Here is an 85,615-nt window from a genome sequence, read left to right on the forward strand (position 1 = left end):
ACGACGCTGTTGAGGGCGCGCTCGCGAGCGGCTTCGCTGCCGCCGAGCTACACCACCTCAAGGGACACGACCAACTTTGCCGTTGCCATGACAGACAGAACATCTGAATTTTCGAAAATCGCCCAAGCACGCTCTCCCCCAGACGCGTTAATTAGCGTCGGCTAAAGTCTGTTGCAAGCAAGGTGCGAGGCCTTAACCGTCGTTTCAAACGAGGCCCGACGTTTGGATCAGGCGGGCAACTCGCATACCGAGGCGAATGGTGAATTCCCCTTGATTGGCGGCGAAGTCCCAGCCGAAAAATCCCGCCCAGCCAAAAAGCAGAATGGAGAAGCGCATGCGCCATTCTAAACTCGGCGCATTGAACAAACGTTAAGGTGTGGATTGGGAAACCGCGTAGCTGCGACAGAGTGACCGACGCCCTTCCTTTTTTGTGGGAAATTGCCTGATTAGGCGCCGGCCCGGCGGCCCGCCTCTAGGACCACCGCATATTCAGCATGGCTAAGATACCTCTTTTGGACATGGTGTGATCGCGTAAGGGCTTGCCAGTCGTGTCGAGACGAGGAATATAATCCTTTCGTTGCGGCGACGACTTCAAAAAGCGGAGATCGCCAATGGCCAGAAGCAAACCATCCAAACACCTTTCGGAGGCTGAAATTGAGCGCTTTCTAGCGGCGGCCGAGGCGCTGCATCTGAGCATCGTGAAGCCGTTCATTTCGCCGCAATGTGAGCACTACCGTGCAACACGACAGCTGCACGAAGCGCTGTTGAAAGCGGTGCGGGAAGTGACGAGGAAGGAAGTCGAGTTCATCAAATGGAACACCACCGGCTCGGTGCGCGAACCCTTATGACATCAACCTGCTACAGCGTGACCTATGGCGAGTCCCAAGCCAGTCGCGAAGCCCAGGACCAAGTTCGCTGCCATCTTCAGGGCAAACGCGCTGTAGCGGCTCCAGCGAGCCCGGAGCTTTTCGCGCACCACGCCATCTAGAGAGCGGGACCATCTCACATCTGAGTGTTTGCAAACCCGCCCAGCAGCCGGCCCACAAACTCACCGATCTCTGCTCGGATTTTTGGTGACGACGGCTTTGCCAAGGACGACTCGATCTTTTCGCCTTTCGACGTCGGGGATTCGAGGCCCAAGATTTTCAAACCGACGGCAGTGAGCTGAACCTTCGGAAAGGCGCCGGCACTGAGCACCGGACTGCCCCACAAACGTACTACGCCCTCGCTCTCAAGCCATCGAACGAGATCAGCGAAAACGCGGGGACCAAGGGGGCTTCCGTCGATCTTGTCGGGACTGAGCATCACCCCTGCTAGGCCATGCTTGGACAGAAATGCCAAGATGTCCGCTATGGCGCGACGATGCTCGTCTAGGGTTGAAAGCTCTTCGGTCATTTGCTCGCCTCTCTACCGAATGTCGAGCTTCGTTGAAAGTCTAGCCATCAAGTATCCCCTTTAGGCGCGGAACTGGGAAATCAAAATCGCTTGGATATCGTCTAGGCCATGCGCTCGGATACTGCGGTTGCCGTCATCGGTCGCGTCCGACTGGTAGAAGATCACGCCCGTCAGAAAACGTTGCACCTTGTCGAATTCTCCGTCGGGTGCAGTTATCACCCAAAGACCGCCGCCGCTGACGCCGCCATATGTTGTCGGATGTCGATCGGTTTCCACCTGGACGTTCACGATCGTGAACCCGCCGATCGTCGATTTTGCCACCTCAGAGCAATGACCTGCCATCGCAGTAAAGCTGGTGCGCTTCGGAGACCCGTCGGCGCCGGCCGGAATCTCAATCCTGGATTCGCCAACAACGCCGGTGGCGTAATATTCCCAAGCAAGTTTGTTCGACGTCATGCCTCTAATCTCGCGCCGTTTCTCAAGGTCGTAGAAAGCGCAGCCACGAGCTCTAATCGTGCTCAAAGCATCTCGATCATGAATTTGCAGAAACCCGAAGTCTGGCATGACCTCTCCCGGCCCCCATCCAGGCGGATAGAATTTCTCGGTCAACTGCGCGTCAATCTTTGCCTGTTGAACGCTATCCTGACGTGTGAAGGTCAGGAAGCCGAGCAGCCCGGACGTTGGAATTTCATCGAGCACATGGGCTGCAGTGAGCACGCCGAAAATGTCGCCCGGCAACCTTACAAGTGTTCCAGAGCCGAGTGACACCGGATCCGTAGGATTGCCGTTGCTGTCTCTGATTGAGAAGAAGCCGATCAACGAAGCGGTGGCCAAAATCGCCAACGGATCACCAGAAGCGTCTGGCATGCTGAAAGGCTCGTTCATTTCGCTTTATCCCGCCCAAAGAGTAGCAATGCAACGCAAGCTTCGCTCCCGCAAGGGAACGCTTGACGATTTCAGGCCTTGCGCAGCCTCACGCCAGCGCCGCCGCCGTTCTCCGGAATGAACTCGACGCCGGCCGCAATCAGCGTCTCCTCGATTCGTGCGAGTGTCGTCGCGTAGGGCACTCGCTTCCCAGCTTCGAAGTCGGCGACCGTCGCCCGACCGACGTCGGCCTTCTCGGCAAGGTCTTGTTGCGACCAGCCTATGAGACCCCGAGCCGCCCTTAACTGCCCAACCGTTATCGCCATTCGCTCAACTTCATGCAAATTGTATTGACTTAGAAAGCAAGTCATTTAATTTGCATGACGTTACACCAACGTAGCTCAAGGAGCAACCACAATGCCGAACACCCATGTTCCGGCGGCCGGCGAAGCTATGCCCGCTGCCGAGAAGACCGGATTTTTCGACCTAGAGCCGCTGGTTTGTGATGCGGTCAACATGCTCGACGTTCTCCTGGACATGATGGAGCGCGACTTCGCCACCACAGGGCCAGTCGACATCGACCGGGCGAAGCTGATCGCCTGTTCTTCGTGGTCAGCCAGGCGGCATTGCTCGCAGCCAACCTGAAGCGCGCGTATTACGAGGCGCTGAAAGATGGCGGTGCAGCATGAACGCGCCCGTCAAGCTTCTAAAGCCCTATGGGATGCATGACCGCCGCCGTCGCGCTGATTGGCGCCTTCGCGCTTGGCTTCGTCATCGGCGACAGGCGCGGCGTGAAGCAGGCGAACGCGATCCTCGACGCCAACAACCGGGCGCTCTTGGAAGCCATGCGGGAAGACCGTAGCGGGTTTCCGTCGGACGATCCTGGAGACGAGACGGCGCGGCCGACGCGGCACTGATCATTCCGCAGGCGAAAAGACAGGCCCGGTGGCTTCGGCTTCCGGGCCTTTTTGCTTTCTGACAACTTAAAGTCTAGCTTTCTTGGCGGTCGGGTGGGGGTCGTTACTGATGGCAAACGATACGGTCGACGTGGAGAAACAACATCGCGACGCGAACCATGCGCTATTCATGGTCTTTGTCGAATGCTGTCAGATCGTCCTGGATTCCGATGCGGAGCCCGGGGCTATAGTCGCAGCGTCGCCCGCAACATCCAGACCTCCGGCAAGACAGCGATGGCCAACAAGGAAATAGCGGAATGTGCCTATCGCCTTGCACTAGGTCTGCGCGACTGGAAACATCCGAACGCGGTCCCTCTCAAACGCGTCGTGACGCAGATCATGCTAGCCGACAGGGGGAAGCGCAATTAAGTCTCTAATCACCACAGACCGACATGGGCACCGCCTCGGCTATAGATGAACAGGTGGCTTTAGTTGCCTCCGAAGCATTTCAGTTCAACCTCGTTCCTAAAATCCTCAACCGCCTTACCTTGCATTTCTAGCGTGCTGTATCTTGGATACTTGTACGCCGCTATCACCGCATCTCTGCTGCCCCCAGGTGCGTTCGCCGACATCTCTATCTGTTTGCTCAACGGCATCCCCATTTGCCGAGCGCGCATCACGACGGAAGCCCAAGAGCCTTTAAGCCTGCAAAGCTGGTCCGGTGTCGGTGTCTTCTTTGCCGCGAGCGCTGATGTCGGAAGCAAGATGGCCAGCGCAATAAACACCCTGAGCACTAGCGACGCTCCTGTCCGAAGTGGAGATATAGGAGCCCGGCGCAGAGCAGGAGCCCAATTCCATAAACGACGATCGAAAAACCTGAAACGACCCAAACAAGCACCCGCTGTTTGTAGGTCATTTCGTTGTACCACGACTGCATGCGAATCCCCCGAAAGACACCTTTCACGTAGCTGCCATTTCCAGCCAAGTCCTACAACCAAATTTGAGAAGAGGTGTTGCCCCGCTGCGAAGATGACCATGGCGGGCTTTTTCATTGGGATAGCAATCCAAAATCAGTAATAGTGCAATCGGAAATGTTCAGCGAGCCCGTCGCGTAGCCAACATTGTAGCCGCCGAATCCGTTTTTCGCGCGATATTCCATGAGAACGGTACGATGCCCGCTCTTGTCCGGCTCAGATGTCTTTGTCGTTGAGTGCTGAAAGGAGTCGGGATCGCGAAGCCTCTCCGTGACCAAGCGGACTAGCTCGCGGCTTGAGCCGTCCCATCCGCTGAAGCACTGAGAACCATCCTTCGGCTCTTCTCGCGCCGCGATGTCGGTGTGACCACCTTCTTTCGAGCAAGTTCTCAGCAGTGCAAAGGCTGCGACTGCGATCAGTATCCAACCCGCAATTTTCTTTGCAGCGTCATGCTCCGACATACGATTCGGTCGAGACGAGACGGCTGACGGCTGACCGGACGCGATGCCGTATCGCTCCCTTAGAAGTCCCCGCGCGGCCTCGAAATCAGGTTGCTCTATATCGCCCCGTGCTCGCATGGCAGCGAGTTCGGCCATTGCCTTGCTGAAATTAGGATCTTCCCCCACAGGCACGCGATCCCCCGATCGACGCCAGTTTATTAGCGTTTTCTTTTTTAGCCAAGGCGCTTCGGGCTGTGTTCGTGCGATGCCGTTCGCAATCGTCCGCAGACGTATATTCGGTGCTTATTCGACTAGTTCAGGGGAGGCGTCGCTAAGTGCTTGAAATCTTTGGTACGCCCAAGGGGAATCGAACCCCTGTTACCGCCGTGAAAGGGCGGTGTCCTGACCGCTAGACGATGGGCGCGCTCAGATGAAAGCGGCTTATACTGACGTTGCACGCAACCGGCAACCCGTCTGTGGCCGCTCGCGACAACTTTTTTCCGACCTGTCGAAGCGATCGATTTGCGCGGCCTTGACACCAGTTTCCGGCCGCTGCCCAACAAGACGACCGCGTTGATTTGCGAACTCTTTCAGACGATTGCGAGCCACTTCGACATTGGATCGCCCTGCAACACCAGATTCTGCTTGGTGTCCGGCTGGCCCACTTCGAAATCAGCCCTCGTCACCGCCGCTGCGCCTCCGGCAGCGCCAGTTCCAGTCGCGCTCGGGACCGACATCGACGTGAACCGATTCGGTGTGGCAGTAGGTGCCGACGCCGCCACGGCCGGGCATCGTCCTGATATAGCTCGCCAACTCCCATTTGGACACGCCGGGGACCTGGATGTCGGCGGCGGCGCAATACATGTGCAGCGAGTTCTTGGCGCCGTTGGCGCGACGGTTGCGGGCAGGGTCGCGATAGCCCGAGGTGACGACCATCTTGCGGCCGTAATGGCCTTCGATCGTCTTCAGTACCCGCACCAGAGACGGCTTCAGGCAGGCCACATCGACGCTTTCGTTCTGCCTCAGCAGCCCGTTGGGCGCCAGGCGCGCCATGCCGGCGGCGGACGCAACCTGATAGGAGCCGCCTTCGTCCTCGTTGAGGTCGACGTCGCTTTCATCGTCGAGGCCGGATTTGCGCTTGATCTCGAACAGGGCCGTCTGGCGCACGCCAGGCAGGGCGTCGCTCCCCGTGATGTGACCGGCTTCATCACCGGTCGAAGCCAACTGTATCGGCTTTGCCGTGGAATCGGCCGAGGCCAAAGTGATGATCGGCTTTGCCGCCGCCGGCGCTGGTTTGGCCTGCGCGGCCGGCTGTTCGCCCGATCGCGTGTTGACCAGCGGAGCAGGCGTCGCCGAGGCAGGCGTGGCGCCAAACATCGAGGCCAGGAAGCCTCTTTTCTTCGGCGGCTCGGCTTGCGGCATTTCACCCGCGGTCAAATAAACCGGATTGTTCATCACCGGCGCCGCGGCGGCCTTTGCCGCCGTCACGGCGGCATCGGCGGCGGCGATCTTCTGCGCGACCGCGTCGGTCTGCTGCGCCGTCTGCGCCGGCTGCTGCAAGGCCTGTGGCGTTTGTCCCGCGATCGTTTGAGCGCCGGCCGGCGTTATCAGCGGAAAGGCGGCTTCGGGCTTGGTCATCGGCACGTAGGCGACCGTTTCGGGCAGCGCCGTGTCACCTTCGCTCATCACGGTCGTTTGCGTGGCCGTCATCTGCGATGACGAATCGGCGGTGGCGACCGGCTTACCGGTGGTTGCCGCGTGGATGTCCGAAGAGGAGGTATTGTAGCCAGGCATCACGACCGACATTGTCGGGTCGCCGGCCGATGTGCAGGAGGCCAGGAGCACGGAGCAGAGCGCTGCCACGACGGCGCGGCGTTCTCCCTTTGCGAGGCTCCATCCTGCTGATTTCAAAGTCAATTCCCCCTCGATGTCCGGTCGGTTTGTCCTTGGCGCAACGCCTGGGCATCGGCGTCAAGGCAACCTTTGTCTCCGATCCGGAAACGAGACCTGTGTCAAATCAGCAAGCCTGGAAGTATTTTTGCAGTAATCGCCTAATTACGGCCGCTTGATGGTTGACGACCATTTCGCCCGCTTTTGACGGTCCGTCAACTCACCACACATTACAGTCCGTTACACACGCACCTTGACATAGGTGCCGGGAGCATCGCCCAAGGTTTTCATATGCTTGCCGGGTTTGCGGGCAGGCACGCGGGTGTTGTCCTTGGCCTCTATCCAGCTCTGCCAATGCGGCCACCAGGATCCGGGATGCTCGGTTGCGTTGGCTATCCATTGGGCGAAGTCACCAGTCGGCGCACCGCTGGTCCAGTACTGGTATTTGTTGGATGCGGGCGGATTGACGACGCCGGCGATATGGCCCGATCCCGCCATCACATACTCGACCTCGCCGCCGAAAAATTTCGAGCCGAGGAAGACGGACAGCGCCGGCGCGATGTGATCTTCCCTGGAGGCGAGGTTGTAGATCGGAATGGTGACATCGCCGAGCGAGACCGTGTGCCCCGCCAGTTCCATCGTGCCGCGCGACAGGTTGTTCTCGAGATAGCAATTGCGCAGGTAGAAGGAGTGGTTGGCCGCCGCCATGCGGGTCGAATCGGCGTTCCAGTAGAGCAGGTCGAAGGGCAGGGGTTCCTTGCCGCGCATGTAGTTGTTGACGAAATAGGGCCAGATCAGGTCGCCGGACCGCAGCATGTTGAAGGCGGTCGCCATCTTGGTGCCGTCGAGATAGCCCTTTTCATTCATCGATTTTTCCACCGCCGCGACCTGTTCCTCGTCAACGAACACTTTCAGGTCGCCGGCATAGGTGAAGTCGACTTGCGTGGTGAAAAAGGTCGCCGACTTGATGCGGTCGTCGCCTTCCTTGGCCATCAGCGCCAATGCCGCCGCCAGCAGCGTGCCGCCGACGCAGTAGCCGATCGCGTTGACGTCCCGTTCGCCTATGGCTTTCTCGATCGTGTCGAGGCCGTATTGCAATCCTTCCCTGATGTAGGCTTCCCAGTTCTTGGCACCGTGACGCTCGTCCGGATTGATCCAGGAAATGACGAAGACGGTATGGCCCTGCTCGATTGCCCAGCGGATGAAGGATTTCTGCGCGTTGAGGTCGAGTATGTAGAACTTGTTGATCCACGGCGGGCAGATCAGCAGCGGGCGTTTCAGCACCGTCTCGGTTGCCGCCTCATACTGGATGATCTCCGCGACATCGCTGCGGCCGACGACCTTGCCGGGCGTGGTGGCGATGTTCTTGCCGATCTCGAAGGGAGAATAATCGGCCTGGCGCAGCTTCAGGTCGCCCTTGCCAGCGGCGATGTCCTCGGCCAGCATCTTCATGCCGCGCACCAGGTTCTCGCCGTTGGAGGCCACGGTTTCGCGAAACAGTTCCGGGTTGGTCAGAATGAAATTCGACGGCGAGATGGCGTTGGACACCTGCTTGACGTAGAAGCTCGCCTTGTGGCGGGTGTGCTCGTCCAGACCTTCGGCGTGCTCGACCAATTCGGACGCCCAGCGCGAGGTGACGAGATAGGCCTGCTTGAGGAAATCGAAGAAGGCGTTGCGGCCCCATTCCGGATCCTGGAACCGCTTGTCGCCGCGCTCCGGCTTGACGGCATCGTCGGGACCTTCGGCGTTGGGGTTGACGCGCTGGATGGCGTTCGCCCATACGGTCATATAGCCGGCGAACAGCCGCGTCTGCGCTTCGAGCGCGCGCTGCGGGTCGGCAAGCCAGTATTCGCTGAGCTTGGAGAACGTCTTGACCATGTCGACAACCGGTTCGGCGACGTGATCGCGCACTTCGCCGCGTTCGCGCGGCTCGGCCCAAGCGGACGCCGCCTTGCCGGCCTGCTCGACCATCCGCGCCATATTCAACGCGAAGCGCTCCGGATCCTTCACCAGATATTGCTCGACGGTCGAAGGCTCGTCATCTTCCGCTTGGCCCGAATCGGGTGTCTTGGACATGGTTCGCGGGGTTCCTCCCGAAGCGTTTTCTTGACATATTAACATGGGACATCCGGCAGGGTCCAATCTCGCTCTACCCCGGCTGCCAAGGAAACAATATGACGATTAATATTGGCGAGACTGTTTTTTTTGGTGCCGCACGCTTTTGCCGCATCGGCACGGCGGTGATCCTGCTGGGGGTTGCTGGGTGTTCGAGCACGAATACCAGCGGTCCGGTGCCGATGGCCGAGGATGCGGGCCCGAAGGATACCGGCACCTTTCCGAATCTGAACATCCCACCGAAAGTGGCGAACAAACAGTTCACCGAAGCCGAGAGGAATGCGAAACTCGCCGAACTGAAGGCCGACGAGAATGCACAAGCGCCCAAAGGGGGCGCCCCAAAGGTCACCAATCAGGCGACGCTGACGGATCTGGCCAAGCAGCATGGCCCTCAGACGCTGAAGCAGATCGAAGGCAAATGCGACCCCGCCCTCGACCCTACCTGCAAATGAGTATATAGCGCGCGCCCAACGCCCCCGAGTGTCTGGGCTCTTTCGATGTCTGGAACCGCCATGGAAGAATTTCACAAGGTCCGCCGCCTTCCGCCCTATGTTTTCGAGCAGGTCAACCGGCTCAAGGCCAGCGCCCGTTCGCGCGGCGCCGATATCATCGACCTCGGCATGGGCAATCCGGACCTGCCGACGCCCAAGGCCATCGTCGACAAATTGTGCGAAGTGGTGCGCGATCCGCGCACGCATCGCTATTCCTCCTCGCGCGGCATTCCGGGACTGCGCCGGGCCCAAGCGGCCTACTATCAGCGCCGCTTCGGCGTGAAGCTCGACCCCGACACGCAGGTGGTGGCCACGCTTGGCTCGAAGGAAGGCTTCGCCAACATGGCGCAGGCGATCACCGCGCCCGGCGACGTCATCCTGTGCCCCAATCCGACCTATCCGATCCATGCCTTCGGCTTCATCATGTCGGGCGGCGTCATCCGTTCGCTGCAGGTCGAGCCCGATGACGGCTTCATTCCGGCGGTCGAGCGGGGTATCCGCCATTCGATCCCGAAGCCGCTGGCGCTGATCCTCAACTATCCGTCGAACCCGACCGCGCTGGTCGCTTCGCTCGATTTCTACAAGGACGTGGTGGCATTCGCGAAAAAGAACGACATCATCATCCTGTCCGACCTCGCCTATTCGGAGATCTATTTCGACGGCAATCCGCCGCCTTCGGTGCTGCAGGTGCCGGGCGCCATCGATATCTGCGTCGAGTTCACCTCGATGTCGAAGACCTTCTCCATGCCTGGCTGGCGCATGGGCTTTGCCGTCGGCAACGAGCGGCTGATCTCGGCGCTGACCCGGGTGAAGTCCTATCTCGATTACGGCGCGTTCACGCCGATCCAGGTGGCGGCCGCACATGCGCTCAACGGCGACGGCGCCGACATCGCGGAGGTGCGTGAGGTCTACCACAAGCGCCGCGACGTGATGGTCGATGCCTTCGGCCGCGCCGGCTGGACCATTCCCGCCCCTGCGGCCTCGATGTTCGCCTGGGCGCCGATCCCCGAACCTTTCCGTCATCTCGGCTCGCTCGAATTCTCCAAGCTGCTCATCGAACACGCCGACGTGGCCGTGGCGCCCGGTGTCGGCTTCGGCGAACATGGCGACGATTTCGTACGCGTGGCGCTGGTGGAGAACGAGCACCGGATTCGACAGGCGGCGCGCAATATCAAGCGCTTCCTGTCGACCAGCGCCAAGCAGCCCAACAATGTGGTGCCGCTGTCCGCCCACCGGTAAGCCGTAAACAATTTCGATCTGACTTGAGGGACATCGCCTGCTATGGCTGAAGCACTGCGTGTTGGAATTGCCGGACTTGGCACGGTCGGTGCGTCGGTGGCGCGCGTGCTGCGCGACAAGGCAGCGGAACTGACCCGGCAATGCGGGCGCGACATCACCGTCACCGCGGTGTCGGCGCGCGACCGGAAGCGCGACCGCGGCGTCGATCTCTGTTCGGCGACATGGTTCGAAGACCCGGTCAAGATGGCGCAGACCGCCGACATCGACGTGTTCGTCGAGCTGATCGGTGGCGATGAGGGGCCGGCGCGCTCGTCGGTGAAGGCGGCGCTCGAAGCCGGCCGTCACGTCGTCACCGCCAACAAGGCGCTGCTCGCCAAACATGGCGTGGCGCTTGCCGAAATCGCCGAGAAGAAGGGTGTGCTGCTCAACTATGAGGCGGCGGTGGCAGGCGGCATTCCTGTCATCAAGGCGATGCGCGAGGCGATGGCCGGCAATTCGGTCACCCGCGTGTTCGGCATCCTCAACGGCACCTGCAACTATATCCTGACGCGCATGGAGGCCGAAGGCATCTCGTTCGACGCCTGCCTGAAGGACGCACAGCGGCTCGGCTACGCCGAAGCCGATCCGACCTTCGACATCGAGGGCCACGACACCGCGCACAAGCTGTCGATCCTGACCAGCCTTGCCTTCGGCACGAAGATCGCCGCCAACGACATCTACATGGAAGGCATTTCCAACATCACCCAGGCCGATATCCGGGCGGCGGGCGATCTCGGCTACCGGATCAAGCTGCTCGGCGTCGCGCAGCGCACCGAAAGCGGCATCGAGCAGCGCGTCCACCCGACCATGGTGCCGACTGCCTCCGTCATCGCGCAGGTGCATGGCGTCACCAATGCGGTGGCGATCGAGACCGACATCCTCGGCGAACTGTTGCTTTCAGGTCCCGGCGCTGGTGGCAATGCCACCGCCTCGGCCGTCATCGGCGACGTCGCCGACATCGCCAAGAGCCGCCCAGGCTTCCAGCACGGCCCTGTCTTCGGCCGGCCGGCGAAGGAGCTGAAACCCTACAAGAAAGCGCAGATGCGCAGCCATGAGGGCGGCTACTTCATCCGGCTGACCGTCCATGACCGCATCGGTGTGTTTGCCGCCATCGCCAAGCGCATGGCCGACAACGATATTTCTCTGGAATCGATCGTCCAGCATGCGGTCAGCGGCGAGGCGGCGGCGCAGAAGACGGTCATCCTCGTGACCCACGAGACCACCGAGGCCGCCGTTCGCAAGGCCGTCGACGGCATCACCAAGGACGGCCACCTGACCGACAAGCCGCAGGTCATCCGCATCGAGCGGGCAGGGTAGCGCCCGGGCGCCGTTGGGCGGGGCCTCGCCGGCGTCACTTCGCAGATAGCCGTGATCGGCCGGAACGAAACCGCGCCGGCGCCGTTCTCTTGGTCAACAACCAAGGGAGCCGTTTGATGGCCGACACCAACAAGTCCGACAGCCCGAACATCGACGACATCCAGAAGACGCTGGAAAAGCAGATTGCCGAACTGCGCAAGGAGATCACCAAGATCAACGAGAGCATTTCGGCGCGCGGCGCGGAAATGCTGAACGATGCCAGCGAGCAGGCTTCGGACTTCTACGATACGGCCGCGACCCGTGCGTCGCGAACAGCACAGCAGTTGCGCAGCCAGGCCCAGGCGGTTTCAGACGTCGCACGCGAAAACCCGGGCACGACGACCGCTGTTGTCGGCATGATCGGGCTGCTCGGCTTTCTGGCCGGGCTTGCTGTTGGCCAGTCGATGAACGACACGTCGCGCCGCTGGTATTGACCAACACCGAGCCGATGTCGCCGGCTCGGTTTCCGATTTCAGGAATTGATTTCAAGGAGGGGCACCATGGCGTCATCCGTGTTGATCGGCATACTGATCACGTTCCTGGTCATCATTCTGGTCCTCTATCTGGTTCAGCGCCTGCCGCTCGATGCCAGGATGAGACAGATCGTCCAGATTATCGTCATCATCATCGGCATCGTTTCGCTGCTCAGATATCTCGCGGTTTTCTAAGCGGCAATTCGCGTTTCAGGCTGCGCCGGTTCCTCGGGAACAGGCCAGCATCGTTTTAAGAATGCGGTTTAATCGATTGATATCGCAGGCCTTTCGATAAAACTCCCGGCAGGTCTTGCCGTTGTCATGCTCGTTTGACAAAACAGGCGCGCCTCCGGCGGGAGGTGGCATGCAAACGAGGATTTCCCCAATGAATGTGGCCCAGAACATCGTCGCCGGTCTTGACCGGATTCTCACCATGGAGTTGGTGCGCGTCACCGAACGGGCCGCGGTCGCGGCTGCAAGGCTGCGTGGCCGCGGCGACGAGAAGGCCGCCGACCAGGTCGCCGTCGATGCCATGCGCCAGGAACTCAACCGCCTCGCCATCAAGGGCACTGTAGTGATCGGGGAAGGCGAGCGGGATGAGGCGCCGATGCTGTACATCGGCGAGGAGGTCGGCACCGGCAAAGGCCCGGCGGTCGATATCGCGCTCGATCCGCTCGAAGGCACGACGATCTGCGCCAAGAACCTGCCGAACGCGCTCGCCGTCATCGCCATTGCCGAGAAGGGCAGCCTTCTATTTGCCCCTGACGTCTACATGGACAAGATCGCCATTGGCCCGGGCTATGCGGAAGGCGTCATCGACATCGATGCCTCGCCGGCCGAGAACATCGCCAGCCTGGCCAGGGCCAAGGGCGTCACGGTGTCTGACATCACGGCCTGTATCCTCGACCGGCCGCGCCACGCCAGGCTGATCGACGCCGTGCGCGCCACGGGAGCCGCGATCCGGCTGATCGGCGATGGCGATGTCGCCGGCGTCATCCACACCACCGATCCCGATGAGACCGGCATCGATATCTATCTCGGCACCGGCGGTGCGCCGGAAGGCGTGCTGGCGGCCGCCGCACTGCGCTGCACCGGCGGCCAGATGCAGGGCCGGCTGATCCTCGATACGCCGGAGAAAATCGCACGTGCCGCCAAGATGGGCATTTCGAATCCGAAGCGGGTCTACCGGGCGGAGGACATGGCGCGCGGCGATGTGCTGTTCGCGGCCACCGGCGTCACCGACGGCAACATGCTGGCGGGGGTCAAGTTCGGCCGCACCTACATCACCACCCATACGATCGTGCTGCGCTCGTCATCGCGGACCGTACGGGAGATCAAGGCCCGGCATCAGGATCTGGATAAGTTCTAGATCCGCTTGCGAAGCCGCATCGCAGTTGTTAGCCATTCGGTTGCTGCTGACGGTGGCGAGTGGTGCGGTCGGCCAATGATTTCGGTGCGCGGCTGAAAGGCGGAAAGCGTAGTTCTTCTTGAGATCTCCCGCGACGGCGTACGATCCTGAACCGCTTGGCTTCGCCCGCCTTTGGCCTATCCTGCGGCCAATCATGAGTCGGCAAAGCGCATGACGGGCGAAAGGCGCCTTTTCCTCGATGTCAGGCAGTCGGCTACCGGTCTTTCCTGGGAGCACCGGCTGACCGAACGGCAGGACATGATCGCGCTTGCCATCGCGCAGGGTCATGGCGTGCCCGATATCGTCGCGCGCGTCCTGGCCGGGCGTGGCGTGACAGCAGAGCAGACCGAGCGGTTCCTTGATCCGACGATCCGCGACCTGTTGCCCGATCCGGCCTCGCTGACCGACATGGACAGAGCCGCCATCCGCATCGCGGCCGCGGTGATGGCGCGGGAAAAGGTCGCGATCTTCGGCGATTACGATGTCGATGGCGCCGCCTCGTCGGCCTTGCTGAAGCGGTTCCTGACGCATTTCTCCGTGCCGTCGGAAATCTATATCCCGGATCGTATCTTCGAGGGCTATGGTCCCAATCCCGAGGCCATGCGCGAACTCGTCTCGCGTGGCGCGACGCTGATCGTCACCGTCGATTGCGGCACCAACAGTGCCGTTTCTGTCGATGCGGCCAATGCGGCCGGCGCCGATGTCGTGGTGCTCGACCACCATCAGGTCGGCGGCGCCTTGCCGGCCGCAATTGCGGTCGTCAATCCGAACCGCGACGACGACCTTTCCGGGCAGGGCCATCTCTGTGCCGCGGGCGTGGTCTTCCTGGCCCTGGTGCAGACGGCAAGGGTGCTGCGCGGCCTGACCGACGCCACCCTGCCGGATCTGCTTTCGCTGCTCGATCTCGTCGCGCTTGCCACCGTCTGCGACGTGGTGCCGCTCACCGGCGTCAACCGCGCTTTCGTCGTCAAGGGACTGCAAGTGGCGCGCCAGCAGAAAAATGAAGGGCTGGCCGCATTGGCACGGGTTTCGCGGATCGGCGAACCGGTCAGTACATTCCATTTGGCCTACCTGATCGGCCCTCGCATCAATGCCGGCGGCCGCATCGGCGACGCGGCGCTCGGCAGCCGCCTGCTTGCGACAGACGACCCGGTCGAGGCGCGGACCATTGCCGAAACGCTCGACCGACTGAACCAGGAGCGACAGCTGATGGAGCAGGAGATGCTGGCCGCGGCGCGCGCCGAGGCCGACGCCGAGCTTGCGGGAGGAAGCGGGCCGGCGATCGTCGTCACCGCCAGCAACAACTGGCATCCCGGCATCGTCGGCCTGCTTGCCTCGCGGCTGAAGGATCATGCGCGCCGGCCAGCCTTCGCCATCGCTTTCAACGCCAACGGCACCGGTACCGGGTCGGGCCGTTCGGTTTCGGGATTCGATCTTGGGAGATTGGTTCGCGAAGCCGCCGACGCCGGGCTGATCGTCAAGGGCGGCGGCCATGGCATGGCGGCCGGCATCACCGTTGAGCGTGTCAGGCTTGGCGAACTCAGGGCTTTTTTCGAGGAACGGGCGGCAGCCGACGTGTTTCGGCTGCAGGACGAGGAAAGCCTTGCGATCGACGGCGCGCTTGCGGCGGAAGGTGCGACGCTCAGCCTGCTCGAAGCGCTGGAAAGTGCGGGGCCTTTCGGCGCCGGGCATGTCGCGCCGGTTTTCGCGCTGCCGCGCCATCGATTGGCCGATGCCAGGCCGGTCGGCACCAATCATATCCGCGCGGAGCTGCAGTCGGAAAGTGGCGGACGCCTCCAGGCGATCGCCTTTCGCGCCGTCGACACGGCACTTGGCGAATTCCTGTTCAAGAACCGAGGCAAGACAATCCACGTCGCCGGATCGCTGTCGGGCAATTACTGGAACGGCAGCCGCACGGTGCAATTTCGCATTGTCGACGCGGCGCGGGCCTAACCCCTGAGCCGCGGTACTCAGCTGGGCAGCGCATAGCGGAGCAGCGTCACCTGCGCAGACCAGCATAATCAATTGGGGCGGGCGCGGCATCGCTCCGTCAATTGAATGGCACAGCAGGCTTCTGAAGGGGGATAGCTCTAGGCCAGAACCGACTGCAGCCGGGTCAGTTCGCCGATCTGCGCCATGGTCGCCTGGTAGCCGAGCTGGATCGCCTCGTCGGCGCGATGAAATTCGGTGAGGCCGATATGGCTGAGTTTCGGCTGCAGCGACATATCGGGCGGATCGCCGGCAAGCCTGGCGCGCGAGATGCGGTCCTGGATGATGTTGAAGGCCTCGACCATGACACCGGTGATACCGAGGCGCGTCTGATGCGACTGGTGGTCCGGATCCAAGTGGCCGGCGCGGGGGGCGTCCTTCTCGACAACCAGCTCGCCGGCGCTGTGCTTTATCACCGCAGCACGGCCGAACAGGTCGTAATGGAGGTTGACCGCCACGACCAGAGGCTGCTCATAGGCGCGGCAGACCGATACCGGCACGGGATTGACCAACGCTCCGTCGACCAGCACTCGGCCGTTGCAATTCACCGGCTCGAACACGCCAGGCAGTGCATAGGATGCGCGCATGGCCGTGATCAGCGAACCGCTCGACAGCCAGATTTCGTGGCCGGTGCGGATTTCCGATGTGACACAGACGAATGGCTTGGGCAGGTCTTCGAAGCGAACGCCCGCCACATGCTCGCGCAGACGCGCATCCAGTTTCATGCCGCCGAAGAGGCCGCTGCCGCGCAGATTGAGATCGAGCAGGCCGAAGATGCGCCGCCTGGTAAGGCTGCGGGCGAACTCTTCCAACTCATCCAGTTTGCCGGCGAGATAACAGCCCCCGACCAGCGCGCCGATCGAGGTGCCGGCGATCATCGAGACTTCGATGCCCGCCTCATCGAGCGCGCGCAGCACGCCGATATGGGCCCAGCCCCTGGCGCAGCCACCGCCGAGGGCCAGAGAAATTCCTGTTTTCTTGGGAGATTTCGTTTCGGATGCGCCGCCGGGAGAGGACAGGCCATTGGCCTCCCTGACATCTGGTCTGTTACGCAATGACGCCCACTCGAGCATCATGATCTCCCTTGTCCCAAGGCTAATATACGGACGGGCCGTATCGAAATGATGAATCTGTGTGGTTGGTATGAGGCAGAAGGTTCAAGCTCAGGTCTTTCGATACGTGGTTTGCGCATCGAACAGCGGTTTGCTGCCATCGTCGGCAAGCGTCCCCTTGCCGTCGACCAGCCCCACCGTCCGATAAAAGCATGAACGCCGGCCGGTGTGACAGGTTGCGTCGTGGCCCAACACTTTCACGCGGAGCCACAATGCATCCTGGTCGCAGTCGGTGCGCATCTCGATGACATGCTGGAAATTGCCCGAGGTTTCGCCCTTTTTCCAAAGCGCATTGCGCGAGCGCGACCAGTAGTGGGCGACGCCACTCTCCAGGGTCAGCGCCAATGCCTGTGCGTTCATGTGTGCGACCATCAGCAGCATCCCGTCTTCGGCATCGGTGACGACGACGGTAACAAGGCCGGCAGTGTCGAAGCGCGGTGAAAACACCGCGCCTTCCTCCAGAGCCTTCTTGTCTGACGGAGCTTCGGGAAATTCCAGTGCCGACATCGCCGATGTATTTTCCTGTTTGACCATGATCTTATCCGAAAACCGGTTCCCACGTTTCGGGATCATGGTCTAGCGATATCGGCCTAGGCGTTATGCCCGGCCGCCACGCACCATGGTGACAAAACGAACCTGCTCCTCGGGCGTGTCCTTGAAGACGCCGGTGAAGGTGGAGGTGAGTGTGGTGGAGCCCTGCTTGCGGATGCCGCGCATGGCCATGCACATGTGCTCGGCCTCGATCATGACGGCGACGCCGCGAGGGTTGAGCACATCCTGGATAACGCCGGCGATCTGCGCGGTCAGCGCCTCCTGCGTCTGCAGGCGATGGGCAAAGATATCGACGACGCGCGCGATCTTCGACAGGCCGACGACCTTGCCATCCGGCAGATAGCCGACATGCGCCTTGCCGATAATCGGCACCATGTGGTGCTCGCAATGCGAATGGAACTGGATGTCCTTTACGATGACGAGATCATCATAACCGGCGACTTCCTCGAACGTGCGGCCGAGTTCCTCTGCCGGGCACATATCATAGCCACCGAACATCTCGCGGAAGGCCTTGGCCACGCGTTTGGGCGTGTCGATCAGCCCCTCGCGGTTCGGATTGTCGCCGGTCCAGCGCAGCAGGGTGCGAACGGCGGCCTCGACCTCGGCTTCGCTCGGCCGGTCGGTGACCGGCTTTTCCATGTAGGCGGACTGGGGCATGAGTTTCTTGATGACGGCATCCATAAAGGCGTCTCCCGTAGTTCCTCTCTCAGGAGGAACGAGTTGAACGGACCACGACCTTTCGGTGTCGGAAACTCGCCCCGTTTCCAGCCCCGTAAGCGGCGTGAACTTCCCGGCCAGGACAGCGGGCATGCGTCGCCTTGTCGTTACCGGACTGCCAGCATTATATAAGACCGTAGCGAGCGAAAGGAAGACGCGGCAGCGGCAATCGCTGTTCGCTTGGCGGCGACGGATTGGAAAATAATGATCAACGACGTCTACAACGCGAAAATTCTCGGTTTTGCCGGAAACATCGCCCGCATCGGCCGGCTCGATCATCCTGACGCAACCGCAAAGGCCCATTCCAAGCTTTGCGGTTCGACGGTTACCGTCGACCTCAAGATGGCGGACGGCGTGGTTACAGACTTCGCCCATGACGTGAAGGCCTGCGCACTTGGCCAGGCATCGTCCTCGATCATGGCGCAGCATGTCGTCGGCGCGAGTGCCGAGGAGTTGCGCGCGGTGCGCGATACGATGCTGAAGATGCTGAAGGAAAATGGCGAACCGCCGGAAGGGCGCTTCGCCGACCTCAAATATTTGGAGCCGGTGCGCGACTACAAGGCACGGCATGCCTCGACCATGCTGACCTTCGACGCTGTGGTCGACGCGATCGGTCAGATCGAAAAGAAGCGCGCCGAAGAAGCGGCTTGAGTTTGGAATGTCGCGGTATGGTGCACCAGCTTCGCGGCCGGACTGGCCGTGGGCTGCTATTTGCCTGGAGCCTTGCCGTCGCATTTGCGTCGAGCGGCGGACGAGCCTGTCAGCTCTGACCGGTGGACACCTCCGGTCGACAGACAGCCGTTTCGCCGCTCGCGCCCATGACAGGGTAGGGGCGGGGATTGCGTTCTCTTGTGGAAGCCCACATCTATCGCGTGGAAATGCGATACGGAGAACAGCGGTGGATCCGCATGGACATGGGGATAGCGCCGGACCGGCAAGGCATGGCCGCAACTGGCCCGGCCCGTGGCGCAAGACGCCGGGGCGCCTTTTCGGCACGTCTCTCGTGCGACTCTACCAATTGACGCTGTCCGGCTTCATCGGCAATTCCTGCCGGCATTTGCCGACCTGTTCCGAATATATGCATGAAGCCATCGCCCGCCACGGCCTGTGGGCCGGCGGCTGGATGGGATTTTTCCGCGTGCTGCGCTGCGGGCCATTCGGCACGCACGGCATCGACCTGGTGCCGGAAGTGCTGGCGGACCGTTATGTCTGGTTCATGCCTTGGCGCTATTGGCGGATCGGCAGAAAAGGCGGCAAAGCTAGCAGCAGAGGATAGTCCGGAAACGGGTGGCGACGCCTGCGGGCCGAGGTGACTCTGAGACCTCCAGGATATGAGGTTTGCCATGATGTCGCTGTTTCTTGCCATTCACATCCACGCTGCAAAACGGGGCGATGGATTGCTGCCCGAATTTCTCGGAGCAAGGCCGCAGCCCGGCGACCTGCCGAAAGCCATGAATGAAAACCCGACCAGCTCCGCTCCAGTCGTCAAAGGTGCTTCAAAACCTGATCCGCATCTGCGCAAGGACGTTCGAAAGCCGGTCATCCTTAGGCTGCGTTTACGATCCGGTAGGGTTAACGCGAACCTGCATAAAGACTGCGCATTTGAGACAAAATCGAGACAAGAGACCTCGTTAAGCCGCTTCCCAAACCCCCTTCTGGAGCGAGCAGAAAAATGCGTAATGTCGATCGGCTTCCTTTTATCCTGGCCGGAGTCCTCTTCCTGCTCGCCTGGCTGCTGGGGTTTCCGATGCGCGCGCAGTCGGCGCCGCTGGAGGATGTGCAATGCACGCTGATCGCCGACGCCGCGACGGGCAAGACGCTCTACCAGGACGGGGTATGCGACCAACGGTTCAGTCCCGCCTCGACGTTCAAGGTGCCGCTTTCGCTGATCGGCTATGATGCCGGGATCCTGAGCGATGAGCATACGCCAACCTGGAACTACAAGCCGGAATTCAATGCGGTGAAACGGGACCAGAAGGCCGTCGATCCGGCGATTTGGGAACGCGATTCGGTTCTCTGGTACTCGCGCGAGATCACGCGCCGGCTCGGCAACGAAAAGTTTGCCGGTTATGTCTCCAGGTTCAATTATGGCAACGGCGACGTTTCCGGCAATCCCGGCAAGGATGATGGGCTCACCCGTTCCTGGGTCAACTCCTCGCTGCAGATCACGCCGGTCGAACAGGTCGCCTTCCTGCGCCAGGTGCTCGCCGGCAAGATGCCGGTGTCGGCGAAGGCGCATGAAATGACACGCGCCATCATGCCGAGCTTCAAGGCTGGCGATTGGGCCGTTCAGGGCAAGACCGGCAGCACCCGGCTCGGCGAGGGTGGCAAGGGCAGGCGCTCGCTCGGCTGGTTTGTCGGCTGGGCGCAGAAAGACGGCCGTCAGGTCGTGTTCGCCCGGCTCGTCGTCGATGCCAAACGGACTGACATGCCGAAGGGGTTGGCGACACGGGCCGCATTCCTGAAGGACCTGCCGCAACTGATCCGGTGAGCCGGGCTTTACGGCGGCGGCATCTGCTCATAAAAGACTGCCGCCGCCGGACGCCTCCGGCTAACCTGATGCACGCCGCAGGCCCGAACCGCTGTCGACGTGCATTTTTACCACCCGCGCTCGTTTGCGGGACTGGATAGGAGATTTCAATGCTGAATTCCGTTTCCCTGACATTTCCCGATGGCTCCGTCCGCGAATACGACGCGGCGATGACCGGTGCCGGTCTCGCCGAATCGATCTCGAAGTCGCTGGTCAAGAAGGCGGTCGCCTATGCCATCGACGGCACCGTGCGCGACCTCAGCGATCCGCTCGGCAAGTCCGGCAAGGTTGAGATCATCACCCGTGACGACCCGCGCGCGCTGGAACTCATCCGTCACGATGCCGCGCACGTGCTGGCGGAAGCCGTGCAGGAGATATGGCCGGGAACGCAGGTGACCATCGGGCCGGTGATCGAGAACGGATTCTACTACGACTTCGCCCGCAATGAGCCGTTCACCCCGGACGATTTTCCGGTGATCGAGAAGAAGATGCGCGAGATCATCGCGCGCAACAAACCGTTCACCAAGGAAGTCTGGTCGCGCGAGAAGGCGAAGAAAGTCTTTGCCGAGAAGGGCGAGCGCTACAAGCTTGAACTGATCGATGCCATTCCCGAGGACCAGGACCTCAAGATCTATGCGCAGGGCGACTGGTTCGATCTCTGCCGTGGCCCGCACATGGCCTCGACCGGCCAGATCGGCAACGCCTTCAAGCTGATGAAGGTGGCCGGCGCCTATTGGCGCGGCGACTCGAACAACCCGATGCTGACGCGCATCTACGGCACGGCCTGGGCCGACCAGGCGCAGCTCGAAGCCTATCACACGATGCTGGAAGAAGCCGAGAAGCGCGACCATCGCAAGCTCGGCCGCGAGATGGACCTGTTCCATTTCCAGGAGGAGGGGCCAGGCGTAGTCTTCTGGCATGCCAAGGGCTGGAAGATGTTCCAGAACCTTGTCAACTACATGCGCCGCCGCCTCGACGAACAAGGCTACCAGGAGGTCAACGCGCCGCAGGTGCTCGACAAGAGCCTGTGGGAGACGTCAGGCCATTGGGGCTGGTATCGCGACGCCATGTTCAAGGTGACGGTTGCGGGCGACGACACCGATGACGACCGCATCTTCGCGCTGAAGCCAATGAATTGCCCGGGCCATGTGCAGATTTTCAAGCATGGGTTGAAGTCCTATCGCGATCTGCCCGTAAAGCTTGCGGAATTCGGCAATGTGCACCGTTATGAGCCGTCAGGCGCGTTGCACGGGCTGATGCGCGTGCGCGGCTTCACGCAAGATGATGCGCATATCTTCTGCACGGAGGAGCAACTGGCGTCGGAGTGCCTGCGCATCAACGACCTGATCCTGTCGACCTATGCGGATTTTGGTTTCGACGAAATCAGCGTGAAGCTGTCGACGCGGCCGGACAAGCGTGTCGGCACCGACGAAGCCTGGGACCATGCCGAGGCAATCATGGGCAGCGTGCTGGAGACGATCAGAACGAGGTCCGGCAACCGGATCAAGACCTCGATCAATCCGGGCGAGGGCGCTTTCTACGGGCCGAAGTTCGAATATGTGTTGAAGGATGCCATCGGCCGCGAATGGCAGTGCGGCACGACGCAGGTCGATTTCAACCTGCCTGAACGCTTTGGCGCCTTCTACATCGGCTCGGATTCGGAGAAGAAGCAGCCTGTCATGGTGCATCGCGCCATCTGCGGTTCGATGGAGCGCTTCCTCGGCATCCTGATCGAGAACTATTCCGGCCATTTCCCGCTGTGGTTCGCTCCGTTGCAGGTGGTGGTGGCAACGATCACGTCGGATGCCGACCAGTATGCGACCGAAGTGGTGGCAAAGCTCAAGGCCGCCGGCTTGTCTGCGGAAGCGGACCTGCGCAACGAGAAGATCAACTACAAAGTCCGCGAGCACAGCCTGGCCAAGGTGCCGGTCATCCTCGTCTGCGGCAAACGCGAAGCGGAAGAGCAGACGGTCAACATGCGCCGCCTGGGTTCGCGCGACCAGGAGTCGCTCGACCTTGCCCAGGCGATCGCACAACTGAGCGAAGAAGCCATCACACCCGATCGCCGGCGCAAGCGCGCTGCCTGAACGAAAACGGTTTCGATCCAAAGGCGGTGGAGCGATCCACCGCCATTTTCACATCCCTGTCACGCCGATCTAGTAACGAGCCCCTATGCTCAAGCTGAAATTGCGCCAACGACCCTTTCCCGAGCTTTCCTACGCCAATCCGCGCCAGCCGGCATTGGCGCGCTGGTTCATTCACTCCGTCGAAGGCCTTTCAGGCCGCGATCGTTTCGCGGTGCTCTATGATTTCTGGCGCCGCCAGGTGGTGCCGAGCGGCGAGCGGATCTTCAGCCGCATGCTCGAGCTGATCGACGTACGGATGCAAATAGCCGGCCAATGGCCGCCGAAGGACCTGCCCGAAACGCCGCTGGTGATCGTCGCCAATCATCCATTCGGCATCGGCGACGGCATCGCCGCGCTCTCGCTGGCCGAGCAGTTGGGGCGGCCGTTCCGGGTGATGATCCACAAGGATCTGCTCAAGATCCGCGAGATGGAACCCTATTCGCTGCCGATCGATTTTTCCGAAACCAAGGAAGCGTTGAAGAACAATCTGGCGGTGCGCCATGAGGCGGTGCGGCTGCTGAGGGAAGGCGTCACCATCGTCGTGTTTCCGGCCGGCGGCGTCGCCACTGCGCCGAAGGGTTTCGGCCGGGCAATCGACCTGCCATGGAAGATGTTCCCGGCCAAGCTGATCCAGGACGCCAAGGCCTCCGTGGTCCCGATGCATTTCTCCGGACAGAACGGCCGACTGTTCCACCTCGTCAGTGGCCCGATGAACATGGCCGAGCGCGACGGGCGCGTGGCAAAGTTCGTCGGCAAAACATCGCTGACTTTGCGCACGTCGCTGCTCATCCACGAATTCGCGCGGCTCTCCGGCCGGTCGATCGAGGTGCGTGTCGGCGATGTGCTGACCTGGAATGATCTGCAGTTCCTGCGCGACCGCAAGGCGCTGCTGGAGCGGCTCTATCGCGGCGTCTTCGACCTGGCGCCGCCTTTACCGCGCCGTCGGATTCCATTTTTGCCCGCACGGACCAAACTGGCCGCTTAGCAACGTTTCGCCTTGATATATCACTAATATATCATGCGGACGGCCGGATGGTCGCGGCCAGGCCGATTCCGGCGGACCCCCTAATCCGCGCCTTCCTCGGGATCCATCGCCGCGGCTTCGGTGGCCAGAACCTCGATCTCCTGGTTCTGCCCTCCCACGACCGTGAAATCCTTTTGATAAATACGGTCGCGGTTCTTGGCGATGATGGTGTAGTCGCCCTCGGCAAGCACCATCGAGGCGAAGGCGCCGACGGTCTCCTTGATCGGATCGCCGGATTCATTGAGCAGCGACCACGACGTATCGGCGATGGCTTCACCGCCGGCTTCGCGTACCAGCTTCATCGTGATTTCGGCGGCGTGATGCTCGACGGTGGCCTCGGTGAGCTTGCCGGCCTCGACGCGGATGTCGGAGCGGATGACCGCATTGACCGCACCATAGGTCGAGACGACGTGATAGATGCCGGCATTGAGCCGCACGACGCTGTTGGGCTCGACATCGGGAATGATCAGCGCGCGGTCGCCATTGGGTGCGGCATGGCCCTCGTAGATCGAGAAGCGCAGCTTCTTCGGCGGTATGCGCACGCCACCGGACAGAACCGCGTCGAGCTTCAGGCCGCCGGCATCGAGCACGAGGCTTTCCCGTTTGGCGTCCTTGCCGACCGTGATGCGTTTGGTGGCGCCGGCGCGGCCATAGGAGGCATGAACCAGGTAGCTGCCGGGCTCGAGCTGGAAGACGGCGTTGCCGCCATGGGCGGAAGCCACCATCGGCAATTTGCCATTGACGGCTTCAGGCTTGAAGACGCGCCAGACGAGGCCGCGGGTGATGTCGGCGCCCTTGTCGGTCAGCTGGGCGGAAAGCGTGATCGAGCCGCCGCCGCCCAGCGCGAGCGGCGTTTCGCTTTTGGGCGTCGCATAGCTCGAAATTCCGGGAAGTTTGAGGTCGCTTACGCCGTCCTTTTCCTGCGCAACGGCCATGGAGACCGGCAGCAAGAACAGCACGGCACAGAGCCGAAGCAGGAAAAGTCGCAGTCGCCCCTCAAACATGCCTTGCGTTGAAGCCCATGGCGGTGGCAATTTCAAGGCTTAAGAGTCCGATCCGCGACTCTTCAGTCCGGCGCTCGCGCGCCTTTGCCCGAGCCACCCGAATTCCCGATGGTGCGCTTCAGCTCAAAACAGAGTGTCCAGGAGACTTGCGCCCATGGCGTCGCCGATCATCGACTTCCTGCTGACCCGAAATTCAGCGCCGATTCCCGACCTCAAGGAGCCTGCGCCCAGCGACGCCGATATCGCGACGATGATCGCCGCCGCGACGCGCGTACCCGATCATGGCCGGCTGGAACCCTGGCGCTTCATCCTTTATCGCGGCGATGCTCGTGTCGAGATCGGCAGGAAGCTGGCGGAACTTGCCGAACAGCGGGAAGGGCCGCTGCCCGAGGGCCGCCGCAATCAGGAATTGGCGCGCTTCTCGCGCGCGCCGCTGGTGATCGGCGTGGTGTCGGTGCCGAAAGAGAATCCCAAAATACCGCAATGGGAGATGTTCCTGTCCGGCGGCATGGCGGCGATGAACCTGATGATATCAGCCAACGCGCTGGGCTACGGCACCAACATGATCAGCAACTGGTATTCCGATGTGCCGGAGGGCAGGGCGATCCTTGGATTGGCGCCGCAGGAGCGCGTCGTCGGTTTCATACATATCGGCTCTTATGCCGGGCCCGCGCCGGAGCGGCCGCGGCCTGACCCGGCAAAGCTCTACGCCGACTACACCGGGCCGTGGGCGGGCTGAATGTTCTACGAGCCGTCCAAGGGGCATGGGCTGCCGCACGATCCGTCGAAGGCGATCGTGGCGCCACGTCCGATCGGCTGGATATCGACGCTGAACAAGGCGGGCGAGATCAATCTCGCGCCGTACTCCTTCTTCAAACGCCATCTCGACGCGGCCCTTCATCGTCTGGTTCTCCTCGGAGGGCGAGAAGGACAGCGCCTCCTTCGCCGAGGAGACCGGTGAGTTCGTCGCCAACCTGGTCGGCCGCGATCTGGCGGAGAAGATGAATTACACGTCCGTCAATGCGCCGCGTGGCGTCAATGAGTTCGTCTATGCCGATCTCGCCATGGCGCCTTCGCGTCTCGTCAGGCCGCCACGTGTGGCGGTAGCGCCTGCCGCGCTCGAATGCCGGGTGACTGAGATCTTTCGCCCGAAGGCGCTGAATGGGGCGCCGACGAGCGCCGTCGTCGTCGCCGGCGAAGTGGTGGGCGTGCACATCGACGATGCTTTTCTGAAAGACGGCCTGTTCGACGTCACCAAGGCTGGCAACGTGGCTCGCCTCGGCTACATGGACTATGCCAGCGTCAACGAAATCTTTTCGATGCGCCGGCCGCGCTGGGGCAAGGAATAGATTCCAGGCTTTGGCAAATCACAGCGCGTTGACGGCATTCGGTCGCCGAGCTGTCAAGGCGGCGCGCATGGTAGCGATTGGCGCGTCTAGGCGGAAATCCCCGCCGCCCTCGCGCGTGCCAGAAGCCGCTCGGCGAGCCGCAGATGAGGACGGTCGAACATTTTGCCGTCGATGCCGACGACGCCTGGATTTCCGGCAGCCGCGAACGCCGCGACGATCGCCGCCGACTGTTTCACCGCCTCGGACGATGGCGTGAAGGCGGCATTGATGACGGGCACCTGATCGGGGTGGATCGCCATCTTTCCCGTAAAGCCGTCACGCTCGGCTTCGGCGCATTCCGCGCCGAAGGCTGCCATGTCGCGAAAATTCGGGAAAACGGTGTCGATCGCCGCGACTTCCGCGGCGCCGGCCGCCAGGATGGTCGTCAGGCGGGCGTGGCGGAACACGTCGGTGTAGCGGCCGTGCCCGTCGCGGGCTGAGCGAGCGCCGATCGCCGCCGAGAGGTCTTCCGCGCCCCAGGTGAGGCCGGCGAGCCGCGCGCTCGCGCCGGCATAAGTCGCCGCGGCAAGCACGCCAGCCGGGGTTTCGGTGATGATCGGCAGGATCTTGATGGAGCCGTCGGGCAGGCCGTTCTCCGCCTCGCGAACCCTGAGCTTTGCCGAGAGCTGCTGGACGTCCTGCCCGCTGTTGGACTTGGGCAGCATGATGCCGTCCGGTCGCGCCGGGATGAGCGCGCCAAGATCATCATCCGTCAGTGCGCTCGCCAGATCGTTGACCCTGATATAGATCGCCGAGCCGGTTTGCCCCCGGCGTTCGGCGACAAAGCGCGCCGCGACCTCTCGCGCCGTTGCCTTGTTGTGCGGGGCCACGGAGTCCTCGAGATCGATGATCACCACATCGGCGTCGGCGCCAAATCCCTTTTCCAGCTTGCGCTCGGAATCACCGGGGACAAACAGCAGCGAGCGCATCAGGTGGTCTTCTTCAGCATCATCGCCTGCCTGGCGCATTTGGCGACCAGATCACCATGCTGATTATAGGCGCGGTGTTCGAATTCGACGATGCCGCGATCGGGCTTCGACTTGGACTCGCGTACCGAGACGACCGTTGTCTCGACGCGGATGGTGTCGCCGTGGAAGACCGGATGCGGAAACACCGTTTCCTTCATACCGAGATTGGCGACCGTCGTGCCCACCGTGATATCGTTGACCGAGATGCCGATCATCAGACCGAGCGTGAACAGCGAGTTGACCAGCGGCTTGCCCCATTCGCTTTTCGCAGCGAAATCGAAGTCGATATGCAACGGTTGCGGGTTCAACGTCATCACCGAAAACAGCATGTTGTCGCTCTCGGTCACGGTCTTGCGCAGCGTGTGCTGGAAGACGTGGCCGACGACAAACTCCTCGAGGTATAGTCCGGCCATTCTCCGTCTCCTGCGCTGTCTGACGGTTGATAGGCGCTGCATCCGGCGCTCGCAAGCCAGTTAATGAACATGGTGAACGGTTCGTAAACCATTTCTGCCTACCGTCTGCACGGGGCTGGGAAACCTTCCGGCAAGGGGGCGTTGGCAGGCGGCATGGTTGTTGTTTCGCATTTCCTGAAATGGATCTACACGGCCAGGGTGTCGGAGCGCGCCGCGGCGGCCAATGCGTTGGCCCGGGCCTATGTCAATTCCGAATTGCCGTTCGAGGACCGCTGCGCCGCCGAAGCGGCGCTGACGCTGCTGCTCGACGATGCCTCGTCGAAAGTGCGGCTGAAAATGGCCGAAGCGCTTTCGATGAGCCACCACGCGCCGCTGCAGATCATCAGTGCGCTGGCGTCCGACCAGCCGGAGGTGGCCGGCGTCGTGCTGGCGCGCTCACCGCTGCTCACCGACGCCGATCTGATCAACCGCGTCGCGGCGAGCCCGAAGGCAACGCAGAAGCTGATTGCCGACCGTCCCCTCGTCTCGATGGCGCTGGCGGCGGCCATTGCCGAGATCGGCGAGGCGGAAGCTTGCGCTGTCCTGCTTGCCAACAGCGGTGCCGACATCGCTTCGCTGAGCTTCCGCCGCATGGCCGAACGCCACGGGCATCTCCCGCAGGTGCGAGAAGCGCTGATATCGGATGCCCGCCTGCCTGCCGACTGCCGGCACATGCTGCTCGTCAAGCTCGGCGAGACATTGAAGACGTCGCCGCTGGTCATGGCCCTGATGGGCGCCGCGCGTGCCGACCGCGTCATGCGCGATGCCTGCGTCAAGGCCTCGGTGACGCTGATCGAGGGCACGCGGCAGGAAGAGCACGCGGCGCTGATCGAGCACCTCAGGCTGCGCGGCGATCTCACGGCGAGCTTCCTCATCCGCACCATCGCGCATGGCAAAGTCGATTTCTTCGGTTCCACGCTGGTCGCGCTCGGCCAGCAGTCCGAGCAGCGGGTGAGAGCGCTGCTGGCAGGCGGGCATGATGTGGCTTTGCAAGCGTTGTTCCGTAGCGCCGGCCTCGCCGTCTGCACGCATGCGATCATCCTGCGTGCGCTGAAAATCTGGCGGGAGGTCGCCAATGGCAGGCGCATTGCCGGCGTGCAGGAAGTCAGCTGGCTCATGCTCAAGGAATTGGGCGGGCAATCCGCGGAAGGCGATCTTGCCGCCCTGGTCAAGTCGATCCATCTCGACGCGCTGCGCGAGAACGCACGCGGCCATGCGCTGGCGATCGCGGCGGCTTAGGGCGGTTCAGATGGAATCGCTGACCCCGCTCTAATTCTTTTTTCTGCGCAATTCAGGAAAACCGCTGCGCACTTTTCCTGAATTGCTCTAGCCTCGGTCTTTCGCGAAGAAATCGGGAAAATCCTCGATCGCGGCGGCGATGATGCGCAGCGAGGCTGCGATCTGCAGCATTTCACCGGCGCTGCTTCGCTGTGTGATCATGGCCGCATACTGTCTGGCGACGGTCACGGTTGAAGTCTGCGGCTCGCCTGGCCGCCGGAACAACAGCTCGCGCGCCAGTCCGCGCAGAAAATTCGAGATCGAGAGGGTCGTTTCGGCTGCCAAGGTGGAACTTTGCAGCGCGTGACGCAGGCGCAGGATTTCGACGCCAACGGTGACACCGGCTATGCTGCCGTCCAGAACCGCATCGCCTTTTTTTCCAATGCGCTGCGTCTGCGACATCAGTTGATTCACCCGATCATAGGCGAGACTCTCGAAAGCGGTGCGTCTTGGCACGCGCTCATGCAAGCAGAGGCGCGCCAGGTCTTCGCGCATCACACGCACGATGCGGTTGACGAAGATCCACGGATCGGAGGGCAACACAACGATGAAAACACCGATTGCCAGCAGGATGCCAACCAGGATCGATGCGCAACCCGCCAGGAAAGGCCCGGGATCATAGGTCATCGCCTGATGCGGGCTGAGGAAAGCCAGGAAGTTGATGGCAAAGGCCGTCGCCACGCCAACATAGCGCGGATTGGCCATCGCCAGCGCGGCAGGCACCAGGATCGGCACGACGAAGATCATGAACCAGCCGAAGCCGGGCAAAGCGGGCAAGGCGATCTGACCGACAAGGAAGGCAAAGGGCAGGGCCAGCAAGGTGCCCTTGAAAAAGCCCCAGGCCACTTGCACCGGATCGGGGCGGGCGGCGAACAGGCTGGAGACGACGGAGACCAGGATGACCGTGCCCGCGGCTTCCGACCATTTCGTCGTCAGCCAGAAGGCCGCGACCAGCAAGGTGGCGAGTGCCGCGCGCACAGCGTTGCGCGAGGCCGCATGGTAGTCGCGGTGTACCACCAGCGCCGGCTGCTTGCGCACACGGGCGGCGCGCGGGGCTGGCGCACGCAACGCGTCGAGGCCGCGCAGCACCTGCTTCAAGGCTTCCGCGAAATCGGCGGCGATGGTCAGGCGAGTGATGGTGCCGAGCCTCTCATCACCTTGCCCATCCGGCATGTCCGGCATCTGCCGTGCCTTGGCGGCGATGGTATCGAGCCGCACCACCCACGGCGTGGTGTCCTCGAGAGCGCCTGGTTTGCCTGCGAGTTCCCTGACCAGGGTATGCAGGTCGGCGCGCACGGGAATGAGCGCCGCGTTCTTTGGCGCGGCATGGGCATGCAGTGCGCGCGCGGCCGACAGAGCGGACAGAAGCTGGCCGATGGTGCGCCGGACCGGATGCGCGCGGGTCGCCAGGCTCGGCGCCTCCAGCCTTGCATAGACGCGCATTTCACCAAGTATCTCCGCTTCGGCGATCAGCTTTCGGTGAAGATCGGCCAAGACCGCGCTGTCGCGGCCGGAAAATGCACCGCCCGCATAAATGGCAAGGTCGAGAATGGAGCGCTTCAGCCTTTCGATGATGGCATCGCCCGCCAGCTTCGGCAGGATCAGCCGGCTGGTCACGCCGGCGCAGACTATGCCCAGCACGATTTCAGCGCAGCGTGCGACCGCCAGATCGACCACGAGATGGGGTTGGCCGAAAGCCGGCAGGCCAATGATCATCGCGGTGTAGCCGGCAAGCGCCGCGCCATAGGCCTCGGGATTGCGCAGCAGCGACGAGACGAAGGTGCTGATGCCGATCCAGACGGCAAGCACGGTCACCAGCAGCCACGGATTGGAGCCGAAGACCGTGGTGATGGCGATTGCCGCTAATCCGCCCGCCAATGTGCCGAGCAGGCGGTAGAAGCCTTTGGCCAGCACCATGCCCGCGACCGGCTGGGCAACGATGAACACCGTCATCATCGCCCACTGCGGATGGTCGAGCTTGAGGGCGTAGGCGGCCAGCAGCGCGATCAGGCCGGCCGAAACGGTTCTAAGGGCGAAGATCCAGTCCGAGCGCGTGGGTCGCGTCAGGTCGGCGAACCGTGTCCCGAGATAATCTTTCAGCCGCGCCCCGATCACATGTTCGACTCCGTACCCGCACGGACAAGGTAGAGCAGGGGGCGCTCAGATATCCAGCACTTCCGTTTCGGCGAATTCGGCACGTTCCTGGATGAAGCGGAAGCGAGCCTCCGGCTTGGTGCCCATCAGCGCGTCGACCGCGTCCTTGGTCGCCGCCTCGGCATCGATCACATCGACCCGCAGAAGCGTGCGCTTCCTCGGATCCATGGTGGTCTCCTTGAGCTGCGAGGCCATCATTTCACCCAGGCCCTTGAAACGGCCGAGCTCGACCTTGCCGCGTCCGGTGAATTCAGTGCGCAGGAGCTCGTCCTTGTGCGCGTCGTTGCGGGCATAGGCCACCTTGCCACCTTGCCTGATCGAGTAAAGCGGCGGCACCGCCAGATAGAGGTGACCGCCACGCACCAGCGCCGGCATCTCCTGATAGAAGAAGGTGATCAGCAGAGAGGCGATGTGGGCGCCGTCGACGTCGGCGTCGGTCATGATGATGACGCGGTCGTAGCGCAAATCCTCGTCGCGATACTTGGAGCGCGTGCCGCAGCCGAGCGCTTGGATCAGGTCCGATATCTGCTGGTTGGCGGCCAGCTTGTCATTGCCGGCGCTGGCGACGTTGAGGATCTTGCCGCGCAACGGCAGCACTGCCTGGCTGGCCCGGTCGCGCGCCTGCTTGGCCGAGCCACCGGCGGAATCGCCTTCGACGATGAAGAGTTCCGCACCGGCGGCGGCGTTCTGCGTGCAGTCGGCGAGTTTGCCCGGCAGCCGCAGCTTGCGCACCGCGCTCTTGCGCGACACTTCCTTTTCCTGGCGGCGGCGTACGCGCTCGTCGGCGCGAGCGATCACCCATTCGAGCAGCTTCGAGGCTTCCTGCGGATTGTCGGCCAGCCAATGGTCGAAGGGATCGCGGATCGCGGTCTCGACGATCCGGATCGCCTCGATCGTCGCCAGCCTGTCCTTGGTCTGGCCAACGAATTCCGGTTCGCGGATGAACACCGAAAGCATGCCCGCCGCCGAGATCATCACGTCTTCCGAGGTGACGATCGAGGCGCGTTTGTTACCGACAAGATCGGCATAGGCGCGCAGGCCGCGCGTCAGCACGTTACGGAAGCCGGCCTCGTGGGTGCCGCCTTCGCCGGTCGGGATGGTGTTGCAGTAGGAATTGATGAAGCCGTCGCCGCCGAACCAGGTCACCGCCCATTCGAGCGAGCCATGGCCTCCTTGCCTGTCGCTCTTGCCAGAGAAGATTTCCCGCGTCACCTGAAATTCGTCGCCGAGCGACGCCTTGAGGTAGTCCTTGAGGCCGCCAGGGAAATGGAATTCCGCCTTGGCCGGCGTCTGATCCTTTTCCTTGATCAGCGAGGGGTCACAGGTCCAGCGGATCTCTACACCGCCAAACAAATAGGCTTTCGAACGCGTCATGCGGTAGAGCCGCGCCGGTTCGAACGCCGCGCCCTTGCCGAAGATCTGCTCGTCGGGATGGAAGCGGATCCTGGTGCCGCGCCGGTTGTGCACTTCACCGAGATGCTCAAGGCCACTCACCGGAATGCCGCGCGAAAAGCGCTGGCGGTAGAGCTGCCGGCCACGCGCGACCTCGACCTCGAGATGGTCCGACAGCGCGTTGACGACGGAAACGCCGACGCCATGCAGGCCGCCTGACGTCTCATAGACCTTCGAGTCGAACTTGCCGCCCGAATGCAGCGTCGTCATGATCACTTCGAGCGCGGGCTTCTTGTATTTCGGGTGCGGGTCGACCGGGATGCCGCGGCCATTGTCGGTGACGGTGAGAAAGCCATCGGCCGAGAGTTCGACATCGATGAAGGTGGCGTGGCCGGCAACCGCCTCGTCCATTGAGTTGTCGATGACTTCGGCGAACAGGTGGTGCATGGCCTTGTCGTCGGTGCCGCCAATATACATGCCTGGCCGACGACGCACCGGCTCCAGACCTTCCAGCACCTCGATATCGGCGGCGCTGTAGCCCTCGCTGCCGTCCTTGGACGCCGCCGGGCGTTTTGCCGCCTGGACCAGCGGATCCGCCGGGCGCGCGGCCGCCCGAACCGGCTGCGGCTGCTTGTCCATATTGGCGAAGAGATCGTTGTTTTCGTCCATGCCTGCCATAGAGTCCGATGCTGCGAATCACCCGTCGATACTGCCACGCTTTTCAGCGCCAAGCGACGGAGGTTCCTGTTACGTTCGGGGGTCTAGCCCCTCTTATCCTAAAACCATTCGATAACCAAGCGGCCGGAAATAGATCAAATGCGGCCGTGCGGGATACCTGATTCTTTAACAATGCCGCCTAGCGTGAGCCCAACATAACAAGAAACTGCGGGCATCAGGGGTTTCGGCGTGAAGGGCAAGGCCATAACGATGATCGGCATCGCCGCCGTTTTCGGCGCGATCTCGATCTTTGCCGCGGATTTCTGGGTAAAGAGCCAGGCCAAGGCCGATGTCGGGGAAAAGACGGCGTCGATCGCCACTCCAGCGCCGCCCAGGATCGAATTCAAGACCATCGTCGTGGCGAACGCGCCGTTGCGTTACGGCATGGAGATCGACCGCGCCAAGCTCAGCGAAATTCCGTGGCCGCAGGATTCCCTGCCGCAGGGCGCCTTTGCCACCGTCGACGGATTGCTCGGCGAAGGCGGCCGCGTGGTGCTGTCACCGATCGAGGTCAACGAGCCGGTGCTGCTGGCCAAGCTGTCGGGACCAAACGGCCGTGCGACGCTCTCCAACATGCTTGCGCCCGGAATGCGGGCGGTCACCATCCGGACCGACGAGATCGCCGGCGTCGGTGGCTTCGTCACGCCGGGCGACCGGGTCGATGTCGTGCTGACACGCGATGCCGGCGCAATCCAGGAAGTGGCCAAGAATGCCCAAGGGGCTGCAGGTTCGACCGTCACCTCCGAAATCGTCGTCGCCGATGCCAAGGTGCTCAGCGTCGGCCAGGGCGCCGACGAGCGTCAGACGACGCCGCAGGTGGCCAATTCCGTGACCATCCAGGTGACGACCGATGGCGCGCAGAAAGTGGCGCTTGCCCGCACCGTCGGCACGTTGTCGCTGTCGCTGCGGTCGGCCAGCGAAGGCGGTGACGGCAATGGCGGCGTCACCACCATTTCCTCCTTCGGCGGATCGGTGGCGTCCAAGACCGAGGCGGCGGCCGGCTCGCTGTTCGACGCGGTGGCCAAGGAGCCTGAGAAGCCGACATTCAAGACGGTCATCGTGACACGCGGCACACAGGCCGAGGAATATCAGGTTCCTTCGCGGGACCAGAAATAAAGGCCGGTGGGGACCGGACGAGACGGGACAATGTTGATGCGTACGCTATATCGAATGACGGCTCGGCGGCACTTCGTGCGCGCCTTGGCGATGGTCGCCTCGCTGGCCGCGAGCGGAGTGCTCGCTTTACCCGGCGCCGCCAGGGCGGACAACGATGTCGTCTACGTCTCGTCGACCAGGAATGCATCGATCAAGGTCGCCAAGGGCAAGCCCAAGACGATCATGACGAGTGCTGCCTTCTACCAGATCGTTATCGGCGATCCGGAGATCGCCAACGTCAATCCACTGACCGACAAGTCTTTCTATGTGCTCGGCAACAATCTCGGCACCACCGGTATCGCGCTGTTCGACGACAAGAAGCAGCTGGTCGGCACCATCGACATCGAGGTGACGCTCGACACCGACCAGCTGGCGAGCACGATCCGCGCCAGCGTGCCGGATGCCAAGATCAAGGTCGGCTCGGCCAATGGCCGTGTCGTGCTGTCGGGCGAGGCGGATGACGCGGTCGCCGCCGAAAAGGCAAACAAGATCGCCACCCGCTTCTCCGGCAAGGAAGAAGTGATCAATTCGGTCAACATCTCATCGTCGCAGCAGGTCCAGCTCAACGTCCGCTTCGTCGAGATCAACCGCCAGGCAGGTCAGGATCTCGGCGCCAAATACAGCGCCAACTTTGCCTACGGCTTTGGTGGACGCGATGTTTCGCTTGACCCCGGGGCGGTGCCGGCGGCAGGAACCGGTGAAGCCATCGGCCGGCTGCTGTCCAACGGCGTCTCGATCGACATCGCCATCAAGGCCCTGGAAGAGCGCGGCCTTGCCCGACGCCTCGCGGAACCAAACCTTATTGCCCGGTCCGGCGAGACGGCGAGCTTCCTGGCCGGCGGCGAATTTCCGATCCCGGTTTCGGAGGACAATGGCAAGATCTCGGTCAGCTACAAGAAATATGGCGTCAGCCTCGACTTCACGCCGACCGTGCTCAAGGACGGGCTCGTGAGCCTCGACATCGCGCCGGAAGTATCCTCCATCGATGCGTCGGCCTCCTACAATATCGGCAACATTTCGGTGCCCGGTTTCATCGTTCGCCGCGCCAAGACGTCGGTCGACCTGAAGAACGGCCAGAGCTTCATGATCGCGGGACTGCTGCAGTCGCAGAACGACATCACCACCTCGCGCATTCCAGGCCTCGGCAAGATGCCGGTGCTCGGACCGCTGTTCTCGTCTAAATCGTATCAGCGGCGCGAGACAGACCTCGTCATCATCGTCACGCCCTACCTGGTCAAGCCCGTCGATCCGTCGAAGAAGATGGCCGGGCCGACGGACGGCACTCAACCGGCCAGCAACGTCGACTACTTTCTCAACAACACCGAGGAGGTGAAGGGGGCGAACAACGGCCGTGCGCTGGCGTTGGCCGATGGCAGCGCCGCGCGGACGGCCACCACGGTCGGTCATTTCCTCGACCTGCCGAAGGATTGAAGCGATGCGTGTGATCCTGAGAGCAAGCATCGCGTTGCTTCTTGCCGGTATCGCCGCCGGCTGCACCAGCGACGACTATGTGCGCAGCGAAGGTCCGACGACAGGCGCCGGCGAAGCGCAGGCCGCCAACACGGTCATGCAGATGGTCGATCCGTGGAAGTACGGTGTCCAGAACACCAGACTCCTCGTGCCGGCCAAGCGCGGTGATGCCGCCCCCGTCACATCCGATCAGGCGGCTGGCGCGAAGACGGCGCAGACAAGCACAAGTGACTGATTCAGGCGGGCAACTGATTCAGGCGGGCAACTGATCCAGGCGGGGATCGACTTCACAGGCGGCGAGAATGGCAAACGGCATCAAGACCAAGAAGATCCTGCTCGTATCGACGGACAGCACCTTCGTGCAGGACACACGCACCGCATTCGCCGCCTCCGAGGTCATCCAGCTCTCGACGGTGGAAAAGAATGTCACCGAATTGCGCGGCGAGATCCAGGAAACCGACTTCGGCGCCATCATCGTCGATATGGACGCGGCGAAGCTGGAGGAGATCGAATCGCTGCAGCGCGTCATGCGCAGGCTGGAGGGCAAGGCCCCGGTGGTCGTCGTCACCCAGGAGTTCAACGCCGCCGCCGTCCGCATCCTGGTGCAGCTCAAGGTCGCGGACTTTCTCGTCAAGCCGATCACCACGGCCGACCTGGTGCGATCGGTCGTGCGGGCACTGCAAGGGCCGGGGCGCGAGGAAAACACCGAGTCGCAGATCTACACCTTTATGCCGGCCGCGGGCGGTGTCGGCACCACGACGTTGGCGCTGCAGACGGCATTCCAGCTGCATCACTCGGTGACGCGCGGCGCCTCGACCTGCGTGGTCGACCTCAATTTCCAGCAGGGCGCCTGCGCGGAATATCTCGACCTCGAGCCGCGTTTCGACATCACCGAGATCGAGAACCAGCCCGAACGCCTCGACCGGCAACTCCTCGACGTGATGCTCTCGAAACATGCCAGCGGACTTTGCGTGCTGGCGGCGCCGACGCACCCATCGGAGATGCGTTCCTTCAAGACCGATGTCGTGGTGCGCATGCTGGACCTCGTTTCGGCCTATTTCGACAATGTCGTCATTGACATGCCGCGCACCTGGTTTCCGTGGACGGAAACGGTGCTGCTCGGCTCCAACAAGCTCTACATCGTCGCCGAAATGACGGTGCCGTGCCTGCGCCACACGCAAAGGCTGATCCAGGCCGTCTACGAGACCGCCGGCAAGGAGGTGAAGCCCAACGTCATCGTCAATCGCTTCGAGCAGAAGATGTTCGACAATGGCATCAAGCAGGCGGATGTCCAGGAAATCCTCGGCGAGCATTTCGTCGGCGGCATCGCCAACAACTACCGGCTGGTGCGCGAGGCGGTCGACCGTGGCGTGCCGTTGCACGAGATCGACGCCAATGCCAACGTGGTCAATGATTTGAAGAAGATCATCCTGCCGGAGGAGGCAGTCGCGACCGCCAGCAAGTCGAAGTCGCTCTTCGGTCTCGGCAGGGGCCTTTTGAAGAGGAGGGCCGGATGACCAGCCGTTTTTCCACCCTGCAGAACCGCGATGCGCGGCCGCAGCGTTCGTCCGAAACAACGCCGGTCGCGCATCACGCGGTGGTGATCCCGACAAGCCGAAAAGCTTTACCGGTAAAACCCGAGGTCGCCCCGGCAAAGAACGCCAACAGGGTGCTCGATGCCCGCATACGCATTCATCGGATGCTGCTCGAGGAAATCAACCTTGTCGCCCTGGAGCGCTTGCCGAAGGAGGAAATGCGGCGGCAGGTGCATGATTTCGTGTCGGAAAAAACCCGCCAGGAGCGGATGGCGATCAACACCGCCGAACTTGACGCGCTGGTGGACGACATCGTCGACGAGATGGTTGGCCTGGGCCCGCTGGAGCCGCTGCTCAAGGATCCCGACATCAACGACATCCTGATCAACGGCCACCAGAACTGTTTCGTCGAGAAGAAGGGCAAGCTGCAGCAGGTGCACATTCCGTTCAAGGATGAGGCGCATCTGCTTAGAATCATTAACAAGATCGTCGCGGCCGTCGGCCGGCGCGTCGATGAATCGCAGCCGATGGTCGATGCTCGCATGCTGGATGGGTCGCGTTTCAACGCTGCCATCCGCCCGGTTGGCGTCGACGGGCCGCTGGTGTCGATCCGCAAATTCTCCAAGAACAAGCTTGGCCTGCACAAGCTGGTCGAATTCGGCGCCATCACACAGAACATGGCCGAAGTGCTGGCCGCGGCGGTCCATGCCCGCAAGACGACGATCATTTCCGGCGGCACCGGCACCGGCAAGACAACGATGCTCAATGCACTGTCGGCCTTCATCCCGGAAGACGAGCGGCTGATCACCATCGAGGATGCCGCCGAGCTTCAGCTGCAGCAGCCGCATGTCGCTCGCATGGAGACGCGACCTGCCAACATCGAGGGCCATGGCGAACTGAAGCAACGCGATCTCGTCAAAAACGCGCTGCGCATGCGTCCTGACCGCGTCATCCTCGGCGAGTGCCGCGGCGAGGAGGCGTTCGACATGTTGCAGGCGATGAACACCGGCCATGAAGGATCGATGGCGACCATCCATGCCAACACGCCGCGCGATGCCATTTCGCGCCTCGAACAGATGCTGGGCATGACCGGCATGCCGATGACGGTCCAGTCGATCCGCAGTCAGATCGCCAGCGCCATCGATATCATCGTGCAGTTGACCCGGCTTTCCGACGGCAAGCGCAAGGTGACAAGCGTTGCGGAAGTGACCGGCATGGAAGGCGACGTCATCCAGATGCAGGAGATCTTCCGCTTCGTGCGCACCGGCATGGATGCCGACGGCGGAATTCTCGGCTATTTCGAAGCGACCGGCATCCGGCCGCGCTTCCTCGAGGACCTGCGCGCCATGGGCATCGAATTTCCCGGGCGCTATTTCGAACCCGGCCGGCCGCAGGAGTAGCCAGGTGTTCGACGGATTCAGCGCGATCTACGTCGTCTATGCCGGAGCCGCACTGACCGGCATCCTGATCGCCGAGGCCTGTTATCTTCTTTACGCTGGCCGCAGCGACAAGCGCGCCGCCATCAACCGGCGCATGAAGCTGCAGGAAAACAAGATCAGCCAGGAACAGGTGCTGATCCAGCTGCGCAAGGAGCGCGGCCTCGATGCCGGCACGTCGCTGTTCTCGCCGGACCGATTCCGTGCCCTGCGCACACAGTCGGGCATGATTATGCCGCTGTCGAAATTCCTGACGATCACCTGCGGCGTGGCGATGGCCGCGGCCCTGGTCGCCATCTGGTATGGGTTGCCGCCGCTCATGGGGCTCATCCTGTTCTTCGTGCTGGCGCCTCTGCTGCCGGTGGTCGCGATGCGCTTCATGCGTAAACGGCGGCACAAACGTTTCGGCATGCAGCTGCCGGAGGCGCTGGAGCTGATCACGCGTGGCCTCAAGGCCGGCCATCCGGTGCCGGTGGCCATCGCCATGGTGTCGCGCGAGATGCCCGATCCGATCGGCACCGAGTTCGGTGTCGTTGCCGATGAGGTGACCTACGGCTCCGATCTGGTTTCGGCGTTGAACAACCTGTTCGATCGCGTGGGGCACGAAGACCTGCCGCTGTTCGTCACCGCCGTCTCGATCCAGTCCAGTTCGGGCGGCAATCTGCGTGAAATCCTCGACGGCCTGTCGTTGACAATACGCGAGCGCGGCAAGCTGCGACGCAAGGTGCGCGCCATTTCGACCGAAGGCCGCCTGTCCGCCTACATCCTGACGGCGATACCGGCGCTTTTGTTTGCCGCCATCATGGCGTTGATGCCGGGGTTCTACAGGGACGTCTGGGGGGTGCCGAAAACCTGGTACATGCTTGGCGGGTCGGTTACCTGGCTGATGCTGGGCAATCTGATTATGTTCAAGATGTCGAATTTCAGGTTCTGACATGCGCGGTTTCATCGAATTCCTGGCCTCGCTTGCGCCGACCTCCTTGATCCCGGTGGCCGTTGCGCTTCTGGCCGTGGGTGTTGTCGCGGTCGCCTGGCCGATGGTGGTTGCCAAGGGTGATCGCAATGACGTGAAGCGCCGCCTCAAGGTTGACGACAGTCGCGCGGCCGCGAAGCCCGAGCCGGTGCAGAAGAAGAACGCCGGCGTCGTGCGCGAGAAGGCGGTGAAACGGGCACAGGAATTCTACGCCAAGAGCGATCCGGAAAATGTTGCCCGGCTGCGCATGAAGCTGATCCAGGCGGGCTACATGGAGCCGCGCGCCGTCGGCATGTTCTTCCTCATTCGCTTCGCGGCACTGGTGGGTGCCGCGACGGGAGCCTTTGTGATCAACCGCTGGATGGCCAGCGCCGACGCGACGATGGCCAGCCGCTGGGCGTTCGTCATCCTGACGGGCGTGGCCGGCTACTTCCTGCCCGGCCTGGTGCTGAGCCAGAAAGTGCGGGAGAAGATGCGCGAATACCGCAACGGCTTTCCTGACTTCATGGACCTGTTGATCGTCTGCTCGGATGCGGGCATGAGCATGGAGGCGGGCGTCGAGCGCGTTTCGAAGGAACTCGCCAAGACCTATCCCGCGCTCAGCCAGAATCTGCAGCTGGTGTCGCTGGAATTGAGGGCCGGCCGCAGCCTCGACGACGCGCTGAAGGCGCTCGCCGATCGCCTCAGCCTGGACGAGGTGCGTTCTTTCGCGACGCTGCTGCAGCAGTCGAAGGAACTCGGCACCAGCCTGTCGGGAGCGCTTCGGGTCTTCTCCGACGAAATGCGTCATAAGCGCATGTCGCTGGCTGAGGAGAAGGCACATGCCTTGCCGGCCAAGATGTCGGTGCCGGTCACGGTGTGCATTCTGCCGGTGGTGCTGATGATCGCGATCATTCCGATCATCGTCAAATTGACGGGCGGGCACTATTAGATGTGTCGGCTTGAGTTCAGGTCGGCCTGAACTCAATCCAGCGTGTCCGCGGAGCAATCCACAAGCATGGCGTTCGCGATCAAGGCCAAAATTGCCAACCCCGGCGCGACGACATTCGCCTTCGCCGCGCGAAAGACGATGTATGGCGGCAAGCATGTCGCCGAGGGCGATGCGATTTTCCTATTCGCCGGCGAGAATGAGGCGGCCAGGGCCTTGTCGCGCGCGGCATCGTCACATCCGTCGAAGCGGTCGCGCCAAAGCCCGGCATTGCCCGGCAGACGCCGCGCGTAAGCCTGGCCATCGAACGAATCGCGCAGGCGAAGCGACCGCTGGGCCGAGCCGAACTCAAACGTCTCACCAACTGGAATGACGGTCAGCCGGGTTGCCACCGTCCCGTTGTTTGGCCGGCACCTGGTGGTGGTTAATGGCCGGTTTTTCGGAGACCGAATCTTAGCTGCATTTCGGCACCGAAGCTTAACCGCTGTGCTGTAGTGTCCTTGCTGAAGAACGACCCGACAAATCGGGCGACGGGGCAGGGCATGCGTCAGGGAAATTTTGCGGCGGCGGCCACCATGGCGGTCGTCCTTATGATCACCGGGTGTACGACGAACAACAACGTCGACACGACCAAGACTACGGCCATTCAGCCCGCGGCAAAAAACATCGACACCTCCGATCTGGCACAGGGCAAAGCGCAGTTTCGCGACGCCAATTATGGTCTGGCCGAACAGCATTTCCGCAAGGCCGTCGAATTGAAGGCCGACAGTGCGGAGGCCTGGATGGGGCTTGCCGCATCCTATGACGAGCTCGGCCGCTTCGACTTCGCCGACCGCGCCTACGACCAGCTCCTGAAAGTCGCCGGCCGCCGGCCGCAGATCGTCAACAATATGGGCTATTCGCAACTATTGCGCGGCAACAAGAAGAAAGCCAGGGCGCTGCTGCTCGAGGCCAAGGCCGGCATGGCCGATCCGACGGTTGTCAACGCAAATCTCGCCTTGCTGAACAAGGGCTGATGGGCAAGGCCGAGCCGGTCAAGCCGGCCTTGCGTTCGGCTTAGGCCGAGAGACTACTATTCGGCCGCACCCAGATAGTCCGACAGCGGCGGGCAGGAGCAGACGAGATTGCGGTCGCCCGCGACATTGTCGATGCGCGACACCGGCGGCCAGTATTTTGCGGCGGTATCCACGTTGCCCGCGGGATAGACCGCCTCCAGCCGCGAATAGGGATGGGTCCACGTGCCGGCCAGCGCCTCGGCGGCAGTGTGCGGCGCGTTGACCAGCGGGTTGTCGGCCAAGGGCCATTCGCCCTTTGCTACCTTCGCCGCTTCGCCGGCGATCGCGATCAAGGCCTCGCAGAAGCGATCGAGTTCACCTTTCGGCTCGGATTCCGTCGGCTCGACCATCAGCGTGCCGGCGACCGGGAACGACATGGTCGGTGCATGGAAGCCATAGTCGATCAGCCGTTTGGCGATGTCATCGACGCTGATGCCCGCGCTCTCCTTGAGCACGCGGGTGTCGAGGATGCATTCATGAGCGATACGATCGCTCCTGCCCTTGTAAAGAAGCGGGAAGTACGACGCGAGCCGCGTCGCCACATAATTGGCCGAGATTATGGCGGTCTCCGTCGCCTGCCTGAGACCGGAAGCGCCCATCATGCGGATGTACATCCAGGTGATCGGCAGGATGGAAGCACTGCCGAACGGTGCGGCCGACACGGCATGGCCTGAGCCTTCGGTAATATGGCCCGGCAGATAGGGTTTCAGATGCGCCTTGACGCCGATCGGGCCGACGCCGGGACCGCCGCCGCCATGCGGGATGCAGAACGTCTTGTGCAGGTTCATGTGGCAGACGTCGGCGCCGATGTCGCCGGGGCGGGCGAGGCCGACCAGGGCGTTGAGGTTGGCTCCATCGAAATAGACCTGGGCACCATGCTCGTGGATAAGGGCGCAGAGGTGGCGCGCGCCTTCCTCGTAGACGCCATGCGTCGAGGGATAGGTGAACATCAGCGCCGCGAGATTCCTGGAATGCTCGTTGGCCTTGGCCCTGAGATCGTCCATGTCGATATTGCCGTCCTCGGTGCAGCGCACCACGACAACGCTCATGCCCGCCATCGCCGCGCTGGCAGGATTGGTGCCATGCGCGGAGGACGGGATCAGGCAGACCGTGCGATGGCCTTCGCCACGCGAGCGGTGATAGGCGCGGATGGCCAGCAGCCCGGCATATTCGCCTTGGCTGCCGGCATTGGGCTGCAGGCTTACCGCGTCGAAGCCGGTGATCTCCGACAGCCAGTTCTCAAGATCGCCGACCATGGCGCGATAGCCCGCCGAATGGCTGGCCGGCGCGAAAGGGTGCAAATTGGCGACGCTTGGCCAGCTCACCGGCATCATCTCGGCCGCGGCATTGAGCTTCATGGTGCAGGAGCCGAGCGGGATCATGGCGCGATCGAGCGCAAGATCCTTGTCGGCCAACCGGCGCAGAAAGCGCATCATTTCGGTTTCCGAATGATTTTCGTGGAACACCGGCTGGGTGAGAAACTCCTTGCCGCGTCCTTTTCCAGGCATGCTGCCGTCGACAGCGCCGGCTGCCTTGGCGCCGAACAGCGCGGCGATCGCCTCCAGATCGGCTTCGGTCGAGGTTTCGTCGAAGTTGATGCCGACATGGTCGGCGTCGATGACGCGCAGCAGCCGGCCGGTTTCTTCGGCGGCCGTGGCGATCGCTTTCGCCTTGCCCTTCATCTCAACCGTCACCGTGTCGAAGCGGCTTGTGCCGAGCACGGGCAGGCCAGCGGCCTTCAGGCCCGCTGCAAGGCGGTTGGCGAGCCCATGGATGCGGCCGGCAATCGCCTGCAGCCCGGCGGGGCCGTGCCAGATCGCGTAGGCGGTCGCCATGTTGGCGAGCAGTGCCTGTGCGGTGCAGATGTTGGACGTCGCCTTGTCGCGGCGGATGTGCTGTTCGCGTGTCTGCAAGGCAAGCCGATAGCCGGGCCGGCCCTTGCTGTCGGTCGACTGGCCGACGAGGCGGCCGGGCATCAGCCGCGTCAGTCTGTCGGAAACGGCGCAGTAGGCGGCATGGGGGCCGCCAAAGCCCATCGGCACACCAAAGCGCTGCATGGGGCCGACGGCAATGTCGGCGCCGAGTTTCGCCGGCGCGTCGGTGAGCGTCAGGCCAAGCGGATCGGCGATGAACACGACAACTGCGCCGGTCGCGCGGGCCTTCTCGATCGCGGCCTTATGGTCGCCATAGACGCCGAACGTATCCGGCCAGGAGACGAGCAGGGCGGCGGTGTTGTCGTCGATCGTCTCGCCGTCGACCTCGATGCCGAGCGGCTCGGCGCGCGTGCGCACAACATCCAGCGTCTGCGGATGCGGTGTGCCAGCAAGCGCCACCTTGGTGCGCTTGTCGCGATGGTGGCGCAAGGCAATACCGACGGCTTCGGCCACCGCCGTTGCCTCATCGAGCAGCGAGGCTGACGCGACCGGCAGGCCGGTCAGCTCGGTGACCAAGGTCTGGAAATTGAACAGCATCTCCAGCCGGCCCTGGCTGATCTCCGCCTGGTAAGGGGTATAGGCCGTGTACCAGGCCGGGTTCTCGAGCAGATTGCGCTGGATGACCGGCGGCACGTGGACGCCATGGTAGCCGGCGCCAATGAAGCTCTTCAGCACCGTGTTCCTGGCCATGGTCGCCGACAATTCGGCCAGCGCTTCGGCTTCGCTGGCCGGCGCGGGCAGGGCCAGCGGCTGGTCGAGGCGGATCGATCTTGGCACGGCCTGGCTGATCAGCGTTTCCACGGAAGGAACGCCGATGACGGCCAGCATGGCTCTGACGTCATTGATGCCGGGGCCGATATGGCGGGCGAAAAAGGGGGTAGGTGCTGCGGTCATTTTTATCGTCCTGCTATCAGCCGATATGGGCTTTGTAGGCGGTCTCGTCCATGAGGCCGGCAAGTTGGCTTTCATCGGCGAGCCTCATCTTCCACAGCCAGCCGGCGCCGGTGGCCGCCGAATTGACTAGCGACGGGTCGGACGACAGCGTGCCGTTGGCCTCGGTGATTTCGCCGTCGACCGGCGCGTACACGTCGGAGGCGGCCTTGACGGATTCGACCACGACCGCGGTATCGCCCTTGGCAAGCTTCCGGCCGGTCTCGGGCAGTTCGACGAAAACGAGGTCACCGAGCTGCTCCTGCGCGTAGTCGGTGATGCCGACGGTGGCGATGCCACCCTCGACGCTGAGCCATTCGTGATCGGCGGTGAAATAGGTCTTTGCCATGAGATTATCCTTTGCGGTAGCGATGAGGCGTGAAGGGCAGGGAACTGACGTCGACAGGGATTTTCGTGCCGCGCACGTCGGCGAAAATCCGTGTTCCGGGCTTTGCCAGCGGCGCCACGACATAGCCCATGGCGACCGGATGGCTGGCCGAGGGGCCGAAGCCGCCCGACGTCACATGGCCGGCAGGATGGCCGTCGGCGTCAAACAGCGCCGCGCCGGCGCGCACCGGCTGGCGTCCTTCCGGCTTCAGCCCGACGCGCTTTTGCGCCGGGCCGCGTTCCACGGCGGCGCGCAAGGCATCGGCGCCGATAAAGGCGCCGGAAGCCCTGATCTCCTTCGGAATAGCCCACATCAGCGCCGCCGCGGCGGGGTCTGTCTCCGGTGTGATGTCCTGGCCATGCAGGCAAAGTCCGGCTTCCAGCCGCAGGCTGTCGCGCGCGGCAAGACCGATCCAGAGCACGCGCTCATCTTCCAGCAGCTTCGCGACGAGGTCGCGCGCGTCGGGCTCCGGCAGGCCGATCTCGAAACCATCCTCGCCGGTATAGCCGGACCGGCTCATGAACCAGTTCTTCCTGGGTTCGACACCGTGCATGAACAGCAATGAGCCGGTTTCGATCCCGGCACGGGACAGCGCTGCCCAGGCCTCGGGCCCCTGGATGGCCAGGAAGACGCGGTCGAGCGGCTCGACCATGGCGTCGAAACCGGCTGCAAGTTCGCGCAGGTGCTTTTCGTCAGCGACGGCGTTGCCGGCATTGGCGACCACCATGAAGCGATCGGCGCCGAGCCGGGTAACGATCAGGTCGTCGAGAATGCCGCCGGCTTCGTTGAGGAAGAACGTCAGTTTGGATTGCGAAATTTCGAGCGCGCCGGCATCCAGCGGGCAGGCGCGGTCGAGCAGCGCAACGGCTTGCGGCCCACTGACCTCGAACAGTTTCATGTGCGAGATGTCGAAGAGACCCGCGTGCTCGCGGGTATGCAGATGTTCCTTCATGACGCCGGCCGGGTAGGTCAGCGGCATCGACCAGCCTGCAAAGGCGCCGAAGCGCGCGCCTGCGGCCGTGTGGATATCCTCAAGGGGGAGGTGTTTATCGTTGTCGCCCGTCATGTCGTCTCCAGAGTCGCACGCAATCGGCCGCGAATGGCGACCAGTCCGTGCCCCTCTGTCTGAAGCCTGAGAGACTCGCGCAGCCGGAACTCTGTCAGCGGCGCTTACACCTTCGGCGCGGGGGCAAGCCCCGACTTTCCAGAGTGTCTTTCCCGTCCACGGTTCTTTTGCCTGAGAGATTTCGGGCGATTTCCCCTTCGGCGGCAGCTCTCGCTGCTCTCTCCCGCAAACAGGTAGGACTCAAAGCCTGAGTCCTCGACGCGCCATCCATAGCCCGTCGGCGACACCTTGTCACCTCCCAGCGACATCTAAAGCGCGAAGCGCTGAACGGGTTTGGGCGATGCGCTTCGGGTATTTGTTCCGATGCGGCAAGCCTTCGCTAACCACACCGTTTGCCGGTTTTTCAAGACACTCCTGATATAGCAGGCTGATGTGAGGCGGATGGGGCGACGAATGGGCGGATCAATCATGAGCGCGCGGGTGGCGGGGCTGACATCAAAGATTAGCATTACTCCACAGGATGTCGTGATGCTGCGCCGCGACGTGTTCGCCGATGGTGTGGTCACGCGCGGCGAGGCCGAGGCCTTGTTCGCGCTCGACCAGACGGCGCGGGACAAATGCGCGGAGTGGGCGCCATTCTTTGTCGAGGCGGTGACCGATTACATCGTCCATCAGGAAAGGCCAGAGGGCTACATCTCGCAGGACAACGCCGACTGGCTGATCCGCACGATCTCGCGAGACGGCATGGTCGACAGCCGGACCGAACTCGAATTGCTGGTCCATGTGCTGGAAGAGGCGAAATCATCGCCGGACCGGCTTTGCGTTTATGCCCTGGAGCAGGTCGCCCACGCCGTTGTCGACGGCAAGGGGCCGCTGATGCTGGGCGGTGCGCTGGTCCCCGGACTGGTCGCCAAGGCGGAAGTCGACCTGCTGCGCCGCATCCTCTATGCCCATGGCGGTGACGGCAACATCGCCATTACCCGCGGCGAGGCCGAGGTGCTGTTCAGGATCAATGAACAGACCGCCCAAGCCAACAACGATCCTTCCTGGAACGAGTTGTTCGTCAAGGCAATCGCCAACTTCGTCATGTGCTCGGCCGGCTATGAAGCGCCGACTCGTGACGTGGCTTTGCGCCAGGAAACTTTCCTTGAGCATGCGGATGTGGAAATCGGCGGCTTCTTCAACCGCATGGTCTCCGGTGGCCTTGCCGGCATCATCGAGGCCTACCGGTCCCCGGATGACATCGAAGCCGAATGGGAGGCGAAGAACAGGGCAGCGGAGGCCTTGGCCCGGCGCGCCGAAACGATCGATGCCGGCGAAGCCAAATGGCTGGTCGAGCATATCGGGCTGAATCGGCCCCTTACGAAAACGAGCGCGCATTGCTGACCCTGATCAAGCATGCCTCGCCGGAGATTCATCCAGCTCTAAAGCCGCTGCTCGAAAAGGTTGCTTGAGTATTGGCTGTTAAGCCGTCGATGTCAGGCCACTATTCTCTCTCTGACTGTCAAATACCACCATACCAGTCGTAGCCATTGTCTTCCCAATAGCCGCCGCGGCCGCCCCCGACGCCGGCGAAACCGTCGACCAGTTCGATCCTGGAGAGATATTTCGGCATCTTGTAGCCAAGCTGGCGCTCGACGCGGACGCGCAGCGGCGCGCCATTCTCGACCGGCAAGGGTTTGCCATTCAGGCCGTAGGCAAGGATCGTCTGCGGATGGCGAGCGTCGATCAGATCAATCGTGCCGTAATATTTCACGTCGCCGGACAGGCCGCGGTCGATCGTGTCGAGGCAATGGAACATCACGTAGCGCGCCTGCGGCTTGACGACGGCCTGGTCCAGCACCAGCGACAATGGTGTGCCGGTCCATTTGGCGATGCAGCTCCAGCCCTCGACGCAGTCGTGACGCGTGATCTGGGTGCGGCTCGGCATGTTCTGCAACTGCTCACGGCTGAGCGACAGCGGCTTCTCGACAAGGCCTGAAACCTCCAATCGCCAGTCGGCGAAATTGTTGGCGAGAAGGCCCTTGTAGATATCGTCATCCGGCGCGGTGACACCGTTCGGCCGCTGCGGCTGGCGGATGTCGGCTTCCGTGAATTCCGGCGCCAGCCTATCGCGTCCGGCGAGCAGGCGTTGCGCGCGGTACGTCAGGCCATTTGCGTTCTCGAGGAAACCGCGCAGGCCGCCGCCGATGCCGAGCTGACTGTCGAAGGCGTCGCAACCCGACAGCATGATGCCGGAGGCGCCAAGGCTCGCGGCGGTCAGAAACTTGCGGCGGCTGATTTCGAATTTTGCCATGTCACGCACTCCTCTCGGCGGGTTTGTCGTCATGCACTGGGGGATCAGTGCGGTACCAGCCGGTGATGATGGAACGCAGCTCGTTGATCGGTCCGGCGGCGAGGATCATCAGGATGTGGATAACGAAGAAGGCGACCAGCAGCGCCATGACGGTGAAATGGATGGTGCGCGCCGTCTGCCGACCACCGAGCAGGTCGTTGAGGAACGGCAGTACTGAGTTCATGCTGGGCGACATCGCAAGACCGGTGATGACCATCAGCGGCAGCAGAACAAAGAGGACGCCGCCATAGGCCATCTTCTGCAGAGTGTTGTATTCGCGCGTGTGGTGGAACTTCAGCCTGGCATGATCAACGATGTCCTGTGGCAAGCGCTTGAGGTCGTCGAGGCGCGGGGTGAGATCCCGCCGGATATGGCCGTTGATCAAGCTGGCGACCAGCCAGACGATCAAGGTCGTCGTCAGGATCCAGGCGAAGAAGAAGTGGACGACGCGGGCCGTTCCGAGATCATAGTAGGAGGGGATGGTCGCCCAGGAAGGGAAACCGCGTGCTGTCTCGCTACCGGCCGGACCTGACCAGCCGAGAACGCCAGTCGTGTCGAAGCGGTGCCCGAAGATCGCGGTGTAGCCGCGTGGGCCAGCATTGGTGTTCTCGGCGCCGATCTCGAAGATAGTGTTGTTGTAGCCAAAGCCGGATTGCTTGCCGATATAGAGCTGCGGCCGGGCATTGAAGATCTGCAGGCCGGAAAGCAGCATGAAGAACAGCGAGATGGCCCAGATCCAGTGCGTCAGTCGCGTCCAGCGCGACTGACGGTAGATCAGCGTCTTGTCACCCGAAGCGGGAACGCGCGTTCCAATTTCGGATTGGCTTCTGGCAAGGGGTTCCATCTTGTCTCATCTCCCTTGGGCGCGACCTGCGCGTCCATTGTCCTCCTGATACGTCGCGATCCAAACCGATGTTTCATCCGATCACGGATTTATTACGAACCGCCCAGGCTGACGGCGAGGTTGACGGCGGCAGCGACGATGACGGTGTTGAAGAAGAACGACAGGATCGAGTGGGCAAGCACGACCCGGCGCATATGCGTCGTCGAGATGTTGGTGTCGGCGGTCTGCGCGGTCATGCCAATGACGGTGGAGAAATAGAGGAAATCCCAGCCTTCCGGCCTTTTTTCGCCGGGAAACAGCAGGCCCCCGACGGGGATTTTCTTCTTGGTTCCGGCATCGACTTCTTCGCCGTCCATCCAGTAGACATGGGCATAGTGGAGCGCGGCCATGGCATGGATGGTGAACCAGCCGAGCGGGATCGACAGCAGCGCGAAGCCAAGCTCGATGGGATGGCCTTTGTCCTTCTGGTTGATCAACAGGAACAATGAGATGATGGCGAGGCCGACGACGACGAGCGTGACCGCGAAGATAACCAGCACTGGCTGATCGGTGGCGCGCGCATTCTTGCTGAGATAAGTGCCGCTGAACTTCGGCATCTGGGCGACGACCAGTATGACATAGGCGGCAAAGAAGGCGTTGGCACCGATCGAATAGGCAAGCGGGGCATGTAGGAGCAACGCCACAAGGAACGCAAAGACACCGATACACGCCGACATTACAAACAGCATGTGCCGCTGCATCGGCTTCTTGATTGGAGGCGTTTCGGCGGCCATGGCGGTCTCCACCCTGGATGGCGCTCTGCTTCTAGAACAGTTCACCGTTTCACCGAAACGGCGAATCGCTAATTCTTGTTTTGACGCAATTCCGGACGGAAAACCGCTGCGCACTTTTGCTGGAATTGCTTTGTCTCTTGTTTGACGCAATTCCGGACGGAAAACCGCTATGCACTTTTCCTGGAATTGCTTTTAGCTGGGTGTGGCGGATTTCAGCGCGCGCCGCAAGATACGGTCGAGCTCGCCAAGGAACCGGGACCGATCCTGGGGCGCAAAGCTTGCATTGTAGCCCTTGCTTTCGCCTGTCTCGCGCAAATGCTGCTTGAGGTCGCGCATGGCAACCGCCATGCCGATCGTTTCCGGCGTGAAGGGACGTCCGGTGGGCCCAAGCACATGCGCACCAAGCGCTACCGAGCGGGCGGCAAGCGGAATATCCGCTGTCACCACAATATCGTTGGGCTTTGCGTTCTCGACGATCCAGTCATCGGCGGCGTCGGCGCCCTTCGACACCACGACGTTGCGGATCATCGGGTCGCGTGATGGACGCAGGCCGCCATTGGAGACATGGGTGACGACGATGCCATGGCGGTCGGCGACTTTCTCGACCTCGGCCTTGACCGGGCATGCGTCGGCATCGACGTAGATGGCGGGTGCGGACATTGTCACTCCAGGACGTGCGGGGCCGGAAACATATCCGGCCCCGCACGGAATTTCACAGCAATCATGCCGGCAGGGCGCCAGACCTCTTGGCCATCCAGGTGGCCATGTAGTCCATCAGCCCGGGATTGAGGCAATCATAGGGTTCGAGCCCGATCGACTTCAGTTGGCCGCGAATGCCGTCCATACGACCCGGATCGACACCGGATTCGATGATCGAGGAGACAAAGGCGGTGAAGCCCGGCGGCGACCAGCCATCCTCCTCGAAGCGCTCGGGGTGGATGAAGGTCAGGCCCTTGAACGGATGATCGCGCTCGACCGGCCCGTGCATGTGGACACCGCAGCCGGTGCAGGCATGGCGCTGGATGAGCGCTGCCGGGTCGACCACCTTGAGCTTGTCGCCGTTCTCGGTGACGGTGACATCGCCAGTGCCGGCAACCGCGACCACCGAGAATACGGCGCCTTCGGGCTTCCAGCATTTGGTGCAGCCGCAAGCATGATTGTGCGCGATCTGGCCCTTGACCTTCACCTTCACCGGATTGCTGGTGCAAAGGCAGACCAGCGTGCCGCCGGCAAAGCTCGCACTTTCCTTGGGCAGCCCATTGTCGATTTTCGGATGCAGTTTCTCCGCCATTTCTTCTCCTCCCAGGTTTCGCCACAGAGGTCGCTGGCCGGTTGGCTGGCGGCGTGTGACTGTCTTCAGTAAACGACGACGCTTCGGATCGACTTGCCCTCATGCATGAGGTCGAACCCCTTGTTGATGTCCTCGAGCTTCAGCGTGTGGGTGATCATCGGGTCGATCTGGATCTTGCCGTCCATGTACCAGTCGACGATTTTGGGCACGTCGGTGCGGCCGCGCGCGCCGCCGAAGGCGGTGCCCATCCAGCTGCGGCCGGTGACCAGCTGGAACGGCCGCGTCGAGATCTCCTGGCCGGCACCGGCGACGCCGATGACGACCGACTTGCCCCAGCCGCGGTGCGAGGCTTCCAGCGCCTGGCGCATCACCTTGGTGTTGCCGGTGCAGTCGAAGGTGTAGTCGGCGCCGCCGATCTGGTCGGCACCGCGCTTGGTCATGTTGACGAGGTAAGGCACGATGTCGCCGTCGATCTCCTTTGGATTGACGAAATGCGTCATGCCGAAGCGCTCGCCCCATTCCTTCTTGTCGTTGTTCAGGTCGACGCCGATGATCATGTCGGCGCCGGCAAGCTTCAGGCCCTGGATGACGTTGAGGCCGATGCCGCCGAGGCCGAAGACGACGGCGGTGGCGCCTTGCTCGACCTTGGCCGTGTTGATGACGGCGCCGATACCGGTGGTCACCCCGCAGCCGATATAGCAGATCTTGTCGAAGGGGGCGTCGGGGTTGACCTTGGCGACCGCGATCTCTGGCAGCACGGTGAAGTTGGAAAAGGTCGAGCAGCCCATATAGTGGAAGATCTTGTCCTTGCCGATGGAAAAGCGCGACGAGCCGTCGGGCATCAGGCCTTGTCCCTGGGTGGCGCGGATGGCGGTGCAGAGGTTGGTTTTCCTGGACAGGCAGGACGGGCACTGCCGGCATTCGGGCGTATAGAGCGGGATGACGTGATCGCCCTTCCTGACCGAGGTGACACCCTTGCCGACATCGACCACGACACCGGCGCCCTCATGGCCGAGAATGGCCGGGAAGATGCCTTCGGGATCGGCGCCCGACAGGGTGAACTCGTCGGTGTGGCAGATGCCCGTCGCCTTGATCTCGACCAGCACCTCGCCGGGCTGAGGACCGTCGAGGTCGACCTCCATGATCTCCAGCGGCTTTCCGGCGGCGACAGCGACAGCGGCGCGCGTTTTCATCAGGCAATTCCTCCAAAGGCGATTTTTGCGCACGCTTTCAGGTTTTGCCTCGACGATCAACTGCTAGCTGGTTGCACACTTGGGCCAGCACGCAGAATTTTATTCCCTAACCGATTGAAAGGCAGCGATTGACCCACCCGGCTTGACCGCGCCAGCACAGGTCATAAAAGGAACGGCCGACCGAGGGATATCCGCATGTTCACCAAGATCCTGATCGCCAATCGTGGCGAGATCGCCTGCCGCGTCATCAAGACGGCACGCAAGATGGGCATTGCTACGGTCGCCGTCTATTCCGATGCCGATCGCGATGCCGTGCACGTCGAGATGGCCGACGAGGCGGTGCATATCGGTCCGGCACCCGCCGCGCAGAGCTACCTCGTCCCTGAAAAGATCATCGCCGCCTGCAAGCAGACCGGCGCCCAGGCAGTGCATCCGGGCTATGGCTTCCTGTCCGAAAGGGCTGCCTTCTGCGAGGCGCTGGAGAAGGAAGGTATCGTCTTCATCGGTCCCAAGCCGAAGGCGATCAAGGCGATGGGCGACAAGATCGAATCGAAGAAGTTCGCCAACGCCGCCAAGGTTTCGACGGTGCCGGGCTGGCTCGGCGTCATCGAGAATGCCGACCACGCGGAGAAGATCGCCGGCGAAATCGGCTATCCCGTGATGATCAAGGCCTCGGCCGGCGGCGGCGGCAAGGGCATGCGCATCGCCTGGAACCAGTCGGAAGTGCGCGACGGGTTCGACCGGGCCCGCTCCGAGGCCAAGAGCTCGTTCGGCGACGATCGTGTTTTCATCGAGAAGTTTGTCGTCGACCCGCGCCACATCGAGATCCAGGTGCTGGCCGACGCGCATGGCAACGCGCTCTATCTCGGCGAACGCGAATGTTCGATCCAGCGTCGAAACCAGAAAGTGGCGGAGGAGGCGCCGTCGCCATTCCTCGATGCCAAGACGCGCAAGGCGATGGGCGAACAGTCGGTGGCGCTGGCCAGGGCCGTCGACTATCAGAGCGCCGGCACGGTCGAGTTCATCGTCGACAAGGACAAGAACTTCTATTTCCTCGAAATGAATACACGATTGCAGGTCGAGCATCCGGTGACGGAGCTCGTCACCGGCATCGATCTGGTCGAGCAGATGATCCGCGTCGCCGCCGGCGAGAAGCTTGCTTTGAAGCAGAGCGATATCAAACTGAACGGCTGGGCGGTGGAGAGCCGGCTCTACGCCGAGGATCCCTATCGCAATTTCCTGCCCTCGATCGGCCGGCTGACACGCTACCGGTCGCCGGAGGAAGGACAGTTCGGCGATGTCGTCATCCGCAACGACACCGGCGTCACCGAGGGCTCGGAGATCTCGATGTTCTACGATCCGATGCTCGCCAAGCTGTGCACCTGGGCGCCGACACGCATCGAGGCGATCGATGCCATGTCGGAAGCGCTCGACAGCTTTGTCGTCGACGGCATCGAGCACAACATTCCGTTCCTGGCGGCACTGATGCAGCATCCGCGCTGGCGGGAGGGGGCGATATCGACCGGGTTCATCGCCGAGGAATATCCCGATGGTTTTGCGCCCATCGTTCCGGACAGCGAGGAAAAGGCCGTCCTGGCCGCGATCGCCACCGCCGTGGAACTGCTGCGCCGCGACCGGCTGGACCGATTGGGTGGCCGCCTAGCACCGCATTCGGGAGCGCTCAAGCGCGACTGGGTGGTGAAGATCGGCGAAGATTATCTGTCGGCGTCCATCCTCGAGGGCATGATTTCCATTCCGATGGAAATCGATCTGTCGGTCGACGGCGGCAAGGCGCTGACCGTGTCGTCCGACTGGCGGCCGGGCGACTTGATCTGGCGCGGCACGGTCGGCACGCGCGAGGTCATCGCCCAGATCCGGCCGGTTGCAAACGGTCTTCGCATCGCCTGGAAAGGCATGTCGGTGGCCGCGCGGGCGATGCTGCCCCGCACCGCGGAACTGGAAAAACTAATGCCGGAGAAGGTGGCGCCGGACACGTCGAAGCTGCTGCTCTGCCCGATGCCCGGCCTTGTCGTGTCGATCGCCGTTACCGAGGGCCAGGAGGTCAAGGCCGGCGAGACCTTGGCCGTGGTCGAGGCGATGAAGATGGAAAACGTGTTGCGCGCCGAACGCGACCTCGTCGTGTCGAAACTCAATGCCAAGCCGGGCGACAGCCTGGCTGTCGACGCGGTGATCATGGAATTCGCCTGAGAGACTGAGGCCAGCCGGGCAGGGATGGCGAAGCCTGTGGTTGACGGTCGTTTGTGCTGGACTGGTATCGCCGGGTCCCGGACAATACATCTCCATCGACTCAAGTTTACGGGCAGCGCGAGAAACCATGGCGGATGAAAGACTTCCACGCGATCCCCTGAAGCGTGAAGCCGTGATCGCGGCCATGCCGCCGAAGGCGCCCGTGCGGCCATTCGTTCATTTGCGCGTGCATTCGGCCTATTCGCTGCTCGAGGGCGCGCTTCAGCTTGGTAAGATCGTCGGCCATGCTCTGAAAGACGAAGCCCCGGCAATTGCCGTCACCGACACCAACAATCTTTTCGGCGCGCTGGAATTCGCGCAGAAGGCGGTCAAGGACGGCATCCAGCCGATCATCGGCTGCCAGATCGCGCTCGCCTTTTCCGGCGAAAACAGCGACGGCCAGCGCGACCGCCGGCGGCAGGGCCCGGAGATGCGGCCGGTCGTCCTGATCGCGGCGACCGAAGCCGGATATTCCAATCTGGTCAGGCTTGTCAGCCGCGTCTACCTGGAAACGCCACCCGGCGAAGCCGTGCACCTGACCACCGGGATGCTGGAGGGGCAGGCTGATGGGCTGATCTGCCTCAGCGGCGGACCACGCGGCCCGATCGGCAGCGCCTTGAAGGAAGATCGCCGCGATCTTGCCGAGACGCGGCTTTTGACGCTCAAGGCGATGTTCGGCGACCGCCTCTATGTCGAACTGGAACGGGTTGCCGGCTACGACCGGATGATCGAACATTCGACGATCGATCTCGCCTATGCGCACGAGCTTCCCCTTGTCGCCACCAACGAGGCGTTTTTCTCATCGCGCGACGATTATGAGGCGCATGACGCGCTGATTGCCATTGCCGAGGGCTCCGTCGTCGCCGTCGACACCCGCCGCCGGCTGTCGCCGGACAATTTCCTGCGCAGCCAGGCGGATATGGCGCAATTGTTCGCCGATCTGCCGGAAGCGATCGACAACACGGTCGAAATCGCGCTGCGCTGCTCCTACTACCCAAAAAACCGCAGCCCGATCCTGCCGCGCTTCACCGGCGGCGACAGTGCCGACAAGGACGCGGCCGAAAAGGCCGAGGCCGCTGAGCTCGCCCGGCAGGCGCGAGAGGGACTCGACGCGCGCCTTGCCCTGCATGGACCGACCCCGGGCTACACGGTCGAGCAATATCGCGAGCGGCTCGAATTCGAGCTCGGCATCATCGAGAAGATGAAGTTCCCCGGCTACTTCCTGATCGTTGCCGACTTCATCAAATGGGCCAAGGCACAGGGCATTCCGGTCGGTCCGGGCCGTGGTTCGGGCGCAGGCTCGCTGGTTGCCTATTCCACCACCATCACAGACATTGATCCGCTGCGTTTCTCCTTGCTGTTCGAGCGCTTCCTCAATCCGGATCGCGTCTCGATGCCCGACTTCGACATCGACTTCTGCCAGGATCGCCGCGAAGAGGTGATCCGCTATGTCCAGCAGAAATACGGCCGCGACCAGGTCGGCCAGATCATCACGTTCGGTACGCTGCAGGCCCGGGCCGTGCTGCGCGACGTCGGCCGCGTGTTGCAGATGCCCTACGGCCAGGTCGACAAGCTGTCCAAGATGGTGCCGCAGAACCCGGCCAATCCGGTCAAGCTCGCCGATGCCATCGCCAACGAGCCGCGCTTTGCCGAGGAGGCCGAGAAGGAGCCGATCGTCCAGACGCTGCTCGACATGGCGCAGAAGCTGGAAGGGCTCTATCGCCACGCCTCGACGCACGCCGCCGGCATCGTCATCGGCGACCGCCCGCTATCGGAACTGGTGCCGATGTACCGTGATCCGCGCTCGGACATGCCTGTCACCCAGTTCAACATGAAATATGTCGAGCAGGCCGGGCTGGTGAAGTTCGACTTCCTCGGCCTGAAAACGTTGACGGTGCTGGAGACGGCGGTGAAACTGATCCGCCGCCGCGGCATCGACATCGATCTGGCGACAATCCCGCTCGATGATCCCGACACCTACGCCATGCTGTCGCGCGGCGAGGTGGTCGGCGTTTTCCAGGTTGAAAGCGCCGGCATGCGCAAGGCGCTGATCGGCATGCGGCCCGACTGCATCGAGGACATCATCGCGCTGGTCGCGCTCTATCGCCCCGGCCCGATGGAGAACATCCCGACCTACAACGCCAGAAAGCATGGCGAGGAAGAGATGGCCTCGATCCATCCCAAGATCGACCATCTGGTGAAAGAGACACAAGGCGTCATCGTCTACCAGGAACAGGTGATGCAGATCGCGCAGGAGTTGTCGGGCTATTCGCTCGGCGAAGCCGACCTTCTGCGCCGCGCCATGGGCAAGAAGATTCGTGCCGAGATGGACAAGCAGCGCGAGCGCTTCGTCTCGGGTGCTGTCGAGCGCGGCGTCAGCAAGCCGCAAGCCGATTTCATTTTCGACCTGCTGGCCAAGTTCGCCGACTATGGTTTCAACAAGTCGCACGCCGCCGCCTACGCCGTGGTCTCCTATCAGACGGCCTATCTCAAGGCGCATTATCCGGTCGAGTTCCTGGCGGCATCGATGACGCTCGACATGGGCAACACCGACAAGCTCGCAGACTTCCGGCAGGATGCGCTGCGCCTTGGCATCGAGGTGCTGGCGCCGTCCGTGATGACGAGTTTCCGTCCCTTCGAGGTCGGCGAGAACCGCATCTATCATTCGATGGCGGCGCTCAAGGGCGTCGGCGACGCGGCAGTCGAACATATCGTTGCCGTGCGCGGTGAAAAGCCGTTCAAGAACCTTGCCGATTTCTGCGAAAGGGTCGACCCGAAGATCGTCGGCAAGCGCGTTTTCGAAAGCCTGATCATGGCCGGTGCGCTCGACTGCTTTGGCCACGACCGCGCCCAGATGATGGCTGGCGTCGAACGGATGATGGGGCTGGCTTCACTTGCCCAGCAGAACGCCGTTTCCGGCCAGGCCGATATTTTCGGCGCTTCGTTGGGCGCACAGTCGCAGGCGCTCAACCTGCCGGCAACGGATCCGTGGCTTGCCGCCGACCGGCTGCATCGCGAATTCCAGGTCGTCGGCTTCTATCTCTCGGCTCATCCGCTTGACGAGTACAAGGCGGCGCTGCAGAAGATGCGGGTGCAGACCTGGGGCGAGTTCTCGGCCGCCGTCAAGCGGGGCGCCACCGCCGGCCGGCTTGCCGGCACGGTGACGACCAAGCAGGAGCGCAAGACACGCACCGGCAACAAGATGGGCGTGGTGCAGTTCTCCGACACGTCGGGGCAGTATGAGGCCGTGCTGTTTTCGGAAGGATTGGCCCAGTTTCGCGACTTCCTGGAGCCCGGCCGCTCCGTCGTCATCCAGGTCGCCGCCGAGGACAGGCCCGAGGGCGTCAATTTGCGCATCAATTCCGTGCAATCGCTGGAAGACGAGGCAAGCCGCATCCAGAAGGCGCTGCGCATTTTCGTCAGGAACGAAGGACCGGCCTCGATGATTCAATCCCAGCTTACCCAGCGCGGTGATAGCCAGGTGAGCATTATCGTGATCAAGGAAGAGGCGCAGGGCGAGGTCGAGATAGCCTTGCAGGGCGGCTACCGCGTCTCGCCACAGATCGCTTCGGCGATGCGCGCGGTGCCGGGCGTGGTCGAAGTGGAACTGGTGTGATCGCCGCCTTTGCCAGGCGGCCACCCATCGGGCGGCATCCGCCGCTTGTATCACCCTGATCGTCAAGAAGGCCGCGGACAAGGTTCCGTCGAGAGACCGTTCCGCACTGGCGCGGCCTACGATGCCGCCACTTCAGCCGGCTGTATCGGTTTGCGCTGCAGATTGAGCAGGTTTCCCATCAGGATGAGCAGCGCACCGCCCGCGGTGAAGGCGTCGATCTGCTCGCTGTAGAGCAGCCAGCCGACCAGCGCCGACAGGGGCACGCGCAGGAAATCCATGGGCGAAATGACGGTGGCGTCGGCATAGGTGAGCGCGCGGGCCATGCAGAAATGCGACGACATGCCGGTGAAAGCGATCAGCAGGATCCATGGCCAGAGTTCGAGCTGTGGAGTGCGCCACACGTAAAGCGCCGGGAGGAAGCCGAGCACCGACTGGATGATCAGCATCCAAAAAATGATGCGCACGACACTGTCCGTGCGCGTCAGGGATTTGACGAGAACCAGCGAGACGCCGAAACAGACCGCGGCTCCCAGCACGACCAGATGCCCGGGATCGATGGCGTCGACGCCGGGACGGACGATGATCACCACGCCGATCAGCCCCAGCACGACCGCCGCAAGCTTGGGGCGGTTCAGCCTTTCGCCAAGGAAGGTCACGGCCAGGATTGCCGTCCAGATCGGCGTCGTGAATTCGATCGAGATCAGCACCGCCAGCGGGATCAGCGTCAGCGCGTACAGCCACGCCGCCTGACCGCTGTAGTGGACGACATTGCGGGCGATATGGGCGAGGGGACGCTGCGTGCGCATTGCCGCAAATCCGCCTGTCGTCATCACCAGCGGCAACAGGATGAAAAAGCCGATCACCGAACGCAGTTCCAGCACCTGGAAGACGTTGAGCTCGGCTGTCGTGGCGCGGCCAGCGACCGACATCGCCAGGAACGAGGCAATCGACAGTGCCATCCAGAATGCGGCTTTGGGGAGTGAAGGGGTGGGCGCCATGTCAGCTATGTCGCAGGCGCGGGCAGACGGAGCAATCGCTAGCCGCCCCATTCTTCTGGGCCAGTTGCGGTTGTGCCGGTCCGAAACGGGTCGGGTCGCAGACGGAACTTGATGCCGGAAGGGGCGTTGAGACGTGGGGTTCACCTGATGGATGACCACACCTGAGGAGGAGAGCTTCGATGATGTCACCAGCGCGATTTGTGCTTTGTGGGTGCCTGCTGGTCGCTGCCAATGCGGCATATGCGGACGAAGGCAAATTTCTCCAGTCCTTTAAGGGGAATTTCGCCGGCAAGGGGGCTGTCCAGGTGACGACAGAGGCACCGACCGTCAGCGTTTCTTGCACATTCAAATCGGATTCGACATCATCCTCGTTGTCGCTCGACGGCAACTGCCGCGGGCTTATCCTGATGAGCCGCGCCATCAGCGCGCATCTGAAAACCAGTGGCACCAGATACAGTGGCGTCTATGTGGGATCGCGCACTGGTCCGGCGCAGCTCAACGGCAGCCGCTCCGGCAATGCGATCAATCTCGCTATCCGCTGGGCCAAGCCGGTCAATGGCAACAGCGTTTCGCAATTGACCGTGGAGAAAAAAGGCACCGACGGCATTCTGTTGACCGTCACCGACCACGATCCCAAAACCGGCAAGAACGTGGTGACCAGTCGCATCGATCTGAAGCGCACCTGACGGGTGCGTTGGATATTCAGGTGGTGTCTGACCTGAATCTCTATACATCATATGCAGTGTCAGTCCTCGAGCGGCTCCGGCGGGTGGGCATCGCGACCCCTGCCGAATGTATACCCGGTTTCCACCGCCTTGCGGCCAAACTTGTCGCGTAGCGCGTCGATGGCGCCTTCAGCCATGGCGCGCTTGCGCGACTGGAGGTCGACGAGGTCAGGCGGGTCGGCCTTGTCGTCGTCGGAAAGGTCGCTGACGCCGATGCCGAGCAGCCGGTATTTCGTGCCGTCCGCTTCCCTGCGCAAAAGGTCCACGCCGGTCGAAAAGATGCGGTCCGCGAGCCTTGTCGGGTCGCCGAGCTGGCGGTTGCGGGTGCGCAGTTTGAAATCCTGGGTCTTCAGTTTCAGCACCACGGTGCGGCCGGCGATGCCTGACTTTTTCAGCCGCGCCGAGACCTTTTCCGAAAGGCCCCTCAGCACCGAGACCAGTTCTTCCAGCGATGCTATGTCGGTGTCGAAAGTGGTTTCGGCCGATACGCTCTTGGCGTCCTGGTCAGGGTCGACGCGGCGGACGTCTTCTCCGCGCGAAAGCCGGTAGAGCCGGTCACCCATTGAACCATAGCGGCGCATCAGGTCGCCGCGCTCCATCCTTTGAAGCTGGCCAATGGTGCGGATGCCGTCGCGCTCCAGCGTGGCGTTGAACGCCTTGCCGACGCCCCAGATCATGGTCACCGGCTGCGGCGCAAGGAAGCCGACCGCCTCGGCCTCGCCGATGACCGAGAAGCCGCGCGGCTTGCGGAAATCCGACGCGATCTTGGCGAGGAACTTGCAGTAGGAGAGGCCGGCCGAAACCGTGATGCCGATCTCCTTCTCGACGGCCTGCGCAAAGCGCGCCAGCACCACCGCCGGCGGCAGACCGTGCAACCGCTCGGTGCCGGCGAGATCGAGAAATGCCTCGTCGATCGACAGCGGCTCGACCAATGGCGTCAGCGCCTGCATCATGGCGCGCACTTCGCGGCCGACACTCACATATTTTTCCATGTTGGGCGGGATCACGACGGCCTCGGGGCAGGCTTCAAGCGCCTTGAACATCGGCATGGCGGAGCGTACGCCCCGGATACGGGCGATGTAGCATGCGGTGGAGACGACCCCGCGCTTGCCGCCGCCTATAATCAGCGGTTTGTCCTTGAGCGCCGGGTTGTCGCGCTTTTCGATCGCCGCGTAGAAGGCATCGCAGTCGATATGGGCCAGATGCAGCCGGTAAAGCTCCGGATGGCGGGCAAGGCGAGGGCTGCCGCAGCGCTCGCAGCGGCGCGTTTCACTGCGCTGAAACGTCAGGCAGTCACGGCAAAAACCGTAATCGGGATTGTTGACAGGGGCCGCCATCGCTGCGAACATAAAGAGAACAGAGGCAATGGTACGACAGTGCAGGGCCAGCGACAAGCTTGGCCTGGGGAGAACGTATGAGCACGATCATAGTACCGCTGACGCCAGAGCTCTGGCCTGAATTCGAGGACCTTTTCGGCAAGCAAGGCGCTTGTTACGGCTGCTGGTGCACGCATTTCCGGCTGGCGCCGGCGGCGCGGCGCGAGAGCAGCCGCGAACGCAACAAGGACCACATAAAGGCGCGCATCGAGGCCGGCCCGCCCCCCGGCCTGCTGGCCGTCGAGGATGGTAAGGCGGTTGGCTGGATGCAGATCGGACCGCGCGCCGACGTGCCCGAATGGAACAACAAGGGCAGGGGCTCGGCACCGATCGATCCCGCCGATGCTTCCGATCCAGCCGTTTGGGCGATCTCCTGCTTTTTCATTCGCGCCAAGGCGCGAGGACGGGGCATTACGCATCGCCTCGTCGAGGGCGGCATCGATTTCGCCCGCAGAAGCGGGGCACGCCTTGTCGAGGCCTGCCCGATCGACCTGTCCCGCGATTCGCGCTCGATCGGGCTGTTCGTCGGCTCGTCGCGCGTGTTCGAAAAGGCCGGGTTCGATAGGCTCGTCGAGCGCAAAGCTGGCCGGCCATTGATGCGACTGGTGTTGGGCGCCTGAATATCGCTGTCTTGCAGTTGTGATTGTATTTCCCTACCAGAAGTACGAACAGATTTTTGCCTTTCGACCAAACGGAGGTTGCCGTGACCCGTATGTTGCCAGTTGCCCTTACCGCGCTCCTGCTCAGCGCGCCCGCTTTCGGCCAGACCGTCGACAGCCAAGGCGCGAAGCAATTGTCCGATGACCTGTCCCGCTATGTTGGTAAACAGGCGCTCGACAAAGGCATCCTGAAGGTTTCGGTCGAAGGCAACGCCTACAAGATCGTTTTTGATTTCAAGGCTCTGGCCGGGACATTTCCCGACCAGAAGCTGATGAAATTCGACTTTGCGCCTTACGCCCTGCTGGTCAAGCCGCGCAGTGACGGGTTCTGGAATGTCTCGATGGATTTTTCGCAAAGCGCATCTTTCGAGTTCAACGGGCCCGAGGGGCTGCAAAGCACACAGTTTTCGATCAAGGACGGCAAGGGCAGCGGCGTCTATGATCCGAAACTGGCCGCCTTTACCAGCGGCGCGAGTTCGATCGCGAGCATGACGATGGCATCGAAGGACGCCAAGCAGCAGATCGATATGAGCGCCGGCGCGGGCACCGCGACCCTGTCCGCGACCAAGGCGGCCAATGGCGGCGTCGATTTCACGACGTCGCAAAAAGTTTCGAGCTTCGTCGAAGCGATAAAATACAATGATCCCGAGAGCGGGCTGAATTTTCCGGTCACGATAAAGTCGCCGGAATTGTCGGTGGAAGCCAGCGGCAAGGGCGTGCAGACCAAGCCGCTGCTCGATCTCCTGGCATTTGCCGTGGCCAATGAAGACGAGAAGACGCTGAAGGCAAACCAGGCGCAACTCAAGTCGCTTCTGCTCGCCGCGCTTCCGGTGTGGGAGCGCATCGATGGCACGTATAGTTTCAAGGATTTCGCGGTCGACAGCCCGATCGGCACTTTCGGGGCGACCCAACTCAGCGCCGCTTTCGGTACCGACGGCGTCTCCCAGAACGGCAAGATCAGCTATGGCATCAAGGCTTCAGGGCTGACCGTGCCGCAGCAGCTTTTGCCAAGCTGGAGCGTGGCGCTGCTGCCCACCGATATCGACCTGAATTTCGGCGGCGCGAACATCGATCTCGACAGCATGGCGAAGAAGGCTATCGAAGCCTTTGATCTCAATCACAAACCGCCGTTGTCGGCGGAATTCGGCGACCAGCTCAAGGCCGACTTCCTGGCCAAGACGCCGAAGGTCGTTATCGATCACAGCACCGTCAAGAACAAAGACATGGAGATCGCGCTGGAAGGCGAGATGACAAGCTTCGGCCAGAAACCCGACGCGAGTCTCACTGTCGATGTCGCCGGCGTCGACAAGATCATGGCGCATCTGCAGGAGGCGGCAAAGGCGCAGCCGGAGATCGGGCAGTACGTGCCTGTCGCTCTCATGGCGAAGGGTTTTGCCAAAACGCTGCCGGATGGCAAGTTGGAGTGGGTCATCAACACCAAGGCTGACGGCTCGGTCGCTGTCAACGGTGTCGTGCTGAAGCCTGCCGATCCCGCAGTGGACGATAGCGTCGATGACGGTAACGGCGCGGATGATGGCAACGGCGACGATAGTGGCGGTAGCGATAATGGCGGTAACGACAATGGCGGATCAGGGGCGAAACTGAACCCTTGAGGGTTCAACCCTCGATCCCGAAACCAAAGTCACTTTTGGGCGATTTGCCTTAGAACCCCAGCGCGCCCGCGATCTTCGGCCCGGCTTCGCGCCAGTCCTGGACGACGATGACATCGCCCGGGACTGGCGGCAGGAACGCACGCAGCGAATTGTCGGCCATCAGGTGGAAGAGATTTGCGTCGCCGACCGATTCCCGCACCGACGCCAGATTGTGCGGCTGATCGTCGACGAAGACCACCGGCCTGCGGCTGCTGCCGCGCAGCCTCGCCACCGCTGGTCCCTTGGCCATTTCAGTGGTCAGCAGCGGATAGTTTAGCCCCAGGGCATCGAGATGGGCGCGGCGCACGGCACGATGCTTGTGCGGCATGGCCGTCAGCATGACGATCTCGGCGTTGTCGCCAAGTCTTGCCAAAGCTTCCACGGCACCGTCGGTGATGCTCTGCCAATCGGCTTGCGCATCGAAGAAATCGCCCAGAAGTGCCGTGACTTCCGGCTGTTCGATCAGGCGGCCGCTGGCCGTTTCGGCGATATTGCCGGTCAGCCGGAAGGACGCCAGTGTCAGGCCATAGCCGCGCGCCTTGAGGAAATGCGGAAAGGGGCGGATGAATTCGAGCACGACGTCGTCGACGTCGAGCACCAGCAGCGGCCGGTCGTCGGCCGCCAGTTCCTCGATCTGGCGCGCGGTCTCTGGATCATCGCTCATATGGAACGCTCATGATTGTCGTCGCCGAGCGGCAAGGCGCGCAACGCCTTGCCCACGGCTGCCGGCGGCGTGCCGGTTTCCTCGGCAAAGCGCATCAGGGTCGGCTCGTGGGCGAGAATGAACTGCAGGACGCCAGCCAGGAATCCCGGCTCGCCGGCGGCCTTTCGGATTGAATGCGCCTCTATTCCGGTGATCGCCAGAAAACGCGGCAACAGCTCCGGATCGGAGGCAACGAAGCCCAGCGCCTTCACGGCAAGCGTTTCCGCCTCTTCGCGCATTGACGCCGCGTTTGCCATCACTACCTTCGGTATGCGGAATGAGTCTCTTTCGCAGTAATGGCAAGAGTTGTTTGCGGCAAGCTTTTAGAACGCGGCGCGCCTTTTCGACGCGCGGGAAGACGGGTGGAAATCGCGCTGCTTTGCAGCCATAGGTTTCCGTTTCGTCAATCAAATTGCCGTATAGTGAAGCAGGGTTTGGTGCGCTCAAGGAAGAACGCATGACGGCTGCCTTCGAGCGGAGGGCGACCGGGACGGGATGTCGATGCCGAAGAAGGTCATGATCGTCGAGGACAATGAGCTCAATATGAAGCTCTTTCGGGACCTCATCGAAGCAAGCGGCTACGAGACGGTGCGTACTCGCAATGGTCTGGAGGCGCTCGACCTTGCTCGCAAGCATCGGCCGGATCTCATCCTGATGGACATCCAGTTGCCCGAAGTGTCGGGTCTGGAGGTGACCAAATGGCTGAAGGAAGACGACGACCTGCACGTCATCCCGGTCATCGCGGTGACTGCCTTCGCGATGAAAGGCGATGAGGAGCGCATCCGCCAGGGTGGCTGCGAGGCTTACATCTCGAAGCCGATCTCCGTGCCGCGTTTCATCGAAACCATCAAATCCTATCTGGGCGATGCCTGACATGCCTTTCCAGCCGAGCCGGAGCCTTGTGAAATGACCGCGCGGATCCTCGTCGTCGACGACATCCCTGCCAATGTGAGGCTGCTGGAGGTCCGGCTGCTGGCCGAATATTTCGAGGTACTGACTGCCACCAACGGGCCCGATGCGATCGAGACCTGCGAGAACGGCAAGGTCGACGTGGTGTTGCTGGACGTCATGATGCCCGACATGGATGGGTTCGAGGTCTGCCGAAGGCTGAAAAGCGATCCGGCGACGTCGCACATACCGGTGGTGATGATCACCGCGCTCGACCAGGTGTCCGACCGCGTGCGCGGGCTGGAAGCCGGCGCTGACGACTTCCTGACCAAGCCCGTCAACGACCTGCAGCTGATGACGCGGGTCAAGAGCCTGGTCAGGTTGAAGTCTCTGACCGACGAGCTCAGGCTGCGCGCTTCGACGACCCGCAACATCGGCATCGAAGAGTTGCTCAGCCGCAATTTCGCATCCGAGGACGCGACGCCAAAAGTGCTTTTGATCGACGAGCGCAAATCGTCGGTCGAGCGCATCGAGAAGATGCTGCGCGACCGTGCCGACCTTGACGTCACCGCCGATCCGCACGCCGGTTTCTTCCAGGCCGCCGAGACACCCTACGAATGCGTGATGATCTCGACGGCCTTCGCCGATTTCGATCCGCTCAGGCTCTGCTCGCAGTTGCGCTCGCTCGACCGAACCCGTTTCGTGCCGATCATTCTGCTGGCGGAAGAGGGCGAGGAGGAGCGCATCATCCGCGGCCTCGAACTCGGCATCAACGATTATCTGATGCGGCCGATCGACCAGCAGGAACTGACGGCACGGCTGCGCACCCAGGTGCGCCGCAAGCGCTACAACGACCAATTGCGCGCCAGCGTCACCCAGACCATCGAGATGGCGGTGACGGACGGCCTGACCGGGCTGCACAACCGCCGCTATCTCGACAGCCATCTGCAGACGCTGTTCGACCGCGCCGTGGCGCGGCGCCGGCCGCTGTCGGTGATGATCACCGATCTCGACCGCTTCAAGTCGATCAATGACGCGCACGGCCACGATGGCGGCGACGAGGTGCTGCGGGAATTCGCGCGGCGGCTGCGCAAGAACGTCCGCGGCATCGACCTCGCCTGCCGGTTTGGCGGCGAGGAGTTCGTGGTGGTCATGCCGGACACCGACGGCGCGGTGGCCGAGAAGGTGGCCGAACGCATCCGCGCCGAAATCGCCCAAAAACCGTTCGCCATCGGTGCCGACGGCAAAACCATCGAGGTCACCGTCAGTGTTGGCGTGTCGTCGGTTCTGAAGGGCGTGGATACGGTGGCGGCTCTGATGAAGCGCGCCGATCTCGCGCTCTATGAAGCCAAGAGTGGCGGCCGCAACCGCGTCGTCGCCAAGGCGGCGTAACGGCCCAGGCTCGATTATCCATGCGCTCCCGACAGGGTTACCCGTTTACCTTAATCCAAGCGATTCGCGAGCCTTGGTTAAGAAAGTGTTGATTTTCATAAGCTCTTGCGCAACTGTGCTGGTCAAGACGAAGCCGGCACGAGGGTAGGTAGCCGGCTCGATCTCTCGAATACCCCATGATGCTCAGGTCCGCCGCATCTCCTGGGTCCGTGGGGTCGGCCGGCCGGCGCTGGCACATAGTGGCCTCCTCGTACCGCTGCCAAACGCCGACCGGCCCCCTTTGTTTCAAACGGACTCAAGACTCTGTACCAAGCCCCAAATATCAGGGGCTTTTTTCATGCGCGGAAAATCTGACCAACCCTTCCTGAACTATGACGCTTCATCCGATGAGGCTGTTTGCCACTCGCCGACCGTGCCTCTCGCAGACGTTCGACAGCCTCCTGACAGGCGATTGACAGGGGGGTTTTTCTGTGCAGAAATTGGTTGGACCATTGGACCACTTGGAGGATGTGTGGACCAGAACAGCCTGCCACCTATCCAGACGACGGCGCGCGACGACGCCGTGCTGAAGGCTTTGGTGGGGTTTGTTCGCGCAGAAGCCCTGCAGCCCGGCGAGCGGCTGCCGACAGAGCGTATTCTGGCCGAGCGGCTGAAGGTCAGCCGCAACACGGTGCGCGAGGCGCTGACGCGGTGGGAGGGGCTTGGCCTTGTCGAGCGCCGGCAAGGCAGCGGCACCTATCTCAAGGCGGCCGTATCACCCGACATGCTGCATTTGCCGTTGACGCTGGCGGGCGGCAACGACTTCACCAGCCTGATGAGGACGCTGGAAATCCGGCGCGCGCTGGAAGCGGAAGCGGCGGCACTCTGCGCCGAGCGGGCGAGCCCGGCCGATATCGCCGAGATAGAACGCAGGCTCGACATCATGGAGCAGGCGTTTCGCAGCCGTGACGGCATGTCGTCGGAAGAGGACTGGGAATTCCATCAGGCGATCTACCGGGTTTCGGGCAATCCGCTGTTCGAACAGATCATCGCCGCCATGCACGAACTGTTCCACAGTTTCTGGGAGCATCCGCTCGGCGTGCGCGATTTTGGTCATGCCAGCTTTCCCTACCACCGCACCATCTACGAGTGCATCGCCGCGCGCGATCCGCAAGGCGCCCGCGCCGAGGCGCTCAAGCTGATCGCCACCGTCGAGGACGATCTCAAGCGCGGTGCGGCCAAACTCAAACTTCCGAGCCAGACATGAATGAGCATCCGACCGGTTTCGATCACGATTATCTTACCGAGGCGGCGACGCTTCTGGCGCATGACGAACCGTTTCCGGGCGGCGCGGTAGTGCCGCCGATCTACCAGACGTCGCTGTTCACCTTCGCCAATTACGCCGAAATGGCCGATACCTTTGCCGGCAAACGAAAGCAGCCGATCTATTCGCGCGGCGACAATCCGACGGTGATGGAGTTCGAGACGCGCGTGGCCGCGCTCGAGGGTGCCGAGGCCGCGCGCGGCTTTTCCAGCGGCATGGCTGCGATCAGCGCCACCGTGCTTGCCTTCGTCGGGGCCGGCGAGCGCATCGTCGCGGTGCGCAATTGTTATGGCGATGCCTACCGCCTGTTCGAGCGGCTCCTGCCGAGGCTCAACATCAAGGTCGACTATGTCGACGGCTCCGATCCGGATGCGGTCGCGGCGGCTCTTCCCGGCGCCAAGCTGCTCTATCTGGAAAGCCCGACCTCGATGATGTTCGAGCTCCAAGACCTGCCGCATCTGACCCGGCTGGCCAAGGAGCAGGGCATCGTCACCTCGATCGACAATTCCTGGGCGACGCCGGTGTTCCAGAAGCCGATTGCGCACGGCGTCGATCTGGTGCTGCACTCGGCCTCGAAATATCTCGGCGGCCATAGCGATACGGTCGCCGGCGTCGTGGCGGGTTCGGCCGCGCACATCAAGCATATCAACGAGCAGACCTACTCCTATCTCGGCGGCAAGCTGTCGCCGTTCGAGGCGTGGCTATTGCTGCGCGGATTGCGCACGCTGCCGCTGCGTTTGCCGCATCATATGAAGAGCGGGCTCACAATCGCCGAGCGGCTGAAGGCGCATGGCAATGTCGAGCGGGTCAACCATCCCGCCTATTCGAACCATCCAGGCAAGACGACGCTGGCCGGCTATGCCGGGCTGTTCTCGTTCGAGGTGACGGACGATATCGACATCCCCGTCTTCGTCGATGCGCTGAACTTTTTCCGCATCGGCGTCAGTTGGGGCGGTCATGAGAGCCTGGTCGTGCCGGCCAAGGCGTCGCTGGAGCAGACGCCGGGACTGAATTCGATGGCGCGCTTCGGCGTCAGCCCCCGAACCATCCGCTTCAATGTCGGATTGGAAAGTGTCGAGGACCTCTGGGCCGATATCGCCCAGGCCTTCGAAAAAGCGAGAAAATAACAAGCAGGTTCAAAATGGGAGTCTTGAACATGAAAAAACTGACCGTCATGCTTGCCACCGTTGCGGGGCTGGCGATTTCCGCCGGAGGCGCGTTGGCCGATTCGACCCTCAAGATGGTCGAAGTCATCACCAGCCCGCCGCGCACCGAATTCCTGAAGAAGCAGATCGCCGAATTCGAGGCTGCCAATCCCGGCGTCAAGGTCGAGCTGATCTCGCTGCCCTGGGGACAGGCATTCGAAAAGTTTCTGACCATGGTGCAGGCCGGTGACACGCCCGACGTGGTCGAGATGCCGGAACGCTGGATGGGCCTCTATGCCAACAATGCCCAGCTCGAGGATCTTGGGCCCTACATGGCCAAGTGGGATGACGCCAAGACGCTCGGCGACCGCGCCAAACAGTTCGGCTCGACCGTCAACAACACCCAATTCATGATCCCTTACGGCTACTATGTGAACGCGCTGTTCTGGAACAAGAAGCTGTTCAAGGAAGCCGGCCTCGACGGCCCGCCGGCGACGCTCGACGAGTTCGTCGCCGACTCCAAGAAAATCTCCGCCATCCCGGGCAAGTACGGCTACTGCCTGCGCGGCGGGCCGGGTGCCTTCAACGGCATGCACATGTTCATGAACATTGCGGCCGGGAAGGGCGGCTATTTCAACGAGGACGGCACCTCGACCATCAACGAAGAAGGGTCGGTCAAGGGCCTGCAGATGCTGGCCGACATGTACAAGCAGGGCCTGGCGCCGAAGGATGCGGTAAGCTGGGGTTTCAACGAAACCGTCACCGGCTTCTATTCCGGCACCTGCGCCATGCTCAACCAGGATCCGGACGCGCTGCTCGGCATCGCCGACAAGATGAGCGCCGACGACTTCGCCGTGGCGCCGCTGCCGGTCGGACCAAGCGGCAAATCCTATCCGACGCTCGGCTACGCCGGCTGGGCGATGTTCGCCAACTCGCAGCACAAGGACGATGCCTGGAAGCTGATGGCGACCCTGCTGTCGCCAAAGGACAATCTGGAATGGGCCAAGGAAGTCGGCGTCATCCCGATCCACAATGGCGCCGACCAGGACGCTCATTTCAAGACCGAGCAGTTCAAGGGCTGGTTCACGGAACTGAGCGACAGCTCCAAATATGAGATGGTGACGCCGCCGACGCATCTGGAAAACCTCGGCAATTTCGTCGACCAGGTGGCGATCAAGAACTTCCAGGAAGTCTTGCTTGGCCAGAAGACGGCTAAGGAAGTCGCCGACCAGTGGGCAGCCTTCCTGACCAAGGAACAGCAGGACTGGCTGGCGAAGAACAAGAAGTGACGCCCTTCTTCCTTCTCCCCGTGACACGGGGAGAAGGTGTCACGAAGTGACGGATGAGGGGCAGCGCCAGAGCCTGCAAAGTTCGCGCAGCCCCCATCTGCCTGCCGGCATCTTCTCCCCGTGAACGGGGAGAAGGAAGCTGTTGCACGTCGGCACCAATCTTCCACTGCGAGCGCCAATGACCTATGCCGTGTCCGAAATACGATCCGCCGGCCGGCCGCGAAAGAAGCGGCTCTCCTACGCGACGATCGAGCCCTGGCTCTATCTCAGCCCGGCGATCATCCTGCTGGTCGTGGTGCTGCTTGTGCCGCTGGTCATCGGCATCAGCTATTCCTTCCGCAAGTTCTCGGCCTTCAAGTCGGAATATGTCGGGCTCGGGCAGTATCAGGCGATGCTGTCGGACCAGGTGCTTGGACAGGCTTTGGTCAACACGCTGTGGTGGACGGTCGCCAGCCTGTTCTTTCAGTTCTTCCTCGGCCTTGGCCTGGCGCTGCTGCTCGACAAACCGTTCTGGGGCCGCAAGGTGGTGCAGGCGCTGGTGTTTCTCCCTTGGGCCGTGCCGTCCTTCCTTTCGGGCCTGACCTGGGCGTGGCTGTTCAACCCGATCATCGGTCCGCTGCCGCATTGGCTGTTCGCGTTGGGGCTGAAGGCCGAGCCGACCAACGTTTTATCCGATCCCTCGACAGCCATGTGGGGGCCGATCGTCGCCAATGTCTGGTTCGGCATTCCCTTCTTCGCCATCACGCTTCTGGCCGCGCTGAAGTCCATTCCATCCGAACTGCATGAGGCTGCGGCCATCGACGGCGCTTCGCCGTGGCAGCGCTTCACCAAGGTGACGCTGCCGTTCCTGGCGCCGACCATCGCCATCACAGTGATGCTGCGCACCATCTGGATCGCCACATTCGCCGACCTGATCTTTGTCATGACGGAGGGCGGACCGGCCGGATCGACCAATACGGTGCCGGTCTACATCTATGTCAGCGCCTTCAAGTCGCTGGACAAGGGTTATGCCTCGGCGGTCGCCGTTCTGCTGCTCGTCCTGCTCATCGCCTATGCGATCGCGCTGATCGCCATCCGCCGCTCCCTGGTGAGGCACGTCTGATGATCGCAGGACGCTCACCCTCGCAACGCTTCTTCGGCGGCATCGGCCTCTACGCGGCAATCGCCGCCTACGTGATCTTCGCGCTGTTCCCCATCTACTGGACGCTGAAGATCTCGGTGACGCCGGAAAGACTTCTCTATTCCGAAGGCATTACCTTCTGGCCGTCGCAAACGACGCTGCAGAATTTTGCAACCGTGCTCGAAGCCACCGATTTCCCACGCTACTTCCTCAACAGCGTCATCGTCTCGGTCTCGACGGCGGCATTGGTGACAGTAATCGCAACGCTCGCCGGCTACGCCATGTCGCGCTTCACCTTTCGCGGCAAGGCGGCACTGGCTCTCATGTTGCTTTTAACCCAGACCTTTCCGCTGGTGATGGTCATTCCACCGATCTACCGCGTCATGGGCCAGATCGGCCTGATCAACAGCCTGACCGGGCTGATCATCATCTACACGGCCTTCAACACCGCCTTCGCCACCTTCCTGATGCAGTCCTTCTTCGACGGCATCCCGAAGGATCTGGAGGAGGCCGCAATGATCGACGGCTGCACGCGGGCTCAAGCCATGCGCCGCGTGATCGTGCCGCTGACGCTGCCCGGCATGGGCGCCACGCTGGGCTTTGTCTTCACCGCCGCCTGGAGCGAGCTTCTGTTCGCGCTGATGCTGATTTCCAGCGACGACCAGAAGACCTTCGCCGTTGGCCTGCTTACGTTCATCGGCAAGTTCGCCGTCGACTGGGGGCAGATGATGGCGGCGTCCATCCTGGCGCTGATCCCGGTCTGCATCTTCTTCGCCTTCCTGCAACGCTATCTCGTCACCGGCCTGACCGCCGGCGCCGTCAAAGGATAGATCGATGGCTTCTGTTACGCTCGAAAAGGTCCGCAAGGACTATGGTGCCGTTCGTGTCCTGCACGCGGTCGATCTTGAAATCGCCGATGGCGAATTCGTCGTCCTGGTCGGTCCGTCGGGCTGCGGAAAGTCCACGCTTTTGCGCATGATAGCCGGGCTTGAGGAAGCCTCGGGCGGCGAGATCCGCATCGGCGAGCGGCTGGTCAACGACGTGGCGCCCAAGGATCGCGACATCGCCATGGTGTTCCAGTCCTATGCGCTCTACCCGCATATGGATGTGTCGAAGAACATGGGCTTCAGCCTCATGCTGAGGAAAGCCGAGAAGCCGGCGATCGATGCCCGTGTCGATGGCGCGGCCAAGCGGCTCGGCCTGGACAGTTTCCTGCAACGCCTGCCCAGGCAGTTGTCGGGCGGCCAGCGCCAGCGCGTCGCCATGGGCCGCGCCATCGTGCGCGATCCCAAGGTTTTTCTGTTCGACGAGCCGCTGTCGAACCTCGATGCCAAGCTGCGCGTTCACATGCGCGCCGAGATCAAGGCGCTGCATCAGCAGCTGAAAACCACCTCGGTCTACGTCACGCACGACCAGATCGAGGCGATGACCATGGCCGACCGCATCGTCGTCATGCATGACGGGCTGATCCAGCAGGTCGGCGCGCCGCTCGATCTCTATGACCGTCCAGCCAACATGTTCGTTGCCGGCTTCATCGGCTCGCCCGGCATGAATTTCCTGCCGGCGACGATTCGCAAGCGCGATGTATTGGAAGCGAAACTGGCCGATGGCCAGTCGCTGAAACTGCTGGACGGCTTACCGCTCAAGGAGGGTGATACAATCACCGTCGGCCTGCGGCCCGAGCATATCCGGCTGGCCGGTGACGGTGCTCTGCAAGGCGAGGTGGGGGTGGTGGAGCCGCTCGGTCTGTCGACGCAGTTCTACGTCAAACTGGCCGGCCAGCAGCTTTGCGTCTTCGCCATGGGCCGTGCCGGGGTAAAGCCCGGCGATACTGTGCGGCTCGCGGCCGATCCGGCGTCGCTGCATCTGTTCGACCCGAAAAGCGGCCACCGCATCGGGTAGGGGACTCAGTCCGCCGACCAAACAAAAAACGCCGCCCAATGGGCGGCGTTTTGCATTCCACAGAAACCCAGATTACTTGATCTTGGTTTCCTTGAATTCGACGTGCTTCTTGGCGACCGGGTCGTACTTGCGGAACGACAGCTTGTCGGTCTTGGTACGGCTGTTCTTGCTGGTCACGTAGAAGAAACCGGTGTCGGCGGTCGACAGAAGCTTGATCTTGATGTTTGCGGCTTTGGCCATGGTATCAGTCCGTTTGTTCGTGGAGTTTTGGCCGCTGGAGCACGGGGAAAACACCCGGACGCGGGAAACTTGGCGCGACACATAAAGAACGTACCCGGAAAGTCAAGCCCGGCCGACCCCGATGTGGCCGGTTCGAGCTGCCCGGTATGCACAAATTACACGGTTACCGCCTCGGGCGTGGCAACCTTCTTCCAATCCCCGGTGGTGTTCCACCAGCGATTCGGATTGGCGCGGTCGTCCAGCCCCTTGGAGCGGCTGGCAAGGATCGGCTGCAGGCGGATCACCGGCTCCTGATAGGAATGCGCCTGGAAAATCGCCTCGACGACGCGGCTGGCCAACGCCTGGTCATCAGGCAGTTCGAATGAAACCTCGACCGTGCCTGGGCGGCGGCGGAATTCGGCTTCGGCGCCGGCCGCCGCGCCTTCCAACGGCCTGTAGCGCTCGATGCCGTGCGCCGACTGATAGGCGTTGCGGTCATATTTGCCCATGGCCAGCGGGGCGATCGCGACCACCGCGTCCATGATACGGTCGACATCCGCGGCTGGGGCCTGGAAGGTCACAAGCAGCAGAAGCGTCATTCGCAGGGATGTGGTTTCAAAGCCGCTGTCGATCATGGGAGTGTCCTCAACTTCCGATGTTTGGGAACGCTTCTTTTAGCGCCTGGCTGCTGACATGGTTCTGTCAGCAGCCTGCCGCCGCAGGGCGGCGACAAAGGGCTTTTGTCGCGCTACAGGAGAATCTTGCGCACAAGCCTGAAGCAGACCAGGACGATGTAGGCGGCGAAGAACAGGCCGAGCGACCAGCCGAAGCCGGAAGGTCCGAAACTGTCCATGCCGATCCCGATCGCCTGCGGGCCAAGCACCATGCCGACGCCGTAGCACAGCACGAAAGCGGCATTGGCCGACGCCAGTTCGTGGCCGGAAAGCTGCGAACCGAGATGGGCGAGGCCGATCGTGTACATGGCCGCGACGACACCGCCCCAGACGAAAAGCAGCGCTGCCATGAAGTGCCAGTTCGCGGCGAAGAAGGGCATGAACACCGTGCCGGCCAACCCTACAATGGCACAGGCGAGCAGCAGATAGCGGCGATCGCTCACCCTGTCGCTGATCATGCCGATCGGTATCTGCAACAGAACGTTGCCGAGACCGATCATGGTCAGGAGAAGTGCCGCGTCGGCCTCGGAGTAGCCGATGCGGTTGCCGTAGACTGGAAACAGAGCGAAGCCGCCGGTCTCCACCGCGCCAAACACCAGCACGGCGAAGGTCGCGGTCGGAACCAGCCAGATGTAGCGCAGGAAGTTGCTGGTTTCGCCGTCGGCGACAATGGTGGGGCTTTCGTTGCGCGCTGCCAGCACCGGTATCGCGGCCAGCGTCACCAAGGCGATGATGACGCCGAATGGCTTGAAGCCGGAGCTGCCGAGATGGGCGAACAGCCACGGACCGGCTGCAAAACCGAGCGACAGGACAGTGGCGTAAATGCCAAGGACAAGGCCGCGCCGGTAGGGAGGCGCCGACGTGCTGATCCAGAATTCCGACAGGATGAACAGCACGGTCAGTGCGATGTGCAGCACGACGCGCAGCGGGAACCACATCCAGAAATCGGGTGCGAAATGAAAGCCGATGAAGGCGAGCGCGCCAGCGGCAATCATGCCAATCATGGTCCAGGCGACACCGAAGCGCATGGCGAGCGGTGTGGCCAATGGCGCTCCGGCGATCGAGGCCAGGCCGGCGACAGCCGTGTTGAGGCCGATCATGGAGGCCGAATGGCCGCGTGTTTCCAGGATGACGCTGAGCAGGGGCATGCCCAGGCCGATGGCGATGCCGACGACGCTGATCGACGAGATCGCCGCGATCATCGGCAGCCAGTGTACGCGTTCGTCGCCCTTTGGTTGGGTATCGACCGTCATGGGATATCTGAGTACTCGATGTTTTACAGAATTTCGCGGGTGAAGCGATTGCGGATCAGCCGGTAGAAAGGGACGGGGCTGTCCGGATGCAGCTGCGGATCATGGGCCAGACGCTTTTCCAACTCGTCCAGGATCGTTCGGGTGATGTCGGGTATGTCGGCTTCGCGAGCCTTGGCAAGCGGTAGCCAGACCAGTTCCTCGAGTTCGTTCGTCGGGCCGCCACCGGGCACTTCGACGGCGACGTCGGCGCGCCAGGCGCTGAAGAAGCGTGTATCGAAGCGGCGCACCCGGTTGGGCGGAGTGATGGCCCGGGCGATGAAGCGCAGCATGTCCAGGGAGGGCTGCACGCCGTGTTCGGCAAAACCCTGCCAATCGCGCCTGGCGGTGGCAAAGGCACCTTTGCGGCCGATCAGAAGCCCGGCTTCCTCGTAGGTCTCACGGATCGCCGACAGGGCGATGGCGCGGGCTCGTGCGGCGCTGGTGCGACCTGGGCCGGCGGTAAGCTTTGTTTCCTGTTCCGGGTGTAATGCCGCGGCGACAGCGATGCGACTGTCGGCAGGGTCGGTGCGGCCTCCGGGGAAGACGAATTTTCCAGGCATGAAGGCGTGGCCGGCATGCCGGCGGCCCATCAGCACCAGAACTTCATCGCCCTTGCGGTCGAGCAGGATCAGGGTCGCCGCATCGCGCGGGCGTATCGGCCGATCGCTATGAGCGATCATGCTCCGCTCGATCCTGTCGACTTCCGCCTTGGTCATACCATCCATGCGCAGGACCTAGCGGAAACTTCTTGCATGCGAAAGTGGCCTTGATGATCGGCATGTTGCGCCAGCCAGTACCTCAGGCTCCCGGATGCGGCTCGATCACATCCTTTTCGCCACCAAATCCATGCATATAGAACGCCCATTGCAGTCCGATGACGGCACCTTTGACAGGCTGCAGCAGTGCAACCGACAGCAAGATGGTCAAGGGCACCCAAATCGCGATGTGCTGCCAGGTAGACAAGGTCGAGGTCGCTTCGACGCCCATGAAGGCGCCGAGAACGATGTGGCCGACGATGACGATGACCAGATAGGCCGGCAGGTCATCGGCGCGATGGTGGTGGATCTCCTCGCCGCACACGCTGCAGGTCTCCACGGTCTTGGTGAAGCCGCGAAACAGCTTGCCTTCGCCGCAGTTCGGGCAGCGGCCCAGCAGACCGCGCTTCATCGCCGTCCACAACGGGCGGGCCACGCGGCCCGAGTGATGTTCGCCGCCGAAAACCTGTTGTTCCATCATCGTCTCCTGCCGCGTGAACCCGGTCGCGATTGCGACGCACGGGCGCGGCCTTTAGCCTTGTGAAATGACCGTTTCGAGCCTGGCAGGGGCTTCGGGTCGGTCAACATTTCGAAACGCATCGCGCCGGCCATCGGAGCCACCTGGACGAGCCGAACCTCGACGCGATCCGCGAGTTGGTAGCCTTTGCCGGAGCGTTCTCCAAACAGGGAGCGGGCCGTTTCGTCGAATATATAGTAATCGCCGCCCAGAGTTGACACGGGGATGAAACCATCGGCGCCATACTGCGGCAATTGGACAAATAGTCCTGATTTGGTGACGCCGGAGATGCGGGCGTCGAACCGGTCGTCGATGCGCTCGGCGAGATAAGCGGCGATCAGGCGGTCGACCGTGTCACGCTCGGCAGCCATCGCGCGGCGTTCCGTGCCGGAGATCAGCACCGCAACATCTTCGAGACGGGCCGCTTCGTCCTGGGTCAACCCTCCCGGACCGAGGCCGAGTGCGGTGATAAGTCCGCGATGCACGATCAGATCGGCGTAGCGGCGGATTGGCGAGGTGAAATGCGCGTAGCGCCTCAAATTGAGGCCGAAATGGCCGATGTTCTTCGGCGAATATTCGGCCTGGCTCTGCGAGCGCAGCACCACCTCGTTGACCAGGCCTTCATTGTCGGCGCCGCGTACGCGTTCCAGAATGCCGTTGAATTGGCTGGGCCGCATCTGCGCGCCGCGCGCCAGCGACAGGCCAAGCGTCTGCAGGAACTCGCGCAATGATTCCTGCTTGGCGAGTGAGGGAGCGTCATGGATGCGATAGACCAGCGCCTGTTTCTTCGCCTCCAGCGTTTCGGCGGCGGCGACATTGGCCTGGATCATAAATTCTTCGATCAGCTTATGGGCATCGAGCCGTTCCGGCACGATGACGCGGTCGACCGTGCCATCGTCTTTCAGCAGGATCTTGCGTTCCGGCAGGTCGAGTTCGAGCGGCTGGCGGCCTTCGCGCCCGCGCTTGAGGATCGCGTAGGCATCCCACAGCGGCTTCAGCACCGTGTCGAGGATCGGGCCGGCCTTGTCGTCCGGCACACCGTCGATTGCCGCCTGCGCCTGCGGGTAGGCGAGCTTCGCCGCCGATTTCATCATGATGCGGTGGAACGAGTGCCTGATCTTGTGACCATCGGCGGAGAAGGTCATGCGCACCGCCAGCGCCGGCCGGTCCTGCCCCTCGCGCAGCGAGCAGAGGTCGTTGGAGATGCGCTCGGGCAGCATCGGCACGACGCGGTCCGGAAAATAAACCGAATTGCCGCGCTTCAGCGCCTCGCGGTCGAGCGCCGTGCCGTACCGGATATAGGCGGCGACGTCGGCGATGGCGACCGTAATGACCACGCCGCCAGGGTTCTTCTCATCACTATCAGGTGTGGCGAATACCGCGTCGTCATGGTCCTTGGCGTCGGCCGGATCGATGGTGACGAGCGGCAGGTCGCGCCAGTCCTCGCGGTTGGCCATCGTCGCCGGTTTGACGGTTTCGGCTTCAGCAATGACGTCGGCCGGGAAAATGTGCGGAATGTCGTGGGCGTGGATGGCGATCATCGAGACCGCCTTTTCACTGGTCAGCGAGCCCAGCACGTTGAGTACCTTGGCCCTCGGCAGCCCATAGCGAGAGGCTCGGGCGGGTTCGACCTCGACCAGGTCGCCGTTCCTGGCCCCGTTCTGGAATTCCTTGTCGACGACCAGCTCCGGCTGGCGCCGTTCCACCGGCTCGATGCGAAAGGTGCCGTCCTGAAGCACCCGGAAGACACCGAGAACGGCATCGTTGCGCTTCTCGAAGATCTTCATCACCCGGCCGGTATAGGCGGGACCCGACGGATCATCGGTCGGGAACGTCTTGGCCAGCACGCGGTCACCGATGCCCGGCGCCGGCCCGCTGCCGCCGCGCGACACCCGAATCGAGACCACGGGCGGCTCGCCCGGGCCGACGGACTCGGCCGGGTGGGCCAGCAAGACGCCGTCGCCATCACGGCCAAATATGTCGAGCACGGCGACATGGGACAGGGCGCCGACGCGGGCCAGCCGCTTGCGCTCCTTGCTGAGGATACCCTCATCCTGAAGGTCGCGCAGCAGGTCCTTCAGCCAGATGCGGTCGTCACCGCGCAGCGCGAACGCCTTGGCGATGTCGCGTTTTCCCGCCCGGTCTGGGTTTTCGGCGATGTAACGCAGGATTTCGTCGCGCGAAGGCCGGTAATCGTCCTTGACCTTGGCCCTGGTGTCGGCGGTGCGCGGGTCGCCGTGGCTTCTTCCGGTGATCCTGCGCGCCACGCCGTCCTACCCTTTTTTCTTCGCGGCCGGCTTCTTGGCCGCTGTTTTCTTGGCCGCCGGGGCCTTGGCCGCTGCCGCCGCTGTCTTGCGGGCCGGTTTCCTGCCGCCGCCGCCCTTGGCTTCCTTTTCGGCAATCAGCGCCAGCGCATCTTCCATGGTCACCAATTGCGGATCCTTGCCCTTGGGCAGTGTGGCATTGACCTTGCCAAAATTCACGTAAGGTCCGTACTTGCCGTCTCGCACGACGATCTTGCCGCCTCCGTCCGGATGGTCACCGAGCTCCTTCAGCGCTGCCGGAGTACCACCGTTGCGGCCGCCCTTGGCCTTCGACTGCTTCTCGGCAATCACGGTGACGGCCCGGTTGAGGCCGATCGAGAACACATCCTCGATGCTATCGAGATTGGCGTAAGTGCCATCATGCAGCACGAAGGGACCGTAACGGCCGAGCCCGGCCGAGATCATCTTGCCGCTCTCGGGATGCTTCCCCACGTCGCGTGGCAGCGACAACAATGCCAGCGCCTTCTCATGATCGATGGAGTCCGGCGTCCAGCCCTTGGGCAGGCTGGAACGCTTGGCGTCCTTGCCCTCGCCGCGCTGGATATAGGGGCCGAAGCGGCCAGAGCGCAGCGTGATTTCCTCCGCAGTGTAGGGGTCCTTGCCGAGCAGCCTGGTGCCGTCCTCGCCGCCGCCATTCTCGCCATTCGGGTTGGCGGCGTCGCCGAGCTGGCGGGTGAAGGAGCATTCGGGATAGTTGGAGCAGCCGACGAAGGCGCCGAATTTGCCGAGCTTCAGCGACAGATTGCCGGTGCCGCATTTCGGGCAGATGCGCGGGTTCGAACCGTCTTCCCGTGCGGGGAACACCAGCGGTGCCAGTTCCTCGTTCAGCGCATCCAGCACGTCGGTGACGCGCAGTTCCTTGATGTCGGCGACGGCACCGGAAAAATCCTTCCAGAAATCGCGCAGCACGTCTTTCCAGGCGAGCTTGCCGTCCGAAATCTCGTCGAGCTTTTCCTCCAGTGATGCGGTGAAGTCGTACTCGACGTAGCGCTCGAAGAAGCTTTCGAGGAACGCCGAGAGCAGGCGGCCCTTGGCCTGCGGCACCAGCCGGCGCTTGTCGATGGCGACATAGTCGCGGTCCTCGAGCGTCTTCAGAATCGCGGTATAGGTCGACGGCCGGCCGATGCCGAGTTCCTCCAGCTTCTTGATCAGCGAGGCCTCGGAGTAGCGCGGCGGTGGCTCTGTCGTGTGCTGGGTGGCGTTGATCGCCTGACGGGTGAGCTGCTCGCCGGCACGGATTTCGGGCAAGCGGCGGTTTTCCTCGTCTTCGGCGTCGTCGTCCTTCTGGTCGGTGTAGGCGGCGATGAAGCCGTCGAAGCGGACGACCGAACCCACGGCGCGAAGCTCGGCGGTGCGGGCGCCGTTTACGGCTTCGATCTCGACAGTCGTGCGCTCTATTTCGGCCGGCTGCATCTGGCTGGCGATGGCGCGCTTCCAGATCAGTTCATAGAGCCGCGCCTGGTCGGCATCGAGATACTGCCTGACCGATGCGGGGGTGCGCATGAAATCGGTCGGTCGGATCGCCTCGTGCGCTTCCTGGGCGTTTTTGGCCTTGGCCGTGTAAAAACGCGGCTTTTCCGGCAGGTACTTTGGGCCGAACTCCTTGGCGATCGCGTCACGCGCGGCGGAAATCGCCTCAGGCGCCATCTGCACGCCGTCGGTTCGCATATAGGTGATCAGGCCGGCGGTCTCGCCACCGATGTCCATGCCCTCATAAAGCCGCTGCGCCACCTGCATTGTGCGGGTGGCCGAGAAACCGAGGCCCGACGAGGCGGCCTGCTGCAGCGTCGAAGTTGTGAACGGCGGGCCGGGGTTGCGCTTGGTCGGCTTGGCTTCGACGGACAGCGCCTTGAAGGCAGCACCTTCGAGCATCGCCTTGATGTCGTCGGCCTGCGCTTTGTTGGAAATGTCGAGTTTTTGGAGTTTCTTGCGTTCGAAGGCGGTCAGCCGCGCTTCGAAAGTCTCGTTGCGCGGCGTGCCGAGGATGGCCGCGATCTGCCAGTATTCCTCGCGGATGAATCGCTCGATCTCGGATTCGCGGTCGCAGACCAGGCGCAATGCCACCGATTGGACGCGGCCAGCCGAACGGGCACCCGGCAATTTGCGCCACAGCACCGGCGACAGCGTGAAGCCGACGAGATAGTCCAGCGCCCGGCGGGCGAGATAGGCGTCGACCAGCGGCGCATCGATCTGGCGTGGATTGGCCATCGCCTCCAGCACCGACGATTTGGTGATGGCGTTGAAGACGACGCGGCTGACCGGCTTGTCCTTCAGCGCTCGCTTCTGCTTCAGCACTTCCAGCACATGCCAGGAAATGGCCTCACCTTCGCGATCCGGGTCGGTGGCGAGGATCAGTCCATCAGCATCCTTGACCGCCTTGGCGATGTCGGCGAGCCGCTTGCCAGATGCGGTATCGACCGCCCAGGACATGGCGAAATCTTCATCCGGACGCACCGAGCCGTCCTTGGCCGGCAAATCGCGGACATGGCCGAACGAGGCGAGGACTTTGTAGTTCCTGCCGAGATATTTGTTGATTGTCTTCGCCTTGGCCGGCGATTCGACGACGACGACGTCCATGAGGTCTCTTATCTGCTGTGATGCGCCAGAAGAATTCCGCTGCGCGCGACGAAATCTCGTTTCTGTTTGTCGCTCACATGGCCGCGCTTTTGCATCCGGTCAAGGGGAGGCGTCTAAATTGCCGGACTGTCCGCAGCGAATACACTCATAGAGTGTATGGAGAAAATAACAGAATTTCGGTCAGGGGAGGTGATGGCCGCAAGCCGGCGAAAATGACCGGATGCTCTTCCGACGAGTCGAGAAAAATCGCCTGGCGTGCCGCCCCTCTACCACATGTGCCGGTGCACGAAAGGAAGCTGGCCGCCGCTGCATGGAGGGGGCGGCGACCAACCTCTGTCCCGCCGACACGCGGGAACGGGTGTTGAGGCTCAGTCGGCCTTGACGACGTGCCAGACGTCGGCGACACCGTCACCGCTCATGTCACCGGCCTTCTTGTCCTTGACGAAGGTGTAGACCGGCTTGCCGTCATAGGCCCACATCTTGGTGCCGTCGGTGCGGTCGATAACAGTCCATCCGTCGCTGGCCTTGGCTCCGGCTTCGGCCTTCAGCGGCGGCCAGTTGGCGGCGCATTTGTCGTAGCAGTTGCTCTTGCCTTTCCCGTCCTTGTCATAGGTGTAGAGCGTCATGCCCATCGCGTTGGTGTATATCTTGGTGCCACCGGCCTCCGCTTCCTTCCACGCCTCGGCGGCGAAGGATGCTACGGTGCTGAGCAGCAGCGCGGCCAGCCCTGCGGTCATCGTTTTCATGGAAATCTCCCTGGCTGATATCTGGAGACTCGCGGAAAATCGCGGCCTCGTTATGTCAACGCCCTCGCGGCTGCTTTCTTCCCCCGCCCGCGATGACTTGCCACAGCATGGTGGTTGGCCACAGCATGGTGGTTGGCCACAGCATGGTGGCTGGCCACAGGATGGTGATTGGCGAACAAACCCGCGTGCCGCTATATCGTCGCCAGAACAGTCGGAGCTTTTGGAATGGCATTGGACATCGGCTATGTCAGCGCGGTCGGGGCGGGCGCCATCTCGTTCCTGTCGCCTTGCGTGCTGCCGTTGGTGCCGCCCTATCTCTGCTACATGGCCGGCGTTTCGGTCGAGGATTTCCGCGGCAATGCCGGTGTGACGGCAAGGGAAGGCGCGCGCGGCGCGCTGCTCTACTCCTCGATCGCCTTCGTGCTCGGTTTCTCGACCGTGTTCGTGGCGCTCGGCGCGGGCGCCTCGACCATCGGCCGGCTGCTGCGCGTCTGGCAGGAGCCGCTTGCGATGGGCGCCGGTGTGCTGATTATCCTGATGGGCCTGAATTTCCTGGGCATCCTGCGCATCCCGCTCCTGTCGCGCGAGGCGCGCTTCCAGTCGCAGGGCAAGCCGGCCAGTGCCGTCGCCGCCTATGTAATGGGTCTGGCCTTCGCCTTCGGCTGGACGCCGTGCATCGGTCCGGTATTGGGGCCGATCCTGACGCTGGCCGGCGGCCGCGAAACGGTGGGCGAAGGCGCGCTGCTGCTCGCCGCCTATTCGCTGGGGCTCGGCATACCGTTCCTGATCGCGGCGCTATTTTCTGGGGCTTTCATGCGCTTCCTCGGCAAATTCCGTGTCCATCTCGGCCGTGTCGAGAAAGCAATCGGCGCGCTGCTCGTCGTCGCCGGGGTGTTCTTCCTCACCGGCGGGGTGCAGGCGGTATCGTACTGGCTGCTGGAGAATTTCCCGGTGCTGGGGCGGCTTGGATAGCCCACCGCCGATGGACCCACTGATTAAAAGTCAGTTGCTCCACCATCTCACCTGAATTTAACCGCATTGGTGCAGCATGGCGCCGCTGCTATCCTGTCTTGATTCCCAACGCATTTCATATGGTTGTCCGTCCATGAGCCAGAGATCCTGCCTGTCCGTCATTCTCGCCGCCGGCGAAGGGACGCGCATGAAGAGCGCGCTGCCGAAGGTGCTGCATCCGATCGCAGGGCTGCCGATGGTGGCTCACGTGGTGAAGGCGGCCGAAGCCGCCGGCGCCAGCAGCGAAGCGATCGTAATCGGGCATCGCGCGGAAGAGATGCGCAAGGTGGTGGCGAAATTCTCACCGAAGGCGGAGACCTTCGTGCAGGAGGAGCGCCTGGGTACGGCGCATGCCGTTCTTGCCGCACGTGAAGCGATATCGAGGGGTCATGACGACATTCTGGTCATGTTCGGCGACACGCCGCTTATCGATGCGGAGGCGCTGACGCTGGCGCGGCTGAAACTCGCCGAAGGCGCGGCCGTCGTGGTGATCGGCTTCCGTCCGCCCGTTCCAAACGGCTATGGCAGGCTGGTCGAAAAAGGCGGCAAGCTGATCGCCATCCGCGAGGAAAAGGACTGCTCCGAGGCGGAGAAGAAGATCACCTTCTGCAATGCCGGCATGATGGCGATTGCAGGCAAGCATGCGCTGAAACTGCTCGATGCGGTCGGCAATCAAAATGCCAAGGGCGAATATTACCTCACCGACATCGTCGAGATCGCCGGCGCGCAAGGTCTCGATGTGGTCGCCACCGAAGCCAGCTTCGAGAATGCGCTCGGCATCAACAACCGTGCCGAACTGGCGCAGGCCGAAGGTATCTGGCAGCAGCGCCGGCGGGAGCAAGCCATGCTGTCGGGCGTGACCTTGGTCGCGCCTGAAACGGTATATTTCTCGTACGACACCGAGATCGGCGCCGACACGATCGTCGAACCCAATGTCTGGTTCGGCCCGGGGGTGAAAATCGCCGGTGGCGCCAAGATCCACGCCTTCAGCCACATCGAAGGTGCCACTATTGCTGCCAATTGCGATGTTGGGCCGTTCGCACGGCTGCGGCCGGGTGCCGATCTCAGGCAAAAGGCAAAGGTCGGCAATTTCTGCGAGGTCAAGCAGGCCATCATCGAGGAAGGCGCCAAGGTCAACCATTTGACCTATATCGGTGATGCGCGGGTGGGCGCGGCGGCCAACATCGGCGCCGGCACCATCACCTGCAACTATGATGGTTATTCGAAATTCTTCACAGACATCGGCGAGGGCACCTTCATCGGCTCGAACTCGTCGCTGGTGGCGCCCGTTACGATCGGCAAGGGCGGCTATATCGCCTCGGGCAGCGTCATCACCGAAAATGTGCCGGACGATGCGCTTGCCTTCGGACGGGCTCGCCAGAAGACGATCCCCGGCAAGGGCAAGGAATTGCGCGAACGCTTTGCTTCGGTAGCGGCCGCGAAGAAGAAGGCTGCGGAATAGGCAATTCTTTACGCAAGCCATAAATAGATAATTCGCCCAAGCGCGCCGAGAAGCAGCACGAAGGCCGTCAGTGACTGGATGAAGAATCCAGGATACCGTTTCAACGGCGCGGAAAGGTATCCGACGAAATAGGCGATGCGTCCGATAAGCCAGACGAGCCCGAGGCCGGCGGCCCAGGCAGGGCTCCAGTAGATGGCGAACAGCCACATGGCCGGGAGGAAGATCGGCAGCCATTCGATCGTGTTGCAGTGCGCCCGGATCGCCCGTTCGAGCCGCGGGTCGCCCGTCATGGCCGGGGCGAGTATTCCGGTCGTGGAATGGGTGCGGGCGACCGTCAGGGCCATACCGAATATCATGAGGCCGCAAATCAGGGTGACCGCTGCCACCGGGTAATAGCGTTCCATCGTGCATCCTCCTTGCGGACGAATTCTATACGGAGCATGGCCGGTCGCCAGCAATATCGCGCAAAACGATGCTGGCCGCAGGAACATCGCGAAAACCTGAACAATAGCGGTAACCAGCTTGCAAGAGCGGTCTGTCATGGTGCATGCGTGCAGAAGCGTTCCGTTACACGGGGCGAAATGCAATGTGATTTTCGCGGCAGGCCGGCCATCCCTAAATAGCGCTGGTTTTCCACGGGCAATCGGGGACTGTCTGCATGTGCGGTATCGTTGGGATCGTCGGCCACTCACAGGTTGCGCCACTCATCGTCGATGCGCTGAAGCGTCTGGAGT

General features: G+C 62.4%; 78 protein-coding genes, 1 tRNA gene, 2 pseudogenes and 1 riboswitch. Of the genes and pseudogenes, 42 read left to right on the forward strand and 39 right to left on the reverse strand.

Features of this window, described 5'->3' with window-relative positions:
* Positions 1 to 204: 204 nt before the first annotated feature.
* Entirely contained in the window at positions 205 to 336 is a 132-nt protein-coding gene (locus tag FJ938_RS30320) for a hypothetical protein (protein ID WP_281409105.1), read from the reverse strand.
* Positions 337 to 611: 275 nt separating this feature from the next.
* On the opposite strand from FJ938_RS30320, the gene FJ938_RS20815 reads away from it, so the two are divergent.
* Positions 612 to 848: a hypothetical protein gene (locus FJ938_RS20815; RefSeq protein WP_140696937.1), complete on the forward strand. Its 237-nt coding sequence runs from the start codon at positions 612 to 614 to the stop codon at positions 846 to 848.
* 154 nt (positions 849 to 1,002) lie between these two features.
* On the opposite strand, the gene FJ938_RS20820 is transcribed toward FJ938_RS20815, so the two are convergent.
* The 3 genes from FJ938_RS20820 to FJ938_RS20830 all read right to left on the reverse strand — a co-directional run bounded on the left by FJ938_RS20820 (position 1,003) and on the right by FJ938_RS20830 (position 2,585).
* The gene (locus FJ938_RS20820; RefSeq protein WP_140696939.1) at positions 1,003 to 1,395 is read right to left on the reverse strand and encodes a hypothetical protein; all 393 of its coding nucleotides are present in this window, start codon (positions 1,393 to 1,395) and stop codon (positions 1,003 to 1,005) included.
* A gap of 60 nt (positions 1,396 to 1,455) precedes the next feature.
* Positions 1,456 to 2,280 (reverse strand): hypothetical protein, encoded by an 825-nt coding sequence (locus FJ938_RS20825; RefSeq protein WP_140696941.1) that lies wholly within the window; start codon positions 2,278 to 2,280, stop codon positions 1,456 to 1,458.
* A gap of 71 nt (positions 2,281 to 2,351) precedes the next feature.
* Positions 2,352 to 2,585, reverse strand: a complete 234-nt coding sequence (locus FJ938_RS20830; protein ID WP_140696943.1) for a helix-turn-helix transcriptional regulator — start codon at positions 2,583 to 2,585, stop codon at positions 2,352 to 2,354.
* Between the two features lie 91 nt (positions 2,586 to 2,676).
* Here FJ938_RS20830 and FJ938_RS20835 point away from each other — a divergent pair, with 91 nt between their 5' ends.
* Together FJ938_RS20835 and FJ938_RS20840 are read left to right on the forward strand one after the other, a co-directional pair.
* Positions 2,677 to 2,904, forward strand: a complete 228-nt coding sequence (locus tag FJ938_RS20835) for a hypothetical protein (protein ID WP_140696945.1) — start codon at positions 2,677 to 2,679, stop codon at positions 2,902 to 2,904.
* Positions 2,905 to 2,984: 80 nt separating this feature from the next.
* Positions 2,985 to 3,176, forward strand: coding sequence for a hypothetical protein (locus FJ938_RS20840; protein ID WP_140696947.1), 192 nt, complete (start codon positions 2,985 to 2,987; stop codon positions 3,174 to 3,176).
* Between the two features lie 1,027 nt (positions 3,177 to 4,203).
* Here FJ938_RS20840 and FJ938_RS20845 read toward each other — a convergent pair.
* The 4 genes from FJ938_RS20845 to phaC form a co-directional block, all read right to left on the reverse strand.
* The gene (locus FJ938_RS20845) at positions 4,204 to 4,761 is read right to left on the reverse strand and encodes a hypothetical protein (protein ID WP_140696950.1); all 558 of its coding nucleotides are present in this window, start codon (positions 4,759 to 4,761) and stop codon (positions 4,204 to 4,206) included.
* A 157-nt stretch (positions 4,762 to 4,918) separates the two neighbouring features.
* Positions 4,919 to 4,993: transfer RNA gene (locus FJ938_RS20850), tRNA-Glu, on the reverse strand.
* A gap of 248 nt (positions 4,994 to 5,241) precedes the next feature.
* Complete coding sequence (locus tag FJ938_RS20855; protein ID WP_140696953.1) at positions 5,242 to 6,486, reverse strand: YcbK family protein; 1,245 nt, start codon at positions 6,484 to 6,486, stop codon at positions 5,242 to 5,244.
* Positions 6,487 to 6,699: 213 nt separating this feature from the next.
* The gene (gene phaC, locus FJ938_RS20860; protein ID WP_140696956.1) at positions 6,700 to 8,535 is read right to left on the reverse strand and encodes a class I poly(R)-hydroxyalkanoic acid synthase; all 1,836 of its coding nucleotides are present in this window, start codon (positions 8,533 to 8,535) and stop codon (positions 6,700 to 6,702) included.
* A gap of 98 nt (positions 8,536 to 8,633) precedes the next feature.
* On the opposite strand from phaC, the gene FJ938_RS20865 reads away from it, so the two are divergent.
* The 7 genes from FJ938_RS20865 to recJ all read left to right on the forward strand — a co-directional run bounded on the left by FJ938_RS20865 (position 8,634) and on the right by recJ (position 15,533).
* Positions 8,634 to 9,026 (forward strand): hypothetical protein, encoded by a 393-nt coding sequence (locus FJ938_RS20865; protein ID WP_140610157.1) that lies wholly within the window; start codon positions 8,634 to 8,636, stop codon positions 9,024 to 9,026.
* A 60-nt stretch (positions 9,027 to 9,086) separates the two neighbouring features.
* Positions 9,087 to 10,304: an LL-diaminopimelate aminotransferase gene (locus tag FJ938_RS20870; protein ID WP_140610156.1), complete on the forward strand. Its 1,218-nt coding sequence runs from the start codon at positions 9,087 to 9,089 to the stop codon at positions 10,302 to 10,304.
* 42 nt (positions 10,305 to 10,346) lie between these two features.
* Positions 10,347 to 11,660, forward strand: a complete 1,314-nt coding sequence (locus FJ938_RS20875) for a homoserine dehydrogenase (RefSeq protein ID WP_140610155.1) — start codon at positions 10,347 to 10,349, stop codon at positions 11,658 to 11,660.
* Between the two features lie 116 nt (positions 11,661 to 11,776).
* Positions 11,777 to 12,133 carry a hypothetical protein gene (locus FJ938_RS20880; RefSeq protein WP_140610154.1) on the forward strand — a complete coding sequence of 119 codons (357 nt, stop codon included), beginning with the start codon at positions 11,777 to 11,779 and terminating at the stop codon, positions 12,131 to 12,133.
* Positions 12,134 to 12,199: 66 nt separating this feature from the next.
* Positions 12,200 to 12,367, forward strand: coding sequence for a Thivi_2564 family membrane protein (locus FJ938_RS20885; RefSeq protein ID WP_140610153.1), 168 nt, complete (start codon positions 12,200 to 12,202; stop codon positions 12,365 to 12,367).
* 190 nt (positions 12,368 to 12,557) lie between these two features.
* A complete protein-coding gene (gene glpX / locus FJ938_RS20890; RefSeq protein WP_140610152.1) occupies positions 12,558 to 13,541 on the forward strand; it encodes a class II fructose-bisphosphatase in 984 nt (327 codons plus the stop codon).
* Positions 13,542 to 13,751: 210 nt separating this feature from the next.
* On the forward strand, positions 13,752 to 15,533 hold the full coding sequence (gene recJ, locus FJ938_RS20895) for a single-stranded-DNA-specific exonuclease RecJ (RefSeq protein ID WP_140610151.1): 1,782 nt from the start codon (positions 13,752 to 13,754) through the stop codon (positions 15,531 to 15,533).
* 137 nt (positions 15,534 to 15,670) lie between these two features.
* Here the strand turns inward: recJ and FJ938_RS20900 are convergent, their stop codons facing one another.
* From FJ938_RS20900 to folE, 3 genes are all read right to left on the reverse strand, one after another.
* Positions 15,671 to 16,645 carry a patatin family protein gene (locus FJ938_RS20900; RefSeq protein WP_181165610.1) on the reverse strand — a complete coding sequence of 325 codons (975 nt, stop codon included), beginning with the start codon at positions 16,643 to 16,645 and terminating at the stop codon, positions 15,671 to 15,673.
* Between the two features lie 87 nt (positions 16,646 to 16,732).
* Positions 16,733 to 17,188, reverse strand: a complete 456-nt coding sequence (gene hisI / locus FJ938_RS20905) for a phosphoribosyl-AMP cyclohydrolase (RefSeq protein ID WP_140610180.1) — start codon at positions 17,186 to 17,188, stop codon at positions 16,733 to 16,735.
* A 90-nt stretch (positions 17,189 to 17,278) separates the two neighbouring features.
* The gene (gene folE, locus FJ938_RS20910) at positions 17,279 to 17,914 is read right to left on the reverse strand and encodes a GTP cyclohydrolase I FolE (RefSeq protein WP_140610150.1); all 636 of its coding nucleotides are present in this window, start codon (positions 17,912 to 17,914) and stop codon (positions 17,279 to 17,281) included.
* A 240-nt stretch (positions 17,915 to 18,154) separates the two neighbouring features.
* Between folE and FJ938_RS20915 the strand changes: the two genes are divergently transcribed.
* From FJ938_RS20915 to FJ938_RS20935, 5 genes are all read left to right on the forward strand, one after another.
* Positions 18,155 to 18,601: an iron-sulfur cluster assembly scaffold protein gene (locus tag FJ938_RS20915; RefSeq protein ID WP_140610149.1), complete on the forward strand. Its 447-nt coding sequence runs from the start codon at positions 18,155 to 18,157 to the stop codon at positions 18,599 to 18,601.
* Between the two features lie 247 nt (positions 18,602 to 18,848).
* Positions 18,849 to 19,226, forward strand: coding sequence for a membrane protein insertion efficiency factor YidD (gene yidD, locus FJ938_RS20920; protein ID WP_140610148.1), 378 nt, complete (start codon positions 18,849 to 18,851; stop codon positions 19,224 to 19,226).
* Positions 19,227 to 19,622: 396 nt separating this feature from the next.
* Entirely contained in the window at positions 19,623 to 20,441 is an 819-nt protein-coding gene (gene blaOXA, locus FJ938_RS20925; protein ID WP_140610147.1) for a class D beta-lactamase, read from the forward strand.
* A 149-nt stretch (positions 20,442 to 20,590) separates the two neighbouring features.
* Entirely contained in the window at positions 20,591 to 22,567 is a 1,977-nt protein-coding gene (thrS, locus tag FJ938_RS20930; protein WP_140696959.1) for a threonine--tRNA ligase, read from the forward strand.
* Positions 22,568 to 22,652: 85 nt separating this feature from the next.
* Positions 22,653 to 23,591: a GNAT family N-acetyltransferase gene (locus FJ938_RS20935; protein ID WP_140610145.1), complete on the forward strand. Its 939-nt coding sequence runs from the start codon at positions 22,653 to 22,655 to the stop codon at positions 23,589 to 23,591.
* 80 nt (positions 23,592 to 23,671) lie between these two features.
* Here the strand turns inward: FJ938_RS20935 and FJ938_RS20940 are convergent, their stop codons facing one another.
* Positions 23,672 to 24,634 carry a hypothetical protein gene (locus FJ938_RS20940; RefSeq protein WP_140696962.1) on the reverse strand — a complete coding sequence of 321 codons (963 nt, stop codon included), beginning with the start codon at positions 24,632 to 24,634 and terminating at the stop codon, positions 23,672 to 23,674.
* Positions 24,635 to 24,788: 154 nt separating this feature from the next.
* On the opposite strand from FJ938_RS20940, the gene FJ938_RS20945 reads away from it, so the two are divergent.
* Together FJ938_RS20945 and FJ938_RS20950 are read left to right on the forward strand one after the other, a co-directional pair.
* On the forward strand, positions 24,789 to 25,373 hold the full coding sequence (locus FJ938_RS20945; RefSeq protein ID WP_140696965.1) for a nitroreductase: 585 nt from the start codon (positions 24,789 to 24,791) through the stop codon (positions 25,371 to 25,373).
* Positions 25,374 to 25,983: pseudogene (locus tag FJ938_RS20950) on the forward strand (flavin reductase family protein).
* Positions 25,984 to 26,069: 86 nt separating this feature from the next.
* On the opposite strand, the gene FJ938_RS20955 reads toward FJ938_RS20950, so the two are convergent.
* On the reverse strand, positions 26,070 to 26,951 hold the full coding sequence (locus tag FJ938_RS20955) for a CoA ester lyase (protein ID WP_140610141.1): 882 nt from the start codon (positions 26,949 to 26,951) through the stop codon (positions 26,070 to 26,072).
* Positions 26,951 to 27,403: a MaoC family dehydratase gene (locus FJ938_RS20960; protein WP_140610140.1), complete on the reverse strand. Its 453-nt coding sequence runs from the start codon at positions 27,401 to 27,403 to the stop codon at positions 26,951 to 26,953. Before FJ938_RS20960 ends, FJ938_RS20955 begins: the two co-directional genes overlap by 1 nt.
* A 153-nt stretch (positions 27,404 to 27,556) precedes the next feature.
* On the opposite strand from FJ938_RS20960, the gene FJ938_RS20965 reads away from it, so the two are divergent.
* Entirely contained in the window at positions 27,557 to 28,681 is a 1,125-nt protein-coding gene (locus FJ938_RS20965; RefSeq protein WP_140696968.1) for a DUF2336 domain-containing protein, read from the forward strand.
* 87 nt (positions 28,682 to 28,768) lie between these two features.
* On the opposite strand, the gene FJ938_RS20970 is transcribed toward FJ938_RS20965, so the two are convergent.
* Both FJ938_RS20970 and parE read right to left on the reverse strand, forming a co-directional pair.
* Positions 28,769 to 30,835, reverse strand: a complete 2,067-nt coding sequence (locus FJ938_RS20970; protein WP_140696971.1) for an FUSC family protein — start codon at positions 30,833 to 30,835, stop codon at positions 28,769 to 28,771.
* Between the two features lie 45 nt (positions 30,836 to 30,880).
* The gene (gene parE, locus FJ938_RS20975; protein WP_140610137.1) at positions 30,881 to 32,935 is read right to left on the reverse strand and encodes a DNA topoisomerase IV subunit B; all 2,055 of its coding nucleotides are present in this window, start codon (positions 32,933 to 32,935) and stop codon (positions 30,881 to 30,883) included.
* A gap of 237 nt (positions 32,936 to 33,172) precedes the next feature.
* On the opposite strand from parE, the gene cpaB reads away from it, so the two are divergent.
* The 7 genes from cpaB to FJ938_RS21010 all read left to right on the forward strand — a co-directional run bounded on the left by cpaB (position 33,173) and on the right by FJ938_RS21010 (position 40,483).
* Entirely contained in the window at positions 33,173 to 34,099 is a 927-nt protein-coding gene (gene cpaB / locus FJ938_RS20980) for a Flp pilus assembly protein CpaB (RefSeq protein WP_246671504.1), read from the forward strand.
* 30 nt (positions 34,100 to 34,129) lie between these two features.
* A complete protein-coding gene (locus FJ938_RS20985) occupies positions 34,130 to 35,569 on the forward strand; it encodes a type II and III secretion system protein family protein (RefSeq protein ID WP_140610136.1) in 1,440 nt (479 codons plus the stop codon).
* A 4-nt stretch (positions 35,570 to 35,573) separates the two neighbouring features.
* Complete coding sequence (locus FJ938_RS20990) at positions 35,574 to 35,843, forward strand: hypothetical protein (protein ID WP_140610135.1); 270 nt, start codon at positions 35,574 to 35,576, stop codon at positions 35,841 to 35,843.
* 67 nt (positions 35,844 to 35,910) lie between these two features.
* A complete protein-coding gene (locus FJ938_RS20995; RefSeq protein ID WP_140610134.1) occupies positions 35,911 to 37,125 on the forward strand; it encodes a response regulator/pilus assembly protein in 1,215 nt (404 codons plus the stop codon).
* The gene (locus FJ938_RS21000; protein WP_140610133.1) at positions 37,122 to 38,543 is read left to right on the forward strand and encodes a CpaF family protein; all 1,422 of its coding nucleotides are present in this window, start codon (positions 37,122 to 37,124) and stop codon (positions 38,541 to 38,543) included. Before FJ938_RS20995 ends, FJ938_RS21000 begins: the two co-directional genes overlap by 4 nt.
* A 4-nt stretch (positions 38,544 to 38,547) precedes the next feature.
* Entirely contained in the window at positions 38,548 to 39,513 is a 966-nt protein-coding gene (locus tag FJ938_RS21005) for a type II secretion system F family protein (protein ID WP_140610132.1), read from the forward strand.
* Position 39,514: 1 nt separating this feature from the next.
* Entirely contained in the window at positions 39,515 to 40,483 is a 969-nt protein-coding gene (locus FJ938_RS21010; RefSeq protein WP_140610131.1) for a type II secretion system F family protein, read from the forward strand.
* Between the two features lie 32 nt (positions 40,484 to 40,515).
* On the opposite strand, the gene FJ938_RS29575 is transcribed toward FJ938_RS21010, so the two are convergent.
* Complete coding sequence (locus tag FJ938_RS29575; protein WP_181168914.1) at positions 40,516 to 40,872, reverse strand: hypothetical protein; 357 nt, start codon at positions 40,870 to 40,872, stop codon at positions 40,516 to 40,518.
* A 150-nt stretch (positions 40,873 to 41,022) separates the two neighbouring features.
* On the opposite strand from FJ938_RS29575, the gene FJ938_RS21020 reads away from it, so the two are divergent.
* The gene (locus FJ938_RS21020; RefSeq protein WP_140696974.1) at positions 41,023 to 41,496 is read left to right on the forward strand and encodes a tetratricopeptide repeat protein; all 474 of its coding nucleotides are present in this window, start codon (positions 41,023 to 41,025) and stop codon (positions 41,494 to 41,496) included.
* A 56-nt stretch (positions 41,497 to 41,552) separates the two neighbouring features.
* On the opposite strand, the gene gcvP is transcribed toward FJ938_RS21020, so the two are convergent.
* From gcvP to gcvT, 3 genes are read right to left on the reverse strand one after another with little or no spacing between them, the layout of a single operon-like run.
* Positions 41,553 to 44,363, reverse strand: coding sequence for an aminomethyl-transferring glycine dehydrogenase (gene gcvP / locus FJ938_RS21025; protein WP_140696977.1), 2,811 nt, complete (start codon positions 44,361 to 44,363; stop codon positions 41,553 to 41,555).
* A 16-nt stretch (positions 44,364 to 44,379) separates the two neighbouring features.
* On the reverse strand, positions 44,380 to 44,748 hold the full coding sequence (gene gcvH / locus FJ938_RS21030; RefSeq protein ID WP_140696981.1) for a glycine cleavage system protein GcvH: 369 nt from the start codon (positions 44,746 to 44,748) through the stop codon (positions 44,380 to 44,382).
* A 4-nt stretch (positions 44,749 to 44,752) separates the two neighbouring features.
* Positions 44,753 to 45,853 carry a glycine cleavage system aminomethyltransferase GcvT gene (gene gcvT / locus FJ938_RS21035; RefSeq protein ID WP_140696984.1) on the reverse strand — a complete coding sequence of 367 codons (1,101 nt, stop codon included), beginning with the start codon at positions 45,851 to 45,853 and terminating at the stop codon, positions 44,753 to 44,755.
* 149 nt (positions 45,854 to 46,002) lie between these two features.
* Positions 46,003 to 46,089: riboswitch (glycine riboswitch) on the reverse strand.
* Positions 46,090 to 46,306: 217 nt separating this feature from the next.
* On the opposite strand from gcvT, the pseudogene FJ938_RS21040 reads away from it, so the two are divergent.
* Positions 46,307 to 47,307: pseudogene (locus FJ938_RS21040) on the forward strand (hypothetical protein).
* 50 nt (positions 47,308 to 47,357) lie between these two features.
* On the opposite strand, the gene FJ938_RS21045 reads toward FJ938_RS21040, so the two are convergent.
* From FJ938_RS21045 to FJ938_RS21070, 6 genes are all read right to left on the reverse strand, one after another.
* Positions 47,358 to 48,149, reverse strand: a complete 792-nt coding sequence (locus FJ938_RS21045) for a molybdopterin-binding protein (RefSeq protein ID WP_140696987.1) — start codon at positions 48,147 to 48,149, stop codon at positions 47,358 to 47,360.
* Position 48,150: 1 nt separating this feature from the next.
* Positions 48,151 to 49,032 carry a cytochrome b/b6 domain-containing protein gene (locus FJ938_RS21050; RefSeq protein WP_140696990.1) on the reverse strand — a complete coding sequence of 294 codons (882 nt, stop codon included), beginning with the start codon at positions 49,030 to 49,032 and terminating at the stop codon, positions 48,151 to 48,153.
* A 92-nt stretch (positions 49,033 to 49,124) separates the two neighbouring features.
* A complete protein-coding gene (locus FJ938_RS21055; RefSeq protein WP_140696993.1) occupies positions 49,125 to 49,805 on the reverse strand; it encodes a DUF1345 domain-containing protein in 681 nt (226 codons plus the stop codon).
* A 192-nt stretch (positions 49,806 to 49,997) separates the two neighbouring features.
* Positions 49,998 to 50,465: a YaiI/YqxD family protein gene (locus FJ938_RS21060; RefSeq protein ID WP_140696996.1), complete on the reverse strand. Its 468-nt coding sequence runs from the start codon at positions 50,463 to 50,465 to the stop codon at positions 49,998 to 50,000.
* 61 nt (positions 50,466 to 50,526) lie between these two features.
* The gene (gfa, locus tag FJ938_RS21065; protein WP_140696999.1) at positions 50,527 to 51,096 is read right to left on the reverse strand and encodes an S-(hydroxymethyl)glutathione synthase; all 570 of its coding nucleotides are present in this window, start codon (positions 51,094 to 51,096) and stop codon (positions 50,527 to 50,529) included.
* A gap of 65 nt (positions 51,097 to 51,161) precedes the next feature.
* Positions 51,162 to 52,289, reverse strand: coding sequence for an S-(hydroxymethyl)glutathione dehydrogenase/class III alcohol dehydrogenase (locus FJ938_RS21070; protein ID WP_140693774.1), 1,128 nt, complete (start codon positions 52,287 to 52,289; stop codon positions 51,162 to 51,164).
* Between the two features lie 195 nt (positions 52,290 to 52,484).
* On the opposite strand from FJ938_RS21070, the gene FJ938_RS21075 reads away from it, so the two are divergent.
* Positions 52,485 to 54,497, forward strand: a complete 2,013-nt coding sequence (locus FJ938_RS21075) for an acetyl/propionyl/methylcrotonyl-CoA carboxylase subunit alpha (protein ID WP_140697002.1) — start codon at positions 52,485 to 52,487, stop codon at positions 54,495 to 54,497.
* Between the two features lie 184 nt (positions 54,498 to 54,681).
* Positions 54,682 to 58,152, forward strand: a complete 3,471-nt coding sequence (gene dnaE, locus FJ938_RS21080; protein WP_181169150.1) for a DNA polymerase III subunit alpha — start codon at positions 54,682 to 54,684, stop codon at positions 58,150 to 58,152.
* A gap of 116 nt (positions 58,153 to 58,268) precedes the next feature.
* Here dnaE and FJ938_RS21085 read toward each other — a convergent pair whose 3' ends face one another.
* Positions 58,269 to 59,150: a DMT family transporter gene (locus tag FJ938_RS21085; protein ID WP_140697008.1), complete on the reverse strand. Its 882-nt coding sequence runs from the start codon at positions 59,148 to 59,150 to the stop codon at positions 58,269 to 58,271.
* A 179-nt stretch (positions 59,151 to 59,329) separates the two neighbouring features.
* Between FJ938_RS21085 and FJ938_RS21090 the strand changes: the two genes are divergently transcribed.
* Positions 59,330 to 59,836 (forward strand): hypothetical protein, encoded by a 507-nt coding sequence (locus FJ938_RS21090; protein WP_140697011.1) that lies wholly within the window; start codon positions 59,330 to 59,332, stop codon positions 59,834 to 59,836.
* Positions 59,837 to 59,895: 59 nt separating this feature from the next.
* On the opposite strand, the gene FJ938_RS21095 is transcribed toward FJ938_RS21090, so the two are convergent.
* A complete protein-coding gene (locus FJ938_RS21095; protein ID WP_140697014.1) occupies positions 59,896 to 61,224 on the reverse strand; it encodes a DNA polymerase IV in 1,329 nt (442 codons plus the stop codon).
* Positions 61,225 to 61,289: 65 nt separating this feature from the next.
* Here FJ938_RS21095 and FJ938_RS21100 point away from each other — a divergent pair, with 65 nt between their 5' ends.
* Together FJ938_RS21100 and FJ938_RS21105 are read left to right on the forward strand one after the other, a co-directional pair.
* Positions 61,290 to 61,871: a GNAT family N-acetyltransferase gene (locus tag FJ938_RS21100; RefSeq protein ID WP_140697017.1), complete on the forward strand. Its 582-nt coding sequence runs from the start codon at positions 61,290 to 61,292 to the stop codon at positions 61,869 to 61,871.
* A 92-nt stretch (positions 61,872 to 61,963) separates the two neighbouring features.
* Positions 61,964 to 63,523 (forward strand): hypothetical protein, encoded by a 1,560-nt coding sequence (locus FJ938_RS21105; RefSeq protein ID WP_140697057.1) that lies wholly within the window; start codon positions 61,964 to 61,966, stop codon positions 63,521 to 63,523.
* Between the two features lie 49 nt (positions 63,524 to 63,572).
* On the opposite strand, the gene FJ938_RS21110 is transcribed toward FJ938_RS21105, so the two are convergent.
* Entirely contained in the window at positions 63,573 to 64,226 is a 654-nt protein-coding gene (locus tag FJ938_RS21110; protein ID WP_140697019.1) for a hypothetical protein, read from the reverse strand.
* Positions 64,223 to 64,522, reverse strand: a complete 300-nt coding sequence (locus FJ938_RS21115) for a DUF3572 domain-containing protein (RefSeq protein WP_140610111.1) — start codon at positions 64,520 to 64,522, stop codon at positions 64,223 to 64,225. Before FJ938_RS21115 ends, FJ938_RS21110 begins: the two co-directional genes overlap by 4 nt.
* Positions 64,523 to 64,760: 238 nt before the next feature.
* On the opposite strand from FJ938_RS21115, the gene FJ938_RS21120 reads away from it, so the two are divergent.
* From FJ938_RS21120 to ugpC, 8 genes are all read left to right on the forward strand, one after another.
* Entirely contained in the window at positions 64,761 to 65,138 is a 378-nt protein-coding gene (locus FJ938_RS21120; protein ID WP_280113136.1) for a response regulator, read from the forward strand.
* 33 nt (positions 65,139 to 65,171) lie between these two features.
* A complete protein-coding gene (locus FJ938_RS21125) occupies positions 65,172 to 66,545 on the forward strand; it encodes a PleD family two-component system response regulator (RefSeq protein ID WP_140610110.1) in 1,374 nt (457 codons plus the stop codon).
* Positions 66,546 to 67,056: 511 nt separating this feature from the next.
* Positions 67,057 to 67,791 (forward strand): FadR/GntR family transcriptional regulator, encoded by a 735-nt coding sequence (locus FJ938_RS21135; protein WP_140697022.1) that lies wholly within the window; start codon positions 67,057 to 67,059, stop codon positions 67,789 to 67,791.
* On the forward strand, positions 67,788 to 68,975 hold the full coding sequence (locus FJ938_RS21140; RefSeq protein WP_140697025.1) for a PLP-dependent transferase: 1,188 nt from the start codon (positions 67,788 to 67,790) through the stop codon (positions 68,973 to 68,975). The genes FJ938_RS21135 and FJ938_RS21140 overlap by 4 nt, the downstream gene beginning before the upstream one ends.
* A gap of 29 nt (positions 68,976 to 69,004) precedes the next feature.
* Positions 69,005 to 70,282 (forward strand): sugar ABC transporter substrate-binding protein, encoded by a 1,278-nt coding sequence (locus tag FJ938_RS21145; protein ID WP_140697028.1) that lies wholly within the window; start codon positions 69,005 to 69,007, stop codon positions 70,280 to 70,282.
* Positions 70,283 to 70,460: 178 nt separating this feature from the next.
* Complete coding sequence (locus tag FJ938_RS21150) at positions 70,461 to 71,384, forward strand: sugar ABC transporter permease (RefSeq protein ID WP_140697030.1); 924 nt, start codon at positions 70,461 to 70,463, stop codon at positions 71,382 to 71,384.
* Positions 71,384 to 72,232, forward strand: coding sequence for a carbohydrate ABC transporter permease (locus FJ938_RS21155; protein WP_140697033.1), 849 nt, complete (start codon positions 71,384 to 71,386; stop codon positions 72,230 to 72,232). The genes FJ938_RS21150 and FJ938_RS21155 overlap by 1 nt, the downstream gene beginning before the upstream one ends.
* 4 nt (positions 72,233 to 72,236) lie before the next feature.
* The gene (gene ugpC / locus FJ938_RS21160) at positions 72,237 to 73,304 is read left to right on the forward strand and encodes a sn-glycerol-3-phosphate ABC transporter ATP-binding protein UgpC (RefSeq protein ID WP_140697036.1); all 1,068 of its coding nucleotides are present in this window, start codon (positions 72,237 to 72,239) and stop codon (positions 73,302 to 73,304) included.
* A 72-nt stretch (positions 73,305 to 73,376) separates the two neighbouring features.
* Here ugpC and rpmG read toward each other — a convergent pair whose 3' ends face one another.
* The 8 genes from rpmG to FJ938_RS21200 form a co-directional block, all read right to left on the reverse strand.
* On the reverse strand, positions 73,377 to 73,544 hold the full coding sequence (rpmG, locus tag FJ938_RS21165) for a 50S ribosomal protein L33 (RefSeq protein WP_006201775.1): 168 nt from the start codon (positions 73,542 to 73,544) through the stop codon (positions 73,377 to 73,379).
* 155 nt (positions 73,545 to 73,699) lie between these two features.
* Positions 73,700 to 74,158, reverse strand: a complete 459-nt coding sequence (locus tag FJ938_RS21170) for a hypothetical protein (RefSeq protein ID WP_140697039.1) — start codon at positions 74,156 to 74,158, stop codon at positions 73,700 to 73,702.
* 113 nt (positions 74,159 to 74,271) lie between these two features.
* Positions 74,272 to 75,450 (reverse strand): MFS transporter, encoded by a 1,179-nt coding sequence (locus FJ938_RS21175; RefSeq protein WP_140610102.1) that lies wholly within the window; start codon positions 75,448 to 75,450, stop codon positions 74,272 to 74,274.
* Between the two features lie 23 nt (positions 75,451 to 75,473).
* Complete coding sequence (locus tag FJ938_RS21180; RefSeq protein ID WP_140697042.1) at positions 75,474 to 76,214, reverse strand: NUDIX domain-containing protein; 741 nt, start codon at positions 76,212 to 76,214, stop codon at positions 75,474 to 75,476.
* A gap of 73 nt (positions 76,215 to 76,287) precedes the next feature.
* Positions 76,288 to 76,722, reverse strand: a complete 435-nt coding sequence (locus FJ938_RS21185; RefSeq protein ID WP_181168935.1) for a DUF983 domain-containing protein — start codon at positions 76,720 to 76,722, stop codon at positions 76,288 to 76,290.
* Positions 76,722 to 79,028, reverse strand: a complete 2,307-nt coding sequence (gene rnr, locus FJ938_RS21190; RefSeq protein WP_140697048.1) for a ribonuclease R — start codon at positions 79,026 to 79,028, stop codon at positions 76,722 to 76,724. The genes FJ938_RS21185 and rnr overlap by 1 nt, the downstream gene beginning before the upstream one ends.
* A gap of 6 nt (positions 79,029 to 79,034) precedes the next feature.
* Complete coding sequence (gene topA, locus FJ938_RS21195; protein ID WP_140697051.1) at positions 79,035 to 81,662, reverse strand: type I DNA topoisomerase; 2,628 nt, start codon at positions 81,660 to 81,662, stop codon at positions 79,035 to 79,037.
* A gap of 368 nt (positions 81,663 to 82,030) precedes the next feature.
* Complete coding sequence (locus FJ938_RS21200; protein ID WP_140610097.1) at positions 82,031 to 82,408, reverse strand: hypothetical protein; 378 nt, start codon at positions 82,406 to 82,408, stop codon at positions 82,031 to 82,033.
* Between the two features lie 225 nt (positions 82,409 to 82,633).
* Between FJ938_RS21200 and FJ938_RS21205 the strand changes: the two genes are divergently transcribed.
* Both FJ938_RS21205 and glmU read left to right on the forward strand, forming a co-directional pair.
* Positions 82,634 to 83,380: a cytochrome c biogenesis CcdA family protein gene (locus FJ938_RS21205; protein ID WP_140610096.1), complete on the forward strand. Its 747-nt coding sequence runs from the start codon at positions 82,634 to 82,636 to the stop codon at positions 83,378 to 83,380.
* A gap of 133 nt (positions 83,381 to 83,513) precedes the next feature.
* The gene (gene glmU / locus FJ938_RS21210) at positions 83,514 to 84,881 is read left to right on the forward strand and encodes a bifunctional UDP-N-acetylglucosamine diphosphorylase/glucosamine-1-phosphate N-acetyltransferase GlmU (RefSeq protein WP_140697054.1); all 1,368 of its coding nucleotides are present in this window, start codon (positions 83,514 to 83,516) and stop codon (positions 84,879 to 84,881) included.
* An 8-nt stretch (positions 84,882 to 84,889) separates the two neighbouring features.
* Here glmU and FJ938_RS21215 read toward each other — a convergent pair whose 3' ends face one another.
* On the reverse strand, positions 84,890 to 85,423 hold the full coding sequence (locus FJ938_RS21215) for an MAPEG family protein (protein WP_348642289.1): 534 nt from the start codon (positions 85,421 to 85,423) through the stop codon (positions 84,890 to 84,892).
* Positions 85,424 to 85,615 lie beyond the last annotated feature (192 nt).

It is taken from the genome of Mesorhizobium sp. B2-4-14, from assembly GCF_006442155.1.
GTDB lineage: Bacteria > Pseudomonadota > Alphaproteobacteria > Rhizobiales > Rhizobiaceae > Mesorhizobium.

Coding starts and splice junctions, on each gene's coding strand:
- FJ938_RS30320 (WP_281409105.1), bottom strand. CDS start 336: ATGCGCTTCTCCATTCTGCTTTTTGGCTGGGCGGGATTTTTCGGCTGG.
- FJ938_RS20815 (WP_140696937.1), top strand. CDS start 612: ATGGCCAGAAGCAAACCATCCAAACACCTTTCGGAGGCTGAAATTGAG.
- FJ938_RS20820 (WP_140696939.1), bottom strand. CDS start 1,395: ATGACCGAAGAGCTTTCAACCCTAGACGAGCATCGTCGCGCCATAGCG.
- FJ938_RS20825 (WP_140696941.1), bottom strand. CDS start 2,280: ATGAACGAGCCTTTCAGCATGCCAGACGCTTCTGGTGATCCGTTGGCG.
- FJ938_RS20830 (WP_140696943.1), bottom strand. CDS start 2,585: ATGGCGATAACGGTTGGGCAGTTAAGGGCGGCTCGGGGTCTCATAGGC.
- FJ938_RS20835 (WP_140696945.1), top strand. CDS start 2,677: ATGCCGAACACCCATGTTCCGGCGGCCGGCGAAGCTATGCCCGCTGCC.
- FJ938_RS20840 (WP_140696947.1), top strand. CDS start 2,985: ATGACCGCCGCCGTCGCGCTGATTGGCGCCTTCGCGCTTGGCTTCGTC.
- phaC (WP_140696956.1), bottom strand. CDS start 8,535: ATGTCCAAGACACCCGATTCGGGCCAAGCGGAAGATGACGAGCCTTCG.
- FJ938_RS20865 (WP_140610157.1), top strand. CDS start 8,634: ATGACGATTAATATTGGCGAGACTGTTTTTTTTGGTGCCGCACGCTTT.
- FJ938_RS20870 (WP_140610156.1), top strand. CDS start 9,087: ATGGAAGAATTTCACAAGGTCCGCCGCCTTCCGCCCTATGTTTTCGAG.
- FJ938_RS20875 (WP_140610155.1), top strand. CDS start 10,347: ATGGCTGAAGCACTGCGTGTTGGAATTGCCGGACTTGGCACGGTCGGT.
- FJ938_RS20880 (WP_140610154.1), top strand. CDS start 11,777: ATGGCCGACACCAACAAGTCCGACAGCCCGAACATCGACGACATCCAG.
- FJ938_RS20885 (WP_140610153.1), top strand. CDS start 12,200: ATGGCGTCATCCGTGTTGATCGGCATACTGATCACGTTCCTGGTCATC.
- glpX (WP_140610152.1), top strand. CDS start 12,558: ATGAATGTGGCCCAGAACATCGTCGCCGGTCTTGACCGGATTCTCACC.
- recJ (WP_140610151.1), top strand. CDS start 13,752: ATGACGGGCGAAAGGCGCCTTTTCCTCGATGTCAGGCAGTCGGCTACC.
- FJ938_RS20900 (WP_181165610.1), bottom strand. CDS start 16,645: ATGATGCTCGAGTGGGCGTCATTGCGTAACAGACCAGATGTCAGGGAG.
- hisI (WP_140610180.1), bottom strand. CDS start 17,188: ATGTCGGCACTGGAATTTCCCGAAGCTCCGTCAGACAAGAAGGCTCTG.
- folE (WP_140610150.1), bottom strand. CDS start 17,914: ATGGATGCCGTCATCAAGAAACTCATGCCCCAGTCCGCCTACATGGAA.
- FJ938_RS20915 (WP_140610149.1), top strand. CDS start 18,155: ATGATCAACGACGTCTACAACGCGAAAATTCTCGGTTTTGCCGGAAAC.
- blaOXA (WP_140610147.1), top strand. CDS start 19,623: ATGCGTAATGTCGATCGGCTTCCTTTTATCCTGGCCGGAGTCCTCTTC.
- thrS (WP_140696959.1), top strand. CDS start 20,591: ATGCTGAATTCCGTTTCCCTGACATTTCCCGATGGCTCCGTCCGCGAA.
- FJ938_RS20935 (WP_140610145.1), top strand. CDS start 22,653: ATGCTCAAGCTGAAATTGCGCCAACGACCCTTTCCCGAGCTTTCCTAC.
- FJ938_RS20940 (WP_140696962.1), bottom strand. CDS start 24,634: ATGTTTGAGGGGCGACTGCGACTTTTCCTGCTTCGGCTCTGTGCCGTG.
- FJ938_RS20945 (WP_140696965.1), top strand. CDS start 24,789: ATGGCGTCGCCGATCATCGACTTCCTGCTGACCCGAAATTCAGCGCCG.
- FJ938_RS20955 (WP_140610141.1), bottom strand. CDS start 26,951: ATGCGCTCGCTGCTGTTTGTCCCCGGTGATTCCGAGCGCAAGCTGGAA.
- FJ938_RS20960 (WP_140610140.1), bottom strand. CDS start 27,403: ATGGCCGGACTATACCTCGAGGAGTTTGTCGTCGGCCACGTCTTCCAG.
- FJ938_RS20965 (WP_140696968.1), top strand. CDS start 27,557: ATGGTTGTTGTTTCGCATTTCCTGAAATGGATCTACACGGCCAGGGTG.
- parE (WP_140610137.1), bottom strand. CDS start 32,935: ATGGACGAAAACAACGATCTCTTCGCCAATATGGACAAGCAGCCGCAG.
- FJ938_RS20985 (WP_140610136.1), top strand. CDS start 34,130: ATGTTGATGCGTACGCTATATCGAATGACGGCTCGGCGGCACTTCGTG.
- FJ938_RS20990 (WP_140610135.1), top strand. CDS start 35,574: ATGCGTGTGATCCTGAGAGCAAGCATCGCGTTGCTTCTTGCCGGTATC.
- FJ938_RS20995 (WP_140610134.1), top strand. CDS start 35,911: ATGGCAAACGGCATCAAGACCAAGAAGATCCTGCTCGTATCGACGGAC.
- FJ938_RS21000 (WP_140610133.1), top strand. CDS start 37,122: ATGACCAGCCGTTTTTCCACCCTGCAGAACCGCGATGCGCGGCCGCAG.
- FJ938_RS21010 (WP_140610131.1), top strand. CDS start 39,515: ATGCGCGGTTTCATCGAATTCCTGGCCTCGCTTGCGCCGACCTCCTTG.
- FJ938_RS21020 (WP_140696974.1), top strand. CDS start 41,023: ATGCGTCAGGGAAATTTTGCGGCGGCGGCCACCATGGCGGTCGTCCTT.
- gcvP (WP_140696977.1), bottom strand. CDS start 44,363: ATGACCGCAGCACCTACCCCCTTTTTCGCCCGCCATATCGGCCCCGGC.
- gcvH (WP_140696981.1), bottom strand. CDS start 44,748: ATGGCAAAGACCTATTTCACCGCCGATCACGAATGGCTCAGCGTCGAG.
- gcvT (WP_140696984.1), bottom strand. CDS start 45,853: ATGACGGGCGACAACGATAAACACCTCCCCCTTGAGGATATCCACACG.
- FJ938_RS21045 (WP_140696987.1), bottom strand. CDS start 48,149: ATGGCAAAATTCGAAATCAGCCGCCGCAAGTTTCTGACCGCCGCGAGC.
- FJ938_RS21050 (WP_140696990.1), bottom strand. CDS start 49,032: ATGGAACCCCTTGCCAGAAGCCAATCCGAAATTGGAACGCGCGTTCCC.
- FJ938_RS21055 (WP_140696993.1), bottom strand. CDS start 49,805: ATGGCCGCCGAAACGCCTCCAATCAAGAAGCCGATGCAGCGGCACATG.
- FJ938_RS21060 (WP_140696996.1), bottom strand. CDS start 50,465: ATGTCCGCACCCGCCATCTACGTCGATGCCGACGCATGCCCGGTCAAG.
- gfa (WP_140696999.1), bottom strand. CDS start 51,096: ATGGCGGAGAAACTGCATCCGAAAATCGACAATGGGCTGCCCAAGGAA.
- FJ938_RS21070 (WP_140693774.1), bottom strand. CDS start 52,289: ATGAAAACGCGCGCCGCTGTCGCTGTCGCCGCCGGAAAGCCGCTGGAG.
- FJ938_RS21075 (WP_140697002.1), top strand. CDS start 52,485: ATGTTCACCAAGATCCTGATCGCCAATCGTGGCGAGATCGCCTGCCGC.
- dnaE (WP_181169150.1), top strand. CDS start 54,682: ATGCCGCCGAAGGCGCCCGTGCGGCCATTCGTTCATTTGCGCGTGCAT.
- FJ938_RS21085 (WP_140697008.1), bottom strand. CDS start 59,150: ATGGCGCCCACCCCTTCACTCCCCAAAGCCGCATTCTGGATGGCACTG.
- FJ938_RS21090 (WP_140697011.1), top strand. CDS start 59,330: ATGATGTCACCAGCGCGATTTGTGCTTTGTGGGTGCCTGCTGGTCGCT.
- FJ938_RS21095 (WP_140697014.1), bottom strand. CDS start 61,224: ATGTTCGCAGCGATGGCGGCCCCTGTCAACAATCCCGATTACGGTTTT.
- FJ938_RS21100 (WP_140697017.1), top strand. CDS start 61,290: ATGAGCACGATCATAGTACCGCTGACGCCAGAGCTCTGGCCTGAATTC.
- FJ938_RS21105 (WP_140697057.1), top strand. CDS start 61,964: ATGTTGCCAGTTGCCCTTACCGCGCTCCTGCTCAGCGCGCCCGCTTTC.
- FJ938_RS21110 (WP_140697019.1), bottom strand. CDS start 64,226: ATGAGCGATGATCCAGAGACCGCGCGCCAGATCGAGGAACTGGCGGCC.
- FJ938_RS21115 (WP_140610111.1), bottom strand. CDS start 64,522: ATGGCAAACGCGGCGTCAATGCGCGAAGAGGCGGAAACGCTTGCCGTG.
- FJ938_RS21120 (WP_280113136.1), top strand. CDS start 64,761: ATGTCGATGCCGAAGAAGGTCATGATCGTCGAGGACAATGAGCTCAAT.
- FJ938_RS21125 (WP_140610110.1), top strand. CDS start 65,172: ATGACCGCGCGGATCCTCGTCGTCGACGACATCCCTGCCAATGTGAGG.
- FJ938_RS21140 (WP_140697025.1), top strand. CDS start 67,788: ATGAATGAGCATCCGACCGGTTTCGATCACGATTATCTTACCGAGGCG.
- FJ938_RS21145 (WP_140697028.1), top strand. CDS start 69,005: ATGAAAAAACTGACCGTCATGCTTGCCACCGTTGCGGGGCTGGCGATT.
- FJ938_RS21150 (WP_140697030.1), top strand. CDS start 70,461: ATGACCTATGCCGTGTCCGAAATACGATCCGCCGGCCGGCCGCGAAAG.
- FJ938_RS21155 (WP_140697033.1), top strand. CDS start 71,384: ATGATCGCAGGACGCTCACCCTCGCAACGCTTCTTCGGCGGCATCGGC.
- ugpC (WP_140697036.1), top strand. CDS start 72,237: ATGGCTTCTGTTACGCTCGAAAAGGTCCGCAAGGACTATGGTGCCGTT.
- rpmG (WP_006201775.1), bottom strand. CDS start 73,544: ATGGCCAAAGCCGCAAACATCAAGATCAAGCTTCTGTCGACCGCCGAC.
- FJ938_RS21170 (WP_140697039.1), bottom strand. CDS start 74,158: ATGATCGACAGCGGCTTTGAAACCACATCCCTGCGAATGACGCTTCTG.
- FJ938_RS21175 (WP_140610102.1), bottom strand. CDS start 75,450: ATGACGGTCGATACCCAACCAAAGGGCGACGAACGCGTACACTGGCTG.
- FJ938_RS21180 (WP_140697042.1), bottom strand. CDS start 76,214: ATGGATGGTATGACCAAGGCGGAAGTCGACAGGATCGAGCGGAGCATG.
- FJ938_RS21185 (WP_181168935.1), bottom strand. CDS start 76,722: ATGGAACAACAGGTTTTCGGCGGCGAACATCACTCGGGCCGCGTGGCC.
- topA (WP_140697051.1), bottom strand. CDS start 81,662: ATGGACGTCGTCGTCGTCGAATCGCCGGCCAAGGCGAAGACAATCAAC.
- FJ938_RS21200 (WP_140610097.1), bottom strand. CDS start 82,408: ATGAAAACGATGACCGCAGGGCTGGCCGCGCTGCTGCTCAGCACCGTA.
- FJ938_RS21205 (WP_140610096.1), top strand. CDS start 82,634: ATGGCATTGGACATCGGCTATGTCAGCGCGGTCGGGGCGGGCGCCATC.
- glmU (WP_140697054.1), top strand. CDS start 83,514: ATGAGCCAGAGATCCTGCCTGTCCGTCATTCTCGCCGCCGGCGAAGGG.
- FJ938_RS21215 (WP_348642289.1), bottom strand. CDS start 85,423: ATGACAGACCGCTCTTGCAAGCTGGTTACCGCTATTGTTCAGGTTTTC.